The organism is Psychrosphaera sp. 1_MG-2023 (genome assembly GCF_030548245.1).
Lineage (GTDB): Bacteria > Pseudomonadota > Gammaproteobacteria > Enterobacterales > Alteromonadaceae > Psychrosphaera > Psychrosphaera algicola.
Map to the genome: position 1 here is coordinate 115343 of NZ_JAUORW010000007.1, position 115343 is coordinate 230685.

The window sequence follows — 115343 nt, forward strand, 5'->3', positions numbered from 1 at the left end:
TCTGACCATGTTGTCTTTATTATCATGGTCGCTTCGCTGCCAAGAACCACACTTTGCGGAAGTTCATTTAATGTAGTGGTTTCTAAAACAGAGGCTACATCGGCAGCATCGGTTGTTTTTAAATGTTTAATTTCAACAGCTGTAACATTGTTTGACGCTAAACCAAATGTGTTTAGATCAATTTCAACATCGTCAAACTCAAGACTATTTAAGATCACATAACTGGTATTGTCATCAACATAACTATCGACTAGAACGTCTGGGTCGCTTGAGTGAGTGTCTATCCGAGTCCCTTTAACATCTGACCAAAGTTGATAAAACATAACAAGATCGGAATATACCCATTCGTCACCGGCCCCTGCGCCTTCACGTTCAAACTTTTGAACCATTAATCGCGGACCGTATGGAACTGTTGTTCGTCCCCATTCCGCTTTTACCACATTAAATGGGATGGTTTTAAGGATGAGGTTTGGACGTTCCAAAAATGCCATTAACATGGAATTGATAGCGCGTAATTGCAAGGTATTACGGTGAGGACTCCAACCTTGGTTAAACATGCTGTGAATAGCCGCACCATATTCTGAAACGATAAATGGCTTTACTTCGCCTAGTGTCATTTGAGTATATTGTTCCATCAAATCGAATGTCGCTTCTAAGTTGCTGCCTTTGCGATATTTTTCACGATTTTGATGGGCTGGGAAGTCATATAAATGGATGGAATAAAAATCCATATTGTCGCCTGCAATATCGATAAACTGCTTGTCTCTTTGTTCCCAGCGCGAAAAATTGTCTTTATCAAAATCAGGGAACGCGACGGTGTAGCCACCGATAAGAACATCACTGTTGGTTTTTCTAATTTCATTGGCAACCGTATTATGAAATTTAAAAATGTCGGCTGGTGGTACTAGATCTGAGCCTGAACGCACTGTGGTAAGGTCATATAAAGGTTCGTTCATAACCTCGACAAATTTGGGTTTAATTTGGCCGAAACGCGCATCGTTAGGATTTTGATCAAAATACTTAGCTAGAAACTGCCCCATATAATGACCTGTTGCCGTGCCGAGGGGTTCGTCCGCAGAGTCAGTTTGTGAAAATGCCCAACCTTGTCCAGTCAATGTTCCTTCTGGCCAGTATGGATGTTGTTGCGCACCAATTATCATATCTGTTGCACGGTGTTCATGAGCTCGTATGTTTTTGGACTTTTGTGTTGATGAGTTTGAATAACTCCATTTTGCATCGTTACCAAATGTGGTTGCCTGCGCTTCGTCAACAAAACCCGGACGGGATGCATCTTCTTTTAGGCGGCTTAATTGCCACCCAATCGCGCCGGTATTACGACCTAAATAAACGTCATATCCTTCCAAAAAGTTTGTCATTACATCAGCATCAGCGTTCGGTGCATTGCGGCTATGAACATCGCCGCCATTCCAGTCATTTTCAGTAACGTCAGCATGAATAGTAATGAATTTTTTACGATCAAATGTGTCAATGCCACCTACAACATGCTTTGTATCAAAGTTAATGTCGACTTGCACATTACTGGCTGGTGCGGCTTTTGTAGTAACTTGGAAGGTTGCAGAGACACCGCCAATTGTTAATGTTGCGCTTGACGTTGTTGCAAATAACTCTGAGCTTGTTAATTGAATGTTGACGGTTTGACCATTAGAAATTTCACCCGCGGTGGAAGTTAATGCCCCACCACTGATAGCATATTCACCGCCTGTTATAGAAATAGCTGCCGACGCTGTTAATCCGGTGACCGTTACTACACTACTTGATACGGTTGTTGCCGGTTCTGCGGCAACAACCGCTGGGAATACAAATGCATCAGGTGTTGTGTCAACTTGCGCTATCGGGTCAGGGTCTGGTGTCGATTCCGAACTCGAACCGCAACCTGATAATATCGAGCAAGTAAAGATTAATGGCAAAAGACAATGCCATATTTCTTTATTTAAATTATTCATTTTACTGCCTTATTTATACTTCTCTAGGATCTAATTTGCAGACTTAACAACTTGTATAATGTTGATTGTTTACAAAATGCAACCGCGTATAAAAAAACCTTAATGAGATAAGGTTTTTTTAGCTAAAAATTATTTTATATTAGCTTTAATCGCTTTTGTTGCCGCGCTGATATCACCGTCTTTCAACGCATCCAAGATAACGCGGTGCTCATTTACGCACTCTTCACCGGTGGTAATACGTTTATAGTTTAGGCGCATACGCATTACGTATGGATACCAGATGTTAACGAGTTCGTCGCCACCGGCTTTATGTATTAAGTAGTTGTGGAATGAAATATCAATTTTTGTGACTTCAGTATAATCATTGCGCTCAAAGGCTTCTTGCAATTCATCTAATATGGATTCTAGATCAGCAACGTCATTTGCAGTTAACTTATCTTTCAGTTGCTCAATGGCAAAAACTTCGATTTCTCGACGCAATTTAATCATTAGCTTCTGTAGTTTTGGATCAAGTATGCTATTGACCGAAGCGCCGCAGTTATTTTTAGATATGAGCAAGCCTTCTTTTGTAAGCTGCAATATCACGTCACGAATGGGTCCGCGTGATAATCCAAAACGTTCAGCCAATTCTTTTTCGTTCAATTTAGTATTGGGAGCCAAATCACCTGCGATGATGTCTGAACGAATTTGTTCAGCAATCTGATCTTTCACAGATAAAATTTTTGGCGCTCTTACTCCAGCCATATTAACCCCTTAATTCAAATAGTTCCGACATTGTAGAGTTTTCATCCACAAATAACAATTGTCGCTATTTTATTGTTTACAAAATAATGACGTATATTAACTTTTATCGCCTTATATTAAGGCATTAATTATAATTAGATTAAGTATTTTTTATATAATTAATGCCATTTCTGATATTTAGGACGTTATTGTTAACAATAATTACTGGTTGAAGCGCCTTTCGTACATTATTTCGTTAATTTCTGTCGCCGCTTTTACAATCGGTTTGTAAGGTGTATCTGCAACATTGATAAAACCAACATTGTAGTTTTCACCATCATAAGCACGACCTGTAATTGGTGAGTCCATATATTGGAACCAGTGAGCACCAATAAAGTTTGGATGGTCGATAACTGAGTGCATATAGTCTTTATACATTACGCCGCGGTCTTCTTGACTTGATGCGTGAATGAGGCCGGGATGGAACAAGCCCGAGTCAGATGCGCCATTGTGCCACTCTCCAACAATCGCAGGCATATCAAGTTTTTCTAAGAACTTCCATTTACTCTTAGTAAGACCTTCTTTGTAAACGTTAAAGCTTATAACATCGACATGTTTTGCAGACGCCATGACAGCTTCTTTTGGCATACCCCAATCAGGGAAGCGAGCACCCATATAAAGGTGATTTGGCATATGTTTGTCTTTGGCTTTACTCACAACAGAGAAATACTGATTTGCATATGCATGAAGCATAATTGAAAAGTCAGCGACTTGATTCGGTATTGTAATATCGCCTTTAATCCCTTTGTTAAAGCTTTTCCAGCTTGCGACGTCTGTTCCCCAGCTGGTATTTAGTTTTTCAATCGTTCCGTATTTTTGCTTCATTAAACGAGTGAATTCTGCTTTGGTTGGCACGTCATTGCCGTCGCGCTGTAACGTATGTAAAGCAATACCATACTGTGATGCAAGACTATCAGGACGGCCTAAGCTCATTTCGTTATCGATAAACACACCAACACACCAAGGGTTGTTGCGTACTTCTTCCGCCACTTTTGCTAGGGTGATATTGGCGCGTTCTTCAAACAACGGATCGAATACATCCGGCAGTGGCGCCCAAAAGTCGTTGCCGCTAGATACGGTTTTGTAGTTACCTATGATCCAACCGTTCGCAAAATAAGGAACACGATTGTTCTGATAAAACATTGGATCAGTCCAGTTGCCGAATGACGTAAAGCCCCAAGTTTGCATTCTTCGAATAGTCACATCCTGCCAAACTTGCATGAAGTCAGGGTTTATATCTGAATATTTCCGCTCTAAGTTGGCCGAATAGAAACTGAAAGTTTCACCATGTTTAAGGGGACCTGAGTGTGCTGAACGGCGGTAGCCGTAATGTTTGCCGAGAGGTTCGTCGTAACTTGGTAACCAATTAAACATTTGTTTACGTACGTCTGACGCGACTTTGCGTGTTGGAATAGCTTCAGCACCAACGCGGTTTAACTTTTGTGAGTCTTCAGGGGTGAGATCACCTGCTTTTCTTTGGACGATTTTAGATTGGTCGAAGTCATATCCTGTCATTGTCGACGTATTGGAAAGGCGAATAATGTCTAAACCTGTAGCAAAGTATGGGTAACCTTCTGGGTCAACCAGAGACCATTTGTCGCCAATTTTTTGGGTTCTAAAATAACCTGTGGCTGCTTGACGAGGGCCGTTTTTCCAGCCTCCAAATTTCGATCGTGTGGCTGGGTCATAATTATTTCTTAATTCACTCATTTCCTGATCACGAGCGGCTTTTAATTCGTCGATATCATGGATTTTTCCAGCAAATTCAACTTTAGCGTTTTGGCCAAATTGATCGACTATACCCGTCAAGAACTGCTCATCAAATTTAGGGTTTGTTCTTAGGCCGATATTACTGATGGTGATCGTCTTATCAAAAAGGGCACTTTGTACGCTTAGGCTAATTCGTTTGATTTTCGATGTATCTAAGTTCTTTTTACCCCAAAGTGAAATGAATTGAGTTTCATTTGAAGCCCAAGTATCAGGGTTAGAACGTAGACCAGAGGTAAAGTTAAGTTCTACTTTTTCATCACCATCTGGCGTTGCCAGGTCATGACCAGCCATTTTGGCATAATAGGTTTTTGTAGGGCCAATGGGAATGCTGACACTTCGAGTGTAGTTATCTCCGTTGCCATCGGTAATGTCTAAATATATTTGGGTTGAATGCTGACCGCTATTGGCAATGTCGAATGCAAGATTAAAGTCTTTAAAATCGCTCCAGTCCCAACCCTGCTCAGATTCAAATACAATAGATGAATAGCTATGCTTACCAGAATGAAAGTTAACAACGATAGCGCCGTCATCTGATACATAAGCATCAGCGGCATTGAGCTTCACTTCTTTTGGAAGTGTCTTGTCTGACTGAATATCGACAAGCTGGGTTAAATACGACGAGTCGGTATTAGTTGATTGGTTTTGTTTATTGCTGCATCCGCTGAGCAGCATCACTGTTGATAGGGCTGCCAGTGTTATTATTCTCATTTTGTTCCCCTGATGGTTATGTTGGAGCTAGGATGAGTATATAGGATAAAATGTAGATTGAAAATTGTTAACAAAATGTTTTTTTGAATTATTTTTAGTCAGCTCTGTGTCCATTATAGCGTGTGTCAAATTTAATTCCCTTAACTTGCTAATAATTAAAAGGGTTGTTGTAAATTACTCGGCGTTATAGATAGGCTTTAGATAGTTGACGTCACATCCAATATTGTTTTTTTGAGACGTTTTAGTAAGTATTTTTTACTATTTATAAGCTGTGTTTGTGAAAAAATAACATAAAAAAAGCCAACAGATTTGTTGGCTTTTAGTGTACTAGTTATTAATGTATTAGTTATGCTTGATTAAGGCAAAGGACAGTCCATTGCTGTTACTGAGTCGATAGTAATTGCAACGTCAGGCACGTCGGCACGACCGCTTTGAGTTGAGGTATCAACATTAACGATAGTATCAACAACATCCATACCACCAATGACACCACCGAATACAGTATAACCAACGCCATCGCTTGCAGACTCTTGATTTAACGAATCATTATCAACTACGTTAATGAAAAACTGACTGGTTGCTGAATTTGGCGCTGAAGTACGAGCCATAGCAATTCGGCCTCGATAGTTTTTAAGTCCGTTCATTGATTCAGTTGCAATAGCTGCTCGGGTCGTTTTGGTTTCAAGTTCTGGTGTTAATCCACCACCTTGTATCATAAAGTTAGGAATTACTCGGTGGAAAATTAGACCATCATAAAAACCGTCTGTTACATACTGAATAAAGTTTTCACTTGTTGCCGGTGCATATAACGTATCAATAGCCAATTCAATATTACCTTGGCTTGTTACCATGTTAAAACAAGAATAATCGCCGCGAGTTAAGTCAATGGCAGCAGTATCGTCACTGTCATTAACAGGGTAAGGTAAGATAATAACTTTAGGTTCAATTGGTTCTGAAACCGCAGGGCAGGCTGTCGCTACAACATTACTTATCAAAACATTTTCATCAGGTTTATATCCAACATCGTCTGTTGCGGTAACAGGCACATCTGAAATGGCATCAACAACGTCCATTCCAGCGACGACGCCACCGAATACGGTTAGTCCATGACCATCCGAGGTTTGGCCATAGCCAAATGAAGGATTGTTGTAAATGTTAATTAAAAAACTGGAGGTTGCTGAATCAGGTTGGTCAAAACCACGCGTTGCCACTAAACGACCGCGGTAATTTAATAAACCATTTCTTGCTTCAGACACAACTGGATCTAACGTCGTTTTTGCGACTAAATCTTCACCCATGATGCCGGTTTGGACCAATGAGTTGGACAAAACATTATGGAAGATCACGCCATTATAAAACTGACTGTCTACATATTGTTTAAAATTTGCGGCGTGCAATGGGGCATATGTTTCATCCAAAGCTACGGTAAAATCACCTTTAGTCGTCGTTACGTCATAACAAGCATAACCGCCACGAGACAAATCGAGTGTGGCTGAGGTATCGGTGGTCGAAAGAATATCTGGTTCTGAATTGTCATCGTCATCTGACGAACAGGCAAATAAAGATAACGACATACAAAGTAGAAGGGTACTGCGTAGGTTAAACATGACGGGTTCTCAACTAATTCAAAGGAAAATTTTTCAATTTTAATGCGCGACTTTTTGAAGCGATTCAAAATGAATGTAATTTTATTGTTTTACAGACTATGTATTAAATCATAAGTTCAACGTTTAAAACGTAATCTTATGTAACTGTACGTATAAAACAGTCTGTTTTACCAAAATACGGCAGTCATGTAATCGCTAACAGTAACAAAAGTCAACTATTCTAATCAAAAATGAATACGTTTAACCTCTGGGCATATTACCCAAACACTACTTTGTGCATATTTAATTGTTAACAAAAGCGTGTTATTACGTTACTATCAAATTATTGTGTGAAACAGTATTGCAGATAATAAATGTAAAACTGAGGCCTGAAGTGGGCTTAAGCCTTTGTTCCGGTTACGACTATTTAGGTCTATTTAATGGGGTGAACATCTTTGCCTGATCTCTACGTGTTTGCAAACAGGATTATCCGTGGATGCAGACGATTAACTGGAAGCTCGCTAGAAGTAACGGTTTAGTTTGGGTGATAACTTCTGAAATGAAATTTAGATAAACCCTTGTGGTGAAAATGAGAAATATATTATGAGCCGTACATTAATGGCCATCGGCGAATGCATGATGGAGTTAGTTGAGCAAAGTGATGATTTGCTTCAAAGGTCCTATGCTGGCGATACTTATAACGCCTTAGTTTATGCCAAGCGCAGTTTTCCTGAGCATGATGCTCAATTTTTTTCCGCGGTCGGTCAAGACAATGTCAGTTCGGCTATGGTAAGTCGATGGGTTAACGAAGGCATTAATATTGAAACGGTGCAACGCAGTGCAGACCATACCATCGGTATTTATTCGATTGCTGTAGATGCTGAAGGCGAGCGCAGTTTTAGTTATTGGCGAAAAGATTCAGCCGCAACAAAGATGATGCGATTACGCTCAGAGACAGCACTTTATGAATTATGCAAAGACGCTGATTTGATCTTTTTTAGTGGTATCAGCTTGGGTATTTTGAACGAAATTGATAAAGCTAAGTTATTGTCACTGCTATCTAAATTGAAATCTGAAGGCAAAGTGATCGCATTTGATCCCAACTATCGCCCTAGCATGTTTAAACATGTTGATGATGCGGTTAAGTGGTTTACCAAAGCCTATCAGGTCGCCACTATTGCCTTGCCTGGGTTAGATGAACATGAACTTTTATTCCGACATAGGAATAAAGAAGAGGTCGTCAACTTTTGCTTTGCAAATGGAGTCAATGAAGTAATTGTCAAAGCAGGTAAGTTGGGCACCTACGGTTATTATGAAGGTGAAGAGGTATGTGTGCCATTTTCCCCTGCACCAAAGCAAATTGATACAACAGCAGCCGGAGACTCATTTGCGGGCGTTTATTTGGCCTCTAGACTCTCTGGAGTAAATGTTAAAGACGCGATTCATAACGCCGCTGATGTGGCGAAAATTGTTGTGCAGCACAAAGGGGCCATACTATCTGCGGCACTTTTGAAAGATTGCATCAGTAAATTAGTCCGATAAATTAAGACTGGAAAAATTATGACAGACAAAGCTAAAAAACTCAGCTTGGCAAGCAAACGAGCAATAGAACGTGGTTATGACCAAAAGCCGTCAGATTGGATGACTGAATTTGATGTTGAGCCGCTAAAAGGTGACTTTGCATTTGAAGAAGGCGTTATTCGTCGTGACCCAACGTCGGTAATAAAAGTGGGTGATGAATACCATTGCTGGTATACCAAAGGCACCGGTGAAACTGTCGGTTTTGGTAGTGACAACCCAGACGATAAAGTGTTCCCATGGGATTTAACTGAAGTTTGGCATGCAACATCAACTGACACAATTGAATGGCATGAGCAGTCTGTTGCTATTACGCGTGGCGAACCAGGTCGTTATGACGATAGAGCTGTGTTTACGCCAGAAGTATTGCACTTTGAAGACAAGTTTTATTTGGTTTATCAGTCAGTACAATTTCCTTATACCAACCGTCAAATAGAGCAAGTTGCCATGGCATATGCCGACTCTCCTTATGGCCCTTGGACTAAATCAGATGCACCTATTTTATCGCCCTCGCAAGACGGAGAGTGGCTAGGTGACGTTGATAGCCGTTTTGAAGTTAAATCAAAAGGTAGCTTTGACAGTCACAAAGTACATGATCCATGTTTATTGGCGTTTAATGGTAAGTTTTATCTTTATTACAAAGGTGAAACTATGGGCGAAGAAATGAACTTTGGTGGCCGCGAAATTAAGCATGGTGTTGCTATCGCAGACAACATTTTGGGTCCTTATGTTAAGTCAGAATACAACCCAATATCCAACAGCGGTCATGAAGTAGTAGTTTGGCAACAAAACGGCGGTATTGCGAGTTTATTAACTACTGACGGTCCAGAGAAAAACACGATTCAATTTGCCGAAGACGGTATTAATTTTGACATTAAAGCCCATATTAAAGGGGCTCCAGAGGCTTTGGGGTTGTACCGTAGTGGCGAACAGACTGAAACATTACCTGGGCTAACCTGGGGCTTGTGCCATAAATACGATGCGAGTTGGAATTGGAATTTTATTTGTAAATTTAAAACCAGAAAGCAAATTTTGGATGCAGGAACATTTCAAAATACTGCAGGGTAATTAAATGAATAGAGTATTGCTCCACCCAACAGTTTTGTTTGCACTGTTAGGAAAGTGGTACAAGCGGTTGTTATGGCTTGAAACAATAATAAGAAAAAAAGCCTGGCTACCTTAACGGATCTTATTAATACTGCTATGGGAAATACGGTTACCTTTATAGCGGGATTGATATGATAATTGTGTGTTGTTACAAACCTTTGACAGTGATTGGGTAACCTTTCACTGTCTTTTTTTATATTGATGTTGGCGTAAATAGTTCGACTTGTTACACTGCCTCACACTTATTATTTTCGTAATTAAGAGCATGACTCAAAACCAACCACAAAAGCCTCAAGCCAGTAATACATTATTGGAACTTGTATTTAATATTGTTGTTCCCTCGCTCATTTTAATGAAACTATCCTCGGACGAATATCTAGGTACTGTAAACGCGTTAATAATTGCTTTGGCGTTCCCATTGCTTTATGGCATTTGGGATTTTGTAAAAAGTCGCAGCTTAAATTTCTTTTCTCTGCTTGGTTTTTTAAGCACATTATTAACCGGCGGCATTGGATTGTTTGAACTTGATCCGCAGTGGTTAGCCATAAAAGAAGCCGCTATTCCTGCGGTTATTGGTTTTGTTGTTTTAATGTCGAGCTTTGGACATAAGCCATTGATAGCAAAATTGATATTAAATCCTGCCATTTTTGACTTAGAGAAAATTTACGATACGTTGGCAAAAAATAACAAGGTAGACGTTTTTAAAGCTGAGATTAATCGTGCAAATTTGTGGCTAGCTGGCACATTTGTTTTCTCTGCAACTGCCAACTACGTATTGGCTCGTATGATAGTTACTAGCCCAGCTGGTACCGTGGCATTTAACGAAGAGCTTGGTAAAATGACCATGTTAAGTTATCCCGTGATTGCGATACCTTCATTACTCATGTTAATCGGCTTGTTGGTTTATGTTGTTAAAATTATCACTAAACTTACCGAGCTAAAGTTCGAAGATATCGTTCAACAAGAATAATGTCATGCCTATTGAGCAATGAATTCTCTTATACACAGCGCAAGTTTTATAGAATGTGTGCTGTGTAGAAATATCAAATTTATAACCGCGATAATTAAACAGCCTCTGTAATTAAATCGCTATTCCAATGCCAATATGTTTGCCAAATATTAATTCCTACATTTTGAACAAAACTCAAAGCGTGACCTATGTAAAGTCGGAATGGATTATTGTTTAGCAACGAGTAAATCGCGACGCTCTAAATTCTAGATAAAACCATGAATATCTGAATACGTATGTAGCTTAAATACATTTCCCTCCATTCCCGATAGCCTACTAGTTTGCGACTGTTTTCGTTTTACCAATGTCTAAAAATAATTGCGAAATGTTTGTTATATGCCTGTTTATTCTCCGTTTTTCATCGATTTAGGACGAGTCGTTAGACCTGGTTACGAACAGGGTTTAAGGGGGTGAGGAATGCTGTTTAATACCGATTTTACGGTGAAGTCATCACCGGGCACAACTTACAATTTTCATCTACACGGACTAATGTCAATAATAAGCAAACATTAAAAACAGGTCTAAACGTAAATTGGAATGTAGCAAATAGTATTTAAATCAACAAAGTTAATAAAGGTTTTACCTAATGAGATCCAACATATTTTGGTTATTTATCGTTATATTTTCTACCGAGGTGGTCGGAAACGAGTTAGTGTCTTGGCGGTTACATGGTCAATCTTTGGAGCTGAAAACAAAGGTCAGTCAAGTGACGTTGACGGCGCTGACTCAAGATGCAATAGAGGTGTTATATGACGCCGACGAAAAACAAATTCCGTCGTTTGCTATCGATTATGATGCCCTTAAACAAAACCCAAACTTAGCTTCTGATGTTTCTGTTGTAGAAAAACCCGGCCAATTGTTATTCACGACTGCACATATGCGAGCTGTCGTCCAAAAAGTGCCATTTGGGATTAGATTTGAATACAAAAATAACTTTTTATTCGCAGAGGAAACTGGCTTTTTTAATGAGCCTGGTAAACTCGGGTTTCGGTTTCGATTGCAACCTGGGGAGTTACTTATGGGAGGCGGTGAACGTGTACTTGGGATGAATCGCCGGGGACATCGCTTACCTCTGTACAACCGAGCTCATTATGGCTATGGCACTGAATCTAAACAAATGAACTTCTCTATTCCTGCCGTGGTGTCGTCGCGCAAGTACACTTTGTTATTTGACAATACCGCGAATGGTTGGATGGACTTAGGTCATTCCCAATCCAATGTTTTGCAGTTTGAAGCAACAGGCGGACGCAAAGCGTATGTCGTCATTGGGGGCACTACTTATCCAAATCTATTACAGCATTATGTTGGAGTGACGGGCAAGCAACCTTTACCGCCCCGTTGGGCATTTGGTAATCACGCATCGCGATTTGGATATCGAAACCAAAATGAAGTATTGGAAACGATAGCGTTGTTTCGAGAAAAGCGGGTACCAGTTGATTCAATTATTTTAGATCTATATTGGTTTGGTGCGGAGATCAAAGGTCACATGGGGAACTTGGATTGGGATGATAAAACCTTTCCTGCCCCGGAATCGATGATTTCGACATTAAAACAAAATGGTGTCAACACTGTTCTGATCACCGAGCCATTTATTCTAACAAGTTCAAAAAAGTGGACTGAGGCAAACGAAAATAGGGCATTAGCTACAGATTTAGGTGGAAAGCAGACGAAGACGTTTGATTTTTTCTTCGGAAATACTGGACTCATAGATGTCTTTAAAGCCGATGCACAAGTGTGGTTTGGAAACGTATATAAACGTTTAGCGGCCCAAGGTGTTACTGGTGTATGGGGAGATTTAGGCGAACCAGAAGTGCACCCTAAAGACATGTTACATACACTCTCCAACGCTCAGAATATGCAGGTTACTGCCAACGAGATACATAATGTTTATGGTCATCAATGGGCAGATTTAGTGACTACAGCACTTACTGAATATGATGATAATGGTCGCCCATTTATGATTATGCGTTCAGGCTTTGCCGGTTCACAGCGGTTTGGCATGATCCCCTGGACTGGCGACGTAAGCCGGTCATGGGATGGCTTAAAGCCGCAAATTGAGCTGACATTACAAATGAGTTTGTTGGGCATGGCCTACACTCACTCAGATTTAGGTGGTTTTGCCGGTGGCGACACTTTTGATAAAGAGATGTATATTCGGTGGTTACAATACGGTGTATTTCAACCAATATATCGGCCCCATGCTCAGGACAATATTGCACCTGAGCCTATTTTTCATGATGAACAAACCGTTAATATAATTAGAGAATCGATTAATCTTCGATATAAATTATTGCCTTACAATTACACATTGGCCTATGAAAATACGACAACGGGCATGCCACTGATGCGGCCGATGTTTTTTGGTGATGAGCAAAATTTTGATTTATTGAAGATAAAAGACCAATATTTTTGGGGAGACTCTTTTTTAGTTAAACCGATAACGGATCCTGGGGTGACCCGTATCCCTATCATTTTACCACCCGGCATTTGGTTTGATTTTTGGAATGATAAGCCGTTTAAGGGCGCACAAACCATTAACTATCAAACAGCGTTATCAACAATTCCTGTATTGGTTCGAGCAGGTTCAATAATCCCTAGTGTTGAATTAATTCAGACAACAAAAGATTACAGCAGTGATGCGTTACAACTCGATTACTATTTCCATCCTTCCGTTACCACATCACAAGCAAAAATGTATGAAGATGATGGTTTATCAGCCAACGCAATCGCGACAAAGCAATTTGAGTTATTGCAATTTTCAGCCAGAATTGAAAACCTTGATAAAACGCCAATTTCAGCGTCTACGCTTACATTTACTTTAGCAAAATCTAATGACGGTTTAGGCTATAAAGGTGCGCCAATGAGTCGTGAAGTTACGCTGGTGATTCATAATTGGCAAACAACGCCAAAACAGGTGGAAATAAATGGTGTTCTCGCTAATTTCGCTGATTATGACTGGGATCAAGACAAATCAAGGTTAACTGTTAAAATTGCCAAATGGGCTCAAAATAATGTAATGATCTCTGTGAGGTAGCCGTTATAGGGGATGTGTCAGCCAATCGCATTTTAATTTTTGGTTTCAACATCTAAAGTCTATAACACAAATACTTGATCGCATGTTTGGTTGCTTTTTGTCCAGCTCGCGGTTTAAAAGTGATGTAGATCAAGTATTTTTTCGTTATCTTGCTATTTTATTTGAAACGTCTGCTATATAGGATGTATGACACGTTATAATTTGTTGGATTGTAATTTAAGTCAGGAAAAGGAGAAGTGAATGGCTAGGCGGGATCAGGCAATAATTGCAGAAGAAGTTGATTTTGATGTAAATGAAGAACTTGTCTCAACCACGGACACCCGTGGAGTTATAACCTATGCTAACGATAGCTTTTGTCAGGTAGCAGGTTATACCAGGGAAGAAATGATCGGCAAAAATCACAATCTGGTTCGACACCCAGACATGCCAAAAGCGGCTTTTGAAGATTTATGGTCGCATTTAAAAAAAGGCGAAAACTGGCGAGGTGCAGTAAAAAACAGATGTAAAGATGGACGCTATTATTGGGTTGATGCCTACGTAACTCCTATTTATGAACAAGGTGAATTAGTAGGTTTTCAGTCGGTTCGTCGACATTTAAGTGCCCAACGAAAAAAGAAAGCGACCGAGATTTATCAGGCGATAAATCAAAATAAAAATATTGAACCTAAGCTGCAGAATATTCAACTACGGCATATTGGCTTTGGTCTATCGGCTTTGTTAGCTGGCGCGGCAAGTTTTAGCTTGAACTGGATTGCTTTGCTTACCCCTGTTTTACCTTTCATTTTTTATTACCCTGAATTATTTACAACCCCTGCGTTTTTCAAACGATTGAAACAAGAAAATGACAGTGTTTCGCGGTGGGTTTATTCTGGAACAGGGATTCATAGTATTGCTGATTTTCATCTAAAGTTATTTGAAGGTAAAACCCGAACAATATTGGGGCGTGTTATCGACAGTTCACAAATTATGGCCGTTGGTGCGAGTACGTTAAATGGTGCGGCACATAAAGCAAAACTTGGGGTTGAACAAGAAACCCATGAATTGCATCAGGTTGCTACCGCAGTGGAAGAAATGGTTGCAACGATAGACGAAGTGGCACAAAACACGGTGAGTACATCTACTAAAGTAAGTGAAGCTCACGCCGATTGTGAACGTGCTAATGCGGCAATGACTCATACAATGACACAGGTTTCCTCGTTGGCAAAAGAAGTTGAGAAAAGCGCCAACTCGGCAAATGAATTGGCGTCTGAAGCTGAAAAAATTGGTTCAATAATGCAGGAAATTCAGGGTATTGCGGATCAAACTAACTTACTTGCACTAAATGCGGCAATAGAAGCTGCTAGAGCCGGAGAGCATGGCAGAGGGTTCTCCGTTGTAGCGGATGAAGTTCGAGCGCTGTCAAGCCGAACCCATGGTGCGACTGAACAAATTCACAAATCGATTAACGAAATTCAAAATACGTTATTGTCTTGGTCCAAAATTATGGAGCAAGGTAAAGATTCGGCTGACGCCTGTGTCGCCGAAACTCAAGAAACTCAAGATATCGTGAACAGCGTTTATGCTGCGATCACTGATATAGCAGACTTGGCTATGCAAATATCCACAGCAGCCGAAGAGCAAAGTTCTGTTTCTCAAGAGATCAGCCGAAATATCGTCAATATTAGCGATGCATCACGTATCAATTTAGAGCAAGCTGAATTTGTCGAATACGAAGCAAATGAAATTCAAACCCGTTGTAAAAATCTAGCCTCACTGAGTTTAAGCTTTAAGTGATTTGTTAATAGCTAAAACCATTTTAATCCCGTCCTTATTGGGGTTGCGATGGTTTTAGTCTCCTTTCTTGCCTGAATACGTATGTAGATGATTGTTATAAAGAATCGTTACAGGGTAGTCTATGAATAATAAGAAGAGTGGCGTGTTGACCACAATCAATGGGACGTATTTATGAATCAACCTAAGTTGTCATTTTGGCAAATTTGGAATGTGAGTTTTGGTTTTTTAGGTGTACAGATAGGTTTTGCGTTACAAAACGGTAACGTAAGTCGGATCTTAACTGACCTAGGCGCGGACTTGTCATCTTTATCACTATTTTGGTTAGCAGCACCTATTATGGGCCTGCTAGTTCAACCCATTGTTGGCGCGCTATCAGACAAAACATGGAATGGCCTTGGCCGTCGATTACCCTTTATTTTAGGTGGTGCTATTGTCGCAGCCGGTGCCATGGCGTTATTGCCTAATGCATCTATGGTGGTCGCATTTTTACCGCCAATGATTTTTGGTCTATTAATTTTTGCAATTAAAGACGCCGCATTTAATGTCACTTTCCAACCGTTTCGCTCATTAGTGTCGGATATGGTGCCTGCTGAACAACGCAACTTAGGTTATTCAGTTCAAACGCTTCTTATTAATATTGGTGCTGTTGTTGGTTCTATTTTGCCTTTTGTTTTAACAAACGTAGTTGGTTTAGATAATGTCGCAGAAGCAGGGCAAGTTGCGCCTTCCGTTATTTGGGCATTTTATATTGGCGCCACGATTTTGTTAGGTTCGGTCTTGTGGACGGTATTTAGAACGAAAGAATACGCGCCAGAAGATTATTACAAATACAAAGGTATGGACATTGAAAAAGTCCAAGCTGAAAATGAACAAGATGCTAAAAAATCAATGGTTGAAAAAGTTGTTGGCCTTTGGCAGTTAATAAAAGCATCACCTGAAATTATGAAACAACTGGCTTTAGTCCAATTTTTCTCATGGTTTGCTCTTTTCATTATGTGGACATATCTTCCAGCGGCCTTAACTCAACATGTATGGGGTGTAGGTGTTGAATGGTTTGACCCAGCTTATTTAGCCACTCATGCCGTTCCGGACGCAATCTCGCAAGCCAAGGGGGCGGCGGGTGACTGGGTTGGTATTTTATACGCAGCACAAGCGATATTTTCAGTATTGTTTGCCATTGTATTAACTAAGTTGGCAAATAAATTTGGTCGAAAACTTGTGTACTCGTTATCGTTGTTAGCTGGTGGCTTAGGTTATTTGAGCATGTTTTTATTCCAAGATACGACATTAGTTACGGTTGATTTGTTAATTACTCAAGTGACCGTCGCTGAAGGTGCAATTGGCATTGTACTGTCGATGATTGGTGTTGGTATTGCTTGGTCTGCAATATTAGCGATGCCTTATGCGATATTGGCTGGGGCATTACCAGCGGATAAAACCGGTGTTTATATGGGCATATTTAACTTTACTATCGCGGCACCGCAAATTGTCTCTGGTATCGTGTCAGGTTGGGTGCTTGGCAGTATATTTGCGAACCAGGCAATTAATATCATAATGCTAGCCGGTGTTTGTATGATACTTGGCGCTTTCTCCGTGGGTTTAGTAAAAGACCAAACGGAAGCGACGCAAGCTTAACAGGGCTCGCAATTTCATAAGTGTAAACACCCGATAACATTCGGGTGTTTGTCTTTTTGGGGTAATAGATTGTTTCTACGTGATGCTTAGCTACAATCGTAAGGAATCAAATCTACAGGAATAAGCCCTTTGAAAATCTCTATTATCTCTGGCAGTTCGCGCGCCAAATCAGCTTCATTGAATGTATCCACGCACATCAATCAACTCATGTCTAACATCGACTCTACGGTTGACTCTACGATATTTTCACTTGCCGCCAATAAACTACCTATGTGGGATGAAACTACCGATTTAGCATCGCTTAGCGCGTTTCAAGACGAACTGGCACAGGCCGATGCCTTTGTTTTTGTCATCCCAGAATGGCACGGCATGGTACCTCCTGCAGTGAAAAATTTGTTTTTCCTATTCTCCGGTGTATTTCGTCATAAGCCGGCGTTTTTAGTCTGTGTTTCATCGGGAACTGGTGGGCGTTACCCTATTCCTGAAATGCGCAGTTCAACCTACAAAAATAGCTTTATAAACTACATTCCCGTCAGTGCGGTTATCGACCGAGTAAATACGGTCATAGACGAAAATGGCAATTATATAGCCGAAAAGGCATTTGTTCAAAACCGCCTAGATGAAGGGTTACGGATCCTTATTGAATACAGTAAAGCGTTTCAGGCGATCAGGGCAAGCGACATTGTGCAAGAAAAACGATTCCCAAATGGGGTATAAATTTCAATTTCCGCGTTAAGTTTAATTTAGAATGACTTTCTAATTTGGGTGGAGCGTTTTTATTTCTTAATTGTTTTGTTAAATTAATTAAATTGTGGTCGATTACACGACATTTTGACGTCACTTGACACGTTTGGTTTCTTTGTTTTTCTTATCTGTTTGTTTTTAAAGGAAATTAAAGTTGGTTTGCAACTTGCTCTTCTTTAGCGACAAAAGGCGCAGTAACAAAGTAATGAAAATATTGCTGTAATTACTCGCTAAACCAAAGTTAGGCTTTTACAATAAATTAAGTCGACTCAAATTGACCAAAAAAGAATAAAGGGGATAACATCATGAGTGTAAAATTGGAAGACCGCCCAATTGAGCAAGTACGAGAAGAATGTATTGACAAATTGATCATTAACTATAGCCATGGTGTGATCTCATCAGATGCATTTGAACGAAGACTTGACCAACTCATGACCTCTGAGGTTCATAGCGAGATGTTAGCGCTAGTGGTTGATTTAGAAATGGATATTGACCAAAAGTACGAAACATCGAAGGAAAAGCAGTTTACCCCAAATTATGCTGAAACAACTGACGATGAAGTGCTAACGTTAAATAGCATATTAGGTTCAGCCGAGCGAAGTGGCCAGTGGCGCGTGCCTAAGCGCATTAAAATTTTAAACGTCATAGGCTCAGTTACTTTAGATTTCACCGACGCTATTTTCCATCATCAGAATGTCACTGTAGAGATTTTTAGTGTACTGGCTAGCGATGAAATTTATGTGCCTGAAAATGTCAATGTAGTTTGCCAAACCTATGGTGTTATCAGCAGTATTGAAAATAAATCTCCTTCACTAGCAAATCGTCAAGCTCCAACTATAACCATAGTCGGTAAGTCGATTATCGGTTCGTTAGAAATTAAAGTGAAACGTACAATTAAAGAAAAGTTTTTGGCATTTGCCGAGCAAATGAAAGAAACGTTTAGTACTAATCGCGCCAATTAATCACGCGATAAGATTATAAAAAGCGGATTTGATTTAACCCCAGATCCGCTTTTTGGATCATGTAATCACTGATCTTAATACTTTGTGGGTTCCATCCGAGCAAAAACCGATATATGTCAGCCCATGCCAAAGGATAGAGCTGCTGGTATTCTTCAGAGAGTTGTTCAAAGTCCAGCGAATGTTGATAGTAATTTAATGCCGATTTTAGCGACGTCAAATATTCCATTAATATTAAGTCGTCATATTCAAAAAGTTGTTGATTGTTTAAACAGCTAGCCGCTAAACATGTTAAGTCCTTTACACCATGCCCGAGTCCGACATATTGAAAGTCGACAGCGGCAACATCTAGGTTATTTTGATGAAAACACAAGTTTTGAAATTTTGCGTCACCGTGTAACAACGTTTTAAATTGACTCTTATTCAGCACTTCATCTATCTCTTGTGCGTGCTCTTTCAAAGGGCTCGGCGCCATTTTATTGTATTCATCTTGCCGTGTTTGATAATGCCAATAAGTACCAATGGGCCAGAGTGACTCAGCTGTTGAAAACATAAATTTGCCATGAAAATAAGCAAGCCAACGTATCGCGATTTTGAAGGTATGCCACTGTGCGACTTCCAGTCTTTGGTTGTAACCTAACGCATCTAAATCTTCTAAGACCAATAGTATTGATGATTCATTGCGTTGTTGGGCAATTAGCTGAGGAACGTAACAATGTTTGTCAGTGTGGGCTGCATAAGCTTGATAGAAGCTTGTTTCAACTTGGTATGACCGCAATTTACGCTGGTGCCCGATGTTTGAATTCCAGCCTCGTGGATGACTTTTGGCCGGTGACAAATCAATATTTTTCACAATAAATGAGGCGCCTGAATCGAGACTTTTATAGCGTGCGACTTCGCCATAACCACTCCAAAGTGACTGCAGTTGTTCAGCATGGACGATGCTTGAGTCGTCTAATAGCAGCTTCAATTGAGCTAAATGTGGTGCTATCTTTAGTTTTGAATTTGGCACAGGTTTATCCTCAAAAATAAAGTTGTAATGTAAACTATTCAACTGGTTAGTTGAAGCATACACGAGCGGTCAATAAACAGTAGTAGAGTCGCAAAATTGCGTTTACTATCAAGTTAATTGGTTTAAATTAATATCCTACGTGGATTAGCTTTGAGAGATTTATTGTGAAATATGATCTAGTTATTTGGGGCGCGACAAGCTTTGTTGGTCAATTAGTTGCAGAGCGGATGGTTAATAAGTATGGCGAACACTTAAAAGGGCGCATCGCTTTTGCCGGTCGTGACATTAAAAAGCTACGAGCATTAAAAACCAAACTTAAATATAACGCAGACTTACTTGTGGGTGATGCGGGTGACGAGTCCTTTATTTTTGATTTGGTCAAACAAACAAAATTGGTGATATCCACTGTCGGACCTTATGCCCTATATGGTGAAAATATGGTACGAGCGTGCGCAGAGTTAGGCCGCGATTATTGCGATTTAACCGGTGAACCACAGTGGATTAGACACATGTTAGAAAAATATGAAGCGGTCGCTAAAGCTAACAAAGCGCGTATTATTCATTGTTGTGGTTTTGACTCTGTCCCTTCTGATATGGGGGTCTATTATCTTCAAAGTAAATGTTTAAAGTTGTTTAAAGAACCGTGTACAGAAATTCGCTATCAATTCCGTAAATCGAAGGGCGGCATTAGCGGTGGCACTTACGCTAGTCTGCTAAATGCTATAGAGTCGATCAAAGCAAATAAAGCCGATGCTCGCAAATTCAAAACACCTTATGCCTTAATATTGGATCAACCTGAAGGTTTACCGTTTCAAAAAAGTGTATCTGGCATTGCATTAAACCGTCCGGGGAAAGGGTTTTTAGCGCCGTTTGTGATGGCGAGTATTAATACCAAGGTAGTCCATCGAACTCATTATTTGATGCAATTTAAATGGGGCAAATCATTTTTGTATGATGAGTCGATGTTTATGGGCACTGGAATTAAGGGGCTAATAAAATCCACAATGACCACATTTGGCCTTGCAGGATTTATGTTGATGGCCTCATTTGGCCCAACTCGCCAAATATTAAAGTCGTTTATGTTACCTAAACCAGGCGAAGGGCCAAACGACGATGTCATTAAAGCGGGATTTTTTAATGTTAGATTGATTGGTAAAATGAAGTCCGGTAAGCGGGTCGAACTCACGGTATTTGGTAAAGGCGATCCTGGTTATGGCAGCACCTGTAAAATGATCACAGAAATTAGTATGGAATTACTAGAGACAAGTCGTGTCGATTCGGGGACTGGATTTTTAACTCCTGCTTCAGCACTAAAGTCTGAAGGATTAAAAAGGTTAGAAGAAAAAGCCGGAATTCAGTTTCGATTTATTACCTTAGAGTAGTATTGGAAATGACATTTTTTGACCTAGTTATCGTGGGTGTTAAATTGCAAATAAGTTGAATTTGATCATCAAATTAGCTGTCATTGTTGCAACAAATTAACGAGTTTAAGTTAAGTTGTTGCATTTTTCTTAAGAGACTTTAGAATCCCATTGAAGTTATTATCCGCTTAGAAATCTTTCTTTGAATACGTATGTATTGATTATTAAACACTTGAAAAATTAAAGAAAATAAATTTTACAGACGTAGAAACTAAGGTTAGTATGAGTCAAATACCGTAACCAAAGTGAAAACATTTGTGAAAGGTAAAGCCACATCATTTGACATCGCATATCGAGCTGGGGTTTCTCAATCCACAGTTTCAAGAGCACTTCGACATAGTCCGTTAGTGAGCGAAGCAACACGACAAAAAATCCAAGAAATAGCCAAAGAACTAAATTATACGGTTGATAAAAACGCCAGCAGTTTGCGTTCTCAAAGCAGTACAACCTTAGCACTTTTGTTATTTGAAGATCCTACGAGCGACGACTCGTTAATTAACCCATTTTTCCTATCTATGTTAGGCAGTATCACACGTGAGTGTGGAGTATTAGGTTATGATCTATTAGTGTCTTTTCAGGAGCTAAATGCTGATTGGCATTCGGTTTTCAAAGACAGTAATAAAGCTGATGGCCTTATATTACTTGGCTATGGTGATTATCTAGATTACGAGTCGAAATTAACAGAGTTGGTCGAACATGGAACTCCCTTTGTACGTTGGGGGGCCGAAACAGAAAGTATTGAAACGACCTCAATCGGCTGTGATAACCACCATGGCGGAAGACAGATCACGAATCATTTACTGCGTCTTGGCCGTAAACATTTTGGGTTTGTTGGAACGATTAATGAAAGTGCGCCTGAGTTTATGGCCAGATATCGCGGACATGTGGCGGCGTTAGAAAAAGTTGGTATTAAAGCCGATCCTGCGATGCAAGCTGACGCGGTGAATATGGCGGAAGACGGATATGAAGCGACGCTAAAACTACTTGATAAAAACAAAAAGCTTGATGCCTTGGTCGTAGCGAGTGATTTGTTGGCAACTGGCGCAATTAATGCCATCCACGAACGTGGATTAAAAGTACCAGAAGACATAGCAATTGTTGGTTTTGATGACATTCCAATGGCACGTTATACGTCGCCAGCCCTTACTACATGTCGTCAAAATACAACGGAAGCCGGTAAATTGTTGGTTGATAAACTTGTGGAAATGATCCACGGCAAACCAGTTTCAAATACCTTTATGAAAACGCAACTTGTGGTTCGTGAATCCTGTGGGTCAAATTCAGGTTAACAGAAATTATAACTTAAATGAGTTAATGACAATTTTAGTGTTAAAGGATAATAAATGAGCCACTTTTACGATTTTAAAGCGACGTCGTTGCAAGGCAAAGAGATTGAGCTAAGCGAATATAAAGGTAAAGTTGTTTTGATAGTGAATACCGCCAGCAAATGTGGTTTTACTTATCAATACGAAGGCTTGCAAACGTTGTTTGATAAATACCAAGATAAAGGTTTAGTGATCTTAGGATTTCCTTGTAACCAGTTTGGACAACAGGAAAAAGGCGACAGCACTGAGATCAGTGAATTTTGTCAGCTCAATTACGGCGTGTCGTTCCAAATGTTTGATAAAATTAACGTTAATGGCCCAGATTGTCATCCGCTTTATACGCATCTAAAATCGGCTAAACGCGGTATTTTAGGCACTAAAAAGATTAAGTGGAACTTCACTAAGTTTTTGGTTAATAAAGAAGGTGAGGTTGTTTCTCGTTTTGCAACTGCGACTAAGCCTGAAGCTATCGAGTCTGCAATTCAAAAATTGCTTTAAAGTTAAGTACTCTCTTAATGAGAGTACTTGTTAAATTGAATTACAGGCAGAACTATAATTCCTGTGCTATTTCTTGCAGTACCTTTTTGAATGACGCGGCAGGCTGGCCACCAGAAACTGAATATTTATTGTTAATAATAAATGTCGGAACCGAGTGAATGCCACGGTCTAAACTTAATTTCTGTTCAGCTCTAACCCTCTGTGAATACTGATCCGAGTCTAAAATGTTCTCCGCTGTAGCGACATCAAGATCCACCGATTTAACTATTTCTAACAACTTTTCTTTGATATTCAATGGCGTGTTGTTGGTGAAATGTGCACTAAATAACGCCAGCTGTAATTCATGTTGTTTACCCTGATCTTTAGCCCACGTAAGCAGACGATGTAAATCAAAGCTGTTGATCATGCGTAATTGGTCGGAGAAATTAAAATCAAATTCAACGTCTTTTCCACGCTGTGTGAGCATGTCTCTATTTTGATCACTTTGTTGCTTAGTTATGCCATATTTTTCCATGATATGCTGGGTTAAGTCTTGACCCTCAATTGGCATTTGTGGATTGAGTTCAAAGGGAAGCCAACTGATCTCGGCTTCTAAACTTGGCGCAAGCTGCTGAAGAGCGTTTTCTAATCCTTTATAACCAACGATACACCAAGGGCACATAACATCTGACACGATATCGATTTGTAACTTTTTCATGTTAAATCCAATAAAAATAATATTTGGGTTAAAGCCACTACAAAAATGACACTTTTGCTAAAAAAGTGCCATTTATTTTAATGTTTGTCTGTAACAACTTATGTAAAAACGTATGCCACGTTTGTTAGTTACACTTATAGCTTAACTAACAATTTGCCTTTGTTTTCGCCAGTGAAAAATAAGTTTAACCCGTCTATAGCAGACTCTAATCCTTCTAATACATGGGATCTATGTTTGATTTTCCCAGCCATAACATAAGGCGTTAACTTTTCGAGTAGGGTTGGGATTTCATGAAAATGATCAGGCATGGTAAAGCCTTGAATGGTTAGACGACGTTTAATTACATTCATCCAGCTTGGTCCAGGTGTTGGTACTTGTTTACTGTAGTCGGCAATTAGGCCACATACAACAACGCGGCCATGGGCGTTCATACGATCGACAATCATACTTTGAATAGGACCGCCTGTGTTTTCAAACAAGATATCGATACCATCAGGTGCATGTGAGGCAAGTTGATCATCTAAATTGTCGCTTTTGTAATTAATCGCCGCGTCAAAACCAAGTTCATTAACTATCCAGTCCGCTTTCTCATCACTGCCTACTACTCCAATCACGCGTAAACCTTCAGCTTTTGCCAGTTGGCCAACAATCGTTCCTACCGAACCGGCCGCGCCTGTAACCACAATTGTTTCACCTTTTTGCGGTTTACCAACATTAAATAACCCCTGGGTCGCCGTCAAACCAGGTAAAGCAAAAATCGATAATATGGCTTCGTCAGGCAGTGGCGCCGCAACTTTATTAAGTCCTTGGCCATTACTCAGAAAATACTCTTGCCAGCCCATCATGCCCATAACCCGTTCACCCACCTTAAAGTCTGGGTGATTACTTTCGACAATTTCACCAATACCTGAACTGCGCATTACATCACCTAATGCAACCGGTGGGATGTAGCTATTGGTGTCTGGACTCATCCAGCCAAACATAGCGGGATCAAGAGACATATGATTTTGTTTAACTAAAAATTGACCTTCGCCAATTGTCGGCATTTGCTTTTTAACAGAAGCAAAAAGATCAGCGGTAATCGGGCCACCAGATGGGCGTTTTACTAAGTTGATAGCAGTATATGTTGTCATGTGTCTGTTTCCTGTCTTCAAATTTGTTTTAGTCATGTTTCATTGAGGTCATTATTCAATGATTTTGATGTAAGATATATGGTGTAATACGACAATATTTATTGTCTTTATAACAATAATAAAATGAGCAATATAAGACAGCAGTAGAAATAACTCACAAAAATCAGTTGGAACATGTATGGATAAGTTAAGAGCAATAAAATACTTTGTGAAAGTGGTAGAGAAGGGCAGCTTTAGTAAAGCGGCTGATTTGTTTTCGGTCCCGCCTTCGTCCTTATCTCGTCGAATTGCCGATTTGGAGCAAAGCCTAGGTGCAACACTTTTAAAACGGACAACACGAGCCGTAAGCTTAACTGAGATAGGACAAATATATTACAACCAGGTCTGTGAGGTTCTAGAACTACTAGCCCACAGCGACGAAACCGTTCGAAGTTATCAGGCTAATCCGATGGGCGTGCTTAATATCAGTTCAATGGTCGGGTTTGGTGAGCGAATATTATTGCCACTGCTAGACGAGTTTAGTGAGTTGTATCCCGATATAACGTTAAATGTCAGCCTAAGTGATGACGTGTCCACGTTATCGAGGGAAGATGTCGATTTAGCCATTAGAGGCGGATACGCCCCCGATGAGCATGTGGTGGCGGTAAAACTGATGGCCAATGATTTTATTATCGTGGCTTCCCCCGACTACTTACGGCAGTTTGGTACACCAACGAACGCATTGGATTTGAAACAACATAAAGGCCTATTTTTCAAAAGCCCCACAGGTCCAATACCTTGGATTTGTGAAATAGAAAAACAGTGGCAGGACGTCTCAGCAGAACAAGTCCTTATTAGTAACAGTGGCAACTGGTTAGTGGAAAAAGCCATGCAAGGCTGTGGAATTTTGATGTTACCTCGCTGGGTATTAAAGGATTATATTGAATCCGGTCAGTTAACCGAATTGATAATTACCCCAACCGTAAAAGTGACTCAGCAAACTAACTTTGGCGTTTTTTTGCTGTATCAAAAACAACGACATCAAGTGCCTAAGATAAAAGCCGCAGTGGACTTTTTAGTCTCCAGAATTAAAGGTGTTTATTAACAGCCGTATTAAATTTAAGCCTAATGATTAAGGCGTGTTCTCGAAAAGTAGTATTCCCATATTACCCTGACAATTGCCTCATATGATTTACTGGATTTGCAAACACGGCATGAGCTAAACGATTTTCAGCAGGGTTGGCTAATGCCTTTTGATTCTAATAATAAAATGAGGATTTAAAAATGGCTAAAGTACTAATGATCACTGGTGACTTTGTTGAAGATTATGAAAACATGGTTCCTTTTCAAGCGCTATTAGCAATGGGGCATGATGTTGAAGCGGTGTGCCCTGGCAAAAAAGCAGGTGACACGATTGCAACGTCAATTCATGATTTTGAAGGTGATCAAACCTACACTGAAAAACGAGGTCACAATTTTGAGTTAAATGCGACATTTGCTGATGTTAATGTTGACGATTTCGATGCATTATATTTACCTGGGGGGCGTGCTCCTGAGTACCTACGCTTAAATCCAAAAGTTATTGAAATAATTCGTCATTTTGCAACGAGTGACAAACCCATTGCAGCAGTATGTCATGGTCCACAATTACTCAGCGCAGCAGGTGTTATTGAAGGCAAAAAGGTATCAGCTTACCCGGCGTGTCAACCAGAGATGACCATGGCAGGTGCAGAGTACATTGAATTATCAATGGACGGCGCAATTACCGACGGTAAGTTAGTCACAGGTCCAGCTTGGCCAGCTCATCCGGCCATGTTAAAACAGTTTGTGGCATTGTTATAATTTTGTAAGTGTTTAAGGGGACTTATGTGTCGACTTTTTATTAACGCCGATAGCCAGTTATGGACTTATCGGACCAAATCACTTCGCATCGATGGGGTTGTTACTTCAATTCGATTAGAGGAGTTTTTTTGGGATATATTAGAAGAGTTATCATTTCGCGATCAAATGTCAGTAAATCAAATGATAACAAAGTTGTACCTTGAGTCCCTTGATGCCGACCACGACATTAGCAACTTTACCTCTTTTTTAAGAGTATGTTGTACCCGCTATTTGTCGCTTATCGCAGACGGGGATTTGTCTAGAAAGGCTCAGCAGCCTTTAGCTGATATTAATTCTCAGGAAATTATGGAGCAAGAACGGCTTCGAAGTAATCAACGAAAGGTGATGTTTGGCTCACGTGAGCCTAAAACTTCCGTCAATTAAGTTCTTGTTACTTAGCTATAACTCTTTAGGTATAGTGATTTAGCTGCCGTTATTTCTATCATGTCTTTATTATTAACGGTAGCCCATTCTGTTAACATCAAAAAGTAGGTTTATTCAAAAATGCCACAGCAGTCTCTCATTGCCTGTTTCAAAAAAATTGTCGGGCCACGCAATGTACTTACCAGCGAACGTGCCACAGCACCATATAGAAAAGGTTTTCGTGAAGGGCAAGGTCCTGCTTTAGCTGTTGTGAAACCCACCACGCTTTGGCAGCAGTGGCAATTGCTGGAAGCCTGCGTTAACGCCAATGTCATTGTGGTGATGCAAGCGGCAAATACCGGATTGACTGGCGGGTCTACACCCACTCAAGGTTGTGATAGAAACACGGTTATTATTAACACCACACAAATAAACGATATCCACGTATTAGACAAAGAACAGCAGATCGTCGCTTTACCGGGGGCCAGTTTATTTTCGCTAGAAAAAGCCCTTGCGCCATATGGAAGAGTGCCACATTCGGTGATTGGGTCATCGTGTATTGGTGCATCAATTGTCGGTGGTATATGTAACAACTCTGGTGGCGCATTAGTCGAACGTGGCCCAGCTTATACCGAACTAGCGTTATACGCCCAAATAGACGAAGCAGGTTCATTGCGACTCGTTAACGAACTCGATATCGAGCTAGGCGAAACCGTTGAAGAAATACTGACTAATTTGCAAAACAAAACATATTCGCAGGATGACATTAAGACCACTGAAAAGTTAGCGTCCGATCGCGATTATGCCGACTGGGTTCGTAAAACAACCGATGATACTCCCGCTCGTTTTAATGCTGACCCTCGACGATTACATCAAGCAAGTGGTTGTGCCGGTAAACTTGCAGTGTTTGCCGTACGAGTTGATACGTTTTTGAAAAACGAGCAAGAGCACACGTTTTATGTGGGCACTAATTCGACTCAGGCACTGCAAAAAGTCAGAACCAGCCTATTAGAAAAAGCGACAAATCTTCCTGTTTACGCTGAATACCTCCATCGGGATATCTTTGAATTGGCCGATAATTATGGCCGAGATACTGTATTGCTAATTAAACATTTGGGAACCAATTGGCTACCTAAATTTTTTAATGTCAAACGACAGTTAGATGCACTTTGCCGTAGAATACCGTTTTTAAAGCAAGGTTTTATCGACAAAGTTGTCTATCGCATTGCCAAACTGTTCCCAAGCCAAACGCCAAAAACGCTTCATCAATGGAATGACAAATTTGAACATCAGCTGATATTAACGGTCAAAGGGGATGAAAAAGACGTAACTGAATTATTGTTAAATGAGATAAAAACAGAATACGATTTAGATTATTTTCTCTGCACTGAGGCCGATGCGAAGTCCGCTTATTTACTGCGTTTTGCCGCAGCGGGTGCAGCGGTTCAGTATGCAGCGATTAACCATAAAAAAGTTGAAGATATCGTCGCACTCGATATCGCGTTAAAGCGTAATGATACAGATTGGTTTGAGACTTTACCTGAGCACCTTAATAGCAAGTTAGTTAGTAAGTTATATTACGGCCACTTTTTGTGTCATGTATTTCACCAAGATTATTTGGTACGAAGCGGTGAAGACCCGAAGAAGATCAAACAAGCGTTACTCGCACTGCTCGAAATTCGAGGGGCTGAGTATCCTGCTGAACACAATGTCGGCCATCATTATCATGCAAAGCCTGCATTGGCTGACAATTACAGAATGCTCGATCCTACAAATACGTTAAACGCAGGGATTGGCCGCATGTCGAAAAATAGAAACTATCGCGAGTCATAGTCAAATTTGCAGGCCGTGTCAGCCTGTTCGTTTGCAAAGAGCAGTGACAATTGGTGTATAGTTATTACTAAGTATTAGCTAGCGTTATTTTTATTTTTGGAGAACTCGATGTTAGAGCTTGCTGTCGTCTATTTAGCGGCTGCTGTTATAGCGGTGCCTGTAGCGAAACGCTTAGGTTTAGGCTCGGTGTTAGGCTATTTATTAGCTGGAATATTGATAGGTCCGTTTTTATTGGGTCTTGTTGGTGACCAAACCGATGTCATGCACTTTGCTGAATTTGGCGTTGTTATGATGTTGTTTTTAGTTGGTTTGGAGTTACAACCGTCGAGGTTGTGGAAACTGAGACATTCCATTATTGGGTTAGGGGGCCTGCAAGTTACGCTGACAAGTTTAGCTATTTTTGCGACCTGCTATTGGGTATTTTCGTTACAATGGCAAACCGCTCTGGCCATCGGCTTGATGTTAGCTTTGTCTTCTACCGCTATCGTTATACAAAGCTTGAATGAAAAAGGCTGGACCAATCAAGAAGCCGGTCAAAACGCGTTTTCTGTATTGTTATTTCAAGATATTGCGGTCATCCCAATCCTAGCGCTATTTCCATTGTTAGCCTTTAGCGATTCTATTGGCACTGTGTCTGATCACGGCAACTTAATTGCGCACTACCCAGTTTATCTGCAAGTGATGATCTCAGTTGCTGTCATCGCGAGTATTGTTTTTGCGGGGAAGTATGTATCGACGCCCTTATTTCGATATATAGCAGAAACACGACTACGAGAACTGTTTACCGTAATGGCGTTGTTTTTGGTCATTGCCATTGCGTATATAATGCAAAAAATTGGACTATCTCCCGCATTAGGCACATTTTTAGCGGGTGTCGTTTTAGCCGAAAGTGAATTTAGGCACGAACTGGAAGTGGATATCGAACCATTTAAGGGGCTGTTGCTAGGGTTGTTTTTTATCACCGTTGGCGCGTCAATTGACTTTCCATTGTTGTTTGAACAGTTCTCCACTGTAGCAATGCTGGTTCTTTCCCTCATAATTCTCAAAGCTACGGTGTTATTTTTCCTCTCCGTAATTTTTAAAATGCAAGGCAAACAAAAGCTGTTGTTTACCTTGGCCTTAGCTCAAGGTGGTGAATTTGCTTTTGTTCTGTTGTCATTAACCACGTCGTTACAAATATTGGATCCAGAACAAACTAAGTTAGCGACCTTAGTTGTCGCAATATCTATGTTAATGGCCCCATTGTTACTGATGATTTACGATAAGAAGCTGAACAACTCAAAAGCCTCCAAAGCTGAATATGATAAGCCTGAGCACATAGAGGCCACTAAAAGTGTCATTATTGCCGGATATGGTCGTTTTGGCCAAATCATTGGTCGTTTATTAACAGCACAGGGTTACCACTTATCTATCCTTGATCACAGCCCAAGCCAGATAGAGATGGTTCGCCGTTTTGTTAATAAAGTACATTACGGAGACGCAGCCCGAAAAGACCTGCTTGAGGCGTCTGGAGCGCTTGAAGCAAAGTTATTAGTGATAGCAATAGATGACGCAGATAAAATTTTAGAAATTGCCGCTATGGCTAAAAAACATTATCCAAACCTGGCGATTGTCGCACGCGCTATTGACCGTGGACATGCTTATGAGTTAATGAAATTAGGGGTCACTTCGTTTCGACGTGAAACCTTCGACTCCGCATTAAGCCTAGGCGTCGAGGCGTTAACCTTGCTAGGTCACAGTCAGGAAATGTCCGCACGTGCAGGACGAATTTTTGTTGAACATGATAACGAATCAATGAAAATGTTAGTGGACGTGTGGGGGGATGATTATAGTTACGGTGTTGCCGTTAAACAGCGACTGGAAGTGCTAAAACAAGTACTGACAAATGACTTAAAAGAACAAAATAAAATTAATACCTGTCAACAACCAGATTCTAATGAAGATTGCGACGATAAGATAACGAGCAAAACAGTGAGTGACACAGGAAAAAATAGCAAGAGAAGCTAACCCATGCTGTTGTTTTAATTTAGATATTAAATTAGCAATCTAGATATTTACTGGCGTAACTGGAAATTCAACAATAGTAATATGCTATTTTCAGTTAGCTGGTATACCTTAAAGTTTGCCGCTTGGTATGTGATTGATCGTTCATATGAATTAATTTAATCTAAATAGCTAACGTTATGGATTATTATCAACGAGCAGTGTTGATTTTGGATCTAATACAAAAAAGCGGAACTCATAAGTTCCGCTTTTTTATAGTAAAGTTGTAATGATAACTCTAAGACATAACCGTTATTTATAAAAGGCCTCAACAGTTCCTTTCATCTTGATTAGTAGTGGTTGTCCGCGGCGGTCTAGTGCTTTCGCAGAAGCCACTTTTACCCAGCCTTCGCTGATGCAATATTCTTCTACATCGTTACGCTCTTTGCCATTTAGACGAATACCAATGTCGTGCTCGAAAATTTCTGCCACATGAAATGGGCTGCGAGGATTACCTGAAAGGTGATCCGGTAATTCCGGTAGTGATTTAGTATCGTTCATGTATTTGACCTGATTAAATAAAAGCTTCGCCATTTTAGACAATAACACCCCAGCGCTCAAGCATTGCTATTGAGTTTTGCCAGAATCGTAGGTTAATCATCTATAATTGGTTTAATTTGCCAAGTTGTTCAACATAATACCCAGTTTATTGATGGTATTTAGATTCCTACCGGTTGCGGTTTGGCCCAAACAAGACTCTATGTTTGCAATGAGTTTAGAGCGACCAATACCGTTAGGCGCATGTAAATAAAATACATTACCTTTGACTGTATATTTTTCAGAATCCGCAAGGTATTTTGTTAACTTATCCGTGACTAAGTTGATGTCATTTTTACAGAAATAAAAATGAACAAATTTACCTTCAAATTCTGCGTAGGGGTTACCGTCAACAGCGGATGTAAATTCCGCCTCATTTAAGCTAAAAACCTCTGGCGAAAAACCATAATGCTCTGCAATTGTCGCCTGCACTGCATCAGCAGGGGGGATTTTACTTTTTAATACAATATTGCCACTTTGAATATAGGACGATACATTTTCAAATTTGCTCAACATTAGAAGTGCGACAAAATCTTTCATTGGCAATAAGTTTTTTCCACCTACATTAACGCCTTTGAGTAATACGACAAATTGTTGCATCAAACTTCCTTAATTAGTTAGTATTGCATGGCGTAATTAATATAACTTGTTTTGTCTATCAATGACTATACTCCAAGTTAATCCCGCTTTAGATGCATTCAACCGAATTTAATTCTCCAATCGAAATAAGGAACACAGTTTGAGTGATAAAACGACACCAGTAAATAATCGACAAGAGAATGATCATGAACGATTAGAACTTATTATTAATGCTACTGGTGTGGGAATTTGGGATTGGCAAATTCAAACTGACGAATTGACGTTCAATGAGCGGTGGGCAGAAATTATTGGTTATCGTTTTGATGAGTTGGACCCAATTAAATTTGATACATGGGCCAGCAATTTACATCCTGATGATTTAATTAGAGCAAACGAATTAATCACTCAACATTTTAACGGTGACTTAGAGTTTTATGAAGTCGAAGCCCGAATGAAACATAAATCGGGTCATTATGTTTGGGTTCAAGCCTCAGGGAAACTCGTTGAATGGGATATAGATGGTAATCCCAAAAGAATGATAGGTTTCCACCTGGATATTACTGATCGTAAAAAAGCCGAAGAGCGAATGATTTTAGCAAGTCAGTTGCTGAATGAATCCCAACGTATAGGCAAGCTAGGTGGTTGGGAGTTAGATATAAAAACCGGTGATTTATTCTGGACAGAAGAAACCTATCGGATACATGAAACTACCCCAGACGAATTTAACCCAACAGTTGATGCCGGCGTCGACTATTTTTTACCAGAGTCAAAAATAGTAATCGCGAAAGCACTTGATGAAGCAATAAAAAAAGGGGTTGGCTATGACCTCGAATTAGAGACGTATACCACAAAGGGTAGAAAAATAGATGTAAGAACAACATGTACGGTGTCAATGGAAGACGGCGTCCCTGTGCGCCTTGTCGGTATTTTCCAAGACATAACTGAGCAAAAAAATAATCAGAGAAAATTGGAAAAAAGTAATCGTGATTTGTCAGTTGCCAATTCAGCATTAAAACTTTCCGCCCACTATGACCAACTTACCGGCTTGCCTAATCGAAATTTACTGTCTGATAGGCTTGAGCACGCTATGGCAAAATGTATAAGAAATAAAAAATACATTGCCATTGCGTTTATTGACTTAGATGGATTTAAAGTTGTTAACGACACACAGGGTCATGATGCTGGAGACGAATTACTAAAAAAAGTGGCAACTCAGTTAAAGCATACATTGCGTGAAGGGGATACGTTATCGCGTTTTGGCGGTGATGAGTTTGTGGCCGTTATCGATGACCTTACATCGCCTTCTGAGAGTAACTTGGTCATATCGAGAATGCTAGAATCATTATCGTCCTCGATTCCTGTTGGTGATAAATTATTGAAAACTTCTGCGAGCATTGGAGTTACGTTTTACCCATTAGATAATGCGAGTCCTGATCAACTGCTACGTCACGCTGACCAAGCAATGTACATTGCCAAACAAGAAGGTAAAAACCGCAGTTATATTTTTGACGTAGAAAGAGATGTCGCAGTTAAACATTTAAATGAAGAATTAAATAGAATCGCACAGGCATTAAAAAACCAAGAGTTTGTACTTTTCTATCAGCCAAAAATTGATCTTAGGACCTCCGACGTTGTTGGGGTTGAAGCATTAATCAGGTGGCAACACCCAGAAAAAGGATTACTATCCCCAGCGTCATTTTTACCTGCCGTCGAACATGATATTTTGGATATTGAAATTGGTAAATGGGTTATTAATACCGCCTTAAAACAATTACAAACTTGGCAGGCCGCTGGTCACAATATTCCAATTAGTGTCAATATCAGTCCAATGCATTTGCAGCACTCTGTATTTGTTAATGACTTGAAGAAAAAACTTAGCAACTATCCTCAATTTAAAGCAGAAAGTTTAGAGTTTGAAATTTTAGAAAGCAGTGCTTTAAAAGATATTGAGTTAGTTTCAAAGGTGATGAAAGAATGTGAGAAGTTAGGCGTACGTTTTTCAATTGACGACTTTGGGACAGGCTATTCATCATTGACCTATTTGAAACGCTTACCTGCGAAATATTTAAAGATTGACCAATCCTTTGTACGAGACATGTTATTTGATAAAGACGATACTGCAATTATTCAAGGTATCATTGAATTAGCTAAAATATTTGACCTTAAAGTAATTGCTGAAGGGGTAGAAACCCCTTTACATGGTGAACTTTTATTATCATTAGGCAGTTATTTAGCGCAGGGTTATGGCATCGCCAAACCGATGCCTGAAAATGAATTTTTAGCTTGGCTAGTAAAGTGGGAACACGCCCCTTATTTAGTCGATGGAAGTAAATAAAAGTAAACTGATTAAGATTAAACTATCTATTCCAACGTGTTTTTAGCAACTTGTGTCGCATAATCTCGTAAAGCTTTTAATTGCGGGCTTTCTGTTTGCCAGTAATGCCAATAAAGCGGAGTGTCGATGAAATAGCCTGGGGCCAAATCGACTAACTCTCCAGTTTCTATTGACGTTCCAAGTTGTAAGGTTGGCAGTAAACCGTAGCCTAAACCCGCTAACATGGCCTGTTTGAAACCTTCAGAAGAAGGTAAATTATGCGTATATTTTGGTGTCGAGCCATTAAGCTGTTGCAGAAATTGATGTTGTAATTTGTCATTCTCGTCAAACACTAAACAGGGTAAGTTCGCCAATTGACTGGAAGATGTCACATTGTGACGTTGAACAAATGCAGGACTTGCAATAACTTGATAACGTAACGCGCCTAAATAACTGACTAAACCACCGTTTACCGCCTCTGGTGTTGAACAAATGCACACCATCACCTCGCCAGCCTTCATACGTTTCAGTCCGATAGATTGATCTTCTAAGATAATTTCAAAACGAAAATGCCCATGACTATTAGCATCGCTTTTGGGGAGCGCCAATGCATCCGGTAGCCAGGTTGCTAACGAGTCAGCATTAACTGCTAACTTAACGGTTAGTGGTAAATCCGGTGGGGCGCTTTCATCAAATGTACGAATACTTAACGCGACTTCTAATTGCAATACTTGTTGTAAGTGGTTTAACAGTCGCTTGCCAAGGGCTGTTGGTTTAGGCGGTTGGGTACGGATTAAAACTGGCTCACCAAGTGTTGATTCTAATTGGTGAATGCGTCGACTAACAGCTGACTGCGTAATAAACAGAATTTTAGATGCTTTTTCAAAACCACCCTCGGTTACAACAGCGGAAAGTGCGTGAAGTAGTTGATAATCAATCATGAGTTTTATGCATGTACCAGTTTTATTATTCATTGGATTTGTATCTAAGCAGGGATTACGCTTCGTGTCATCAAAAAATGAGTGACTTAATTTAAAATTTATAAAGATTTAAATACGCATAATCATAGAGGTTTAATACGATGTCTTTTTTATCTGGCATGATGCTGGGACTCAGTTTAATCATCGCCATAGGCGCACAAAATATTTGGGTATTGAGTCAGTGTATGGCTGGCGCTAATCGATTGGTGATTGCTTTTGTCTGTATCGCTTGTGATGCAAGCTTGATTATTATAGGTGTTTATTCTGCGAATGAAATTAAGCTCGTATTACCCGGGATTTTACCTTGGTTAATGTGGGGTGGGATCTTAATGTTGCTCTATCTTGCTTATGGTTCGGCACAAAGAGCAATTAAAGGCACTTCAGGTCTTAAGTTAACGAACACAATAAAAGTGAGCTGGTGGCATACGGCGATTACCGCGTTGGCTATTAGCCTTTTAAACCCCCACGTATATTTAGATACCGTGCTTTTACTTGGAAGTATTGGTGCGTTACAACCTAATCCAGCGCAATTTGCAGCTGGGGCCTGCGTAGGCTCAGTTATTTGGTTTAGCAGTTTGGTGCTATTTTCACCTAAGCTTAAAGTATTGCTGAGCTCACCAATGAGATGGCGAGTTTTTGATTCTGGTATTGCGGTTATTTTATGTTTTGTGGCGTTGCAACTCTACATGGTAAAACTATGAATCGGGTCAGGTCATTTTCATACAACACATAAATAGAAGACATAACTAATTTCTTAATCCTGCAATATTTACCTGCATGGAAAACAAACCTTTAGCCGTCGTGATAAGAATTGTTTTGTTATTTTTACCACCAAAAGCGAGGTTAGTGACATTTTGGCCCAAAACAATTTTGTCGATGAATTTACCAGTGGGTGAGTAGATATTAATTACGCCTTTATTGTGGCTACTGACATAAAGGTTTCCTGCACAATCCACTTTAATGCCGTCTGGTGAGGCGACCTTAATAAAATCTCTGCGATTAGAAACATCGCCACTGCTACTAATATCGTACTTACTGACTCGATTACTAAAATCACCGATATAGAGCGTTTTTTGGTCTGGCGAAAGCGCAACACCATTAGGTTTATCTAAACTGCCATCGATTAGGCTAACTTTACCATTGACATCAATCTTATAAACACCAGTGTATGGCTGCTGTTGTGTTCTATCGCCAAGTTGCCAGTTGGGATCAGTAAAATAGATATTACCCCTGCTATCCATCGTCATATCATTTGGTGAGTTGAAATTTAATTGATTAAATTGCCCGGCAATGATGTTGTTTAACTTGTGCTTTATGTTGAGTTTAGAAACCGATTGAGAGTTATGATTCAGGTTATATAAATTGGCGCCTTTGGCATATAAGCCATTGGTGCCACTGTGGGTTAAATAAGTGGAAACCGAATTAGGTAAAACCAGTTTGTAGATTGTTGAGTCTGGGCCCTGTGCCTGGGAACTTGAGAAATTCATTTCAGAAAAATAAAACGCCTGTGACGTAGTTGACCATGTTGGCCCTTCTAGAAACAAAAAATCATCACTGATTAGTTCAACCTTTGAACCATGGGGGATTGGAGATTGACCATCACCATCACAATTTTTAGCTACCATGGTCGGATGGGCCATAGCGGCTTGGCAAAACGTTAGAAATAATGCAACAGTGGCTAAGTTTTTTTGCAGTGCTTTTCTCACAATCGTAATCTCTCTTTGTTTTCCAATTACTATTTTTTGTACTATTGCTGTAAGTAGTCTTACTGACTATAACATTCACACTTTTCATCGTATGATTATTTTTTATTGAAAAATCATTATGATTATACGGAGCTTACCAATGTATAAATGCCTGACTTTTGCGATGTTATTGCTGGTTGAACCAATTACGGTTAGTGCTCATCAGGAAGTCGAATTAAAGACGTCATTTGCCGATGCATTTAAAATGGGCGTTGCGGTAAATCAGGATATTGTTACCGGGAAAGACGCGGCGGCCTATTCCATTATTACTAAGCAATTTAATACTGTTACGCTTGAAAATGCGATGAAAGCGGAAGCGATTTACCCGTCACGCGATAACGTTGATTTTAGTGGTGCAGATGCATTTATCGAATTTGCGCAGAAATACCAGATGTTCACCGTTGGGCATACGTTAGTCTGGCATAACCAAACACCAAGTTGGTTTTTTCATAACCGTAATAACGAACCAAACACGCCAAAGCAACAGCTAGAACAAATGCGCAAACACATAGAATTAGTTGCAGGGCGATATAGAGACAAAGTTGATGCATGGGACGTTGTAAATGAAGTTATCGCTGACGATGGTACCTATCGCCCAACAACCTGGGTTAATAGCGTGGGCGACGGCGATACTATGGTTAAAGCAGCGTTTAAATATGCCCAACAATATTCACCCAATACTGAACTCTATTACAATGACTTTAATGCCTGGCGACCCACTAAACGAGATGGCATTGTGCGGATGGTTAAAATGTTGCAAAAAGAGGGCATTCGAATTGATGGTGTTGGCATACAAGCGCATTGGGGCTTAAATTTTCCTCGAATGGAATATATTGAAGACGCTATCGACGCCTATTCAGCATTAGGCATTAAAGTGATGATCACCGAACTAGATATTGACGTTTTACCTTTGACAAAAGAGGGCCAAATTATTGGTGTCGATATGATGAAACCACAGTTTCAATTGGAAGAATTTGAAACTTTTTTGGATCCATACAAAGCGGGGTTACCTGAGGATATCGAAGCGCAACTTACCGCCCGTTATAAAGCACTGTTTGAGCTGTTCTATAAAAAACGTGACAAGATAGACCGAGTTACCTTTTGGGGATTGCATGATGGCATGTCTTGGAAAAATGGTTATCCCATTCCAAACCGAACAAACTATCCACTGCTTTGGGATCGTAATCTAAATCCTAAACCGGCCGTTAAGGCAATTGCGGAAGTTGTAAAATAAGGGGCTGAATCTTATCGAAAGATCGGTCTTTGACCTCAAGGCGGCTCTTGTAGTCGCTCTGTTTTGAAGTACAGCTAGGTAAAAGGGCTCTATCTAGCCAATACTTATGCCTCACATTACCGTCGACGATAATATAAACTTTAAATAAGGGGGAGGGTGCAACCAAAAAGCGGCTCGCAGGGCAGAACCTGCGAAGCTAGGGCGAAAACGTCTGCAATCTCCAAATGCCAATGTGTAACCGCAGACCGGCTAATATTACGCCATTAAATTCATTTTAAATTTGTTTTGATTATATATACCCAGTCGTCATTTTGTGTGTCAGGTGGGGCGGGCAGTGCGCTTTCAGCTGAGGAGTCCCGACATATTTGAGAACCCGCAATGTATTGATTGCTGCGGGGATTAAACCAATCTAATTGGTAACAACCTTGTGGTAGCGCCGCAGATGCTTGATTAGCTTGTTTAAAATAGAGTAAATAATAGGATTTATTATCAGTTAATCCCCAGCCTGACCGGCTCAATGTAGTCGATGGCGTTAAATCTTCGAACGGTACAAATTCTCTAAAAAATGCCGCAGCATTGGTCATTTGGAGATAGAAGTCTTTAAAAGGTGCAACATCTTGAACAAATATATCGCCGCCACCGCCCAAATAAAACTCGATTCCAGCGCCGCCCGCCATAAAAGTAGCCCACACGTTGTCTTTTCGCCATTGGTCAATGTCGTTAGCGGGATGGTTAATATAGGCTTCGTCCATTGAAATAACCCAAGGGTGATCGCTATTTTGTGTCAATTGGCGATACTTTAAAACGTCGTTGTAAGTTGTATTGGTTTTAAGCTCGCCCTGTAAACTTGGGCCGGTATATGATTTATAACCTAGGATGTTATCGTCTTGTTTATCGTATATATGATAATCCAACGAAGGGCCATTATGAATTACGATATGTTCACGGTAGTAAGTCAGTGATTGTAGATAATCGGCAAATTGTTTGCGTTGTTTTGTCGTGTTTGCTTTTTGTTGTTTGTCATCGCCACTTGGGTCTTGCCAGCCGTTTTCCTCACCAATATTCCATGTTGTCGCTAAGTGGTAGCCAAAGCGTGCAAATAATTCTCGGTAATAGATTTTTCTGGAGATGGCAAAGTCGTTTTCTAATCGACTTTCAAACCATTCAAAAAGTGATTCGTTTTCGGTTTCGGTCAAGACAAAGTGGGTCATTATTCCTTTGCTTTGCATATGTGAAAACAGAATGTCCCACTGTGCTAATTTAGATACGTCATAACGGGTTGGCTCACTTTTATCGACCCAAGGCCAAACTTGTTTGCCGTCACCTAAATGGTTCATGGTTAAAAAATAAAAGGCATTTATGTCAAATGAAGAAAGAAAGTTTATTAATCCAATAATACCTTTCGAAGATTCCGTTTTTGTCCCCTTTGCCGTTGAGTTAGTCGTGTTCCAAATAGGGTCGCCTGATTGCCAATGTTTTACATGCTCCTGATAGTTACGGTCTGTGGGGGTGTTATCAAAACCAGTAAAGCCAAGCAATACTTCAGGGCTATTTGCACCAGCCTTTAAAAAGAATTCGAGATTACCGCTAAATTGCAAAAATGGTTTGTTAACATATTCAAGCTTTCCTTTGGTTCTAAAGTCTTTGTTATCAAGCTTTATTGTTGAATTAACAACCGTAAACTGCCCCTGTTTTTTGTCAAAGTAGCCTGCAGAATCAGAATGCGCCGTTTGTTTTGTAGTAAAAGGTAGGCTTGCGATATTTTCGCCTGTAACAAAGGACATTGAATAGCGCCAGACTCCGACTTCATTGGGAGAGAATAAAACCTGCCATTTATTGCCAGCTTGTGCATGGGTATTTTGAGCGTTTGCGTCGGCGGCATAAAATCCAGGGACAAGGTAACGTTTATTGCTTGGGCTGATAAAAATTGCGTCGGCCCTGAAGTCGCTAAACGGATTTGGTGTGGCAAGTTCATTGGTTTGTGGACCGTCAAACGTTAGGCTAAGTTTGTGCCAAATATTTACCGTTTGGTTTCCTGAATGGCCTTGTGCAAAGCTACTACCAAAACCTAAGGCGAGAAATGCAGTAAGTAAAAACGTTATTTTTATTGTCTTAATTGTCATTGGCGTCCCACTAAATAAAAATACTAATTATTAACAGGCTACTTTAATCAAATTTAGGTCGGACTATATGTTACGTTTTTGTGTTTAGCGCAAAAATTATTGTTGGCTTATTTGATACGTTAAAAGAGGGAGTTTGTCTCAACTAGTTAATTAAGAGTATTGTTATAAGTGAAGGTATATTTAAAATATCTGATAATAATCCTTTTATATTTAGACATAAAAAAACCAACTTCCGTTGGTTTTTTTTATTGAATGGTTAGCCTAGGTTTAAAGTCTGAACTGATCCACTGACAATCTTAGTTCTTCAGCTAATCGCGCAACTTCTTGCGAAGATTGGTCAGTTTGTACCGCACCTGCGGCGGTTTGCTCGGCAATTGCAACAATTGATTCTAGTCGTTCACTAATTTCGCTGCTGACTTGATATTGCTCATTCGCTGCAATCACAATTTGTTCACTCATATCATTTGCTTGATGAACAGAATCTGTGATGCCATCAAGTGCGATAGTTGCTTGTTCAGTTTGAGTGACACACAATTCAGCTTGAGTTTTACTGTTATTCATTACCGTTACTGCAGATTTAGAACCGCTTTGTAATTGTTCGATCATGTTTTGAATTTCTTCGGTCGACTCTTGAGTTTTACTCGCAAGAGAACGAACTTCGTCGGCAACAACCGCAAAGCCACGGCCTTGTTCACCGGCACGAGCCGCTTCAATCGCAGCGTTAAGTGCTAATAAGTTTGTTTGTTCCGCTATGCCACGGATAACATCTAAGATGCCGCCAATAGCTGCACTGTGATGATTAACCTGATTAATAACACTAGAAGCTTGTTCAATTTCACCAGCCAAACTCATAATGGTCTGTTTGTTGGTATCTGAAATTTGTTTTACGCGTTCCGCTTCTTCGTCAGCATGTTTAATGTCAGCTAACGCCTCTTTCGCACGTTCCATTACCGATGATGATGTACTGCTCATTTCTGTTGTTGCCGTTGCAGCTTGTTCTACTTGAGAACGCTGGTCATTTATTGCGATAGTAGATTCTTTAACGACCATAGAGGTCTGTTCAGAGGCAGTTGCAAGCTGATTTGAACGGTTAACTATGCCATTAATAAGCTCACGTAGGCTTTCAATAAGTTTATTACAGTTAGTGGCTAATTCACCAAATTCATCGCGATTTGAGTCGTCTAGTCGTTCAGTTAAGTCACCGGTTGCAACAACGTTAAGTACGCGGTTAACTTCAGCAAGTGGGCGAGTTACGCGGATAACCGTTTGCCATGCAATAAAGACAGATGCGATAACGGAGAAAACAATTACGCCATAGCTGATGTTAACCCCTTCGTTAACGTCGTTTGTAACGTTATTTGTAGTTTCGTTTAGCGTCGTTTTAACTGCTGACTGCAACGCTTCCAATTGATCTAATCCATCAAGGATTTTTTTGTTTGTCGTTTCCAGCAGTGTGTCGGTTAGTGTAATTTGATCTAGCCATCCAAGTTTTAATTTGTGCACGGCTTTAGGTGAATTCAGTAATTCATTAACAGCTTCTAATTGGTCTTCAATATCAGAAAAACCTTCAAAACTATTTTTTTCAACATCTGCTTTAATCAGTTCCAATAAAGTACCAGAACGTTCTTGAATATAGGCTAATTCTTTGATGATAGTTTCGACGTTTTGTTTTTTCGCTTCTTTACTAATATCCGACATCGTCGTGATTAGTGAGACCATCGTCGATTCTAATTGAGAAATATTTTTTGTCGCGTCATCGGTGGGTTTTAAATTATTAATATCTATGAAATCTAGTAAGTATGTTGCTGCGTCGTCTGCCGCGTATTCTGTCTCTTCTAGTGCCGAAGCTACATTGTCACGATATTCTAAAATTTTGTGTTTAGATTCAAATAACTTAAATGCAGTATCTTTAAAACCAGAATAGGACTCTGTGACATTAGGCAATTTGTTGGCGAGTTCAGACGTATTAGAAACTATACCTTTAAGAAGGTTTAAATCAGTTTCAAAATCAGCCGCTTGTGCTTTGAAAGTATTAACCGACTGCTCTGTTTCTGCATAGTTTGATGCGTAATAGTCAAGTAATGTGGTTTTACTTAACAACAAGAAGTGCTGTTGTAACTTGGCACTAGCCTCCATTGCCGGTACTGATACTTTGTTCACGTCCTGTGTCGAATCTGAAATTCCATTTAACGTTGTCACAGAAACTGCGCCTAACCCTAAAATTAAGACAGAGGTAATGGCAAACCCTCCAATTACTCTCATTGCGACTGTTAAATTCATGGGCACTCCTACTAAATACAACGAAACTCTCTGTTAATATATGAGTATCGGCAGACAAGTTATTATTATTAATATAATTTAAAATACTATCACGTTGTTTTTGTTATTACAGTAATAATGCATAAGTAAAATCTAAGTCGTTACCTTATCTTTGTAATAAAAATTATGCATCAACCCTAATAAATGACTGGGTTTGCCAATCTAATAGCGTAAAGTGGTTACCCCATACAAAACCCGTATCCAGTGCGATAATATTTTTATTTCCCGTTTCACCCATTAACGATGCCCAATGGCCAAAAATCCATTTGTTTTTGTCAAAACGTTTTGGGGCCAGTTGAAACCAAGGAATAAATGATTTGGACATTGACTGGTCGAGTAAACTAGGCGAGCCTTTCTGGCTGAAATCAAGTTCGCCTAAAGGAGAGCAGAATCGCATTCGAGTCAGCGCGCTAATGGTATACCTAAGTTTGTCTTGATCAGGCATTTCTTCGGTCCACACACTTGGTTTATTACCGTATAACAGCGGTAAAAAAGACAGGTAATTGCTACTGTTTAGCTCATCGCTAACGTTTTTAGCCCATAATTTGGCCGTTTTGGGTTTCCACAATGGCGGTAAGCCTGCGTGTGTCATATAACCACTTTTATCCGGCAACGCTTGAATTAAAGGCTGTTGGCGCAGCCAATCTAAGTATTTGGGCAGCTTTGAACTGTCGAGGAGGTTTGTTAGATTGTCCTTCGGATTGGCTTTTTTTAAACCATTGGCAACGGCTAAAAAGTGTAGGTCATGATTACCTAATACCGTTTTCACGCTGTCACTGTTTTTGTAAAGATATTTTAGTACGGCGAGGGAGTCCTCGCCGCGGGCAATTAGATCACCTGTTAGCCACAATACATCTTTTGCTGGATTGAACTCAACAACTGCTAAAGCCTTTCTTAATCCGGCATAACAACCTTGAATGTCACCAATAAAATAGTCGGCCACGGTTTTCCTTAATGCACGATATTTGGGATCGCAAGCCTAAAAACAGGAATTGCGACATTGGTTAATTCGTCGCCTGCTTTTGCCATTTGATAATAACCTTCCATTGTCCCCACTTCTGTCTCTAAAACACAACCGCTTGTGTAAGTATAATCTTCATTGGGCTGGATAATAGGTTGCTCACCAACAACACCAGAGCCCTGAACTTCTACTTTTTTACCGTTTGCGTCTGTGATCAACCAGTAACGATTAAATAATTGCACGGCAACATCTTCGTTGTTTTTAATGGTAATTGTGTAAGCAAATACGTATCTAAAACTTTTAGAGTCAGTTTGTTCTTCAATATTTCGAGTGGCTACGGTTATCTCGATATTCATCAATTTGTTACCCCTGCTTTTTGTTGTCTAACCACTGGGCAATCTTGATGTAGTCGTCTAACGACAGATTTTCAGCTCTTTTTGTTGGATCGATACCAAGTGAAACAATCTCTTCAACCGTTGCGATATTTTGCAAACTGTTACGTAACGTTTTACGACGTTGGTTAAATGCCTCAAGACAAACGTGATTTAATGTCGCTGGATTAACCTGGTTACGATCTGCATGCGACTTAGGAATTAACCGAATAACCGCAGAATCAACTTTAGGTGGTGGCACAAACGCAGAAGGTGGCACGTCAGTCACAGGGACACAACGACAGTAATATTGTGTCATAACACTCAATCGACCAAAGGTTTTACTGTTTGGCGCCGCACACATTCTATTTACAACTTCTTTTTGAAGCATAAAGTGCATGTTTTCAATGTTGTCTAAAAACTGAAACAAGTGAAACAACAACGGCGTCGAAATATTGTATGGCAAATTGCCAAATACTTTTAATGGCTTGTCATCACGTTTGATTTCAGAGAAATCAAATTGCATTGCATCAGCTTGATAAATATTTAACTTTTTACCGATAAATGGATGAGTCGACAATCGCTCAGCAAGATCCTTATCCAGTTCAACAACATTAAGTAAGTCTGTTAATTCCGCCACTGGCTCTGTTATTGCGCCAAGACCGGGACCTATTTCAACAATGTTTTCGCCAACTTTAGGGGAAATCGCGCGTACAATTCGTTCGATAACGTCTTCATCTGTTAAGAAGTTTTGACCAAATCGTTTTCTGGCTTTATGCCCCTGATGAATACCTTTAGCAGGGTTAAAGTGTTTTTTACCTGACGTGCGTTTAGTCATAAATTATTTTCGTGCCTTTTGTTCGTTGGCCATTTTTATTGCATAACGAATAGCAACTTCAATGCTACCAACGCTTGCTTCTCCGGTTCCCGCTAAATCTAAGGCAGTACCGTGATCAACCGATGTTCTAATATAAGGTAAGCCTAGTGTGACATTGACTGCATTGCCAAAACCTTTGTACTTTAATACAGGTAATCCCTGATCATGGTACATGGCTAACACCGCGTCTGCTTGATCTAACAATTTAGGCTGAAAAAGTGTATCTGCCGGAAGGGGACCAACTAGGTTTAGCCCTTCACTCCGCAATACATCGAGCGTAGGTTCGATGATTTCAATTTCTTCACGGCCCAAATGGCCGCCTTCACCGGCGTGTGGGTTTAAGCCGCACACTAGAATACGAGGTTCGTCTAATCCAAACTTCGCTCGTAATTCGTTATGTAAAATGGTTGTCACTTTGTGCAACCGTTCTGGAGTAATCGCTTTGGAAACATAAGCTAGTGGGATATGAGTGGTTACTAATGCGACCCGTAAACCTTCAGTTGCAAGTAACATTACAACGTCGGATGTATTTGAATGATTAGCAAAAAATTCAGTGTGACCACTAAATGGAATACCAGCTTGGTTAATTATGCCTTTGTGCACAGGGCCTGTGACAACAGCGTCAAAAACCCCGTCCATATTGCCCTGACTCGCAATGGTCAAGGTATTTACAACATAATGGCCATTTTTGTCATTTAACTCACCTGGAAGCGACTCCACACTAAGAGGTTCGTGACAGACAAATAATTCACCGGGGACATGAAGTTCAGGTTTTGCCGCAGGGTCAAATTGTTTTATGACCAATGGTAAACCTAATGCTTCAGCACGTTCTTTTAATAAGTATTGATCAGCAATGGCAATCAATTGTGATTGCCATTCTTGTTGTGCGACCTGAACAACAAGTTCAGGTCCTATTCCAGCGGGCTCACCTGGTGTTACCGCAACTCGTTTTATCATTAGTTACTCTGCAATAATTTCTATAAATGCCTGATCTCGAATTTCACGTAACCAGTTTTCAACTTCTTCCGCAAACTTACGGTTATACAAAATTTGGTACGCTCTATCTTGTTTGCTCTTTTCAGTCGCATCAGCGGTTCTGTTTTCCATTAGCTGCACCACATGCCAACCAAACTGTGAGCGGAATGGCGCGCTGTACTCACCTACTTCTAACTTACCTAATTGAGCTTTAAAGTTGTCATCATAAATGTCTGGGTTTGCCCAGCCTAGTTCACCGCCTTTAAGCGCTGAGCCTGGGTCTTCAGAATGTTCTTTAGCAAGCTCGCCGAAATCTGCGCCGTTGTTTTTAACGTCTTCAACAAATTTATTTAGCATAGATTGTGCTTTTTCTTCACTCAGAATAATAGACGGTTTAATCAGAATATGACGTGCTTTAACTTCTTTAACTTCGACTGTTTGACGGCCACGGACATCGAGTATTTTAATGATGTGAAAACCTGCGCCAGAACGAAGTGGTCCAATTAAGTCACCTTTCTTTTTACCTTTAATGCTGGCTGAAAATAGAGTAGGCATTTCGTTGATGCTCATAAAGCCCCAATCACCACCTTCAAGTGCTTTAGCACCAGATGAAGAAGCGATAGCAACCTTAGTAAAGTCACTGCCTTCATTCAGCAAGTTGATAACCTTATCTGCAACTGATTTACGAGAGGTAATCTCTGTTTGGGTTGCTTTGCTGTCGACTGCAACTAAGATATGACCTATTTGGTATTCTTCTTTACTTGTTTGTTTGTCAATTAGTGAAATAAGAGTATTCACTTCCTGCAGTGAAATATTTACGCGTCGGTGGACACTGGCACGACGAACTTCACTAATTGAAATTTCTTCACGCAGCTGCTCTCGGTAACGCTCATAACTTTGACCTGAATCAGTTACAATTTTTCGTAGGTTTTCCACAGTAATTTTTTGTTCAGCAGCGATTGACGCTATAGCTGAATCTAAGTGCGCATCGCTGATCTGGATGCCCATTTTTTCTGCTAGTTGTAACTGAATACTTTTTAAAATCAAGCGGTCAATTGACTGTGTTCTTAATGCTCGATCAGAAGGCAATTCTTGATTGCTTTTCAGTGCCGTCGCTTTAACTTCGTTAATTACTGATTCAATTTCACCTTCTAAGATAACGTTGTCGTTAACTATGGCAGTCACATTATCGATTTTTTTAGGAGCTGCATTAAGCGCTACACTTGTCATCGCAAATAGAAGTGTCAGGCTTAAAATCGATTTTCTTATCATTCTAATTCTCGTTTTAATTTGTTATCAAATAGGGGCGACGATAAGCGAAAATGCTGTCAGCAAACAACTTAGTGATTGCTGATTTGGTTTCGCCGCCGAGTCCATTAATTCTAAAATTTAAGCCAATGCTGTTGTCGTAAGTTACGTCAACATCGTCTATAGCTTGTTCGCTGTTTAAGTCTAATCTTACCTGCCTTTGGGCTGCAATTTGCACGCTCCAACAACAAGAACGATATTCAAATCCTACTAAGCTGTCGAGGTTTACCTTGCGCTCAGAGTCATAGTGGTAACTTGCCGCAATCGACCACTGATTATTAAGTTTGTAACTGGTGAAAAGGCCAGTTTGGTTGATCTTTATGCCCGCGACATCATTGGCAAATCGATGGTTGATCTGAATATTTTGATCTTGTGTCAAATAATAATCGAGTGCCACAAATCCTGTATCAACTTGCTGTGCGTCCCGATTAATTAGGAAGCCGCCGTCAAGTTGCCAATGTTCTGAGATCCGACCAAAAAACTCGATAGCAAGCGACGGTTTAGAGGTGGTTAACTCGCCATTAGTTCCCTCTTCATTACTATTTTGGCCAAATTTCTGTACTTGGCCGATGCCAAATCGCAATAACTCTGTGTTCTTTTCGTCAAATATACTTGTACTAAAACCATACGTGGCTTGGTTCATAGCAGATATACGATCGATACTTGAATATCTATTATCGCGGAATAGTGCAAAATAATCTTCTTTTAAAAGCTGTGAATCATAGAGGCCAATGCCAGATTGATCTTCTTCTTCAACATATACATATTGGATTTTTGGCTCCAAAGTCTGTCTCACTGACTTACCAAAGTAGTTACTCTGTTTTTCGAAGTTTAAGCCTGTTAATAGGCGATACTTAAAAATGCCACGGTAAATATCTTCTGAGGTATCCGCAGTTGTATTTTGAATTTCGTAATTTGTTGATAAAAAACTTACACCGGTTTCAAACTGAAAGGCAGGGCTGTAATAACTATAATTTAATTTAGGTTCAAAATGCAGTCGGTCAATTCTATCGTCATCAAACGAACTATGAGTGAAGTGGGTATATTGGCTATGCAGGCTAACGGTCACGCCTTCCATAGCCAAGTTTTCACGCCAGTCAGTTTGCAGTTGGATTGGCACAACATACGACGAGGTATGGGGGCCAAGTTCAGATATTTTTTGAGATAAAAAGCTCGCATCAAATTTTTCGCTGAAATAGTTTACATTGACGAAGTTATTGAGATGCGTATCCGCCTGATGATGATAGTCACTGTTAAATTCGCTGATGTAATTGTCATCACTCAAATTGGTATATTGCATTTGCATATTCCAATTTTCGTCCCAACTGGAGTCGTGTTGGATATGTGCCAAGTAACGTTGCGATAGACTATCGTCACTTTGATCTTTATCTAAATATTCAAGTTGTAAAATATTATAACTGTTTTGAGTCATGTACCGTAAGTTGTTATTTAGCTGTGTGCCTCGCTCTGACATGTATTTAGGTGTGAACGTATAATCTAGGTTTGTGGCAATATTGAAGTAAATAGGCTGTGCATAGTACGCGCCATATCGACTTGAATTACCTAACTCCGGGAACAATAAACCGGTTTTACGTTGGTCTGTTATCGGGAATGTTACGTAGGGTACGTAGATAATAGGCACATCATTTATTCGAAATGTGGTATTCCAAGCCTCGCCCCAGCCTTTCTTTTGATCGATATAAATGCTGTTTGATGAAAACAACCAACTTGGGTCATCGCCCGGACATGTCGTAAATGTTGCATCGGCGAGTTTAAGTTTTTGATTATTCTCAATTGAAAACTCTGCAGCTTTACCGCGACCTGAGTTAAATCCAAACTGGTATTCGGCATCAAGTAACTTAAAGTCTTTGTTGGAATCGTCAATAAAAATAGATTCGCCTTCAACTGTGGCTGAGGTCGAATCCAATTTAATATTACCTTTAGCGGTAAATTGGTTTTTTAGCTCGTCGTAAATTGCACTGTCTGCTTGTACGGTTTGTTGTTGCTGAAAAATAACAACGTTACCTTGAAACTCCGTAAATTCGTTTCTGATTAATTCAGCTTTATCGCTTTCGACCATTATTTCAGAGCGGCTTTGATACGAGTTTGCAATTTTTTTTATGCGAGCTTCTTCCGCGCTCACCGGAATTTCGATGTCACAAAGTGGAACAGCTGCCAAAGCACTGTTCGAAAAACAATAAAGTAACAAGGTCGATAAAGACGTTTTGCTTAGGCGCAGTAATATTGTCTTGACGCGATTAGCAATCATGGTTGGACTCAACGTAACCTCATATGGAAAAATTTAGGGGAAAGCACACAGATAGAATTCTATCCGATTTTTTTACGCTATACTACGCGGCCTATTGAATTAGGATATAATTTCCCCATTAAAGTGGGTGATTAGATTAAGATTTGTACAAAAGTAGGTGAATGTGACTGGAAAAATAGCTGGGGTCATTTTTGGGATCCTTTTAACTCGCAATATTTTAGGTGCGCTTGTGGGCCTATATGTTGGTTATTTGTTCGATAATGCAATTAAAAAGATGGCGAACAAACAAAATGTTGCAAACTGGCTAGAGAGTGGCGATTCAAAACAATCGATCTTTTTTTATAGCACTTTTTCTGTGATGGGGCATGTGGCAAAGGCAACCGGTCGGGTAACACCAGAGCACATCCAGACAGCATCCGATTTTATGGCGAAAATGCGTTTGTCTGAATCGCAAAAAGAAGAAGCGCGTGACGCGTTTAGAGAAGGTAAACTGCCGGGGTTTCCACTTAATGCGAAACTTAAATTATTTAAACAGCATTTTGGTGATCGCAGCGATCTACAGCAGTTTTTTCTCGATATCTTAGTTCAAACCGCTTATAGCGATTCAGTCTTAGAGCAAAAAGAATATGATGTGTTGTTGAAGATAAATAAAGAATTGGGCTACACCAAAAGGTTCTTAGATCAGCTTATTTCAATGTGGGAAGCTGAAGTTCGATTTCAGGCGTATAAGCAAAAACAACAGGAAAAATATAAGCAATACGACCGTCGTTCGGAACAACGAGAAAAATCTCGACAGGCTGAGTCTCCCTCCTTGCAAGATGCTTACGCACTTATCGGGGCGAGTGAGCGTGATTCTACTCGAGAAATTAAGCGGGCATATAAAAGATTGATGTCACAAAACCACCCAGACAAGCTTGTTGCTAAAGGACTTCCTCCTGAGCTTATGGAATTGGCGAAGCAAAAAACGCAAGATATTCAAGCGGCCTATGATCTGATCAAAAAAGCCAGACAGTTTTAATTTTTAATTGCATTTGAGTTTACATCCCTACGGATGATAAAAAGCCGTATATTTCTTTAAGAATACGGCTTTGTTGGCCGTAGTAATTAGTACCAACGTGCAGTTTTCTTTGTCGATAATCGACCTTAAAATACTTCCGGGCTAATTTCTTCCGCATGTCAACATTGGCGAGAACCCAACTGTTATCAGCATATTGATATAAATCTAAGATGGCATAATCACTATTAGCGACACTTTCTGCTAATTTTTTGTTTTCATTTTGTTGTGGCATAAAAGCACTGAGCATAATTAATGCGTCCGGCAAAAACTGGCGATTTTGGGCGATGATTTCCGTTATCCAAGCGCAGCTTTTTCCCTGACAAATAACAAGATAGTAGCCGGGTGAACTCGCGGCAAGTTGCCATGCAGCATCTAATCGACGTTGGATTTCTGTACTGATTTTTTTGCTCCCTTCGGGAGTGAAAATGGGGTCAATATAAAACGATTTTAGCTGTAAGTTAGGATTCGTTTTTTCGGCAACCTCAGTTTTTGGATCTGCCTCACTTTCTGTTTGTTGTTCCGAACTTGAAGGTTCATCAACTGTACCAACTTCCACGGTGTCTGTGGCGTTTTCATCAGTGGCAGGTGTTGTTTCTTCTTCGATGATTTGTGAAAGGTCATCTGGCATTGTCAGTAATAAACTGTTCCAGCCATAGTCTGTAAGCTTGTCGTATAGCCCACTGATCGCAGCTTGTTTATGAATAGGTTGCTCGATATCAGGTACAATGATCGCCGTGCCTTTGGTTAGGCCCGCGGTTTGTTCTTTAAATAATGCAATAAACTCTTGGTCGCCAGCGGTTAAAAATTTAATTTGTTCGTCAGCAATAAAGTGACGAATGTCTTCTGCATGCTGGCGCGCTTTAGAGATCGGCGGGACATATTCAGCTGCGTTTGCAAGTTGCATAAACAACAGGCAACATGCCAGCGCAGTCGTGACTAATGTCACAATCGTTCGTATTGGTGACATTTTGTTGTTTTTAATAAATGTTTTCCTGTCTTTTGCCATTACTTTACGCATAAAATAGTTAACTTGTTGGCTCTATTATTTAATATCGGCTTTAGTTTCAATTCCTATAGCGCTTTGAGCATAATATTAATAAGGGTGATCGATATCGAACTTTTATCGTACATAGATAATTTAAGTGAAGTTGCATGAAGTATATTAATTCAGAAAATTATAAACACGAACATGGGGACAAAATTGGCGTTCTTCTTGTTAATCTAGGTACGCCAGAAGCGCCAACTAAGGCGGCTGTAAAGCCTTATTTAAAGCAATTTTTGTCTGATCCCCGTGTAGTCGAAATTCCACGGGTAATTTGGTACATGATCCTAAACGGGATTATTTTACCTTTTCGTTCAAAGCGTTCCGCTCATGCATATCAACAAATTTGGACCGAACAAGGCTCGCCATTATTAGCGAACACAGCGAGTCTTTGCGGCGGTGTTGTTAAACGTATGGCACAAAAACACCCAAACCTAGTGGTCGATTTTGCTATGCGTTATGGCAAACCCGATATGGAAAGTAAATTGCAATCATTATTGGATAAAGGGGCGACTAAACTCATTGTTTTACCTTTATATCCTCAGTATTCAGCGACAACGACTGGCTCAACGTTTGACGAAATAGCGCGTTTGTTTTCAAAGCGTCGCTGGTTTCCAGAATTACGGTTTGTGAACCAATATCACGATGATCCTAATTATATTGAGGCATTGGCCAATAAAGTGAAAGCGCATTGGCAGCAACATGGCAAGGCAGAAAAGCTCGTATTGTCTTTTCATGGGATCCCAAAACGGTTCTGGTTAAATGGTGATCCCTATGTTTGCCAATGTTTTAAAACAGCGAGATTGTTAGCTGAAAAATTGGAACTTACAAAAGATGAAATGCTAACGTGTTTTCAGTCTCGATTTGGAAAAGCGGAATGGGTGCAACCTTATCTAGAAGGTACGTTAAAAGCGTTGCCAGGCAAAGGCGTAAAGTCAGTGCAAGTATTTAGCCCTGGTTTTTCCGTGGATTGTCTGGAAACACTTGAAGAAATTGCAGTAGAAAACAAAGAGTATTTTGAAGACGCTGGCGGTGAACGTTTTCAATATATTCCCTGTTTAAATGACGATGAGTCTCATGTTGACATGATAATGAATGTTATTGAACGTCATGCAAGCGGTTGGGATCTAGCCGATGGTCAATCGCCAGAAGCGCATGCAGAGGCTAATGCAAACCTGCGTCAAAGCGTTATTGATAAAGAAGAAGAACTTTCTCAAATTTCGTCAGTCACGAGCGTTTAGTAAGTAGGCGCTCTTAATACATAATAATAAGTCTAATCGAGTGAAAATTACATTATGACAAATGACCTTTCAATTCTGTCGTCAAATAACGATAAAGGTTCAGCAATTGCCTTATTACCCTTAGCTTTCTTTGTCGCTATCTTTTTGGGGACAGGCATTGCATTGCATTTACAAGGCGTGGCATATGCGTTTTATCAATTGCCTGCACCTGTCGCCATTATTCCGGCTATTATCCTCGCCTTAATGCTTGACCGAACACGTCAAAGACAGGCAAATAATGGTTTGTTAGTCGCGCCATTGGAAACCAGTTTGAATTCATTTATTGAGGGCATGGGGAATAATAAAGTTATTACTATGTGCTTGATTTACTTGCTTGCCGGGGCGTTTTCATCGGTGGCAAAGATCACGGGTGGTGTCGATGCCGTTGTCGCTTTAGGCCTTGATTTAATTCCGGGTCAACTGGTCGTTGCTGGGTTATTTATAATATCGGCCATCATAGCAACGGCAATGGGGACAAGTATGGGGACAATTGGTGCGGTAGCGCCAATTGCCGTAGGTGTAGTTAGTGCCACAGATATTGACCCTGCATTTTTAGCCGGCGCTGTTGTGGGTGGCGCAATATTTGGAGATAACTTAAGTTTTATTTCTGATACAACTATCGCGGCAACAAAAACGCAGGGCGCTGAGCTGAAGGATAAATTTAAAGAAAACCTAAGATTTGCATTACCCGCCGCAATTATTTGTTTGGTTATTTATAGTTTTGCGTTGGACTCACAGGTGACAGAGTTACCGAGTCAGGTGGATTCAAATTGGATCTTAGCCTTACCTTATTTCCTAATTATTGTATTGGCAATTTTAGGTGTTAACGTATTTGCGGTATTGTTATTAGGTACTGTTTTATCGGCTTTGAGCGGCGCAGTTTTTGCTGATTACGAGCTAGCTAATTTGGGTAAAGATATTTATGCCGGTTTTAGTGCGATGCAGGAGATATTCTTACTCGGGTTGTTAATAGGTGGTTTAAGCCAATTGATGAAAGTGCAGGGTGGTTTAGGGTTCTTAGTCAGAAAAATAGAGAGCTTTACGCAACGGTTTGCCAGTGAAACGAACAAATACGCCAATAAATTTGCAATCGGTGGATTGGCTTTCATTACCAATTTAGCCGTGGCAAACAATACCGTGTCAATTATCGTTACCGGTGATACAGCGAAACAGCTAGCTGAAGACGCTAAGATCTCTCCTAAACAAAGTGCAAGCTTACTTGATATCTTCAGTTGCATAGCTCAGGGCATCGTTCCTTATGGCGCTCAGGCACTTTTGGCTGCCGCGTCATTTGGTATCTCACCGGTCGAAGTTGTCACAAACGTTTGGTACTGTTTTATTCTGGCACTGGTAACTATTGTTCTGTTGTTTTGGAAAAACGGCGAGAGCTAGTCATTAGGCTTACGACTTTGTTGTCAGTTGCATTTAGAGGCTCTTATCCAGAGCCTTTTTTATTCCCGGTAATTACTCAATGCCAATTGATACACCTAAAGGTTATCTCAATTACCGACTATTAAATTATTGAGTGCTAGCTGAGAAAGATGTCTGACGTGAGAATATCTTTATGGTGGCATGTTTTTTTGAAAAAAAAACCGCAACAATTAAATGTTACGGTTTTGATTTACAGTAAATAATGGCGCTTATTTATTAAGTACAGCCGCCAGTGATTCTGCTAAGTAATTTGCATTGGTGTCGTTAACACCGGCAACATTCACTCGGCTTGAACCGACGATATAAATGCTGTAATCAGTTTTTAATGTGTTGATGGCCGCTTTATCTATTCCTAAGAATGAGAACATACCATTTTGGTTTGCAATGAAATCAAAGTTTCCAGGGACACCTTTCTCAGCAAATTTCGTTGCGATAAAGCTACGAAGTCCGTTAATGCGTTCACGTTTCTCGTTTAACTCTTGATGCCACAATGCGGTTAAATCTTGGCTGCCCAAAATAGTGGCAACAATATCAGCACCGTGTGCAGGAGGCATAGAGTAGATTGCGCGAATAACATTTAATGTATTGCTAAATGTAATTTCTGTTTTAATCGCGTCACGCCCCACAATGCTGATTGCACCGATACGTTCACGGTACAAACCAAAGTTCTTAGAACATGAAGAACAAACAATCATTTGCTCAACTTGATCTGCTAATAAGCGAATACCAGCAGCGTCTTCTTCTAAACCAGAACCAAATCCTTGATATGCAGAGTCGATTAAGAAAGTGAATTTTTGCTGTTTTGCGATATCAGCAACAGTTTGCCACTGCTCGATATTAAGATCCATACCACTTGGATTGTGGCAACATGCATGGAATAAAACCACATCACCTTCTGGAACTTTGCTCAGTGTTTCAACCGTTTCGTTAAATTTAAGACCCATAGTGTCAAAATCAAAATATGGGAATTCTTCAACTTTTAAACCAGCTGCTTTGAATATGCTTAAGTGGTTTGCCCATGTTGGGTTGGTTACCCAAATGGTCGCATCTGGATTTGCACGTTTGATTAATTCAGCTGCAACTCTTAGCGAACCTGTTCCGCCAGGGGTTTGTGCGGTCTTTACGCGTGATGACTCAATGATTTGATGCTCACCAAAAATCAACTGAGTAATAAGTGAATTAAAATCCGCGTTACCCGCTAAACCTAAATACGATTTAGATGTTTCGTTTTCAAGACGAAACGCTTCTGCTTTTTTTACTGACTTTAAAACTGGCGTATTGCCAACTTCGTCTTTATAAACACCGACGCTTAAATCAACTTTTTTAGGGTTTGGATCAGCTTTAAATTCGGCCATTAAACCAAGAATAGGATCGGTAGGAACGGGTTGTAATTGATCAAACATGATGTCTCACTTAACTGTTATTCGGTTGATTAATTTAATTTTGAGTTTGAAAAAAGGTGGCCTAGCACCTCGCAAACAACTTCAAATACGGCTTGTTTGTCCGCGTCAAAGCTATCTGTACTAAAACATTCTGCGTCGATGATACCAATAATGTGGTCTGTACAGCCAGACCCATCGTTGACCTTTTTTAAACTATTTGGTGATAAAATAGGCCAACATAGTTCACTTTTCACTTTTGGGTCGCAGGTATAGTATTCACCGCCGTCAGCGACGTACTTTTGGACATCATTAATTGTCCGTTTTTCACCATAAAGCCCAACAAAACTATTGTTGCTGATAGTTGCAAATTCAGGTGTTAATGGGAATTCAGCACGGCTTGGTTCACCAAAATAAGCCAATTTTGTTAATACTTTCTGGTCGTTATTATCAGAGCGTGTTAAGTAAACTCCAAACCAGTCAACGGCCGTTTTGTATTTGACCCAGTCAACAACTGCTTGAACTTGTTTAAGTAATACTAACTGCTGAGTGTTTAATACATTCGTTAAATCAAAAGGTTCGGCTGCGAGTTCGCCAAATAACGAACAGCTTCCCCCTTCACCTAGCATAGGCACTGCATACTGGGTGATCAGATTAACAGGGTGATTTTCAAGCCAAGTAAGTAACTCATTTTTTAATTCAAGCATTAGCAATATTCTTTATTTTGGGTGTTTAGCCGTCTAAACGTAAGGAATGCTAACTTGAGAAAACCGATATGTAAACCATTTTTGGTATGTTGATGTTAATTTATTGATCTAATTGGGGAGTTAAGTTTATAAGCAACGTGTACTTGGTTACCTTTTTCATTGTAATTAACAAACTCAGCAAGCTCATGTAACAACATATTGCCTCTGCCGTGCTCTAATTCACATTCAAAATCGAAGTCATTGTCTTCCGCAATAAATCCGTCGCCACTGTCGGTAACAATAATATGAACTGAGCATTCAGCGGGCTCGTAATTAATGGCAATTTTGATTTGGCCTTCATTGAGTCGTTCTAATCTCTCAATTCTTAAACTGTAATATTCCATAAAGCCATCGTCAGTGTCTTTGATTTTGGAGTCAAGGCCCAACAAACCATGATCCACAGCATTATTATACGCTTCTGACAGTAACAAAAAGAGTGTTGAGCGATGTAACCCCGCGCCTTTTATTTGCGCAATTAAATCGACAACTTCGGCAACAGGGTCTGTCGATTTTATTTGTTCAACATTTAAATCCAAATTAATGACAAGTGGTAATGTGGAGAAATGGTTATCCCACTCATCTTCATTTGAGTTAATTGCTGCACAACGAAGCGATAAAATTGAAATGTCGTCGTCTTGTTCTGCTTCGCCACGAAATTCATTGAGGGAGTCGACGATCTGTGCAATTGAATTGTTGTTAACGTCGTTTATTAAGTGTTCGAGCCTATCATAACCGAACATTTCTTGGTTTTGATTAAACGATTCAACTACGCCGTCTGTCGCCATATAAAGTTTGTCAGAGACGGAAACCGAATAATTTTCGACGGCTAAGTCAAATTCGACATTGTCAAGAATACCAAGGGCCATATGCTGAGATGCGATAGTTTGCTTTATGCCACTTAGGTCATCAACTAAATACATATCTGGCGTGCCACCTGCCCATATCGATAAGCTTTTACCTTGACTGCTTAACTCAATAAGGGCCGCTGCACAAAACATATCGTCGGGCAGTAGTGTGAGTAAAATATCATTGATTTCACACGCTATGTCACCAACCGATAAGCCTTTTTGTGTCATTGAATAAAAGGTTCGTGAGACTGGTAACGTTCCCACTGCAGAAGAGAGTCCGTGACCTGTGAAGTCACCCATCATCACATATAAGTTACCTGTTGGGCCGAGCGCAACCAACATAATATCGCCGTTAAACATAGAAGCTGGCGACAAGTGGTATTCAAGTAAGTGAGGAACTTTGTAATTGCCCTCAAGGGCTCGGTTAAATATATGTTCGACAATTTGGTGTTCGCGCTCAGTTTTTAGTCGATAGAAATCAAGCTGCTTTTTCTGTTCGAATGTTTTAATACTTAGAGCACGGATCCGAGAATGAGCCTGAATTTTTGCCTGTAGTATAACCCGGTCAAATGGTTTGTTAAGGAAGTCATCACCGCCTACTTCAAGGCAATGTTTTAAACTGTCTTGGTCGTCCAATGCGGTAATAAAAATAATTGGCAAGTAAACTTCTTTCGACAGTTCTTTTAACTTTGGCGCCGTTGAATACCCATCTAAAATCGGCATAACAACGTCGAGCAACACTAAATCAGGAGATTCTTGTTTAAAAACACTGATAGCTTCGATGCCATTTTCGGCTAAAACAACAGTGAAGCCTTCATGCTCTAGCATGTGCTTAAGTAAACTGCGATTTAGTTCTTGGTCGTCAACTACCAGTACTTTCAATGTTGTTCAGCCGGTTGATATACGTTTTTAATCAATATCAAACTTTTTATCAAAGCGAGATATCTGCAATATTTTCTTAATTTGTGGTCGACAATTTGAGATTTTGATATTTGGAATACTGCTGCCTAGAGATTTTTGCATATTGAGCAACATGCCAAGAGCAGAACTATCCATATATTCAGTTTCACGTAAATCAACAACAACGCAATTTAGTTTTCTATCTATGTCAGAATAAGCGCTTCGAAACGACTGAACTAAATTAAAATCAAATTTTCCTTTGATCTGGATTGTAAAGGTTTGACCATCTGGCGAAGTAGAGGTGGTTAAACTCATTATTAAAGCTCCTAGTTTTATGTTTTACATTTCTATAATTGCTTGAGATTAGAGGAAAACTTCAAGGAAATGCATGTCCAAGTTAATTTCTTAACCTTAGATTCAAGATTAATCTGTGATCCTACAAAAATCCAGTGAATGTACTGAATTAGTTTTAATTGTTTTTAATAATAGTTGAAAATGGTAAATTTCCGTCAAGTTAATTGAAATGATAGAGGTCATATGGCTGACTGGCAAAATCAGTTAAGTAAACTAGTCTACTCTACAGACAGTGGAAAAATTGAAGATAAAAAACCGACAAATGTACAAGTCGGAGAAGTATATAAAGACGGATTTGTTCGAATTTCTCGTGAAACAAAAGGTCGTAAAGGCAAAGGTGTCATGATCATCACAGGAATACAACTTCCAGCAGATGAATTCAAAAAGCTTGCTCAAACACTGAAGAAAAAATTGGGTACCGGTGGTGCCGTTAAAGATGATCAAATTGAAATCCAAGGTGACGACCGAAACAAGTTGCAGTCGATCCTAGAGGACATGGGTTATAAATGTAAGATTTCGGGCGGTTAACACCTGACGTCGTCGTATTATGAGATCAATTAAATGAATGAATTATCACCGCAAGACTTATCAATACTATTAATCGAACCGTCACCAACACAGCAAAAATTCATCGCCAGACAAATGCAGCAAGAAGACATTGTTAATATTGAATTTGCCAGTGATATAAAAAGTGCCAAAGCGTATTTAGCAAATCATCATCCAGATTTAATAACAAGCGCAATGTACTTTGACGATGGGACGGCATTGGAATTAGTTCGAGAGCTAAAAAGTGACGAGCACACAGAAGACATACCGTTTATGTTGGTTTCTAGTGAGTGTCGAAAGGAGCAACTCGAGGCGTATCGTCAAAGTGGCGTCATCGCTATTTTACCTAAACCCTTTACCCCAGAACATTTGGGAACGGCTATAAACGCGACATTAGATATCCTAAGTGCAGAAGAACTTGAGTTGTCTTTCTTTGATGTTAAGTCACTGAGAGTATTAGTGGTTGATGACAGTCGTTTTGCTCGTAAGTTTGTCTCCCGTGTCTTAAATAGTTTGGGTATTGAAAAAATAACAGAAGTTGCCGATGGCAAAGAGGCGATTGATACGATTAAAGAACATATGTTTGATCTTGTCGTGACAGATTACAATATGCCAGAAGTGAACGGTAAAGAGTTGACGGAATATATACGTAATGAAAGTGAGCAAAGCCACATTCCTGTTTTGATGGTCAGTTCGGAATCAAATGAAGCGCATCTCGCTAATATTGAAAAATCAGGTGTAAATGCGATGTGTGATAAGCCGTTTGAACCTGAAAATGTCAAAAAGATTTTGTACAGTTTATTGGAAGGAGAAGAATAAAGTTCAAGAGGAATGCATTGAATTGGGCTTTCACTGACAAGTATCGTTAACAAGATGGATAATTTCCCCTCTAAGCATGGCGATTTTAGTTCAATATGGTAGTATCCCCGCTTTATTTTTTTAATTGATAGAGAAGCATTATGTCTCAATATTCTACTGTAGAACTACAGGCTAGTTATGGTATCGGTCGTCAAATTGGCGATCAAGTTGCAAGCAACCCTTTTGAAGGTCTTGACGCTAACGCAGTTGCGCAAGGTGTTATGGACGCATTAAACGGCGCTGAGTTTGCTGTTGAAGTTGAAGATTTACGTGAAGCATTTGGCGTAATCAACGAACGTATGCAAGCTGCTCAAGCAGAGCAAGCAAAAGAAGCATCTGCAGAAGGTCAAACTTTCTTAGATGAAAATGCAAAACGTGATGAAGTAACGGTAACTGAATCTGGTCTTCAATACGAAGTTTTAGTTGCAGGCGAAGGCGAAAAACCAACTGCGGCAAGCACAGTTAAAACTCACTACCATGGCACTCTAGTTAACGGTACTGTGTTTGACAGTTCTTATGACCGTGGTCAACCGGCTGAATTTCCAGTTGGTGGCGTAATTAAAGGTTGGACTGAAGCATTACAACTAATGTCTGTTGGTTCAAAATGGCGTTTAGCAGTACCTTATGAGCTAGCTTATGGCGAGCAAGGTGCAGGCGGCGCGATTGGTCCTTTCCAAACACTAATTTTTGATGTTGAATTACTAGAAATCATTGCGTAATTTAGCTTTAAATTGATTGTGAAATGGCAGCCATTGGCTGCCATTTTTTTTGCTTATTTGTCCGCTTTTTACTTTTCAAAGTATGATATTAAGTACGTTGCAAGAACCGACTTAACCAATTGTCCGGTTGTTGTTTTGGCATCGGATCAAAGTCGGCAATGTTTATGATAGAGGACGTGCTTTCCACAATTGGAATATAGTCCGCTGTTAGCGGATCAAATCGATAATCTTGTTGCCATTGTTGGGCATTTTTGACAATTTCATTTACCGCTTGAACAATAAAACGAGCTTCTGCATCGGTTGATGTTGGGTGCAACGACACTCTTATCCAACCAGGTTTCGCAGATAAGTCGCCCTGATCGATTTGACCGGTTATATTACCTGATGTTGATTTGTCGACATTTAATAAAATATGACCGTAGGTGCCAGCACAACTGCAACCCCCACGACTTTGAATGCCAAATCTGTCGTTGAGTAATCTCACCATTAAGTTGTAATGCATATCTTTAACATAAAAAGAAACAATGCAGAGTCTGTCTTTGATGTCGCCTTCAAGTAAACCCACTCCGTCTATATTTGCTAAGCCATTCAACAAAATGTTGGTCAATTGTTGTTCTCGCTGATGGATTTTGTCAGTGCCCATTTGGTCTTTGAGTTTGATTGCTAGAGCAACTTTAATTGTTTGTAAAAATCCTGGAGTGCCGCCGTCTTCTCTCACTTCAACGTCGTCGTAAAACCCTTGTTGGCCCCATGGATTGGTCCAGGTCACTGTCCCGCCGCCCGGTTGGTCGGGGATTTTATTGCCGTACAAGGCTTTATCAAAAACTAAAATGCCACTACTGCCTGGGCCACCTAAAAATTTGTGAGGCGAAAAGAAAATAGCATCTAGCTTTTGTTCAGGGTCAGATGGATGCATATCGATGTCGACATACGGCGCAGAGCAGGCAAAATCGACAAAACAAAGACCGCCGTGTTGATGCATAATTTTGGCCATCAAATGGTAATCGGTTTTAATGCCAGTCACGTTACTACAGGCAGTAAATGAGCCTATCTTAAGTGTGCGTTGTTTGTAGATCTCAAGCTGCTGCTTTAAGTCTTGGATACAAGGTTTGCCATCGGCGCCTTTCGCTAAGATAACCACGTCAACTTCACAGGCATTCCACGTTGTTTGATTAGAATGATGTTCCATATGCGTGATAAATACCACAGGGCGTAAATTGGATTCAGCGGCAAGAGTTTTAAATCGTTCTGGTACTCGCAGACCTAGCATACGTTGTAATTTATTTACGACCGTGGTCATGCCTGAACCAGCACTGATAAGCGCGTCATTCGCGCTGGCATTTACGTGGCGCTTTATTATTTGCTGCGCGTCGTGGTAGGCGCGGGTCATTGTGGAACCCGTTAAGTTTGTTTCTGTATGAGTATTAGCGACATAGGGACCAAGTTGCTCAACAAGGAAAGTTTCTATTGGTTGATATAGGCGACCGCTAGCCGTCCAGTCGGCATAGACCACATCCCGCTTTGTATTATTAAAATCTACGTTAAGGTCGTGGCCAATTATGTGTTGTCTGAATTGGTTGAAATATTGTTCGAGCATAAGAGTATCCGCTTGTTAAAACTGACACCATTATATCGAGCATGTAGGAAATGATTTTTCTATTATTTCTATTTATTGGCTAAATGTTAGTAATTAATCCCACAAAAGTGACAACTTGTGGAATGAAAAACTACATATATGCTACTTGTTAAAACTAACAGTAATTGAGTGGGATCTCTGTGGTGTATTTCATTTGCTCCATCGCAAAACTGGAACTGACATCGCTAAATCCAGCTTGGCTGATAAGTCGCTTATAAAATTCATCATAGGCTTTCATGTCTGGCACTAACACTTTTAATAGGTAGTCCGTATCACCACTCATGCGATAAAACTCAGTGATCTCGGGGGCGGTTTCGGCAAAGTTGTGAACATTTTTAATCCAATCGGCATTATGTTGATTGGTTTTTAAGTTCACAAATACGGTGAGTCCAACATTTAGTTTCTCTGAATCAAGCAGGGCAACTCGTTTACGGATAATACCATTTTGCTCGAGTTGCTGAATACGACGCCAACAAGGGGTCTGGCTTAACCCTATTTTGTCAGATATTTCTGCGAGAGATAAGGCTCCATTAGTTTGTAAAAGTGACAGAATGTGACGGTCAAAGTTGTCCATTTATTTACCCAATGCAAAAAAGATGTGAAGGCCATTATGACCTCCATCGTATTGTAATTTTCCAACGTCCTGATATTTTTGCAAATAACGTTTCGGCATGGAATAGAAATCGTTTTTTATGTGTAACAAATTATATAGTTTGCCATTTTATTGCTTTATTGATCTTATTTGACCAATCGCCTAGGTTTTCATTATCTTTTTTAGTAATGATCACGACATTTGCCGATTGAGCAACTATGGTCTCACCATTAAAATCAAGGCTGCTAAAATGTTTTCTAATGGCTAGTTTCGCGTCACTTGGAACAACAAACACTGTCACATCTCCCTGAGTACCCGCTAAAACTAAATGCAAACTTCTTGTGCCATCAAAATCACAGAAATTGGCAAATTTTATTGGTGCAATCGGCGCATCAATATGCCCACCAAAACTGGCTAACTTGGCGTTTAATTGGCCTAATGTATAGTCAGCAGAAGACGGAATATGCGTCATTTCTTCAGTCATATGGGCTAAAGCATGGTCACTTATCGAGTCAAATCTAGGACTAACACCACCTAATTGCAAAGAGATACCGATTGCAAAAGCGAACCCAGCGGCTATCGCTAAATGAACTCGGTGTTTCTTTTTCTCGGCTCTTTGAATAGCTAAAGATTGGCCAAGGAAAATTCGTTCAGCTAAATTATCTGGCACTGGCACTTCTAGAACATTTTTAATTTGTTCATCTAATTGCTGTATTTCAGATTTAAAACGAGCTTTAGCAGGGTCCGAAGCACAGGCATTTGAAATTTCTTGTGCATTGTCGTTAGGATCGGCATAAAGTCTACGCCTGAAATTTAACTCATCCATTTTCAGCCCCTCTAAATTGTTGCTTGTTTTCTAAAGCGTCCTTAAGTTGATTTCTCGCCCTAAATAATCTTGTCATTACCGTATTTCGGTTTAGCTCTAAAATATCCGCTATTTCATCACCACTAAAACCCCCGATAACCTGCAATATCAGTGGTTCACGATACTCTTCACCCAGTTTATTAATATGTCGTTGTAAAAGGTGGTTTTCCATTTCTTGCTCAGTAGAAGTTGATATATGATCTTCAACTTGATGATCTTCGATATCAACGAGGTCAAATTGTTTACGCTCAAAACGTCGCGCGTTTTCCCGTCGTAGAATGGTAATTAGCCAAGCCTTGGCGGCATTTTGGTCTTTTAGTGACTCAAGTGACTTCCATGCACGAAGAAAAGTCTCCTGGACCAGGTCTTCTGCTATAGAAGGGTCGTGGCAAAGCCAATATCCATAACGATATAGGTCAGTGCTATAAGCCTTAACTAAAGATTCATATGTTCGTTGTTTTGTTTTCATGTCTAATAAGACCTGAGAACCTCGGAAAAAATTTCCCATAAATTTCGTCATATTGTTTGATTCTGCTTAATGATAGACTAGCTTTTCTAGGGCTTATTCACAACGCATTGAATTTAAAACTTAAAACTATGGAAAAAAAAGTGCATTCAACCATTTCATTAAGTGTAATTTTTAAAGAAAAATCGACTGGATTAGTAAATAAGCTGCTAATAAAAATAGGTGATTACCTGTTAGGACTTAATAAGTTACAAAAATTTTATAGCAACAGTAACTTACCTGGTTTAGCAGCCGAACCATTTTGTGACGAATTAGTACGGATGCAAAATCGCCCCCTAACAAATACTCAGTTATTGACGGAGGTCGTGCCAAATACTGGTTCCCTAATTGTTGTTTGTAACCACCCCCATGGTTGCATTGAGGGCGTTGCACTTGCCGGTGCATTAAGAAAACGCCGCTCAGACGTCAAAGTGTTGGCCAACAAAGGGTTGGCGATGTTTCAAGAGCTGCACGAGTTATTTATTTTTATCGACCCGCTAAATCCATCGGATCCAAGTAATTTAAAAGGCATTCGAGAATGTAAAAAACACCTCAATAATGGCGGCGTTTTACTGATTTTTCCAGCCGGTAAAGTCAGTTATTATCGCCCTGAAAAACAACGTATTTGCGATGGGGAGTGGAACCGGTTGCCCGGGGCGTTAGCTCGCGCCACAGATAGTCCTGTATTGCCAATCCATATTAGCGGACACAATAGTGACTTTTTTATCACTATGGGGCGTATTTATTATCGGTTCAAATTGTTGATGTTGTTTCGAGAAATGATGCATCTAAAAAACAAGCCTCTTGAACTCAGTGTCGGTCGCATACTGCCAACAAAGTTGTTGGCTAAGTGTGGAGATGAAGCTCAAATCACGGCATTTCTTCGTGCACAATGTTATTGCTTAGATCCTCAATTTAACGCCACGTGGTCAGCTGATTCAGCCCAACAATTTGCCGATTTAAATGCACCTGTGCCCGGACAAGTATTAGCGAGTGAAATAAATTCATTACCTAACTCACAGCATCTCGCTGATTATAAAAAGTTTCGCGTTTCATACGCATCGCTACACCAAGCGCCAAATGTCGTGAAGGACATTACTCGTTTGCGAGAGAAAGTATTTCGACTTTATGATGAAGGCTCCGGTGAAAGTGCCGATGGCGATGAATTTGATAAAACATACCTGCATTTATTTATTTTCGATACAGAAGAACAAGAAATAATAGGTGCTTATCGTATGGGACAAAGCGATAAACTTATCCCAGAGTTTGGGCTTAAGGGCATGTATTTATCTCGTATGTTTAAATTTTCCCCAGAGTTTATTAACCAACAGCAACCTTGCTTAGAGATGGGAAGGTCATTTATTGTTCCAGAACATCAGCGAAGTTTTTATGGCCTATTTTTATTATGGCGTGGTATTGGAGAGTTTGTTGTTCGTCATCCTCAATATAGGATCTTGTATGGCACGGTTTCGTTAAGTAAATTATATCGACCATTAAGTGTGGAATGCATTAGTAAGTTAGCGTTGAACCCTTGCTCAAATGTATCAGCGAAGGTACCCTTTGCGCCGGTAAATAACCCTGAGCTCGATGACTATATTGCAGAAACTCCGGATACCGGTAATTTATTGTCAATATTAGTTCAAGGTATAGAACAAGACGGTAAAGATGTTCCGATATTAATGAAACAATACAATAAGTTAGCAGCACGGTTTTATTGTATTGGCATCGACAAAAATTTTAATGACACTCCAGGCTTATTGTTAAGTGTGGATATGAGCAAAGCGCCCCATAAGGCATTAAAGCAATATCTGGCCGAAGGGTTAGAGCAATATTTGAATTATAAAAAAGGTAGTTAACATGCGAGCAAATCGATTTGCACAGATCTTTAGTTTTTCTGTGATGTCGACATTAAAAATAGTGACTTGGCCCTTTTATCGCTTTGAAAACAAGTGGATTAGTGAGCAAAGCTATGAAGCATTTGATGACGTAAAATTGGTGGTCTTGCTAAATCATACAAGCCTCTATGAGACATTATTTGTGAGATTAGCCCCGTTTCGTTTTTTGTGGCGAATTGCTAGACATATGTTAGTGCCGGTTGCCGACATCACCACAAACCGACCTATCGTTGGTGCGTTTTTCCACGCACTTGTGCCTGGAGTTGTGCCGATTAGTCGTCGTAGAGATGAGTCTTGGAACAATTTTTTAGAGTCGATTAATGAGGAAGCTATTGTCGCTATTTTACCTGAAGGTCGGATGCGACGCCAAGACGGGAAGGATAAGCATGGGAAACCTATGTCTGTTCGTTCAGGCATAGCTGATATCATTGAAAAAATTGACCGTGGCAATATTCTATTTGTTTACAGCGGTGGCTTGCACCATATTCAAGTTCCTGGACAGCGTTTTCCTAAGTTGTTTAAAAAAATAAAAACCCACATGGAAGTTGTCTCGATAGAAGAATATAAAAAAGCGTTATATCAGCCTGCAGCCAATAGCCGTAAAATTGCTTTTGTACGAGATATTCAATCGCGCCTTGAAAAACTAACCCCTTATTGTGAGCAGCAACCGTATAATAAGCAAAAGCCAGAATCGTAAAATTACGTTAGTCACTAAAGAAACCTGTGTGCTGGTGTTTTAAATGTAACGTTTATTTAAACGAAAATATAATTGAACTTGCCTAGCGAGATGTTGTCATACGATGGAAACTGAAGCTCTAATAAAAATAATAATTATCAATAGCATATAGATAAAACTGACTCGGGAAACAGAAATATGAGCGACCTTAAAGGTAGCATTGACAGGATAAAGGCAGCATCTAAAACCTTGGAAAATAGCATCAAAAAGCCTGAAACAAGCGAACACTATATGCAGTCTTTGCATGATGTATTAACTGAAATAAATTCTGGTGTTGAGCAACTAAAAAATGGCGTTATGTCCGATGTGAATTCGCCAATTAAGCTAAAATCAAACAGTTAATTTTTGGCTTAATAATTAGTGGTTTCTCTGATTTGCAATCGGCATTGTTAATATAAAACGCGCACCCTTTTTAGTATTTTCCGCCACAATAATCTCGCCACCGTGCCAGGAGATTATTTTATCAGCAATAGACAAACCTAAGCCAAATCCGCCACCTAGTTTATTCCGACTGTTTTCTAAACGCGTAAATGGACTAAATATTTGTTGCCGTTGATCTGGCGAGATCCCAGGACCATCGTCATCTATTATTATGGTCAATAGCTCGTCTAACGTCACTGTGATATCTAAAGCTGTTCGGGCATAACGCAAGCCGTTGACAATAATATTTTGTATTGCACGTTCTAGTAAATGACCGTCACATAAACAGGATACTGGTCCCGATATTTGAACACCAATAGGCACGTCACTGGTGCGCTGGAGTTTTTCAACGAGGTTTTCTATCAGTTGGTTGATATTAACTTCTTCAATTGTTAATGGTGAAGATACGGTATCTAAGCGACCATACGTAAGCATTTCGTCGATAAGGCGTTCAATTTCTTCTATATCACTTAACATTTCACCCGTTAATTCAACTTGGTCATCAGGTGATTGGTTGGCGCCTTTCATTATCGCTATTGAAAACTTGAGACGAGCGAGGGGGGTTCGAATATCGTGGCTAATGGCGTGGGTCATTTGTTTTTGCAAAGAGATTAGTTCCACTATGGTATGAGACATACGACTCAGGGTTTTACCAAGAGGATAAACCACAGAGCGCGAACTCAATGGGTTACTGAGTGCGGTTGTATCAGAGCTAAATTGTTCGGTAAGCCGGGTTAATTTATTGATGTCGGTCCATAGCGGTCGTGTCCAAATGAGTATGAGTCCGGCCAGTAAGGTGTAAGAAATAAAAGTGAGCAGAAAAGACGTTGAAAGAGGGTTTTGATTGTCTAGTGCGTAGTCACCGGTAATGTCTATTTTGTAAATTGTTGGTAGGGTTGCCACGACATAAACAACTAATAAGCCTTGTTGGTCAAACAAATGAACCGCTTGCCCTGCCTTTAATTGTGCCATTTGACTTGGTGCAAACGCGAAGTCGTCAATGGAATGTTGACTATAAGCTGCAAATTCACTTTGATTTAATCGAGCCAGTTGTTCTGATAGTGAGTATTCACTCACCAACTTAATATTTCCTGCTGCTAATTGCGCTAGCGCATTAAGTTCTTTGTTTTTAAGGGACTGTTGAGTGCTTTGTAGTTCCTGCCAAACATATTCACTGGCCCAGTTTATAATGAGTAAACCTAAGGTAATAACTATGTATAGGCTAAAGAACAATCTCCGCATGACGACCCTTAATCATTCCAAGCATCGGGGCATAACATGTAACCTTTGCCCCAAACGGTAATAATACGGAAAGGGGTTTTGCAATTGTCGTGCAGTTTTTTCCTAAGTCGAGAGACCCTGACGTCAACTGTACGGTCTAAACCATCGTATTCGCGACCGATCATACGCTTATGTATGTCGTCGCGTTTCATGGGCTCACCCGCGTTTTCAGCTAATAACCATAAAAGTTCAAATTCATGACTGGTGAGTTCCACCAGTTCGTTATTTAAATATGATTTTCGAGTACTTTTGTTGATGGCCAGTTTACCAAATTCTAATATTTTATTTGGCTGGCTAACTTCGCTTTTATTACGCCTTAATGCGACGTTGATACGGGCAAGAAGAACATGGGGATCGATAGGTTTGATAATGTAATCATCGGCGCCTATTTCAAGGCCCATAACATGATCAATTGGACTGTCTTTGGCGGTTAGAAATAATATTGGGTTGTGATAATTGGCTCTTACTTCGCGACAGATAGAGAAACCATCTAGTCCAGGTAACATTATATCGAGAATGACGAGATCTGGTTGTTGCGCGAGAATGGTTTTGACCGCCTGCTCGCCGTCATGCAATACGGTCACAGTAAAGCTATTTTGCTGTAAGAAATTGGTGACTAGCTTTGCCAAGCGCAGATCATCTTCGACTAATATAATGTGTCGCATTAAAAAATACTCCATTGCGGTTTAAGCCGACGTCGGTATTTGTTGATAAAGTTGATTGTCACTCGTTTGGACACAAGTATTTTTTTGTCTTCATTTCGAATCAAGGAAAAGTCAGTGGATTGTTGCAAATTAATTACCAAACGTTCGTTTACTGAATCCTGCTGTTGCCAGCACTTTAACTTAGTATCCGATTGCATTAAGCACAAATCATCAGGTGAACTTGTTTGCCATTTCACTGATATTACCATTTCGCATTCTTGACCAATATACTCTGCAATACACGCAACTGGCTTGAGTTCAAAATTGAGTAGAGCAAGTTCGTCGTTGCTTTTTGCCATCGTTGAGAACTGACATGTAACCAACAAAAGCATAATACCAAATTTAAGAAATGAACTTATATTGAGACTAAAATGCATACAGCAGTCCCATAAAATAGGTATTCGACTCGGCGCTGGTTACTCTAGGGGAATGAGCTATTGTGTCATCCAAAAATTCTTTTTTCCAATACAGGATCATGTTTAATTTATTGGTAATGGGTTTTCTCAAACTCATTCGTACGGTTTTGTTAATCGCAGAATCGGTCCGGTATTGATAGCTTTGTAAATGAATGTGGCGTTCGTCAATACCATAAAAGTACTGCGTAGTTTGACGACTTAACATACTTAAACCAAATTGAAAATTAAATTGCCAATTTGCCAAAAAAGTATTATCCCCGCGCAATTGATAGCGATACGAGAAATTAATATCCGCACGCTTACCGTTATGGACGTTTGAAACGTCGGTAAAAATCTTACTGATAATAGAATAGCGATTTGAAATAAACCAATTGTGTTGCAAGCCAAGATCAATGCTCCACTGAGGTTTCGTCAGCTCTAGGTTAGTTTCTATTTTTTGTTGTTCATCATCTCTGCTGTCGAGTGGTTGAGATGGTAATGCGACACCGGCATCGACGTCGTTGACGATATCAGAATAATCTTGGCTTGCTTCGGCATCAGAAAAGTCATTACTAACTGAAGAGTCGAATAAAAATACGTTAAGTGGATGATAGTCGTAATATTGAGCTGAGAAAGGGTTGATCTCTGTGACGACACTTAATGCGTACTTGGGTTTCTCAATAAAGGAATAACCTAGAGTCCCGTTATCAAAGAACCACTTTTGACCATAGTAAGAAACTGTTGGAACTAAGTATATGTTTAGGTCTGACTGGCCTAATATAATATTCTGTTGTTTACCAAAACCGAGGGCGAGTCCAAAGTTCCATTGGCTAACAGATGCAAGTTGAGGTTGTTTACTTGACTCAAGCGTGGCTGCACGAGGGCTTCCAACAAATAGAGTTAGAAAAATAGCGCAACAGAGGATAAAAAATCGTCGGAAAAGTGTCATTACATAAATAGACTATTAATGAATTAGGATATAACGTCAATTTAGCATGCTTTGTTGTCAGTTTTAACTTCGATTACAATTGATTACATTGAGTAGCAGATTGAAACAGCTATTTATTATCAAGCCGTTATTCTTAAACTCACAACAAACTTTAAGGAGTAGTAACAATGACTTTACATTCGTTACGGATTGCACTTATTTTCGCCATTGGAGCGTCTGTTACTGCATGCGGCAGCGATGGCCTTTTTGGTTCGTCTTCAAAAAACAACGTGGACGTGGAAGAATTAGAAATCATCGCGAGTTCAGGAAATCGGTTAGTTAAAGCGTCGAGTTTATTAACTGAACAAGTCGTTAAAAACGGCATGTTATTGCAAGGGAATGTGAATCGATGCAATGAATGTGATTTTACTGCTGAAGCAAGTACTGACGTATCGGCACCAACAACCGGTGACTATTCACAAACCACCACACAGGAGTCAGGTATCGACGAGTCTGACCGAGTCAAATACGACGGCGACCGAGTGTATTTAGCCAGCAATAACTATTACTGGTATGAAACTTTAGACAATGGTACTGACAACGACGAAAGTCGTCCGCATGTTCGTATTTTGCAGAAAAACCAAGATGATAGTTTAACGTCTGTGTCAAAATTAATGTTGACCGATAAAGCATCTAACGTAAATGACCTTTATGTAAACGACAATAAGCTAATGGCCATTTATAACGTTTTTGGCGAGCAGTTGTATAGCCATGGTTTTGTTTCCGACTTGGCAATGACGACAGATATTTGGTATCCCTATAAACAGCAGTTTGGTTTAACGGTGGCCGATGTGACCAACGCCGCGGATATTCAAGTAGACGTGAGTTATACCATAGATGGTTACCCAATTTCGTCGCGACGCATCGGTAATAAAATTTATTTATTAAGTAGTTACAGCAACCAAACTGACTTTGTTTTAGACACTGAGTCTAAGTTTACTGCTCAGGCTCAATATAACGATTTTATCGAAAACAATGAAATCCAGTTTTTACCAAAACTTTATACAGATGGCGCCGAGCAAGATCTAGTTTCGGCTGAAGATTGTTACCTACCAAGTGACAGCACAGAATCGTCTGGTTATTCGTCAGTTGTTACATTAACGACAATCGATTTAACTCAGCCAGACAAACTAGAGTCAATTTGTGTTGTAACACCTATCAATGGATTTTATGCCTCACATGATGGTTTGTATCTTTATTACAGTGGTTATGAGTTTATCGAAAATGAAAATAAGTGGGTATCGAATACAGCGGTTCACAAATTTGATTTTGAAGGCTCGACGGTTAACTACAGTGCCTCAGCTGAAGTTGATGGGGATTTAGGTTGGAGTAACCCACATTTGCGATTAAGCGAATATAACGGCGATTTACGAATTGTGACTTCAAGCAACAATTGGAACGGAACCGATGTCGAACACAAGCTGTTTGTATTGCGTCCTGATGAGGCTAATGCACAATTCAATGTGATATCCACTTTACCAAATGCCCAACAGCCAGCCAAAATTGGTAAGCCAGGGGAAAGTATTTATGCTGTGCGATATTATGGTGATAAGGCATATATCGTGACGTTTGAGCGTCGAGATCCACTTTATGTCGTCGACTTGTCAAACCCAGAATCACCAAAACTGGCAGGGGAGTTAGACATCCCTGGATATTCAGCCTATCTACATCCGATTAATGAAAACTTTATCGTTGGTATTGGCATGCAGGTTGACCCTAATGTAAATACCCAAAGTGCTGATCCTAATTTTGTTAGTGGCGCTAAAATAGAATTATACGATGTCTCAAACCCAAATGAGCCAGTAGTTGTCGACACCTTAGTTTATGAAGATGGGTACTCAGTCGTTGAATGGGACTACCACGCGCTATCGGTATTAAAAGACTCTGATTCACATTATCGTTTTTCGTTTCCTGTAAACTCATGGCAAACGATAGAACAGCAAGATGGCTCGCAAATTTGGAATAATAATAACAGTTTAAAAATGGTCGACATCGATTTACTGCAAGGTGGGTCAATGACTCAACAAGGCTCAATTAACGTAGATTCAGGTTATTACGGTTCATTTGGTGATCGGTCGATATTGCACGGAGACATCGTTTATTATATTCGTAACAATTCTATTTGGCAGAGTTATTGGTCGATGCCTGACGTGTTAAATGGTCCTTATTAGGATCTGCTGTTGGAACGACAAATTAATTTAAGCTTACAAAAAAGCCAGCTACTAAGCTGGCTTTTCTATGTGTAATCCCTTTTGATTTAGTTGCCTAAATCAACCTGAGCGGGTTGAATGTCTTCACTCGGATAACATCCCAATACTTTAAAGTAGCGCGTAATCGGTTTTAATTCATTAATTGCATTAATCAAGTTCTGATCACGTAAGTTCGCTTCAACATCTACGTAAAACATCTCTTCCCACGGATTGCCGTTAATTGGACGGGACTCTAAACGGCACATGTTCACGCCGTGTTCTTTAAGAATAATAAGGGCATCAACTAACGCACCAGGTTTTTGCTCGGTTGACATGATCCAAGTGGTTTTTGATGGAATTTGAGTCGATACCGATACTGAATTATTGGCTAATACGATAAACCGACTGAAATTTTCTTTTTGATTCGCTAAGGCTTCTGCAATAACTTGCAAGCCATATAGGCGCGAACCTTCGCCACTGCCTAGCGCTGCAATTTCACCGGTTGTATCGTGTTGCACTGCTTCAAATGCCGCTGATGAAGCGTCACAGATTTCAATTTCGACATCTTGAAATTGTGCCAAAAAGTTACTGCACTGGGCATAAACTTGAGGGTGGGCATAAAGTTTTTTAATTTTATCTGGCGTTGTTTCAACGGCAGTGACCATACAATGATTTACCGGATGAGTTAGCTCACCAACTATTGATAAGCTGGTATGTTGCAGCAAGTCGTAAACTTCATTGATGCTTCCTGAGGAAGTGTTTTCAATTGGCAATACACCGTGGTCAGCTTGGCCTTGTTCGACCTTGTCGATGATCTCTTTAAAACTCGTGCAGCCAATTTGTTTTAATTCTGATGCATGACGAGAGAAATATTTTTGTGTCGCTAAATCGCTATAAGATCCCTGTGATCCTAAATAGGTCACGCGATTTACCGGTAACTCTCCAGTCGCTCGATTTGTATGTTTTTGCAATAACGCCTGTTGATGTAAAACGGAGTCTTCAATAACCGTTTGAAACACTTGTTTTACAAAATAAGCATCCAAATTGAGTGATTTACCCCCCTTAATTAACTCGACCAACATTTGCTCTTCGCGTTTAATGTCACGGACAGGTTTATTTTGAATGATTTTAGCCTCAGCGACTAAATTCGAAACGCGGCGACGTTTCGCCAATAAGATCATTAATTCGTTGTCAATTTCGTTAATGTCTTTTCTAAGTTGAGATAGCTCGGTCAAGGTCGTGTCCTCGTGCAAAAAAAAAGCCTTCCGCTGGTGGAAGGCTTTTAAGATCAGTTTGCTTTATCTACTGGTCACCGCTGCCTTCTACACTGAGTGTGGAAACAGAAAGAAACAAAAGTAAGCAAATCGAAAATTCATATTCATGCTGCCAATCTATTTTTGTTTGGCTCATAAGTCAATCAAGAATTAAAGTTTTTACTTTAAATTTTCGCAATCTTAAATTGCTGTATTTGGGATCATCTCCAATTTGTATTTTGTTGCTCCTGGAAGTAGTGGGGTTGCCTGGCCTTCAATCCATTCTTTATGGCCTTGTTGGAAGTATGGTGATAGTGGGTGACCTGCTTGACCAGAAGGCATCTGCATGATGCCCTCAGCCTCGTTACCAGGCGATACAACCATACGTTGTGACGAACCAAAGGACTTGCCTTGAACTCTTGGCATATAAGAATCGCCTGCAGCTTTAAGCCTTGGCATATCCAGTAAAAAGCTTAATGCTGGAACCGCTTTAGCTAATGGGTGCTGAATATGGGTATTGTTATAGTTTCCCCATGTGGCTTGGCTCAAATCGCCAAATTGGGTCAGTAGTTGACTGTGAGTCCGGATAATCATTTGCTCTAAAAACATGTTCCAACTCGGATAACCACTTGGAATCAAGTGGGCCGGTTGTTGCGTTATCATTTGCCACATAGGGACTTCCAACTGATGGCGAATGAGGCTCAATTTGGCACGTTTGTTTAAGCTTGCATTATCTAAGTTTTCCTCTAGCGAACTAAATAATTGGTCACGAACTGTTAGCCTAAATTGGCGCACAAACAAATAACCGACAGAGTCTATGTCTGCACTTGCGCCCCAGTTGTTTAAATAATCAGGCAATTGCGTTAGCTGGTGGTTTTCAACGAAATTCGGTGTTAAAAGTTCGGTTGTCAATAATTGATGCCAACGGCTCAGAAAATCCGCTTTAGTGTCGTTTTGAATGGCAAATAGATCGGCTTCAGAAAATGACTCTTTTTCGAATAAACGGTGTTTAATTTGTTGGCTTCTAGCACCGAGTGCATACCCACCATCACCTATGATGTCAAAAAACTCACCACCGACGACACGACTATTTGCCGTCCAAATTCGGTGATCTTTGGGGTTTTTAACAACTGGGTATTTGTTCGATGCGATATAACCTTGCCAGCCTAGGTCACCATTACTCCAATCTTGGGGGGTTAACCAACTGCGTTCTAATTTAGGATTATGGTCAAACTTCTCTGGCATCACACCGGCAATGGTCCATGCAATATTACCAAGCTTGTCACCTATCACTATGTTCTGGGCCGGAATGCCGGCGCCATTTGCGACTGCAATAGCATCGTCAATGGTGGTTGTTTTCTCAAAGTCGAGTAAATCAAAGTTTATCCCTTGAGGATCATGTGCGACCCAACGAAGGGCGATTAACGAACCATCATGATCGCGACCTATTACCGGACCCCAAATGGTTCTGCGGATTTCAATGCGTTCTGGTTTATTGCCACTGACTAAGATTGTTTCAGTTTCGATATCAAAATTGCGATAACCTTCTTTTGTTTTATATTGAGTTCCTGAGTCGTCGAGTTGTAATTTTACAACGTCATTCCAGTCACCGTAGCTATTGGTAAATCCCCAGGCGATGTGACGATTTGAACCAATTACAATAGAAGGCGTGCCGGGCAAAGTAACGCCGTCGATAGCAACCGAATAATCACGTTGAGTAGATTGAGTAGCAGTCGTATTTGCTGGGTTGTAGCGAAGGCTTGCACGATACCAAATATTTGGCACGGCTAAACCTAAGTGCATATCGTCGGCGACAATAGCCGCACCATTATAAGATAATTGACCACCCACAACCCAGTTGTTACTGCCTTTTAGGGCTTCATGGTCATTATCAAATAACTCAAAACTGGTGGCGTTATCTGTTAACAAATTAAGAATAGGCGCAAGTTCTATAGTGTTACTTGGTACCGGTGATGATGTGAATGTTGTGCCATCAATACTGGCATCCCAACGTGAACCTTTTGGCGTCAGAAATTGATAAACATCAGGCAGTAAATTACGTTGAAGATGGCCTAGCAACCTTTCTCGTTCACCGTTTGCGTATTGGAGGTCCAAATACATACTATAGATAACGAGCAGGCTGTCGGCAGGACGCCATTTCTGAGGGGTTTTATTAAGCATCCAATATTCAAGTGGTCGCGATGTTAAATCGTCAATTCCTTGATTCACCCCGGCGGTATATTGCGTCAATATAGCGAGGTGTTCTGGCTTTAATAATTTAACATATTGCTCTGCTCGATTTCTAAATTGATGGTTACGAACATTGGTATCGTGTGATAATGCAAGCGGGCCAAATAGCTCAGAAAGTTCACCCGCGGAATTACGGCGTAATAAATCCATCTGAAATAATCGTTCTTGGCCGTGTAAATATCCGAGTGCATAACTAAGATCTTTTCGATTTTGTGCCATAATAGTTGGAATACCAGCGCGGTCACGTTCTATTGTGACTGTATCTGAAACCGGTGAGTGAACAGTGCCGTCCAACGTTGCAAGACTATTACTCAAAGTAAAGTAAACAGTTATTGCAGTAATAATAAGTAACGTTATGATTAACTTTGAAATATAAATCAAAAATTTTGTCACTGTTTTGGCCTATGTATTTTTATTTATGGCTCATCATGACAGATAAATTTGGGAAATTTAATACTATTTCGTTTAGCTAGTCTGATATATTGGCTAATTTAGCGCATAATCAATCGAATTCAATTTTTGGAAGGGTATTAGTGGGTTTATTTAAGTTTCGCAGTCTGACCTTCAAGATAAGCTTAATCGTGCTGATAGTCGCAGCTATGCTTGGCAGTTATTTTTTAGTGAATTTGAATAAACAAATTCACCAAACAGCATTGAACGATGGCAAACAAGCCCTAAATGAGGCGGCAATTCGTCAACAAATCGATCTTCAATACGCCTTTTCCTTTCTAAGAAAAAATATCGACAGTTTAGCAAGTGTGTTTCAACGTCAGTTGGAAAAAGCTTCCTATGATCAGAGTTGGGAGAATATCGAAGCCGCTTTAACCTCCAATGTTGAACTCACTTATTATGTAGGCGAGGATCACACTGTATTTTCCAGCAATAAAACCTGGCAACAGGAAATTCTTACGGATCTTGATTTAGATAACAATATTTTTTACAGAATTGCCCGTGATCCCATAATAAGAAGAGGACAGTGGTCACAAGTTTATAGAGACGACATTTTGGATATGTGGGTCGTCTATTACACGGTACCGATCTATAAAAAGGGGGAGTTTGTTGGGGTATTTGGCGGGGCAATAGATATCGACCCAATAATTGAAAAATTAGAACTAATGTATGACAACTCTATAGGGCAATTTTTCATTTACGACAGCCGCCTGAAAATGATATATCACCCAGATTATGGTTCTCGTTTGATTAGGCAGGAAAACAATAACTTAAGTGCAGGATACATTCGCGACTCACTCAAGTCGTATATTGAATCAAAACGGCCTTTTGGTAGTTTAACTGAATTCATTGATTGGAATAAAAAAGTTTATGCCATTAGCAATAGAATTGACTCTATTAACTGGACAATTGTCACTTATCAAAATGAGACAGGCATTTTAAAAGGTGAGGATGAACGCTTTTATAAATACTTAATTTGGATTACTTTTAATATTTCACTTTTGTGCAGTGTGGTTTATTTTTCCTGCAAATTGTTTATAGCCAGAAAACTGACCCAGACGGCACAGGCTGTAGCAAATGTAGACCTGAATAATCCGCAACTTAACTTCAAAGGTCATATTGAAAGTGAAATAGAGGATTTGCATTCACAATTAACGTTATTGGTAAAAAAATTCGAATACAAATTAAACGACAAAAATAAGAACCTTGCGTTACTTAAAGAGGAAGTTGAGTCGAATAAAGCCTTGGCTCAAGCCGTAAGTTATTCAGACAACGCAGTGATCATTCTTGAGTTGGATTTTGCTATTAGTTATGTCGACTCCAAAGCAATCGCGATGCTTAAATGTGACCGTGAAACCTTATTAGGTAGTCGTTTTTTCAGTTTTATCCATGAACATATGGCATTTATTTCAGAACAAATAGTAAATGAAATTCGTCGTAAGAAAAGCTGGCATGGTGAGCTTGTTTTGAAGGAACAGTCAAACGGACAACAGGTCTGGGTGAACAGTACGATTACGCCGATGCGGGACGAAAATAGTAATGTCACTAAATACGTATTGTCGATGCAAGACATATCGTTTATCAAAGACTCGCAAAACAAAATAGAAAAACTCGCGTATACCGATGAATTGACTGGATTAGCGAATCGCACGTTTTTTATTGCTCAATTAGAGAAACTTGTGGAAATCAGTAAACGTGGTCGTTATGAGTTTGCCTTGTTCTACTTTGACGTTGATGACTTCAAACGCGTAAATGATATTTATGGTCATGAAAATGGTGACTTGCTGTTAGTAGAAATTGCGAATCGATTAAATAAAAATTTACGAAATGAAGATGTATTGGCGCGAATGGGCGGCGATGAATTTGCACTTATTATGGGCGGTGCCCGAAACGAACAAGATGCACTAAATATTGCCCACGATATTTTAACCGCAGCCAACCGTCCGTTTGAACTGCGCGGCGAAGAGGTTGTATCGGGCACAAGTATTGGTATTACACTCTCAACTAAAGACACTAAAGAGGCCGAAACTTTATTGCAACATGCTGACTTGGCAATGTATGAAGCTAAGGCTACGGGTAAAAATACCTATCATTTCTATACCAAAGAGCTAAACGAAGCCGCAAAAGAGCGTCAGGAAATAGAATCGGCTCTGAAACTCGCAATTCTTAATGATGAACTAGAGTTGTATTATCAGCCTAAAGTACATAGCTTAACGAAAGATTTAGTGGGTTTTGAAGCTCTATTAAGATGGAGCAACGATAAATTGGGGTTTGTCTCACCAGCTAAATTTATTCCTATTGCCGAGCAAAGTTCTCTTATTCTGCAAATTGGCAGCTGGGTTATGCGTCAAGCGTGTACGTTTGCAGCAAGTGATGATATTCACGTCCCTGTTTCGATTAATTTAAGTGCCTGTCAGTTTGAGTCTGGTGATTGTATTAGCGAACTCAAAACTATTTTACAAGAAACTGGTGTATCGCCGTCACGTATTGAATTGGAGATCACAGAGTCACACCTCATGTCGGATGTTGAAGATGCAATTAGGCAACTTAATGCGATTAAAGAATTGGGTGTTGCCATTTCAATCGATGATTTTGGTACAGGTTATTCTTCGCTGAGCTACTTAAAACGTTTCCCTGTTGATACGCTAAAAATAGACAGGTCTTTCATCAAAGACATACCAGAGGATGTAAATGATCTCGAAATTACCGGAGCGATAATCGCTATGGCTCACAAGCTAGGGTTAGAAGTCATCGCTGAAGGGGCAGAGACGCAAGCGCAAGTCGACTTTTTGGAAAAAAATGGATGTTATTTAGTTCAAGGGTATTTCTTTAGTAAGCCAATCCCAGCGACTCAAGCACGGGTTTGGAAATACACAACACCAAGCCAAGTTGAATCTAGTTAGTGTCTTAATTTCAATTTAGAGCTCTACGGTGGCGGTAAAATTAGTCACATATTTTCCTAAGATAAGCCGTTCGGCTTTGTCTCCTGAGTCGCTTAATCTGCTGCCAATAAATAGTAATTTATAGAGGAAATTAGGTTCGCCTTTTTCCTTTATGAAATACCTGCCACGCTCCTGAATGAGTGTGGTTATATCTGATTAGTTGTAATCTCCTGTGATAGAGAAACCATTATTATTGTATTAAAGCGCCTGGTGTGGACACGTCGTTTGAAAGCTATTCGTTCTCGTTTAATAACCAATACATTGTGGAGATAGGTCTAATACAAGCAAATCCCCGTTAGTGTGAAAAAATGCAATAATTTGAATCAAATAATTGTTTAAAGAAGATAAATTCGACGTAAAAAAACGCTTAGTGGCGTTCGTCACTAAGCGTTTTATGATGCGCTAAATAAGCCGAGTTAGTTTAGAGGAGGCAGGTCTTCTTTATCGGTATTTTGTTGTGTTACCGTGCCGTCAAATTGCACTATCGCCTTCCACATCCCATCTCCTTGCCAAGTTGTTCGTTCAGTCGAATACTGACTCAGATTGAGTCGACGGATCTCTCTTTGCAGATTAGCGGGGACTTTGTCATGCAACTGGTCGAGCGTTCTAACATCGCTAAACTTATACTGAGCCCACGCCAATAAATTAATTCGGGCGAGTTTAGGATCGTTGTTTTTACAAGCCTGTTTCAGTTGGTATATATCAAAACGTTTCTCTGTTTTTTCCGCGGATACAACCGGTGCTGAGCGAGTACGATTTATCAACCAAAGCGCTACTGTTATTAACCATAATAACCAGCCCACAACGGTAAAGGATGTATTTTGATACCATTTAGGCTCTGTTAGTTCCGCGGCGGGGCCAGTTTCAGCTTTGCATTCAGCGGCGTTAATCGTTTCCATTTGGTTAGGTAAGAGGTTAGTAACACCAGATTGCTCGGACTGCCCAGAGGCCGCAACAACGGTAATTTGCTTTTCCGGTAATATCGCAAACTCCTGACGTTTCATTTTGGTATTAAACCAACTGATCTTAATCTCAGGTAGGGTATACGTACCGGCTTTATTTGCGACAATTGCTTCTGAACTCACGCGTTGTGCAACTAAGGCATTTTGACGTAAAACTTCGTGGGCTTCAGATTGGTCAGGATAAACTTTAAACGCATCTGGGTATATGCCATTAACGGTGGGTAGCTGTTCTTCATTGACATTTAAAGCGGTCAACGTGAACGTACGAGTTATGGCTTCACCTACTTCAATTGTTGAGTTGTTTGGTTGCCATTCTTCGTTTAATTGCACTAACTCACTGGCCAGCCAAGTTCCTGTATAGGACTCAGGAATAGGATTAACTGTGATTGAAATGTCTTCGCCAAAAGCAGTTACGGGCTTGGTTTGACTAAAGCCCGAGAAGAATCGACGACGGTTACCAGTGGCTATTTCACCATTAAATGCTGGCGATTTAATGACAAATTGGCCGCTGGCCTGCGGGGTGACCGTATATATTCGTTCAATAACGCGATACCGAACACCCATTATTATTTCACTAGTCTCGTTGTCTTTTCCCTGTTGCTTGATAAATGCGCCTTCAAGCACAGGTTCGGTCAAACTGCCGCTTTGCAGCTCGACGTTCGGAGAAAAATACAATCGACTCACAAGCTTTACAGTTTGTTGTAAATAAAGATCGGTGGATTCAATATTATTCTTAAGAAAAATAGGTTCGTTGTTCTGGCCTGTTTGTTTACTGGCTTTTATAACACTAATTGCAATAGGTTTGGTGCTTAGATTATTAGCAGATAGGGCGGGAATAACATATTCACCGGCCTGTTTGGCTGTTAATACCACAGTCCAAGTTGTCGTTTTGGAAATGCTGCCATTAACAATTTGTGTTTGACTGCTCGTTGCTGTGCGTCCAACGATAAAGTCGGTTTTATCGAGCGGATTCAGGTTTAAGTCAGAGCTGTCGAGGGAGTCATTTGCCACAATTTCTAACACAAAGGCTTCCCGTTCCATTACTGGATTACGGTCGACGCTGGCTGATAACTGTGTGGCCGCCTCGCTATACATTGTCCACATGAATAAAATTGAGGTTATCAATATGAGTTTTAGTGATTTACTTACCACGACTTTTTCGCTCCCTTAGGTGCACGGTTAGACTGCTGTCGTTTACGATTTTCCAAGATCATCTTATTACGTAATAAGGTAGCTGGATCGTCAGATACTTTTCGTAATAATTGTTCGATTTTTTGCTGCTGTTCTTGTTCTGCGATTTGCTCCGCGGTTAACGGTGTCATAGCCGCTTCTTGTTCAGATTCTTCGCCCTGTTGTTTTTCCTGCGCTTCTGCCGCTTGAGCTTCTTGTTGCTCTTGTTCAGATTCACTTTGTTCAGCTTGTTGCTGTTCACTTTGCGAATCCTCCTGTGGTTCGGCGGACGGCTCCGATTGTTGACTATTTTTTTGCTGACCTTGCTCACTCTCAGAATCGGACTCTGATTGGCTATCACCTTCAGATTGCTGTTGGTCGTCAGACTGTTGTTGCTGATCAGATTGCTGTTGCTCGCCATCTTGTTGTTGATCAGATTGTTGTTCCTGTTGTTCTTGCTGTTGCTTCATTTGCTCTAACAGGGCTTTGTTTTCTTTTGCCTGTTGATGATTTGGCTGTATTTTTAATGTGTTGTCATACGCCTCAATCGCTTCGTCAATTTTTTGTAATTGCGCTAATGTATTACCGCGGTTGTACCATCCGCTAGCCGATTCATCTTGAGAGAAATAACTCAAAGCGGTTTCATAATCTCCTGCTTTATAGGCCGCACTGCCTTTCCATTGCGGATCTTTAAAATCGGTGGTTGCCTGTAAGTAATTTTCTTCGTTATAGGCTTCTTGACCATGTTTATCTGCGGTTTTAAAAAGCGTGTCATACCAAGGGCGTGGTGGCGGGAGCGTAATAGTAGCGTCACTATCAATTTTATTAGATTGCCCAAGCCCTCCAGAAACGTCGCTTTCGGTGGGGTTTAAAGTGTCTGCTGTTACTTGATTTGGGTTAGCCAATAAACCAAAGACCAACAAAGCAGAAAACACGGAACCTCGACGGAACTTAGAAGCGAAAAACGGTAGGATTAGTAATACTAGATAGGGCCCAAATTCATGCCAGTCATCGCCGGTTAACTTTTTATCAGGATCGTCTGAGTCGCCGTTTTGGTCCTCTTTTGGGGTTACAGTTAATGACGCCAACGTTTTGATGTCGCGGTCATTTGCCGTTGTGGTAACAAACAATCCGTTGGTCATATCTGCGATTGTGATTAGCGGTGCCGTTGCCAATTTAGGGATGACAATGCTGCCTGTTCCATCTTTTAGTAAACTGCCATCAGCGAGTTTAATCGGAGCTCCTGTGCTGGTTCCTAAGGCGATAATGTTAATTCGATATGCCGTATTAGCCGCAAAGGTTCGTATTTGCTGAAGATCAAAGTCGTCGATTCCATCGGTAAACCAGAATATATCACCGGTAAGGTAACCTGCCTGGACCAGTAATTCAGCACTACGTTCTAAACCTAACAAGGGGTAACTGCCAGGTTCAGGCATAATTTCCGGGGTTAAGCTTGGAATTAATGCTGTTAAATTGCGAGCGTCAGGGGTTAATGGAGAAATTGTAAATGCGTCACCAGCGTAGGCTACGAGAGCCACTTCGCCATCACCTATCGCTTCAGCGAGATCAATTGCTTTAAATCGAGCACGGCTCAGTCTATTAGGTTTGATATCGGTGGATCGCATAGAAAGTGACATGTCGAGTAAGATGACACTCGCACGTTTAACCTGAAATACCGGCTTTTCAATTTTTTGCCACGTAGGCCCGGCCATCGCGATAGCGGCGATTAACCAAAAGCCGATTAATACTTTACCTCGTCGGGCACTGTTTTTTGGGGATTCCGAGCTGTTTAGTAACACCTGGGCCAAATGAGGCGGTAGTACGTTACGCCAATGGGATTGTTTATTCATTTGATTGCGTAACAACCATACTGCAACGAGCAACAGAATTGACCACAACCATTGCGGACGGATAAAGTGAAATTGATGTAATTGACTAAAACTCAATTGTAAAAAATCGTCCATTTATTGGTCCTCCCCGCGAATTTTGTTGATCCCCAATTTAGCTAAATAATGCTGTAATAAAGGGAACAATGTGGTTAAAAATGAAAGTAACAAAGCCAATCCCAACGGAAAATGGAACAAGGCTTGCTGCGGCCTAAGTTGGATCGGATCGTCTTCTACAGGTTCAAGTTCATCCAATAGCTCGTAGATTTTTTGTAACTCTTCGGTGTCACGAGCCCGGAAATATTTACCACCCGTTTGTTCGGCAATTTGAGTCAACAAGTTTTCGTCAAGGTCGGCAGAAGGATTTACTTTGCGGGTGCCAAAAATGCTACGCACCATCATTTCGTCGGCGCCAATACCTATGGTATAAACGCGCACTCCAGCTTCTTTTGCAATCTCAAGGGCTTCTAAAGGCTCTATATTGCCAGCGGTATTTTGACCGTCTGTTAATAAAATAAGAATACGGTTGGATTCGCCTTTTTCATTAAATCGTTTTGCTGCTAATCCAAGTGCGTCACCGATGGCGGTTTTTTCGCCGACCAAACCTAAAACGGCTTCATTTAATAGCTGTTTTACAGTCGCACGGTCGTAAGTCAAAGGGGTTTGAACATAGGCTGTGTCGGCAAATAATATCAAACCGAGTCGGTCACCAACTCGTCGCTCAATAAAGTCGTTTAACACATATTTTAGCATGGTGAGTCGGTTAACTTGTTGTCGACCAATAACCATGTCTTTTTCATCCATAGAACCAGATAAATCGACCGCCAACATCATTTCACGGCCTTCCTGTGGGATGGTAATAGGGTCACCCAACCACTGAGGTTTTGCCGCGGCGGAGACTAACAATATCCAAATTAGATATGTGAACCATGGAAATCCGCCACGAGAAATTGGCTTTACAGAATCGGCGACCAAACCAAATGTTGGTAAATAAAGAGGCATGTCGGGACTGGCGTTTTTGGCTTTAAATAAGCGAGCGATAAACGGCAACACTAATAGGGCAAAAACCCAAGGCCAGGCAAAACTAAACATGGTTTACCTCACGTGTTTGATTATTATCAGTCACTTTTGACAGAGGTAAACTGTACTCAATCCAGGCACGAGCCTGTTGTTGATAACGTTCAGAATGTGCTTCGTCACAGGTCGCTTTGTAGGCTAGGGTCAATAAATCTGAATCTATAGTATGTCCTTTGGTGCCCTGACTATTTAACCATTCAGCCCATTGAGAACCGGTTAAGTTGGCAACATCTTGTCTTGGCGCATAGGCCAATACTACGCGCTTTAATATATTGTTGATCACGGTAACCTGTTGCAATGGAGTTAACGTTTTATCCATTGCGGTTAATTCACGAAGTGCTTGTTTTTTAGCTTTAGATTGCTCAAATTTTGTTTTTATCAATTTAAAAAGTATAAACGAAGCGGTCAGTAGCAATATTAAAACCAGATACCAACCCCAGGCTAATGGCCACCATCCGATAGGATCCGGTGTTTGTATGTCGTTTAATTGAGATAATAAATCGGGTTGCATTGTTGTTCTCTATAACTGTTCGTGCAGTGGTGTGCCAGCACAAATGGGTAACCAACGAATTTTGAATTGAGTTAAATTCTGTTTTTGTTGGTTAAACCTACTTTTTGCAAGATCCTGATACTGTTCAAGTTGCGAGTCAGAGTCGATTTGCTTAACCAATTGGCCATCGGTAACGGATATGGAGCCAGCAGCAAGTTTAGGTAAGCTATGTTCAATAGGGTCATTAACCCAACAGGCAACAACTTCACAGTGTTTTTGCAACTGAAATAAATGTTGCAGGGCAGTATCGTTGACATGCTGAAAGTCACTGATTAGATAAACTAAGCTACCAGGGTGGGCTACCCGGCGTAAGTGAGCACATGCTTCGGTAAACTTGGTTTCAAGTTCTGTCTGATCAAAAGCGTGTTTGTGATCAAGTGGCAGTAAGTTATGGGTTTTCTGCAAACCGTCCAACCATTTTAAAACCGCTTGCTGTCGACTTTTTGGTTTACTTTCCAGTAGGCCGTTTTCAGACAGCACTAAGCCACCGATTTTGTCGCCATTTTGCATTGCTTTCCAAGCTACCAGTGCACTTAGATGGCAGGCCTGAACAGACTTAAATAATAGCTGACTGCCAAAGCGCATACTGGGTAATAGGTCGCAAAAAACAAAAATAGGTCGGTCTTTTTCTTCCCTAAATATTTTTGTATGGGTTTTACCTGTGCGGGCGGTGACTCGCCAGTCGATTGTACGGACATCGTCGCCGGGTTGATAATGCCTAGCTTCGTCAAACTCCATACCTCGGCCTTTAGTTTTAGCCATGTATTGCCCAGACATGTGGTGTTTCACCTTGCTGCAGGGTTTATTGTTTAACAAATGTGTGTATTTTTGATACATCACAAGTTCAGCAAAAGATAGCTGCCAACCGCTTAGTTCGTTTTGTTTTAGCCAGTCTAAATAGTGGCTATTTACATCTACGGATGCCATGTTGCTTTCCTAAGGTACCGCGACTAATTCGAGTATCCGGGCCAATATTTGATCAGCAGAAATGCCAGCCGCTTCGGCTTCATAACTTAATAGTATGCGGTGTCTTAAGCTATTAAAAAATACACCTTGAATGTCGTCTGGTGTGACAAAGTCGCGACCATCTAGCCATGCTGTAGCACGTGCGCATTTGTCTACCGATATTGTTGCTCTAGGTGACGCACCAAAACTGATCCATTTTGCTAATTGCTCGTCGTACTTTTCAGGTTGGCGCGTGGCAATGATTAAATCAACTAGATACTGCTCAAGTTCAGGAGCTAAGTGAATTGATAAAATTTCTTTCCGCGCAGCAAAGATATCCGCCTGACTTAACGGGGTTGGTTTAGGCACTTGTTTATCTAACGCCTCACCACGGGTTAAGCGTAAAATTTCAATTTCTGTTTCGGCGCCAGGGTAGTCAATATTCAGATGCATTAAAAAGCGGTCTAGCTGAGCTTCAGGAAGCGGGTATGTACCTTCTTGTTCCAGCGGGTTTTGGGTGGCCATTACCAAAAATAATTCTGGTAGTTCGTATGTGGTTTTACCGACCGTAACTTGGCGTTCCGCCATAGCTTCTAATAAAGCTGACTGAACTTTTGCCGGCGCTCGGTTAATTTCATCGGCTAACACCAGGTTGTAAAAAAGAGGTCCTTTTTCAAAAACAAACTCACCAGTTTCAGGGCGATAGATATCTGTACCTGTTAAATCGGCTGGGAGCAGGTCTGGGGTAAATTGGATACGGTGAAATTCACCTTCTAATCCGTTTGCCAATGCGTTTATTGCGCGGGTTTTTGCAAGACCTGGAGGGCCTTCTACCAATAAATGTCCATCTGCCAACAGGGCAATCAATATTGCCTTAGTAAAATCGGGTTGGCCAATGACTTGTGAATCCAAATATTTTTTTAATTGTTCGAATCGCGATACCGACATTTGTCCTACACTTCCTATTAAGATTTACTGGAGTTTGGGATTAACACTTTTTTAATATAAAAGTGTTATTACGCCCTATACGACTAATCTGTAGTTATATGGTTCCATATAAAAAAAACAAGTGATGTTTTTTCGACCGAACGGAAATTAAGCAATAAATAACGGTATTCGTTAAAAAATATGAGTTTTCTCTTTTACTTTTGAAAAGATATGGTTAGAATCTGCCTTAACTAGAGGTCTGACCAGATAAAATTGGATATAACATGACAGCAAAAAGATTAGAAACAAGAAACGGTGACCGCATAGCGGTTGTTGCAGGTTTACGTACGCCATTTGCAAAACAAGCAACGGCTTATCACGGAGTACCCGCATTGGATCTTGGCAAAATGGTTGTATCAGAAATGTTGCAGCGCTCAGAACTCGATCCTAAAGCAATAGAGCAATTAGTATTTGGACAAGTTGTGCAAATGCCAGCTGCACCCAATATTGCCCGAGAAATAGTGTTGGGCACAGGTATGGATGTTCATACAGATGCTTATTCAGTGTCTCGAGCATGTGCGACGAGCTTCCAGTCAACTGTTAATATCTGTGAGTCAATTATGGCTGGCCATGTTTCTATTGGTATTGCCGGTGGCGCCGACTCCTCGTCAGTATTGCCAATTGGTGTGAGTAAAAAGCTAGCCCGAGCATTAGTTGATTTAAATAAGGCGCGAACACTCGGTCAACGCTGGAACATCATTAAAAAAATTAGATTAAAAGATTTGGCTCCTGTGCCGCCAGCGGTAGCTGAATATTCAACGGGCTTGTCAATGGGACAAACAGCTGAACAAATGGCAAAAACTCATAACATCAGCCGTGCTGACCAAGACGCTATGGCTCATCGTTCCCATTCTTTAGCGACTAAAGCGTGGGAAAGTGGCGTTATGCAAGATGAAGTTATGACAGCACACCCAGAACCGTTTAAACAATTTATCGACATGGATAACACCATTCGAACCAATTCAACGGCAGATGGTTATAGCAAGTTGCGCCCAGTTTTCGACCGTAAACACGGTACTGTGACAGCAGCTAACTCTACTGCGTTAACTGATGGCGCTTCCGCTATTATGTTAATGTCAGAAAGCAAAGCAAAAGCCCTTGGTTATGTGCCACTTGGTTACATTCGTAGCTTTGGTTTTGCCGCTATTGATGTATGGGAAGACATGTTAATGGGTCCTTCATACGCAACACCAATTGCATTAGAGCGTGCGGGCATGAACTTGGGTGATTTAGACTTAATCGAAATGCATGAAGCATTTGCAGCGCAAGCATTAGCAAACATGAAAATGTTTGGAAGCAAAAAGTTTGCGGAAGAGAAGTTAGGTCGTAAATCGGCAATTGGCGAAATTGATATGGCGAAGTTTAATGTTAATGGCGGTTCATTGGCTTATGGTCATCCGTTTGCTGCGACAGGGACTCGTTTAATTACGCAAACTATTAATGAATTGCGCCGCAGAGGCGGTGGTGTTGGTCTAACGACAGCATGTGCAGCTGGTGGTCTAGGCGCTGCAATGATTGTAGAAGTTGACGGCTAACCGATTTAATTAGAACAAATTCGAGATTCACCAAATTCGAGAACGAATAGGAACTCACATGACAGAACAAAATTCAAAATCCGCGTTTAACTTAGAAGTGTTAGACAACGGAGTTGGCATCATTCGTATCGATGTGCCAAACGAGTCAATGAACGTTTTAAAAGCAGAATTTGCCGAGCAAGTTGAAGCAATATTTGCTGAAGTAAAATCAAACAGTGCGGTTAAATCGCTAGTACTAACGTCTGGCAAAGACAATTCGTTTGTTGCAGGGGCCGATGTAAAAGTCCTTGATTCTTGTTCAACACAAGACGAAGTCAAAGCGATTGCGCAAACAGGGCAACAACTATTTGATCAAATCGAAGGCATGAAAATGCCAATCATTGCGGCTATTCATGGTCCTGCATTAGGCGGTGGCTTGGAATTGGCAATGGCGTGTCACGGACGTGTTGTTTCTGATTCGTCTAAAACGGTTTTGGGGTTACCTGAAGTGCAACTTGGCTTGCTTCCAGGTTCGGGGGGAACACAGCGTTTACCTAAACTTGTTGGATTGCAAAAAGCCCTTGATATGATGTTAACTGGCAAGCAATTACGTGCTAAACAAGCCCTTAAAGCCGGTCTTGTTGATGATATGGTGCCTGTCAGTATCTTGCTCGAAACCGCAATTGAAATGGCACTTAAAGGTAAACCTAAACGTAAACCAGTAAAACGCGGTTTAATGTCGACTTTGTTAGAAAATAACCCGTTTGGCCGAAAGGTCGTATTTGACCAAGCAGCTAAGCAAGTTATGCGTCAAACCAATGGTAATTATCCTGCGCCGATTAAAATTATTGAATGTATTCGTACGGGTATAGAAGTCGGTTATCAACAAGGTTTAGATATTGAAGCGCAACGTTTTTCTGAACTTTGCATGACGGCTGAATCAAAAGCATTGCGCAGTTTGTTTTTTGCGACCACAGAAATGAAAAAAGAAACCGGTGTTGCTGGTGTCGACCCATTAGTGATTAAAAAAGCAGGTGTGCTAGGTGGTGGGTTAATGGGCGGCGGTATTGCGTTTGTTACCACGACGAAAGCTGGCGTACCGGCTCGAATAAAAGATATTGCCCACGAGGGGATACGCAACGCATTTAAGTACAGTTACGACATTTTAAATAAAAAGGTTAAACGTCGTTTTATGTCATCTTCGGAAATGCAAAAACAACTGTCGTTATTATCTGCAAGCACCGACTTTGTAGGTTTTAAAGACAGCGACATTGTTGTAGAGGCTGTGTTTGAAGATTTAACTCTAAAACAGAAAATGGTTGCAGATATCGAAGAGAACTGCAAAGAGTCAACTATATTTGCATCTAATACATCTTCTTTGCCAATTCGAGAAATTGCGGCCAAAGCCGCGCGTCCTGAAAACGTAATTGGTCTACATTACTTTTCGCCGGTAGATAAAATGCCACTGGTTGAAGTCATTGCAACAGATAAAACTTCTGACTTAACCATTTCTACTACCGTTGAATTTGCGCGTCGTCAGGGTAAAACACCAATTGTTGTAAAAGATGAGGCTGGATTTTTTGTAAACCGTATACTTGGTTTATACATGAACGAAGCAGCAAACATTGTGATGGAAGGTGAGCCGGTTGAGAAAATCGACAAGGCGTTAACTAAGTTTGGATTCCCTGTGGGCCCTATGACTTTGCTTGACGAAGTTGGTATTGATGTTGGCGTGAAAGTATCAAGCATTCTATTTGATGCCTTTGGTGAGCGCTTTACGCCGCCAGCGGCGATGGAAAAGCTTATGGCCGACGACCGTAAAGGCAAAAAGAACCAAAATGGGTTTTATCTTTACGGTAAAGCAGCCGCACCTAGTTTAGTGGATAAGTTAACGTTTAAACGTAAATCGAAACAAGTCGATGAATCGGTATACCGTGTCTTGGGAATTACGCCGTCGAGTAAAATGTCATCTGAAGACATTGCAGAGCGCTGTGTCATCCAACTGTTAAATGAAGCTGCACGTTGTTTAGATGAAGGCATTGTCCGTTCAGCACGGGATGGCGATATTGGCATGATCTTCGGAACCGGTTATCCGCCATTCCAAGGTGGTCCATTTAAGTATATGGATAGCTATGGCATTGACAACTTAGTCGCGACGTTGAAAAAACACCAAGAACAGTTTGGTGACCGTTTTGCGCCATGCGATAGCTTGGTTAAAATGGCCGAAGAAGGCAAAACCTTCTACTAAAATAAAAGCGTATTAGTGAGCTGTTGGTATTTTAGTTACCAGACTTAAACATTAAATTTGGTTAAAGCTTACGACATAAAAAAGGTCAGATACCAATGTATCTGACCTTTTTTGCATTTGCCATTTGACCTTTTGTAGTTCAGCTTTAGGTCATACTTCGCACGTTTATTGGCACTTTTTACACAAGCCTTTTAATTCAATTTGTTGGGTTGTTAATACAAAACCAGACCGTTCGACACTGCTTTTAAGTTGTTCCATTACAGAGTTTTCAATACCAACCTCCATAACGGATTGGCAGTTTTCACAAATTAAAAATTGTGGGCTGCGGTGGCTGTGGGAACAGGAGATATGAGAGCATGCGATATACTTATTGGCGGACGTAAGTTTATGGACTAACGTTAACTCCACTAGAAAATCCAGGATACGATAGACCGACATCGCCGGCATGGATTGGCCAAAATTTTCCTTGTAGATCTCAGCTAATTCGTAGGGAGAGACGGCTTCGTCTGAACTGATAATACATGCTAAAACATTTTCACGCTTACTCGTTAGCTTAACACCTTGTTCTGCACAGGTTGTTTTGGCTTTTTCTAATATTGGGTTTGGATTTACAGTCAAAATTCACCTACAGAATGGGTTGAGTTAGATACATTGTATTGATTTCTATTTTAGATACAAATTTCGTGTTTTACACGATTGTTAAAGTCAATTGTATCCTTGAATTGAAGTTGCGTGTACTAATTAGTTCAAACAGATTAATTGTTATTAAATTTAGTTAACCACCAAGCTTTTGTATCTGCCTCACTAGCGCCTGATTTACAGGGACATCAATTTTATATTGATTTGCAAGCTTGCACACATAGCCATTAATAAAATCAATTTCGGTTTTTCTATTATTTGTTAAATCTTGATACATCGAAGAGTAATTTTTAGCCGTTGACTTAATGACGCTGTTCACAAGATCGATCATAGCGTTTAAGTCAAAATCTACACCATCAAAGCGAGCAACGTTTATGACCTCTTCAACGATCGTATTAAGTTGTTGCTGAAACGTTTGAGCTGCAAGTTCACCATTGGTAACACGGTTGATGGCCGTCAGCGGGTTAATGGCGCAATTTATAATTAGTTTTTGCCACAATATCGTTGGCAACTCCTCGGCTTGTTCAGCAACTAAAAATAGTGATTTAAAGTCGTTGATATTGAGAGCGCTGTGAGGAGAATGAGTAACAATTGACTGCCACTGACTTTGGCCGATAGCGGCTAAAATAATGTTGTTTCCTTGATGATTGACGCCACTGCTTGTTGTGCAAAAGTATACATTGCGGTTTGGTTTAACTTGCAATAGTTCAAGTACGTCCGGAATTGTTCCCATGCCATTGTGACATAGGACGACATTGGCATCGTCAGCTAAGCTGCCTAAAACGTCGGCAATGGCGTTTACTATGTCATAGGCTTTGACTGCTACCACTAAATTGTTAATCGTTTCATCGTTTCGTAGGCGCCTTGGTAAGGGCAATCGTATTTGTTGTCCCTGCAAGTCGATAAAGGTTTTTTCACTAACAGATGAGCGACGAGTGAGTACAGTAACGGCGTGATTGGGTAAAACATTGACGGCACAAAAAGAACTGATCGCACCTTGACCAACAAAGTGCCAATCTCGATTATTTGGCATTAGCTGGTTTCCAAAATTTACTTACGAGTTTTTCAGCATATGGTTTAAAGACAAAATAATAGACTAGGCAACCTGACATGTCGGCAACAACATCAGCTAGGGATGCTTGTCTATTAGGCAGTGTACTTTGAATAAGCTCAACTAGAATGCCATACACTAAGGCGGCTCCAATTCCCCAGATTTTGGCGAGAGTAAAAGCAAAATCAAATAAAAATGACAAGCCCGAAAAAGCGATGAAATGACCCACTTTATCAATGTGAGGGATCTTGATGCCGGTATCCAAATGGGGATTAAAAAATAAGTACATTGAATAAATGAACGCGATAACAAAGGCGGTTTTAAAAAAGTAACTTTTAGACATGAAGCTCTTTAAATGAGGTAACACAATTTGACTGTATGTTACCCCACATTAAATTTAAATTTAACTGAGTATCTTTACTTAGCAGGTTTTATTTTAAGAAGTCGCTAAACTTTTGTTTAAACTTGTTTAGTTTTGGGTTTACGACCAAAGCACAGTAAGGTTGTTGCGGATTATTCTCGGCATATCCTTGGTGATACTCTTCTGCCGGATAAAAGATGGATATAGGTTCAACTTCAGTTACGATGTCACCATCCCAAATGTCGTGGTCATGAACGTCGCTAATTTTGTTGATGGCAGTTTGGCGCTGAACTTCGTCGTGATACAAGATTATCGACCTGTATTGTGTTCCAACATCATTGCCTTGACGGTTAAGTTGCGTTGGATCATGAAGTTGAAAAAAGAAATCGAGCAATAAATCGTATGAAATAATATCAGCGTCAAATGTCACTTGGATAACTTCAGCATGCCCAGTTTGACCACTGCAAATTTGCTGATAAGTTGGGTTGTCTACTTGACCGCCTGAGTAACCAGACACTGCTTGTTGCACACCGCGGATTGCATTGAGGGCGGATTCGATACACCAAAAACAACCGCCACCAAAAGTTGCCAATTGAATGTTTGACATATACATTGCTCCATAAATGATTTTTGTTAAAAAACTGCAAGTAGATTAATACAATATGAAGTTACAAACCAATTGTCCAATCTGTCGAATGATGCGCGCTGCTCTTTTGTGGTGTTTAATTTGTTTGGGCTTCTATTTTATTTTTAAACCTTTTTAAGACTGCAATGACCCAACCTATTTTTATTGAATCAACAGACAGCGATAATTCAGAAACCTTCATTAAATTTGGTTTTGGGTTAGCTGGAATTAACTTTGTTGTGCATTTTGGCTTTTTGTCTCAATTGTATATTGCCAATATGTTTTTGTATGGGTTTGCAATAGCAATGCTGTTATTAGGCTATCTAAAACGCAGTGAACCACGACATAGATTAAAACTCGCGGATGATGGCTTAACTTTTTATCACCGAGCCAACACGGTTTTTGTTCCGTGGGAAAACATCCAGCGGGTCGGTATTCCTGCCCAAGATCGCATCGATGGTGGCAAGGAATATGACTTTATAGGCATTAAGGTTAAGGATCCTGAGTTATTTTACGATACGTTTCCATTGCGCTTAGCGTCAAAATTACTGATTGAACAAAGGCCGCTGTGGCTGGCTTTAGCCGGTAAGGGATGCGCAACAGGGCAGTGTGTGCCTGAGGATTTTATTGATTCTGTAGAATGTAAATTAGGGGCTAACCGTATTTATCGTGGACTCATTGCTATGTTTGTTCATCGTTCTGAGAAACTAAACGAATTACTTGGATTTCATTTTTATATCAACAGTAATGGAATTTCTGGTACACCAGCTAACGCATTGAAATTAATACAAGACACTAAAAATGAAAATATGAATCGATAAATTACTGTGTGTCCTTGATCAATTTAGTTCAAAACGCTAGAGTTATATTATAAGTAACATTTTTTGTTTGTTTTTGAAGGCAAACTAGAGGCTGAAGGTAGTTATGTCCGATATCCCATATATTCGAAGTGGTCGGAATACCATTATTCATAAGATCAGAAAAGTCGATCTTATCATTCAGAATGATATAGAGCACCCTAACGTAAAAGTAACGCAAAATGGCGTTCAAGCTTATGATGGCCCTGTACCAAGAAATAGACGTGAAGCGAAAGACGCTTATGTTGAAGTCGTAAACGTATCGAGCCCTGATGTTTTTGGTGAACCAAAAACATTAATGTTTGTGCAATGTCTAAATGGCAAAGAGTACAAAGTTGATTACTCTAAAGCGGGTACACCGCTGTTTATTCGAGTGCATCAGCAAAGCTACATATAATGAAAAACATGTAAGAAAAGCCGCAGATGCGGCTTTTTTTATGCCTAAAATTGGCCAAATTGATCATTTGGTTTCAGTAGCTACAAATTTTATATTTTGGTAATAGAAGTAAATACTCTAAAAACGAGGGGTTTCCCTATCGAATTGAAATTACTTCAGCGATATAATTGATCACTTCATAAATATTGACTGGGTTTTAAAGATGTTTGTTTTGCTTATGATGGTTGCCGTTGTTTGTTTTTCTGTGTATTTGTCAATTGAAGCGATGAAAAATGGCATGTGCGAGAAGCGTTGGTTTGTCGCCGGCATGTGTTTTGGTCCAGTTGTTTGGCCTATGTTTAATGTTAAAAAGCAAATGTTGTTACGCAAGCAACAAGGCATTGACGGCGTAAGTTTACGACTTTAAATCTGATACCTTCATATTTACCGCATGATCAAGGCGTGAATACGCTAACGCGTAAATAGGAGGGGGGACTCATCTGTTTGATAAATGCAAATGGGTCCATTGAATACCCTCAATAAAACTTTGTAGATGAAGCGAGTTTATATCTTGTGAACCATTATTGGGCCTTTTTCAACACAGGTTGTTGATTTGCCGCAAAGTGAGCCAATTCTTTTGAAGATAGTGGTTTAGAGTACAAGTACCCCTGCAGGACATCACATCCCATCTCAGCCATTAGCTTTTCTTGAGTACTCGTTTCAACTCCCTCAGCAACGGTCGACAAGCTTAGATTTCGTGCAATAGTGATAATCGTATCGATCATTGCTCGGCCGACGCTAGTACCTGCATCATCAACAAAGGCTTTGTCAATTTTTAAGGTATTAAGTGGGAACTTGCGCAGGTAAGACAACGAAGAGTAGCCGGTACCAAAGTCGTCCATAGCCAACTGAATTCCTAAAGCTCTAAGTTCATGCATAACTTGAATGGCATGTTGCGGATCGTCCATTACCGTACCTTCGGTGATCTCCAACTCTAGATTGTTCGGGCTTAATCCAGTTTCTAACAATATTGATTCAATTCGATGAATTAGATTGGGTAGGTTAAATTGCCTAGCTGATAAGTTGACCGCGACACGCCCTGACATCAAGCCTGAATCGATCCAACGTTTCATGTCGGCACAAGCTTTTCTTAGGACGACTTCACCAATCTCGACAACTTGCCCTGTCTCTTCGGAGATCGGAATAAATGTGCCTGGACTAACCAAAGTACCACTTGGAGAGATAAAGCGCACCAGAGCTTCCATACCAACTAATTTGCCGGTGCTGAAACTCATCTTAGGTTGGTAATACACATGGAAGTAATCTTCTTTTAATCCCTGACGAATTAAATTTTCTACCTGCAAACGTTTAACAGCTTGTTTATTCATCTCTTTATTAAAGAATAAGTAGCGATTACCTTTTTCTTTGGCGTGATACATAGCGGTGTCAGCATTACGATGCAAGGTTTCAGGTTGTTGACCATCATCTGGATATAAGACAATACCGATACTGGCAGCGACAACAAATTCATGTTGTTCGATTCGGAATGGATTTGACAGCAGTCGAAGCAACTCTTTGGCAAGAAGTGTCACTTTATGAATGTCGTTGGTACCTTCCATTGTAATAGCAAATTCATCGCCGCCAAGACGATATAAAATACATTGACTGTTGGTGAGGGGCTTTAACCGTTCGGAGATCTTCACCAATAATATATCACCAAGTACATGACCTAAAGAGTCGTTAATTTTTTTGAAATCGTCGACATCAAATACCAATATTGCGGTTTCTAATTGTTTGTCTACGCATTTTTGCAAACGCGAGAAGAATACATTTCGATTAGGCAGACCTGTTAACGTATCAGTGCGCGCCATTTTTATGAGTTTGGCTTCCGCTTTTTTACGCATAGTCGTGTCGGATACAACCGCGACATAGTTTGTAATCGCGTTTTCATCATTTCGGATACAGTTGACCGTGACAAAAGCGATAAACATATTGCCATCTTTTCCCTGGCCGGTGACGTCTCCCTGCCAGTTCCCAGTTTTATCGACAGCCGACTTAATATCGGTAATAAGCGAAGGGCTGATGGAGTTAAAGTTAAGCTTTTTACCAATAAGGTCACTAGAACTGAAACTGGTGATTTGGGTATAACCAGGGTTAATATGGATAACATTAAAGTCAGAGTTGAGGATAACCACGCCATCGGTCAAGCTTTGAATGCTTCGGGCAAATATCTCTAGATTGCTTTCGGTTTTTTTTATTTGGTGAATATCTTTAAATGCACCAGTCATACGAATCGGGTAACCCGCGGCATTAGACGAAACAACTTTACCTTTGTCTAAGATCCAGCGCCACTTGTCATTGCTGCCTTTGATCCGATACACACATTCAAACTCATTAACTTCGCCATTGAGGTGGAGTTTTAGCTTTTCGACAACTTTTTCGACATCTTGTGGATGAATATGCGGTCTGTTTGGCGGAAAATCAGAAGGGTCGATATTTGGCAGGGGGTAAGTACCTGCGCCATTTGTTCTATGAAGGCTGCCCCTGTGGATATTCCAATCCCACATTTCATCGCCACTTGCCCATAAAGACAAACGCAATCGCTCTTCGCTTTCAGTAATTTGACCTTGATATTGTCTGAATCGGTATAAACCGTAGACCAAGTAACCCGTAAGGCATAATGCAAACAGGATAAAAATCGACAAGACTGCTCCATCAGAAAACAGTTTTTCGATTACATTTGAGATTGATTCGGTTTCTAACGCGTAAGTGTTAAAACTTACAAGGCTTGAAACAGCCACAATTTTATTGTTATTTTTTTTCAGTGGACTTAGCACAACGACGACTACAGCTAGTTAAACGCTGATTCAAATTACCTTATGGATGCGCTACTGTCAAAGTTTGGATGCGAGTTGGCAAGCTTTTATCGTTAAATATATGATTAATTGATCGAATTTTATTCGGTTGATATTTGGTAGCCAGTGGCGAACTGCTCCAATAGATTGGTTTTTGCCCATTGTTGCAATTCATCTAAAGTTGCCAGTTGCAGTTCTTCTACTATTCGAGACTTGTGATTAAACTCATAATCTTTGTTGCCAACACTAACCCATAATTGTTGACACTTTTGATTTAAATTGGCGGGTTGTTCTTGATATTGGTGAATTACGGCCTGTTTATGAGCGTTAAATTCGTCTAACTCTAAATGATCTAACTCTTTGATAAAGCCTTCGATACAAAGGCCGATATGCCGTTCAAGTTCGCTGTTTTCAACTTCATGTGATTGCACATAGACAACAAGTCCTGGGACATTGCATAAAGGCATATAACCACTACCTGCGAGATAACCTAATTGTTGCTCGGTGCGTAAATAGTTAAATGCATATGGCGCTAAAATTTGTGAACATAGAATAAACCATGCTTTTTCAACGACGTCGGTTTTATCGTCTACGGTTTTGTTGCCCTGTAGGTAGATAATTGCGGCGTTGTCACTGTGTTCAACCGGAACGCGTTGTTTTTCTACACCAATCCTATCAAGTTTTACATTTGCTCGAACATTTTCCTCGACCTTAGTGGCATGGCTAAAACGTTGTTCCACTAAGGCGTTAATATTTAAAGCTTGTTGAGTATTCCAGTTACCATAAATGAGCATCTCTGCATTAACCGCATTAAATAGTGTGCTATGGAACGCTAAGAATTCAGCAAAACTGACATCAGCTAAAATCTCTGCGAGTTCTAAACTATTGGCCACTTTAGGGATTAAAGTTGAATTTAAATGACTAAATAAAAGGCTAATGGGGCGATTCGACTCACTATTGTTCCAGTGTTTTATCAACTGACGTTTAATCTCTTTAAACCGACTCTCGACAAAATTTGGTTTCAACATGGTATCAATTAGCGTTAAAAGTAGCTCATGTTGTCGGTTACTCAAGCCTGACGTATAGATTGTGATGCCACCGTTATGTGCATAGATATTATAATAAAGCCCAGCCATTTCAGCTTGGTAATGTTGTTCAGATACCGAGTCTAAAAATAAGTCACAAAACATCCGCATCATTGTTTGATTACGTTTGCTAGCGATGCCATTTGGTAAGTCTAGGCCGAGGTAAATATTGCCCTTTGGTACGCGATAACTAACATCTTGTTTAAACCACGTTTTCCAACCCAATTTGTCTTCTATGTTAATAGGGGTAAGACTATTAAAGTCGAGCTGTTCTAACTTTATCTCTCCTCCCAAATAAGGGTTTTCTGGGGGCAGTTGGAAATTAAAATCACTCCAACTTGTGTCATTCAATAGTTTCCTAACGTCCAAATCAATATCGGTAACGGCATAGGGGGTATGGTACCAAGGTGCTTTATGTTGCGTATGGATTGACTGACTTACTAACGTCACACGAAAGTTGTCAGCATTTAAGTAGCCTAAAATTTCCTGCCATTGTTGGATGTTAAAGCCGTCCATCCGATAATCTCCAGACAGATAGTCTACTTCTGGATAATGTTGCATATTGAGGGCAATTTGATTGGCAAGTTTGGTCGCTTTAATTTCTTCTTGGTAGTTAAAACTGACTTGAGTCAAAACTTGTTGTTCGTCATATAAATAGGCTGCGGGCACTGTTTGTTTCAAAAAATTTAGGTAGGCAAAAGTAATCTCTAAAATATCGTCAATATTTTCTTCGCCTAACTCGGTTAATTCCAGAGACAAATTAAAGTCTTTAAAATTATTGCCACTTATGCCGTTCCCAGCAGTTAAGGCGTTTATATATTCTTTGTTGTCTAACGCTTCGTATAACGACCCTTTCCCTTCATAACCAATGATATGCGCCACAAAACTCAGCATCTTTGTGTTGTACATATAATTCATGTCAGGCATCGAGAACGTCACATTAAGTTTGTGGATCTCTTTAACTGGATGGATTCCAATAAATTGATTTAATTCTTGGTCGCGATAAAGTGGTGGTTCAATACCTGGCTTGGCGAACTTCGGATCGTTGGATTTAATTGCAGAAAACGTTGTCGCAATTAAATCACGCATCATTTCTATAGGTTCTGCAGTGACTATCGACACTGTCATATATTGAGCTTGATAATTTTGGTGCCAAAATGAAAATAATTCGTCGGCGACAGGTCGGTCAGGTAAATCTGAAAGAGTATGTTTATTGCCAACTGAAAATTTATGGAACGGATGGTCAGGATTACTCGTTTGTTTATGCACCTGTTGGATACGACGACTGTCATCTTGCAGTTTTAGTTTATATTCTTCATGGATAGCTTCTTGCTCACGCGATAGGGCGTCATGACTGAACAAAGGCTCGATAAACATATTAGCAAACTGGTCGAGAGCAGTGGCAAAAAATTCTGGATGAACATCAAAATAAAAACAGCTGTGCTCTGTGCCAGTCCAAGCGTTACACATCCCACCGTGTTGCCCAACAAAATGACTTAGTCCATTCACTTCTGGGTATTTTTTGCTGCCATTAAACAATAAGTGCTCAACAAAATGTGCAAAACCCGGGCGGTCAACGGGATCATCAAAATGTCCCGTATTCACGACCAGTGAACAGGCGTTTTTATGGCAGTCATCTTGTTCAACTAAAACAATTCGAAGGCCATTATCTAACGTCATAGCCAAATAATTTTTGTTGTCGTTGGGACTAATATTCAATGTTTATATCTCGTTTGGTTCTCGAAATACCGCAGCATTATGTATCTCTTTATCCTAGCTGTTTTTTTCAAGAAATCGAGATATATAAATAAGATACGTGCTGAAACAATTAATTTCATAAATTAATGGTCAATAATTGGTGAATTAATTATAGTAGTCACTAGTGTAGGCAAGACAACTAGTGACAATGGCAATTTATCTTTATATCGTTCGACACGGAGAAGCTGAGTCAATCGCAGCCGAAGATCAACTTCGTGTGCTCTCAGAACATGGCCGCTGGGAAGCAAAACGTACAGCACTGTGGTTGAAAACGCAGCTTGGACAGTTTCAACAAGTCTATGCCTCGCCGTATATTCGCGCCCAACAAACGAAAGATATTATTATTGAACGTGGTCCAGATGCGTTAGATATAGACGTAATTGTGGATTTGATCCCAGAGGGGGATCCAAAAGTCGCAATGGATTTTGTTTTGGCTAGTATTGATAAAAACACCGTTGATGACATAAATATTCTATGTGTTTCGCATATGCCTTTGGTGAGTTATTTAATCGGCGAAATAACAGGTTACACACCCATAATGGCGACGGCGGGCGTTGCAAAGATTAAAATTAACCTAGATAAATGGAATGGTGTGTTAGAAACGCTGATCGCCCCTGAACAAATGTTGTAATTGCAACTTACCAGTCTACTGATTTACCGCTTTAACAAAAACTGCAAATCCTCGCCTAAATCAATAATTATGACAATTGCGCCTTGGCCGCCCCATTCGAGTGGTGCTTGATGTAATGCGGCAACATCCGGGTGTTGCAGTAAATAATGTGGGATTTTTCGTTTTAGAACGCCGCCCCCAACACCATGAACGATACAAGCACTTAATAATTGTTCTGTTTTGCATGTTGTGATCAAGTCAGCTAAATCTCGTTTAGCGCTTTCTTTGGTGTGACCATGAAGGTCTAACACGATATCGGGTTGAATTTCACCGCGCCTAATGAGTTTTGCTAGGTAACTGGGTTGTCCCGGTTTAACAAAACTTAACGTCTGCTCGAAATCGATCAAAGGTTCGTATTCTTCAGAAAAGTGAAAGCGGGTCGCTGCTAGCTTATCGTCCTTATCGATATTCTTTCTATCTTCTTCCTTAAAGTTTGAAGCTAAAGCTCTATTTTGCTTGCTGAGCGCTTTCCCAAAGTGTATTTTGTCTTGCTTGAATGGTTTGACGCCCTGCATCTCATCAGCAAATGTACTTGGCAAAGATGGACTATCATCTTTTTTGTTGAGTAAATCTTTAAAATTCAAATTTTTTTCAGACATTTTGCGAGAAAGTTTAAGCAATATAGTGCGGGGTATTGTAAATTAAGCTGGTGAGTACGACCAGATTAATTAGGGTTTTTGATGCAAAAAGAGTTATCTGAGCTAACAATATTGCTCGAAGAAGCAGTAACTGAACTTCAAACGGTTAACGATCTAATTCGTTGGTCGGTAAGTCGATTCAATGAAAGCGACATTTATTTAGGTCACGGAACCGATAATCCGTGGGATGAAGCCGCCCAATTAATTACCTATGCGCTGAGTTTACCACCTACAATGAATGAACATTTATTGCAGGCGCGCACGACATTAAGTGAACGTAAAAATGCATTAGGTCTTATTGAGCAGCGTATATTAACCAAAAAACCGGCAGCTTATTTAACCCAAGTATCCTATTTTTGTGGTCTGCCATTTTTTGTCAATGAAGATGTATTAGTGCCGCGTTCACCAATTGGTGAATTGATCACAAATAATTTCGAAGGGCTCATTTCAAACACGCCTTTGAGAATAATGGATTTGTGTACGGGGTCAGGATGTATTGCAATTGCGACAGCATTTGCTTTTCCAGATGCAACAATAGATGCGTTGGACATTAGTCCTGAGGCACTTGCTGTTGCAGATGAGAACATCCATAGGTTACAGGTTGAAGATCGAGTATTCCCTATTATGTCTGACGTTTTTGCGTCAGTAGAGGGACTTAAATATGATCTTATTGTATCTAATCCACCTTATGTGGACTTAGAAGATCTAGGTGACATGCCGGAAGAATTTCACCACGAACCGGAAATTGGTTTAGGCAGTGGTAATGACGGTTTGGACATCACACGTATTATTTTAAAACAAGCTGCTGCACATTTAGAAGATAATGGATTGCTTATTGTTGAAGTTGGTAACTCCATGATCCATTTGCAAGCCGAATTCCCAGAAGTCCCATTTAATTGGTTGGAATTTGAAAATGGCGGTATTGGTGTATTTGCCATAACCAAGCAGCAATTAATTGATCATAAAGATTTATTTTAGCCGTTTTTTGATAGCGGTTTAATTAAAAGAATAATTTAGAAAAGAAAGAGGGCGTAATGGCTGGAAATACCATCGGTGAAGTGTTTAAAGTAACAACATTTGGCGAAAGTCATGGTAATGGCTTGGGCTGTATTATAGATGGTTGCCCTCCAGGGTTGGCGATATCTGCAGAAGATATTCAGCGCGACTTAGATCGACGTAAACCTGGTACCTCACGTTTCACAACACAACGCCGAGAAGCGGACGAAGTGAAAATTTTAAGTGGTGTTTTTGAAGGGGTTACAACTGGCACTTCAATTGGTTTGCTAATCGAAAATACAGACCAACGTTCAAATGACTATTCGAATATTAAAGACAAGTTTAGACCTGGTCATGCGGACTATACCTATCACCATAAATACGGTGTCCGAGATTACCGAGGCGGTGGTCGTTCGTCAGCCCGAGAAACAGCGATGCGTGTTGCCGCTGGTGGTTTTGCCAAAGCATGGTTAAAACAACATGCTGGAATCGAAATATTCGGTTATATGGCACAACTTGGTCCAATTGCGATTGAGTCAGTAGATCCAACTATTATAGAAACAAACCCGTTTTTCTGCCCTGATGAAAAAGCCGTAGAAAAATGGGATGAGTATATGCGAGACCTTAAAAAGCAAGGTAACTCGGTGGGTGCAAAAATTACCGTTGTCGCTAAACAGGTGCCGGTAGGACTTGGTGAACCCGTATTCGACCGCCTAGATGCCGATATCGCTAAATCCTTAATGAGCATTAATGCTGTTAAGGGAGTAGAAATTGGTGATGGCTTTGGTGTCGTTGAGCAGAAAGGTTCAGAACACCGCGACGAGATGACCCCAGAGGGGTTTAAATCTAATCACGCAGGCGGTATTTTGGGCGGTATTTCAAGTGGTCAGGATATTATTGCGCACATCGCATTAAAACCAACGTCAAGTATTAGCGTTGAAGGCGAAACGATAGACGTGAATGGCCAAACCCAGCCAGTAGTTACTAAAGGTCGTCACGATCCCTGTGTTGGCATTCGCGCCGTACCAATTGCTGAGGCTATGTTAGCCATTACTTTAATGGATCACTTTTTAAGAAACAGAGCTCAAAATGCGGACGTAGTTGTGACAACGCCGGTTATCCCTGCGTCTGTAAAGTAATTACATGGATAATATAAAACTGAGTTCATTGGTGCCAGCGGCAGCAGTGAACTTTTTTTATTATGGCTTTCTTGGCGGCGTGATCTCGTATCTCGCTGTCTTTTTGAGTTCACGTGGATTTACGTCGACCGAAGTTGGAACCTTAATAGCGTCATATACGTTTATCAGAATATTTTCGGGTCAACTATGGGCCTACTTGGCCGATCTCCAACAGAACCCCAAACGATACTTTCAACTCGCGGTCATAATTTCATTTGTCGCTTTGTTACCTGCGGTTTTTATCGATATTAAGTGGGTGACCAACATTTCAATGATTTGTGCCTTTGTCTTTTTTATGGCGGCGGTGTCCCAGATTGAAGTGTTATCGCTGGTGGCAACAAAAAGCAATCCAACTATTTATAACAGAGTCCGATTATTTGGCAGTATTGGTTTTATTGTTGCGGCAATAGCGGTGGGCACAATTGTCGATATTTATGGACCAGGTGTGATCTTGTATGTGGGTTTAGGGCTTATTTTTCTGACGTATCTAACAAGCTTATACCTCGATAATGGAGATCCGTTAGCCCATGACGAACTTGGCGATAGCGAAGGGTTTTTTAAACGTTGTTGTACGGTTGGTTTTGGCTCGTTCTTGATTGCGTCAATATTACTGCAAATGAGTTTTGCGCCATATGTTGGTTTTTTCACTCAGTATTTGTCACAACATGAATATCCAGGCACTGCGACTGGCATTCTATTTGCGCTAGGAACGTTTGCTGAAATTTTTATGTTTCTCATTGCCGGTCATCTATTAGCAAGATATAGCCTTAAGTTGCTTATGGTTGTTTGTTTGATGTTAACGGCGCTTCGTTGGCTATTAATGGCTTATTATATCGATTTTGTCATTGTCGTTATTCTTACCCAGATTATTCACGCAGTGAGCTTTGGGTTAATGCACAGTTCAAGTATCCATTTTGTTCGACGTTATTTTCCTAAGCGGATGCAAAATCAAGGGCAATTTATGTACCTTGGGATCACCTTTGGTATTGGTGGCGCACTTGGTGCTTGGGTTACGGGCATGACTTGGAACGAAGGACTTGGAGGCAGTGACACCTTTGTCTGGGCTAGCATGGTTGTCTTGGTTGCAGGATTAGTGATTTTAATGACACCCCGCAAAAAATTTCAATTTGAACCTGACAAAGTCCAAGTATAATAGCCATTTTGAGCTGTAGTTAAATTTCGTGAGTGAAGACGAGCCTGTGAAAGAATATGCTGACCTAATCGCCATTTTTGAGCAAACTTTTTTTGCTAAATACAATACTAAACTGGTCTTAGGCGGCAGTGAACCCATTTACTTGCCTGCTAATACGAGTGACCTTGGGCTTGACGCACAGCCCTATGCACAAGTGGTTTTTGCCCATGGCTATTTTACCAGCGCATTGCACGAAATTGCCCATTGGTGTTTAGCCGGAATGCCGAGGCTGAATAAAATTGATTATGGTTATTGGTATTGTCCCGATGGCCGCACTGCAGAGCAGCAAGCCAAATTCCAACAAGCGGAAGTCAAACCCCAGGCCATTGAAATGGCGTTTAGTCTAGCCTGTGGCATTAAATTTAATGTCAGTTGTGACAACTTATCAGGCGATGAATTTGGTCGTCAACCTGATCACATTGCTTTTGAACAAGATGTTGCTCGCCAATTTAAAGCTTATCTAGCTGATGGCTTTCCACCTCGGGCAGAGTTATTTATCGCGGCACTGAGTCAATTCTATCAACAGGATATTTACGGTCATCAGGAAGCTCTAGATATAGCAAACCGACAAACAGAGGTTGCTTAAAATGACGCAGCTAACAAAAAATTCAGCAAATGATAAAACAAACGCACAAACCAACCCACTGAGAAAAAAATTTCGATTAGGGTTAATTATCAATCCTTTAGCGGGTATGGGCGGAACCGTCGGGCTAAAAGGAAGTGATGAATTAACTTCAATTCAACAGGCAGAATCGTTAGGGGCAATTGCCCAGGCAAATCAACGAGCGAAAGTGGCATTGGAGCAATTTTTACCATTTGCTGCAGATGTAGATATTTTTACAGTGAGCGACCAAATGGGCGAAAATTTATGCCAGTCACTCGGGTTCTCGTACCAGGTTGTCTATCAAACAAGCTCAAATACCACTAACGCCCAAGACACGATTGACGCAGCAACACTTATGTCTGACATGGCATTAGACCTTATTTTATTTGCCGGGGGAGATGGTACTGCGCGTAATATATGTGAAGCAGTAACCGACAATACGACTGTACTCGGCATTCCAGCGGGTTGTAAAATTCATTCTGGGGTTTATGCAATAACACCAAAAGCGGCGGGACGAATTGTCCATATGTTGATCGCTGGCGAACTTGTTTCAGTGCAAGAAGCAGACGTCATGGATATAGATGAGGCACAATTTAGGCAAGGTGTCGTGCGAGCCAAGCGTTTTGGTGAATTGCAGATCCCTTCAGAGTTACGCTATGTGCAAGCGGTAAAAATGGGCGGCAAAGAAAGTGATGAGTTAGTATTGCAAGATATTGCAGCCAGCGTCATCGACGAAATGGAAAGTGAAGAAACCTACATTATGGGCTCCGGTTCAACAGTTGCATTTATTATGGAAGAGCTCGATATCAAAAATACCTTATTAGGTGTTGATGTGATCAAAGATCACCAACTAATTGCGACGGATGTTACGACCAATCAATTACTACCTTTGTTAGAGCATAAACCCGTGAAATTAGTGATAACGCTTATAGGTGGACAGGGGCATATTTTTGGTCGGGGGAATCAACAACTTTCACCGGAAGTCATCAGAACTATAGGTAAAGAGAATATTGTTGTCGTTGCAACAAAACGAAAGTTACAGGCTTTGGCGGGACGTCCCCTCATTGCAGACACTGGTGATATTGAATTAGACAAAATGTTGGCAGGTCATATTAAAGTGACAACTGGATATAAAGACCAAGTGTTTTATCCCGTTGGATATGAAGAAATATAAAAGGATACACATGTTAGATTTAGAACAACTAAGTGATGACGCGCAAGTTTACTTCGACGGTTATGTAGCAACCGGAACAGATGATGAGTTATTTGCGAGTGGCTATTTAAGAGGACACGTAGATTTGGTTTTAGGTGGTGCTTTAATGCAAAACAAAGCGCTAACAATGGACGAGTTTATTGACTTAGTTGAACAAAGCGTCAACAAAGCCATTAAAAATGGTGAATTGGAACAATCTGACGTAATTACGGTTAATAACGTCCTCAATGGCCTCCTAAAAACACTATAACAGCATATTAGCTCAAATAGTCTAGATGGTGGCTGTAGTAATAAATTACTTGCTACGTTGTTTCTAGTTCGTTGTTTTAAACAGGATTACAACGCATCACGTTAATCTAAAGGCTGTATTTAACAGCCTTTTAATATATAGATGGTAATGAATTGAGCCGTCTGAATTATTCGCTAGCTAACTGCCAACTGCGTTTTTCTTCGTAATATGTCTTACTGGCAAATTCAAAAAACTCTTCGTAAACCAGTGGGCGGCTGAAGAAGTAGCCTTGAATAAACTGGCAACGATAGTTATGCAATATTTGCAGTTGCTCAACGTTCTCAATCCCTTCTGCAACAACTTTTAGTTCCATTGTTTCAGCAAGTAGCATTATTGCTTTGACTATGGCTGCATCGTTATCACTATTTGCAATCTCGATGATAAACGAACGGTCAATTTTTAGTGTATCGATAGGGAATTTTTTCAAGTAGCTTAGCGACGAATACCCCGTACCAAAGTCATCAATCGCAATGGTTATGCCCATGTCTTTAAATTGTTGTAAACGGTCAATATTGTCGTCTACATCTGACATAACCGCGCTTTCCGTAAGCTCTAACTCAAGCAGTTCTGGGGGCAGTCCGCTGCGTGTTAAAGCATTTCTGACGTTGTCGATAAGCGCAGTTTGCTTAAACTGAACACTTGATACATTGACTGAGACTTTACAATTTTCTAAACCTTCATCAAGCCATTGCTTTGCTTGTTTACAGGCGGTGTCCAAAATCCAGTTGCCTAGCTCGATAATCAGCCCGGACTCTTCTGCAATAGGTATAAACTCAGCAGGGGAGATAAAACCGAGCTCTGGACTGTTCCAACGGATAAGCGCTTCAGCCTTGGTAATTTCATTGCTAACGATGTCGACTTGCGGCTGATAATGTAAAACAAACTCGTTGTTTTTAACCGCATTGCGCATTTTTTCTTCAAGCTGCAAACGTTCAAGAGCTCGATCATTGAGTTCATTTGAATAGAACTTAAAGGTTCTTCTGCCGTCTTCTTTAGCTTGATACATAGCGATATCAGCATGTTTCATTAATTCATGAACTGTGGTGCCATGTTCAGGATATAGCGCAATCCCTACACTCGGTGTGACGGTTAATTCATAACTGTCGATCTTAATTGGACGTGATAAGCTCTCAATAATACGTTGCGTTATTAGTGTTGTTTCGGCAGCTGATTCAACATGACTTAAAAACAGCGTGAATTCGTCGCCGCCTAATCTAGCGATTTCATTATTAACAGAATTTACTTCGTAATTTCTTGCAACAAAATCACTGTCTCTAACGCATTCTTTCAACCGCTGTGCAATTTCTTGCAGAACTAAATCACCGTAATCATGCCCCAAGGTGTCATTGATTCGTTTAAATCGATCTAAATCAATGAACATAACCCCTGCTTTATAATTGCCGCGTCGTGCAAGGGAGATAAATTTATCTAAACTCTCGTAAAAGCTCTGACGGTTTGGTAGACCTGTAAGTCCGTCAAAATATGCAAGTTGGTGTAATCTGCGTTCATGAGATAACTGGCGTTGATGTCTAATCCGCTGGTTTCTTAACAGTTGAAGAAAGATCAAGATCGGGCCAAAAATATAGAATAGTTTGGCGTGTGTTGTCTTCCAAATGGGTGGCATAACTTCAATTGGGATCTGCAGTATTTCACTCCAAACCTCTTCGTTGTTACTGCCCCTAACTTTTAGTGTGTAGCTTCCATCGGCTAAGTACGAAAATGATATATGGTTACTCGTGCCGATGTTACTCCAAGAAGAACTGAGTCCTTCCATCATATATTGATAACGATTATTTGACGGTTTTGTATAATCCAAGGCCGCAAACTCAAAGTCGATTATCGTATCTTCATAGTTCAGTTCTAATACACCATCAGCACGCAGCATGGTTTGTATCGGCTTTTCTTCGTTTGCGTGTACAAATTTAGTTAATTTAAGTTTTGGTTTATAAGAATTCAGAGGAACTTTATTTGCCTGAAAAGTGTTAAAGCCATTTGTGCCACCAAAAAATAGTCTGCCGTCTTTTGCTTTATAATAAGCGCTGTTATTAAAGTCTGAGCTTTGTAATCCGTGGGTCGTATTGAAGTTATTAATTTCAAAGTTGTTGGGATTAAGGCGCGATAGTCCTTTGGCGTGGCTTATCCAAATATATCCTAAGTCATCTTCTAGCAAGCTGTAGGTGAAGTTACTTGCCAGTCCTCTAGATTGATTAATAATATGTTGGGTTTTGTTATCATTGTCTTCAATCAATAACAAACCCGCGTCACTTGTTGCGAGCCAAACACCTTTTGCGGTTTTTATGACGGAAAATATTTCGTCACTACCAATAAAGTATTTGCCTTTCTGTTTTGTTGAATAGGTCGAGCTTTTATTATTTCTGGTGTCATAGTGAACAAGGCCCCCACCATGAGTTGCAAGCCATAGATCTTTATTATTGTCTTCGAATATATCCAGTATTAAATCAACCGCCTCTGTCATACTAGATCCGATCTGAGATTTGTTATGAATGATACTTTTAGAAACAGAATCAATTATATTGACACCACCGCCATAGGTTGAAACTGCAATATTACCATTGCTCAGTTGGATAATTTTGCTAATAGCATTGTGTGACAGACGATGAGAAAACTCACTGTCTGCGCTGAATAAGTCTTGTTCATAGTTCGTTAAGTCAATATGAAACAGGCCCTTATCATAGGTGCCAACCCATAACCCAGTATCGCCATCCACCAATAGGCTTGTTATTAAGCTGCTATCTAAGTTTTTAAGTTTGTCGGAAAAAGATGAATTAAATGGCGACATTGTCTTAGTGTCAAAGTTCAATATGTTGACGCCACCATCTACAGTACCGACAAATAAATTGTTATTATTCATCGCAAAACTGGTGACAGAGGCCGAGGTCATAGTGCCAAAAGGACTAAATTGAGCAATATGTGTGAAATCCGCCAATTTTGCATTCCACTTGCTCACGCCTGAAACCGTACCAGCCCAAATTACGCCGCCTTCATCTTGCATCAAAACTCGGACGTCATCGTTTATTAAACTTGAAATCCGGCCAGATTCTTTTTTATGTGCGATGAAACGTTCAGTTGTCGGATTAAACTCACAAATACCATCAGGAGTCGCTAGCCACACAGTATCGCTATGATCGACTAGCACATCGTTAATAACCCTGCTGCACGACGGTGATGTATATTGTTGTATAAACTCACCAGACTCTGAAATAAGTAATAAACCATCGCCCTCTGTGCCAGCCCAAACTCTTTGCTCGGAATCTATATCTAGGCTTATTAATTTGTTAGTAGGTAAGGTATTCGCTTTTGAATTGAGAATTGAAAAAGACTGGCCATAATCTTCACTTCTATATAACCCATTGTTTACTGTTGCTAACCAAATTATGTTTTTATTAGACTGCGCAATCGCTCTAACTTTACTATGCTGCAATAAAGACAGAATTTCGGGCGAACCAGAAATACTACCAAATTTTGAGGTTTTCGAATTGAAGACCACGATATCGGTTTCACCCGCAAACCATAGGTCGCCATTTCCTATTTCAACAAGCGAATAGAAATTTCTAGATTTAATTTGAGGAATTGATTCAGAGTTGAAATTAATGAACTTGTCTTTTTCAGGTATATATAGGTGAATGCCACTGTTGCTGGTTGCCCAGACACGTCCTTCTGAGTCGACTAAAAGCTGCCATATCCAATTACTGTTTAGTCCATTTTCATTCGCGGATACAGCGGAATATAAAGTCGAATTTGTGCCATTAAATTTGGCTATACCGCCTTGAGTTGCAAACCAGATAAATCCTTCTTTATCTTGCACAACATCGAATACGGTTGGATGGGGTAGGGATGATTCAATATCGAGGTGCTGAAAATGAATAGTATTTCGAATTGGGTCGAATAAGGGATTAGCAGAACTAGAAATTGCGAAGAGCAATAAAGAAATTGATAGAGTAAATAATCTAAAATATTTCAGAGATAAGATTCTGCCTCTACCGTTGTGCATTTAGAAACCATTATTATTTTTATTATTATTATGGGGACAATTTATACCACATCTATTCGCAGAGTCACAGGCTCAGTAAAATAAAAAAGGCCCAATTTATTATTAAATTTGGGCCTTTAGGAAAATACTGTTTATTTAGTAAACTAAGCTACTTGAGAGCGGCTACCTTTACGACCCCAGATAACCCCGGCAGTTTCAACACGGCTACCTTTACGACCCCAGATAACGCCAGCAGTTTCAACACGGCTACCTTTACGACCCCAGATAACTCCGGCAGTTTCTACACGGCTACCTTTACGACCCCAGATAACGCCCGCAGTTTCAACACGGCTACCTTTGCGACCCCAGATAACGCCAGCAGTTTCAGCACGGCTACCTTTGCGGCCCCAGATAACGCCAGCAGTTTCAACACGGCTACCTTTACGGCCCCAGATAACGCCCGCAGTTTCAACGCGGCTACCTTTGCGACCCCAGATAACGCCAGCAGTTTCAACACGGCTACCTTTGCGACCCCAGATAACGCCAGCAGTTTCAACACGGCTACCTTTACGGCCCCAGATAACGCCAGCAGTTTCAACACGGCTACCTTTACGGCCCCAGATAACGCCCGCAGTTTCGTCTTTTGACTCAGCTTTAACGTCTTTATTTGTAAAACGAACTAGAGGGTTCATTTCGGAAATTTGTTTAACTTGATCTTCGTTTAGTTCTGCAGAGATTGCTTGGATCACAGAGAAGTTGTGGATAACTTCACCACCAACGTTTTGAACTAGTGATGTCATTGTTGCATTACTAGCGCCTTGAACTAAATACGCAGCTTCGTGCTGTGATTTATTGTTTTGTAGCGCATTTGCTGTTGCTGCTAAAGTGAATAGACTTGCCGTTACAACTGTTATTGTTTTTATTTTTGTTAGTAAGCTTTTCATCAGAAAGACCCTATTTCCATTAGTTTGATTTAAGGACTCTTTTCAAAGCAGTATATGTGCCAATCTATATCTTGTTGTTTTATAAGGGTTATAAGTGCGTTCTGCGGCAATGGGTTGCCGGTGGCGGAAAAATGACGCCGCTTATGTTTTTGTAATATTGGCTTTATGGAAAGAAAGTTAGACAAGGTATAGTTATAAAAAAAGCCGCTTAAGCGGCTTTAATTGAAAGTGTTAAATCTTTTTCTCGGTTATTAGCCGATTTATTAAAAATATCAGGAAGGTGAGTGAGTAGAAACTAAATATTACTGTCATCCACTGGGGCATCGACATTGCCATAAATGACCAATCAATGTCACCACACATGCCACGTGCTTCAAAAAATGCTGGGATCCATTCATGCAGCGCTAGCCAACTTGGAAAGTTTGGAAATGCGTCGCAACTTAATAGCAACATAAAGTTGTCAGGATCTTGCATAGCAACATGTTGCTTCGCGATGATCAAACCCCAAATACTGGCAATTCCCCAACCACTAAAGCTTATTAATCTAGCGATCAAGCTTGTAGGAGCGTAGGCAGCAGGTAAAGCCGCAACCATTATGGCAAATACCGCGGTACGCTGGTATATGCACATTACGCAAGGTTCTAAACCCATTCCATACTGAAAGTACAAGGCGATAATTTCGAATGTAAAAGCACTGAGGGCTAATAAAAGCCATGGCCAGCGAAGTGCTGGCCATGAAGATAAAGATTGGTTATTGCCCATTGATTAATGACCGGATTCAGTTGCACTACCAGCAGCAGAGTGGTGTTCAATCAAATTCATGTCGTATAAAGTTTGAGTCCAGTCCATCAACCCGTAATACGTCGCTATTAAACCGACAATTGACAATACGATAGTATAAGGAAGGGCCATATAAACCATCTTGCCATAAGATAATCGAATTAATGGTGCTAACGCTGAAGTTAATAAGAACAAGAACGCAGCTTGACCATTAGGCGTTGCAACACTCGGTAAATTTGTTCCTGTATTAATTGCTACAGCCAATAAATCAAATTCATCACGAGTGATGATGCCTTGTTTTAATGCGGCTGCCACTTCATTTATGTATACCGTACCGACAAACACATTGTCACTGACCATAGAAAGTAAACCGTTGGCGATAAAGAACATAACCAACTGCATTTTGCCTTCAAAAGTGAGAACCCATTGAATAACTGGAGCAAATAGCTGCTGATCAATAATTACAGCGACGACTGCAAAAAACACACATAACAAAGCGGTAAAGGGAAGGGCTTCTTCAAATGCTTTACCAAGTTGATGTTCGTCAGTAATACCGGCAATTGCTGTTGCCAAAATGATGATCGATAAACCAATCAAGCCGACCGTCGCAAGGTGCAATGCTAGACCAACGATTAACCAAATCGCGATGAATACTTGTGAAAATAGTTTAACTTTGTCGCGTTTCGTCATTTTTGAGTCGCTTTCTTTATCATACTCGACAAGAATGTGACGGACTGTGTCTGGCAGTTCCGCGCCATAAGAAAACCACTTTAGTTTTTCAAGTAATACCGTTGTTATTAAACCAGCAATTAAAACCGGAATGGTCACAGGTGCCATACGTAAAGCAAATTCAATGAAATTCCATCCAGCACGTTCTGCGATAACCAAGTTTTGCGGTTCGCCAACCATAGTACAAACACCACCAAGGGCAGTACCAACACCAGCATGCATCATAATGTTACGCATAAAGGCGCGGAATTCGTCCAATTCACTGCGCGTTGGCGTGTCAAAATGTTCATCCTCAGTGTGGTCGTGATCTGTATGATTACCGGGCTTACCTGATGCTACTTTGTGGTAAATCATATAAAAACCAGTGGAAACGGTAATAATAACCGCAACAACCGTTAAGGCGTCTAGAAATGCAGATAGAAAAGCGGATGCAAAGGTAAACGCTAATGACAGCGCAATTTTTGATTTAACTTTTATCAGTAGTTTTGTAAATGAAAACATCAACAGGTCTTTCATAAAGAAAATACCCGCGACCATAAAGATCAATAACAAAACAACACTCAAGTTTTGAGATATTTCTGCTTCGATATGACCGGGTGAAGTCATTCCTATTGCAACAGCCTCAATAACAAGCAGACCGCCGGGCTGAAGTGGATAACACTTAAGTGCCATCGCTAATGTAAATATGAATTCTAATACTAATGCCCAGCCAGCGACATAGGGATCAAGTGCAAAAAGCATTGGGTTGATAATAAGACAAGCGATGATCGCCAATTTGTACCATTCAGGAGAGTTTCCTAAAAAGTTCTGATAAAAAGCATTTACAGTAGATTGCTGCATACTTTTATTACCTTCCTTTACGTTGAGAGTGAGCTAATTCACTTTAATAATATTGAAGCTACTTTAATTATATGAGCGACTTAAAATTTTCTGGAACTAATGTGTTAAAACACCTTAATCTTATATGAATCGTCTAAAACTTCCAACAATTTCAGTATCATTTAAAAATCGATGCCGTTATTGGTTTGTTGGAATAACAAATTAAGCGACAGCAATGCCTTAGGTGAAAAATGAGGTTGTCCAATTTTAATACATTTTGCGGTTTTGTTCTTTAATCTTGAGATATTGCAGCGGTGGCAACTGAGGCATTTTTTACTAAATGCGGAGTGAAACAATTATTTTTGATTGTTTCAACGTTTGTTAGATTGTGAGCTAAGTCTATTGCGAGCTGAGTGGCATATTTTGCCATCTTTTTAATTGGCGTATGTATAGTATGAAAACTAGGGACCGTCATTTTACTGTAGATAGAATCGTTAAACCCAATTATAGAAATTTGACTTGGGATACGCTTCCCCTGTGCAATTAAAAAATTTGTAGCGCCATACGCAGTTGCATCATTGAAACATGCAACACAAGTGAATTTGCGGCCAGAGGCTAATAGGTTGTATATAGCATCTTCTCCTCCCTGAATTGTGCCATCAGTTT

Annotated in this window: 94 protein-coding genes (2 of these 94 running past the window's edge); 42 read left to right on the forward strand and 52 right to left on the reverse strand. The window is 40.3% G+C overall.

The window, feature by feature from the left end:
• The 4 genes from Q4575_RS08490 to Q4575_RS08505 form a co-directional block, all read right to left on the reverse strand.
• Positions 1-1964: the 5' portion of a hypothetical protein gene (locus tag Q4575_RS08490; RefSeq protein WP_303522343.1), read on the reverse strand. It extends 421 nt beyond the left edge of the window; the window shows 1964 of its 2385 coding nt (coding positions 1-1964); it begins with the start codon at positions 1962-1964; the stop codon falls past the left edge of the window.
• 129 nt (positions 1965-2093) lie between these two features.
• Positions 2094-2708 (reverse strand): GntR family transcriptional regulator, encoded by a 615-nt coding sequence (locus Q4575_RS08495; RefSeq protein WP_215965474.1) that lies wholly within the window; start codon positions 2706-2708, stop codon positions 2094-2096.
• Between the two features lie 201 nt (positions 2709-2909).
• Positions 2910-5225: a beta-galactosidase gene (locus tag Q4575_RS08500; RefSeq protein WP_303522345.1), complete on the reverse strand. Its 2316-nt coding sequence runs from the start codon at positions 5223-5225 to the stop codon at positions 2910-2912.
• A gap of 356 nt (positions 5226-5581) precedes the next feature.
• A complete protein-coding gene (locus tag Q4575_RS08505; RefSeq protein WP_215965476.1) occupies positions 5582-6832 on the reverse strand; it encodes a peptidylprolyl isomerase in 1251 nt (416 codons plus the stop codon).
• A gap of 582 nt (positions 6833-7414) precedes the next feature.
• Here Q4575_RS08505 and Q4575_RS08510 point away from each other — a divergent pair.
• From Q4575_RS08510 to Q4575_RS08545, 8 genes are all read left to right on the forward strand, one after another.
• Positions 7415-8353, forward strand: a complete 939-nt coding sequence (locus Q4575_RS08510) for a sugar kinase (protein ID WP_303522347.1) — start codon at positions 7415-7417, stop codon at positions 8351-8353.
• A gap of 18 nt (positions 8354-8371) precedes the next feature.
• Positions 8372-9457: a glycosyl hydrolase gene (locus Q4575_RS08515; RefSeq protein WP_215965478.1), complete on the forward strand. Its 1086-nt coding sequence runs from the start codon at positions 8372-8374 to the stop codon at positions 9455-9457.
• A gap of 304 nt (positions 9458-9761) precedes the next feature.
• Positions 9762-10466: a VC0807 family protein gene (locus Q4575_RS08520; protein ID WP_215965479.1), complete on the forward strand. Its 705-nt coding sequence runs from the start codon at positions 9762-9764 to the stop codon at positions 10464-10466.
• A 625-nt stretch (positions 10467-11091) separates the two neighbouring features.
• Positions 11092-13539 (forward strand): TIM-barrel domain-containing protein, encoded by a 2448-nt coding sequence (locus Q4575_RS08525; protein ID WP_303522351.1) that lies wholly within the window; start codon positions 11092-11094, stop codon positions 13537-13539.
• A gap of 240 nt (positions 13540-13779) precedes the next feature.
• Positions 13780-15312: a PAS domain-containing methyl-accepting chemotaxis protein gene (locus tag Q4575_RS08530; RefSeq protein WP_215965481.1), complete on the forward strand. Its 1533-nt coding sequence runs from the start codon at positions 13780-13782 to the stop codon at positions 15310-15312.
• Positions 15313-15483: 171 nt separating this feature from the next.
• Positions 15484-16947, forward strand: coding sequence for an MFS transporter (locus Q4575_RS08535; RefSeq protein ID WP_215965482.1), 1464 nt, complete (start codon positions 15484-15486; stop codon positions 16945-16947).
• A 129-nt stretch (positions 16948-17076) separates the two neighbouring features.
• Positions 17077-17664, forward strand: coding sequence for an NADPH-dependent FMN reductase (locus Q4575_RS08540; RefSeq protein ID WP_215965483.1), 588 nt, complete (start codon positions 17077-17079; stop codon positions 17662-17664).
• Between the two features lie 332 nt (positions 17665-17996).
• On the forward strand, positions 17997-18653 hold the full coding sequence (locus Q4575_RS08545) for a LiaF domain-containing protein (RefSeq protein ID WP_215965484.1): 657 nt from the start codon (positions 17997-17999) through the stop codon (positions 18651-18653).
• A gap of 13 nt (positions 18654-18666) precedes the next feature.
• On the opposite strand, the gene Q4575_RS08550 is transcribed toward Q4575_RS08545, so the two are convergent.
• Positions 18667-19662, reverse strand: a complete 996-nt coding sequence (locus tag Q4575_RS08550) for an oxidoreductase family protein (protein WP_303522354.1) — start codon at positions 19660-19662, stop codon at positions 18667-18669.
• 164 nt (positions 19663-19826) lie between these two features.
• On the opposite strand from Q4575_RS08550, the gene Q4575_RS08555 reads away from it, so the two are divergent.
• The 3 genes from Q4575_RS08555 (at position 19827) to Q4575_RS08565 (ending at position 22906) form a co-directional block, all read left to right on the forward strand.
• Positions 19827-21044, forward strand: coding sequence for a trans-acting enoyl reductase family protein (locus Q4575_RS08555; RefSeq protein WP_215965486.1), 1218 nt, complete (start codon positions 19827-19829; stop codon positions 21042-21044).
• A 296-nt stretch (positions 21045-21340) separates the two neighbouring features.
• Positions 21341-22372 carry a LacI family DNA-binding transcriptional regulator gene (locus tag Q4575_RS08560; RefSeq protein ID WP_215965487.1) on the forward strand — a complete coding sequence of 344 codons (1032 nt, stop codon included), beginning with the start codon at positions 21341-21343 and terminating at the stop codon, positions 22370-22372.
• Positions 22373-22426: 54 nt separating this feature from the next.
• Positions 22427-22906 (forward strand): glutathione peroxidase, encoded by a 480-nt coding sequence (locus Q4575_RS08565; RefSeq protein ID WP_215965488.1) that lies wholly within the window; start codon positions 22427-22429, stop codon positions 22904-22906.
• Positions 22907-22958: 52 nt separating this feature from the next.
• Here the strand turns inward: Q4575_RS08565 and Q4575_RS08570 are convergent, their stop codons facing one another.
• Entirely contained in the window at positions 22959-23603 is a 645-nt protein-coding gene (locus tag Q4575_RS08570; RefSeq protein WP_303522358.1) for a DsbA family oxidoreductase, read from the reverse strand.
• A 134-nt stretch (positions 23604-23737) separates the two neighbouring features.
• Positions 23738-24736, reverse strand: coding sequence for an NADP-dependent oxidoreductase (locus tag Q4575_RS08575; RefSeq protein ID WP_303522360.1), 999 nt, complete (start codon positions 24734-24736; stop codon positions 23738-23740).
• A 178-nt stretch (positions 24737-24914) separates the two neighbouring features.
• Between Q4575_RS08575 and Q4575_RS08580 the strand changes: the two genes are divergently transcribed.
• From Q4575_RS08580 to Q4575_RS08600, 5 genes are all read left to right on the forward strand, one after another.
• Positions 24915-25820: a LysR family transcriptional regulator gene (locus Q4575_RS08580; protein ID WP_303522362.1), complete on the forward strand. Its 906-nt coding sequence runs from the start codon at positions 24915-24917 to the stop codon at positions 25818-25820.
• Between the two features lie 179 nt (positions 25821-25999).
• Complete coding sequence (locus Q4575_RS08585) at positions 26000-26557, forward strand: DJ-1/PfpI family protein (RefSeq protein ID WP_215965492.1); 558 nt, start codon at positions 26000-26002, stop codon at positions 26555-26557.
• Between the two features lie 24 nt (positions 26558-26581).
• A complete protein-coding gene (locus Q4575_RS08590) occupies positions 26582-26980 on the forward strand; it encodes a ribbon-helix-helix domain-containing protein (protein ID WP_215965493.1) in 399 nt (132 codons plus the stop codon).
• 120 nt (positions 26981-27100) lie between these two features.
• Positions 27101-28792, forward strand: a complete 1692-nt coding sequence (dld, locus tag Q4575_RS08595) for a D-lactate dehydrogenase (protein WP_303522365.1) — start codon at positions 27101-27103, stop codon at positions 28790-28792.
• 108 nt (positions 28793-28900) lie between these two features.
• Complete coding sequence (locus Q4575_RS08600) at positions 28901-30799, forward strand: monovalent cation:proton antiporter-2 (CPA2) family protein (RefSeq protein WP_303522367.1); 1899 nt, start codon at positions 28901-28903, stop codon at positions 30797-30799.
• A gap of 288 nt (positions 30800-31087) precedes the next feature.
• Here Q4575_RS08600 and Q4575_RS08605 read toward each other — a convergent pair whose 3' ends face one another.
• Both Q4575_RS08605 and Q4575_RS08610 read right to left on the reverse strand, forming a co-directional pair.
• Positions 31088-31336, reverse strand: a complete 249-nt coding sequence (locus Q4575_RS08605) for a DUF3297 family protein (RefSeq protein WP_215965150.1) — start codon at positions 31334-31336, stop codon at positions 31088-31090.
• Between the two features lie 111 nt (positions 31337-31447).
• Entirely contained in the window at positions 31448-31972 is a 525-nt protein-coding gene (locus Q4575_RS08610; protein WP_303522369.1) for a DUF1697 domain-containing protein, read from the reverse strand.
• A 139-nt stretch (positions 31973-32111) separates the two neighbouring features.
• Here Q4575_RS08610 and Q4575_RS08615 point away from each other — a divergent pair, with 139 nt between their 5' ends.
• A complete protein-coding gene (locus Q4575_RS08615) occupies positions 32112-34286 on the forward strand; it encodes a bifunctional diguanylate cyclase/phosphodiesterase (RefSeq protein WP_303522371.1) in 2175 nt (724 codons plus the stop codon).
• Positions 34287-34312: 26 nt separating this feature from the next.
• Here Q4575_RS08615 and Q4575_RS08620 read toward each other — a convergent pair whose 3' ends face one another.
• The gene (locus Q4575_RS08620; protein ID WP_303522373.1) at positions 34313-35239 is read right to left on the reverse strand and encodes a LysR family transcriptional regulator ArgP; all 927 of its coding nucleotides are present in this window, start codon (positions 35237-35239) and stop codon (positions 34313-34315) included.
• Between the two features lie 107 nt (positions 35240-35346).
• Between Q4575_RS08620 and Q4575_RS08625 the strand changes: the two genes are divergently transcribed.
• The gene (locus Q4575_RS08625) at positions 35347-35946 is read left to right on the forward strand and encodes a LysE/ArgO family amino acid transporter (protein WP_303522375.1); all 600 of its coding nucleotides are present in this window, start codon (positions 35347-35349) and stop codon (positions 35944-35946) included.
• 45 nt (positions 35947-35991) lie between these two features.
• Here the strand turns inward: Q4575_RS08625 and Q4575_RS08630 are convergent, their stop codons facing one another.
• A complete protein-coding gene (locus Q4575_RS08630) occupies positions 35992-36951 on the reverse strand; it encodes an SMP-30/gluconolactonase/LRE family protein (protein ID WP_303522377.1) in 960 nt (319 codons plus the stop codon).
• Positions 36952-37090: 139 nt separating this feature from the next.
• Between Q4575_RS08630 and Q4575_RS08635 the strand changes: the two genes are divergently transcribed.
• Complete coding sequence (locus Q4575_RS08635; protein WP_303522379.1) at positions 37091-38224, forward strand: endo-1,4-beta-xylanase; 1134 nt, start codon at positions 37091-37093, stop codon at positions 38222-38224.
• Positions 38225-38493: 269 nt separating this feature from the next.
• Here Q4575_RS08635 and Q4575_RS08640 read toward each other — a convergent pair whose 3' ends face one another.
• The 8 genes from Q4575_RS08640 to lptD all read right to left on the reverse strand — a co-directional run bounded on the left by Q4575_RS08640 (position 38494) and on the right by lptD (position 49427).
• On the reverse strand, positions 38494-40347 hold the full coding sequence (locus Q4575_RS08640) for a DUF5060 domain-containing protein (RefSeq protein WP_215965144.1): 1854 nt from the start codon (positions 40345-40347) through the stop codon (positions 38494-38496).
• Positions 40348-40614: 267 nt separating this feature from the next.
• Positions 40615-42627, reverse strand: coding sequence for a methyl-accepting chemotaxis protein (locus tag Q4575_RS08645; protein WP_215965143.1), 2013 nt, complete (start codon positions 42625-42627; stop codon positions 40615-40617).
• A gap of 163 nt (positions 42628-42790) precedes the next feature.
• Positions 42791-43609, reverse strand: a complete 819-nt coding sequence (locus Q4575_RS08650) for a symmetrical bis(5'-nucleosyl)-tetraphosphatase (RefSeq protein ID WP_303522382.1) — start codon at positions 43607-43609, stop codon at positions 42791-42793.
• An 8-nt stretch (positions 43610-43617) separates the two neighbouring features.
• Positions 43618-43983 carry a Co2+/Mg2+ efflux protein ApaG gene (gene apaG, locus Q4575_RS08655; protein ID WP_215965141.1) on the reverse strand — a complete coding sequence of 122 codons (366 nt, stop codon included), beginning with the start codon at positions 43981-43983 and terminating at the stop codon, positions 43618-43620.
• Positions 43984-43990: 7 nt separating this feature from the next.
• The gene (rsmA, locus tag Q4575_RS08660) at positions 43991-44836 is read right to left on the reverse strand and encodes a 16S rRNA (adenine(1518)-N(6)/adenine(1519)-N(6))-dimethyltransferase RsmA (RefSeq protein WP_215965140.1); all 846 of its coding nucleotides are present in this window, start codon (positions 44834-44836) and stop codon (positions 43991-43993) included.
• Between the two features lie 3 nt (positions 44837-44839).
• The gene (pdxA, locus tag Q4575_RS08665; protein ID WP_303522386.1) at positions 44840-45832 is read right to left on the reverse strand and encodes a 4-hydroxythreonine-4-phosphate dehydrogenase PdxA; all 993 of its coding nucleotides are present in this window, start codon (positions 45830-45832) and stop codon (positions 44840-44842) included.
• Positions 45833-45835: 3 nt separating this feature from the next.
• Positions 45836-47122 (reverse strand): peptidylprolyl isomerase SurA, encoded by a 1287-nt coding sequence (surA, locus tag Q4575_RS08670; RefSeq protein WP_252736638.1) that lies wholly within the window; start codon positions 47120-47122, stop codon positions 45836-45838.
• Positions 47123-47135: 13 nt separating this feature from the next.
• Entirely contained in the window at positions 47136-49427 is a 2292-nt protein-coding gene (gene lptD / locus Q4575_RS08675) for an LPS-assembly protein LptD (RefSeq protein ID WP_303522389.1), read from the reverse strand.
• A 163-nt stretch (positions 49428-49590) separates the two neighbouring features.
• Between lptD and djlA the strand changes: the two genes are divergently transcribed.
• Entirely contained in the window at positions 49591-50445 is an 855-nt protein-coding gene (gene djlA / locus Q4575_RS08680; RefSeq protein ID WP_303522391.1) for a co-chaperone DjlA, read from the forward strand.
• 19 nt (positions 50446-50464) lie between these two features.
• Here the strand turns inward: djlA and Q4575_RS08685 are convergent, their stop codons facing one another.
• Entirely contained in the window at positions 50465-51502 is a 1038-nt protein-coding gene (locus Q4575_RS08685) for a DUF3530 family protein (protein ID WP_303522393.1), read from the reverse strand.
• 134 nt (positions 51503-51636) lie between these two features.
• Here Q4575_RS08685 and hemH point away from each other — a divergent pair, with 134 nt between their 5' ends.
• Together hemH and Q4575_RS08695 are read left to right on the forward strand one after the other, a co-directional pair.
• Positions 51637-52767, forward strand: a complete 1131-nt coding sequence (hemH, locus tag Q4575_RS08690) for a ferrochelatase (RefSeq protein WP_303522395.1) — start codon at positions 51637-51639, stop codon at positions 52765-52767.
• 54 nt (positions 52768-52821) lie between these two features.
• Positions 52822-54198, forward strand: a complete 1377-nt coding sequence (locus tag Q4575_RS08695; RefSeq protein WP_303522397.1) for a Na+/H+ antiporter NhaC family protein — start codon at positions 52822-52824, stop codon at positions 54196-54198.
• A gap of 248 nt (positions 54199-54446) precedes the next feature.
• On the opposite strand, the gene Q4575_RS08700 is transcribed toward Q4575_RS08695, so the two are convergent.
• The 4 genes from Q4575_RS08700 to Q4575_RS08715 form a co-directional block, all read right to left on the reverse strand.
• A complete protein-coding gene (locus Q4575_RS08700) occupies positions 54447-55640 on the reverse strand; it encodes an amino acid aminotransferase (protein WP_215965133.1) in 1194 nt (397 codons plus the stop codon).
• A 29-nt stretch (positions 55641-55669) separates the two neighbouring features.
• Complete coding sequence (locus tag Q4575_RS08705) at positions 55670-56323, reverse strand: histidine kinase (protein WP_303522399.1); 654 nt, start codon at positions 56321-56323, stop codon at positions 55670-55672.
• A 95-nt stretch (positions 56324-56418) separates the two neighbouring features.
• Complete coding sequence (locus Q4575_RS08710) at positions 56419-58092, reverse strand: fused response regulator/phosphatase (protein ID WP_215965131.1); 1674 nt, start codon at positions 58090-58092, stop codon at positions 56419-56421.
• 27 nt (positions 58093-58119) lie between these two features.
• The gene (locus tag Q4575_RS08715) at positions 58120-58425 is read right to left on the reverse strand and encodes an STAS domain-containing protein (RefSeq protein WP_215965130.1); all 306 of its coding nucleotides are present in this window, start codon (positions 58423-58425) and stop codon (positions 58120-58122) included.
• Positions 58426-58647: 222 nt separating this feature from the next.
• Between Q4575_RS08715 and Q4575_RS08720 the strand changes: the two genes are divergently transcribed.
• From Q4575_RS08720 to Q4575_RS08730, 3 genes are all read left to right on the forward strand, one after another.
• Entirely contained in the window at positions 58648-58992 is a 345-nt protein-coding gene (locus Q4575_RS08720; protein ID WP_303522402.1) for a translation initiation factor, read from the forward strand.
• A 33-nt stretch (positions 58993-59025) separates the two neighbouring features.
• The gene (locus tag Q4575_RS08725; protein WP_303522404.1) at positions 59026-59829 is read left to right on the forward strand and encodes a response regulator; all 804 of its coding nucleotides are present in this window, start codon (positions 59026-59028) and stop codon (positions 59827-59829) included.
• A gap of 137 nt (positions 59830-59966) precedes the next feature.
• A complete protein-coding gene (locus tag Q4575_RS08730) occupies positions 59967-60587 on the forward strand; it encodes an FKBP-type peptidyl-prolyl cis-trans isomerase (RefSeq protein WP_272182681.1) in 621 nt (206 codons plus the stop codon).
• 88 nt (positions 60588-60675) lie between these two features.
• Here the strand turns inward: Q4575_RS08730 and Q4575_RS08735 are convergent, their stop codons facing one another.
• From Q4575_RS08735 to Q4575_RS08750, 4 genes are all read right to left on the reverse strand, one after another.
• Entirely contained in the window at positions 60676-62184 is a 1509-nt protein-coding gene (locus Q4575_RS08735; RefSeq protein ID WP_215965126.1) for an aminotransferase class V-fold PLP-dependent enzyme, read from the reverse strand.
• A 154-nt stretch (positions 62185-62338) separates the two neighbouring features.
• Positions 62339-62797: an Lrp/AsnC family transcriptional regulator gene (locus Q4575_RS08740; protein ID WP_215965125.1), complete on the reverse strand. Its 459-nt coding sequence runs from the start codon at positions 62795-62797 to the stop codon at positions 62339-62341.
• Positions 62798-62927: 130 nt separating this feature from the next.
• Positions 62928-63641, reverse strand: a complete 714-nt coding sequence (locus Q4575_RS08745; protein WP_215965124.1) for a DUF3379 family protein — start codon at positions 63639-63641, stop codon at positions 62928-62930.
• A complete protein-coding gene (locus tag Q4575_RS08750) occupies positions 63634-64200 on the reverse strand; it encodes a sigma-70 family RNA polymerase sigma factor (protein ID WP_215965123.1) in 567 nt (188 codons plus the stop codon). Before Q4575_RS08750 ends, Q4575_RS08745 begins: the two co-directional genes overlap by 8 nt.
• 89 nt (positions 64201-64289) lie before the next feature.
• Here Q4575_RS08750 and Q4575_RS08755 point away from each other — a divergent pair, with 89 nt between their 5' ends.
• The 3 genes from Q4575_RS08755 to Q4575_RS08765 all read left to right on the forward strand — a co-directional run bounded on the left by Q4575_RS08755 (position 64290) and on the right by Q4575_RS08765 (position 67158).
• Positions 64290-66041 (forward strand): lysophospholipid acyltransferase family protein, encoded by a 1752-nt coding sequence (locus Q4575_RS08755; RefSeq protein WP_303522408.1) that lies wholly within the window; start codon positions 64290-64292, stop codon positions 66039-66041.
• A gap of 1 nt (position 66042) precedes the next feature.
• Positions 66043-66777 (forward strand): 1-acyl-sn-glycerol-3-phosphate acyltransferase, encoded by a 735-nt coding sequence (locus Q4575_RS08760; RefSeq protein WP_215965121.1) that lies wholly within the window; start codon positions 66043-66045, stop codon positions 66775-66777.
• Between the two features lie 177 nt (positions 66778-66954).
• The gene (locus Q4575_RS08765; RefSeq protein ID WP_272181933.1) at positions 66955-67158 is read left to right on the forward strand and encodes a hypothetical protein; all 204 of its coding nucleotides are present in this window, start codon (positions 66955-66957) and stop codon (positions 67156-67158) included.
• A gap of 15 nt (positions 67159-67173) precedes the next feature.
• Here Q4575_RS08765 and Q4575_RS08770 read toward each other — a convergent pair whose 3' ends face one another.
• From Q4575_RS08770 to Q4575_RS08785, 4 genes are read right to left on the reverse strand one after another with little or no spacing between them, the layout of a single operon-like run.
• Positions 67174-68478 carry an ATP-binding protein gene (locus Q4575_RS08770; RefSeq protein ID WP_303522412.1) on the reverse strand — a complete coding sequence of 435 codons (1305 nt, stop codon included), beginning with the start codon at positions 68476-68478 and terminating at the stop codon, positions 67174-67176.
• Positions 68479-68486: 8 nt separating this feature from the next.
• Positions 68487-69182: a response regulator gene (locus tag Q4575_RS08775; protein ID WP_215965118.1), complete on the reverse strand. Its 696-nt coding sequence runs from the start codon at positions 69180-69182 to the stop codon at positions 68487-68489.
• Positions 69182-69598 (reverse strand): DUF3019 domain-containing protein, encoded by a 417-nt coding sequence (locus Q4575_RS08780; protein WP_215965117.1) that lies wholly within the window; start codon positions 69596-69598, stop codon positions 69182-69184. The genes Q4575_RS08775 and Q4575_RS08780 overlap by 1 nt, the downstream gene beginning before the upstream one ends.
• Positions 69588-70565 carry a MipA/OmpV family protein gene (locus Q4575_RS08785; protein ID WP_303522414.1) on the reverse strand — a complete coding sequence of 326 codons (978 nt, stop codon included), beginning with the start codon at positions 70563-70565 and terminating at the stop codon, positions 69588-69590. Before Q4575_RS08785 ends, Q4575_RS08780 begins: the two co-directional genes overlap by 11 nt.
• Positions 70566-70732: 167 nt before the next feature.
• On the opposite strand from Q4575_RS08785, the gene Q4575_RS08790 reads away from it, so the two are divergent.
• Positions 70733-72775, forward strand: coding sequence for a beta-propeller domain-containing protein (locus Q4575_RS08790; protein WP_303522416.1), 2043 nt, complete (start codon positions 70733-70735; stop codon positions 72773-72775).
• An 86-nt stretch (positions 72776-72861) separates the two neighbouring features.
• On the opposite strand, the gene Q4575_RS08795 is transcribed toward Q4575_RS08790, so the two are convergent.
• On the reverse strand, positions 72862-74028 hold the full coding sequence (locus Q4575_RS08795) for a chorismate mutase (protein WP_256448334.1): 1167 nt from the start codon (positions 74026-74028) through the stop codon (positions 72862-72864).
• Positions 74029-74247: 219 nt separating this feature from the next.
• Positions 74248-76689 (reverse strand): penicillin acylase family protein, encoded by a 2442-nt coding sequence (locus Q4575_RS08800; RefSeq protein WP_303522419.1) that lies wholly within the window; start codon positions 76687-76689, stop codon positions 74248-74250.
• Positions 76690-76916: 227 nt separating this feature from the next.
• Here Q4575_RS08800 and Q4575_RS08805 point away from each other — a divergent pair, with 227 nt between their 5' ends.
• Entirely contained in the window at positions 76917-79649 is a 2733-nt protein-coding gene (locus Q4575_RS08805; RefSeq protein WP_303522421.1) for an EAL domain-containing protein, read from the forward strand.
• 455 nt (positions 79650-80104) lie between these two features.
• Here the strand turns inward: Q4575_RS08805 and Q4575_RS08810 are convergent, their stop codons facing one another.
• Genes Q4575_RS08810 through Q4575_RS08835 form a run of 6 tightly spaced genes read right to left on the reverse strand, consistent with a single transcriptional unit; the run spans position 80105 to position 87226 of the window.
• Entirely contained in the window at positions 80105-81802 is a 1698-nt protein-coding gene (locus Q4575_RS08810) for a BatD family protein (protein ID WP_303522424.1), read from the reverse strand.
• Positions 81796-83784 carry a VWA domain-containing protein gene (locus Q4575_RS08815; protein ID WP_303522426.1) on the reverse strand — a complete coding sequence of 663 codons (1989 nt, stop codon included), beginning with the start codon at positions 83782-83784 and terminating at the stop codon, positions 81796-81798. The genes Q4575_RS08810 and Q4575_RS08815 overlap by 7 nt, the downstream gene beginning before the upstream one ends.
• A complete protein-coding gene (locus Q4575_RS08820; RefSeq protein ID WP_303522428.1) occupies positions 83785-84798 on the reverse strand; it encodes a VWA domain-containing protein in 1014 nt (337 codons plus the stop codon).
• Complete coding sequence (locus Q4575_RS08825; protein WP_303522430.1) at positions 84791-85294, reverse strand: DUF4381 domain-containing protein; 504 nt, start codon at positions 85292-85294, stop codon at positions 84791-84793. Before Q4575_RS08825 ends, Q4575_RS08820 begins: the two co-directional genes overlap by 8 nt.
• 9 nt (positions 85295-85303) lie before the next feature.
• Positions 85304-86260, reverse strand: a complete 957-nt coding sequence (locus tag Q4575_RS08830; protein ID WP_303522432.1) for a DUF58 domain-containing protein — start codon at positions 86258-86260, stop codon at positions 85304-85306.
• Between the two features lie 9 nt (positions 86261-86269).
• A complete protein-coding gene (locus tag Q4575_RS08835; protein ID WP_215965108.1) occupies positions 86270-87226 on the reverse strand; it encodes a MoxR family ATPase in 957 nt (318 codons plus the stop codon).
• 263 nt (positions 87227-87489) lie between these two features.
• On the opposite strand from Q4575_RS08835, the gene fadI reads away from it, so the two are divergent.
• Together fadI and fadJ are read left to right on the forward strand one after the other, a co-directional pair.
• Positions 87490-88800 carry an acetyl-CoA C-acyltransferase FadI gene (gene fadI / locus Q4575_RS08840; protein WP_303522434.1) on the forward strand — a complete coding sequence of 437 codons (1311 nt, stop codon included), beginning with the start codon at positions 87490-87492 and terminating at the stop codon, positions 88798-88800.
• 58 nt (positions 88801-88858) lie between these two features.
• Positions 88859-91027: a fatty acid oxidation complex subunit alpha FadJ gene (gene fadJ, locus Q4575_RS08845; RefSeq protein ID WP_303522436.1), complete on the forward strand. Its 2169-nt coding sequence runs from the start codon at positions 88859-88861 to the stop codon at positions 91025-91027.
• Between the two features lie 165 nt (positions 91028-91192).
• Here the strand turns inward: fadJ and Q4575_RS08850 are convergent, their stop codons facing one another.
• The 4 genes from Q4575_RS08850 to msrA all read right to left on the reverse strand — a co-directional run bounded on the left by Q4575_RS08850 (position 91193) and on the right by msrA (position 93685).
• Positions 91193-91645: a transcriptional repressor gene (locus Q4575_RS08850; RefSeq protein ID WP_215965105.1), complete on the reverse strand. Its 453-nt coding sequence runs from the start codon at positions 91643-91645 to the stop codon at positions 91193-91195.
• 157 nt (positions 91646-91802) lie between these two features.
• A complete protein-coding gene (locus tag Q4575_RS08855; protein ID WP_303522439.1) occupies positions 91803-92699 on the reverse strand; it encodes a ketopantoate reductase family protein in 897 nt (298 codons plus the stop codon).
• On the reverse strand, positions 92689-93060 hold the full coding sequence (locus Q4575_RS08860) for a VanZ family protein (protein ID WP_215965103.1): 372 nt from the start codon (positions 93058-93060) through the stop codon (positions 92689-92691). Before Q4575_RS08860 ends, Q4575_RS08855 begins: the two co-directional genes overlap by 11 nt.
• Before the next feature lie 88 nt (positions 93061-93148).
• On the reverse strand, positions 93149-93685 hold the full coding sequence (gene msrA / locus Q4575_RS08865) for a peptide-methionine (S)-S-oxide reductase MsrA (RefSeq protein ID WP_215965102.1): 537 nt from the start codon (positions 93683-93685) through the stop codon (positions 93149-93151).
• A gap of 164 nt (positions 93686-93849) precedes the next feature.
• Here msrA and Q4575_RS08870 point away from each other — a divergent pair, with 164 nt between their 5' ends.
• The 3 genes from Q4575_RS08870 (at position 93850) to Q4575_RS08880 (ending at position 95363) form a co-directional block, all read left to right on the forward strand.
• On the forward strand, positions 93850-94524 hold the full coding sequence (locus Q4575_RS08870; protein ID WP_303522442.1) for a DUF2982 domain-containing protein: 675 nt from the start codon (positions 93850-93852) through the stop codon (positions 94522-94524).
• A gap of 103 nt (positions 94525-94627) precedes the next feature.
• Complete coding sequence (locus Q4575_RS08875; protein ID WP_215965100.1) at positions 94628-94957, forward strand: hypothetical protein; 330 nt, start codon at positions 94628-94630, stop codon at positions 94955-94957.
• A gap of 202 nt (positions 94958-95159) precedes the next feature.
• Positions 95160-95363: a hypothetical protein gene (locus Q4575_RS08880; protein WP_215965099.1), complete on the forward strand. Its 204-nt coding sequence runs from the start codon at positions 95160-95162 to the stop codon at positions 95361-95363.
• A 154-nt stretch (positions 95364-95517) separates the two neighbouring features.
• Here the strand turns inward: Q4575_RS08880 and Q4575_RS08885 are convergent, their stop codons facing one another.
• Both Q4575_RS08885 and Q4575_RS08890 read right to left on the reverse strand, forming a co-directional pair.
• Positions 95518-97641, reverse strand: coding sequence for an EAL domain-containing protein (locus tag Q4575_RS08885; RefSeq protein ID WP_303522444.1), 2124 nt, complete (start codon positions 97639-97641; stop codon positions 95518-95520).
• 251 nt (positions 97642-97892) lie between these two features.
• Complete coding sequence (locus tag Q4575_RS08890; RefSeq protein ID WP_303522446.1) at positions 97893-100595, reverse strand: insulinase family protein; 2703 nt, start codon at positions 100593-100595, stop codon at positions 97893-97895.
• A 187-nt stretch (positions 100596-100782) separates the two neighbouring features.
• Between Q4575_RS08890 and sixA the strand changes: the two genes are divergently transcribed.
• Complete coding sequence (gene sixA, locus Q4575_RS08895) at positions 100783-101265, forward strand: phosphohistidine phosphatase SixA (protein ID WP_272181960.1); 483 nt, start codon at positions 100783-100785, stop codon at positions 101263-101265.
• A 23-nt stretch (positions 101266-101288) separates the two neighbouring features.
• Here the strand turns inward: sixA and smrB are convergent, their stop codons facing one another.
• Positions 101289-101888: an endonuclease SmrB gene (gene smrB, locus Q4575_RS08900; protein ID WP_252736642.1), complete on the reverse strand. Its 600-nt coding sequence runs from the start codon at positions 101886-101888 to the stop codon at positions 101289-101291.
• Positions 101889-101984: 96 nt separating this feature from the next.
• On the opposite strand from smrB, the gene prmB reads away from it, so the two are divergent.
• From prmB to Q4575_RS08930, 6 genes are read left to right on the forward strand one after another with little or no spacing between them, the layout of a single operon-like run.
• On the forward strand, positions 101985-102920 hold the full coding sequence (gene prmB / locus Q4575_RS08905) for a 50S ribosomal protein L3 N(5)-glutamine methyltransferase (RefSeq protein WP_215965095.1): 936 nt from the start codon (positions 101985-101987) through the stop codon (positions 102918-102920).
• Positions 102921-102976: 56 nt separating this feature from the next.
• The gene (gene aroC, locus Q4575_RS08910; protein ID WP_303522450.1) at positions 102977-104077 is read left to right on the forward strand and encodes a chorismate synthase; all 1101 of its coding nucleotides are present in this window, start codon (positions 102977-102979) and stop codon (positions 104075-104077) included.
• Positions 104078-104081: 4 nt separating this feature from the next.
• Positions 104082-105269 (forward strand): MFS transporter, encoded by a 1188-nt coding sequence (locus tag Q4575_RS08915; RefSeq protein ID WP_215965093.1) that lies wholly within the window; start codon positions 104082-104084, stop codon positions 105267-105269.
• Between the two features lie 28 nt (positions 105270-105297).
• Positions 105298-105894, forward strand: a complete 597-nt coding sequence (locus tag Q4575_RS08920; protein ID WP_303522453.1) for an elongation factor P hydroxylase — start codon at positions 105298-105300, stop codon at positions 105892-105894.
• Position 105895: 1 nt separating this feature from the next.
• Complete coding sequence (locus tag Q4575_RS08925; protein WP_303522455.1) at positions 105896-107086, forward strand: ATP-NAD kinase family protein; 1191 nt, start codon at positions 105896-105898, stop codon at positions 107084-107086.
• 10 nt (positions 107087-107096) lie between these two features.
• Positions 107097-107375 (forward strand): YfcL family protein, encoded by a 279-nt coding sequence (locus tag Q4575_RS08930; RefSeq protein WP_303522458.1) that lies wholly within the window; start codon positions 107097-107099, stop codon positions 107373-107375.
• A gap of 166 nt (positions 107376-107541) precedes the next feature.
• On the opposite strand, the gene Q4575_RS08935 is transcribed toward Q4575_RS08930, so the two are convergent.
• The 5 genes from Q4575_RS08935 to Q4575_RS08955 form a co-directional block, all read right to left on the reverse strand.
• Complete coding sequence (locus tag Q4575_RS08935) at positions 107542-111426, reverse strand: EAL domain-containing protein (protein ID WP_303522460.1); 3885 nt, start codon at positions 111424-111426, stop codon at positions 107542-107544.
• A 143-nt stretch (positions 111427-111569) separates the two neighbouring features.
• Positions 111570-112349, reverse strand: coding sequence for a hypothetical protein (locus Q4575_RS08940; RefSeq protein ID WP_303522462.1), 780 nt, complete (start codon positions 112347-112349; stop codon positions 111570-111572).
• 231 nt (positions 112350-112580) lie between these two features.
• Positions 112581-113111, reverse strand: coding sequence for a disulfide bond formation protein DsbB (gene dsbB / locus Q4575_RS08945; protein WP_215965088.1), 531 nt, complete (start codon positions 113109-113111; stop codon positions 112581-112583).
• A 3-nt stretch (positions 113112-113114) separates the two neighbouring features.
• Positions 113115-114698 carry a sodium/proton antiporter NhaB gene (gene nhaB / locus Q4575_RS08950; RefSeq protein WP_303522464.1) on the reverse strand — a complete coding sequence of 528 codons (1584 nt, stop codon included), beginning with the start codon at positions 114696-114698 and terminating at the stop codon, positions 113115-113117.
• Between the two features lie 271 nt (positions 114699-114969).
• Positions 114970-115343: the 3' end of a LacI family DNA-binding transcriptional regulator gene (locus Q4575_RS08955; protein ID WP_303522466.1), read on the reverse strand. It continues 646 nt past the right edge of the window; only the last 374 of its 1020 coding nucleotides appear in the window; its start codon lies off the right edge, out of view — the gene reads right to left on this strand; it ends in the stop codon at positions 114970-114972.

Excerpts from the sequence above, each read along its gene's own strand:
- Q4575_RS08880 (WP_215965099.1), top strand. The coding sequence starts at position 95,160 with ATGTTTGTTTTGCTTATGATGGTTGCCGTTGTTTGTTTTTCTGTGTAT.
- Q4575_RS08625 (WP_303522375.1), top strand. The coding sequence starts at position 35,347 with ATGTCTTTTTTATCTGGCATGATGCTGGGACTCAGTTTAATCATCGCC.
- Q4575_RS08495 (WP_215965474.1), bottom strand. The coding sequence starts at position 2,708 with ATGGCTGGAGTAAGAGCGCCAAAAATTTTATCTGTGAAAGATCAGATT.
- Q4575_RS08580 (WP_303522362.1), top strand. The coding sequence starts at position 24,915 with ATGGATAAGTTAAGAGCAATAAAATACTTTGTGAAAGTGGTAGAGAAG.
- Q4575_RS08545 (WP_215965484.1), top strand. The coding sequence starts at position 17,997 with ATGAGTGTAAAATTGGAAGACCGCCCAATTGAGCAAGTACGAGAAGAA.
- Q4575_RS08815 (WP_303522426.1), bottom strand. The coding sequence starts at position 83,784 with ATGGACGATTTTTTACAATTGAGTTTTAGTCAATTACATCAATTTCAC.
- Q4575_RS08640 (WP_215965144.1), bottom strand. The coding sequence starts at position 40,347 with ATGACAATTAAGACAATAAAAATAACGTTTTTACTTACTGCATTTCTC.
- pdxA (WP_303522386.1), bottom strand. The coding sequence starts at position 45,832 with ATGATAAAACGAGTTGCGGTAACACCAGGTGAGCCCGCTGGAATAGGA.
- Q4575_RS08725 (WP_303522404.1), top strand. The coding sequence starts at position 59,026 with ATGAATGAATTATCACCGCAAGACTTATCAATACTATTAATCGAACCG.
- Q4575_RS08645 (WP_215965143.1), bottom strand. The coding sequence starts at position 42,627 with ATGAATTTAACAGTCGCAATGAGAGTAATTGGAGGGTTTGCCATTACC.
- Q4575_RS08855 (WP_303522439.1), bottom strand. The coding sequence starts at position 92,699 with ATGCCAAATAATCGAGATTGGCACTTTGTTGGTCAAGGTGCGATCAGT.
- Q4575_RS08505 (WP_215965476.1), bottom strand. The coding sequence starts at position 6,832 with ATGTTTAACCTACGCAGTACCCTTCTACTTTGTATGTCGTTATCTTTA.
- Q4575_RS08510 (WP_303522347.1), top strand. The coding sequence starts at position 7,415 with ATGAGCCGTACATTAATGGCCATCGGCGAATGCATGATGGAGTTAGTT.
- Q4575_RS08790 (WP_303522416.1), top strand. The coding sequence starts at position 70,733 with ATGACTTTACATTCGTTACGGATTGCACTTATTTTCGCCATTGGAGCG.
- apaG (WP_215965141.1), bottom strand. The coding sequence starts at position 43,983 with ATGAATATCGAGATAACCGTAGCCACTCGAAATATTGAAGAACAAACT.
- Q4575_RS08860 (WP_215965103.1), bottom strand. The coding sequence starts at position 93,060 with ATGTCTAAAAGTTACTTTTTTAAAACCGCCTTTGTTATCGCGTTCATT.
- Q4575_RS08570 (WP_303522358.1), bottom strand. The coding sequence starts at position 23,603 with ATGAAAAAGTTACAAATCGATATCGTGTCAGATGTTATGTGCCCTTGG.
- Q4575_RS08610 (WP_303522369.1), bottom strand. The coding sequence starts at position 31,972 with ATGCAACAATTTGTCGTATTACTCAAAGGCGTTAATGTAGGTGGAAAA.
- Q4575_RS08740 (WP_215965125.1), bottom strand. The coding sequence starts at position 62,797 with ATGGACAACTTTGACCGTCACATTCTGTCACTTTTACAAACTAATGGA.
- prmB (WP_215965095.1), top strand. The coding sequence starts at position 101,985 with ATGCAAAAAGAGTTATCTGAGCTAACAATATTGCTCGAAGAAGCAGTA.
- Q4575_RS08575 (WP_303522360.1), bottom strand. The coding sequence starts at position 24,736 with ATGACAACATATACTGCTATCAACTTAGTAAAACGCCCATCTGGTGGC.
- Q4575_RS08820 (WP_303522428.1), bottom strand. The coding sequence starts at position 84,798 with ATGTTTAGTTTTGCCTGGCCTTGGGTTTTTGCCCTATTAGTGTTGCCG.
- Q4575_RS08760 (WP_215965121.1), top strand. The coding sequence starts at position 66,043 with ATGCGAGCAAATCGATTTGCACAGATCTTTAGTTTTTCTGTGATGTCG.
- Q4575_RS08775 (WP_215965118.1), bottom strand. The coding sequence starts at position 69,182 with ATGCGACACATTATATTAGTCGAAGATGATCTGCGCTTGGCAAAGCTA.
- Q4575_RS08715 (WP_215965130.1), bottom strand. The coding sequence starts at position 58,425 with ATGAGTTTAACCACCTCTACTTCGCCAGATGGTCAAACCTTTACAATC.
- Q4575_RS08600 (WP_303522367.1), top strand. The coding sequence starts at position 28,901 with ATGTTAGAGCTTGCTGTCGTCTATTTAGCGGCTGCTGTTATAGCGGTG.
- Q4575_RS08915 (WP_215965093.1), top strand. The coding sequence starts at position 104,082 with ATGGATAATATAAAACTGAGTTCATTGGTGCCAGCGGCAGCAGTGAAC.
- dsbB (WP_215965088.1), bottom strand. The coding sequence starts at position 113,111 with ATGGGCAATAACCAATCTTTATCTTCATGGCCAGCACTTCGCTGGCCA.
- Q4575_RS08735 (WP_215965126.1), bottom strand. The coding sequence starts at position 62,184 with ATGCTCGAACAATATTTCAACCAATTCAGACAACACATAATTGGCCAC.
- Q4575_RS08695 (WP_303522397.1), top strand. The coding sequence starts at position 52,822 with ATGACAAATGACCTTTCAATTCTGTCGTCAAATAACGATAAAGGTTCA.
- Q4575_RS08780 (WP_215965117.1), bottom strand. The coding sequence starts at position 69,598 with ATGCATTTTAGTCTCAATATAAGTTCATTTCTTAAATTTGGTATTATG.
- Q4575_RS08825 (WP_303522430.1), bottom strand. The coding sequence starts at position 85,294 with ATGCAACCCGATTTATTATCTCAATTAAACGACATACAAACACCGGAT.
- Q4575_RS08930 (WP_303522458.1), top strand. The coding sequence starts at position 107,097 with ATGTTAGATTTAGAACAACTAAGTGATGACGCGCAAGTTTACTTCGAC.
- Q4575_RS08565 (WP_215965488.1), top strand. The coding sequence starts at position 22,427 with ATGAGCCACTTTTACGATTTTAAAGCGACGTCGTTGCAAGGCAAAGAG.
- Q4575_RS08765 (WP_272181933.1), top strand. The coding sequence starts at position 66,955 with ATGAGCGACCTTAAAGGTAGCATTGACAGGATAAAGGCAGCATCTAAA.
- Q4575_RS08520 (WP_215965479.1), top strand. The coding sequence starts at position 9,762 with ATGACTCAAAACCAACCACAAAAGCCTCAAGCCAGTAATACATTATTG.
- Q4575_RS08535 (WP_215965482.1), top strand. The coding sequence starts at position 15,484 with ATGAATCAACCTAAGTTGTCATTTTGGCAAATTTGGAATGTGAGTTTT.
- surA (WP_252736638.1), bottom strand. The coding sequence starts at position 47,122 with ATGATAAGAAAATCGATTTTAAGCCTGACACTTCTATTTGCGATGACA.
- Q4575_RS08870 (WP_303522442.1), top strand. The coding sequence starts at position 93,850 with ATGACCCAACCTATTTTTATTGAATCAACAGACAGCGATAATTCAGAA.
- Q4575_RS08935 (WP_303522460.1), bottom strand. The coding sequence starts at position 111,426 with ATGCACAACGGTAGAGGCAGAATCTTATCTCTGAAATATTTTAGATTA.
- Q4575_RS08585 (WP_215965492.1), top strand. The coding sequence starts at position 26,000 with ATGGCTAAAGTACTAATGATCACTGGTGACTTTGTTGAAGATTATGAA.
- Q4575_RS08530 (WP_215965481.1), top strand. The coding sequence starts at position 13,780 with ATGGCTAGGCGGGATCAGGCAATAATTGCAGAAGAAGTTGATTTTGAT.
- rsmA (WP_215965140.1), bottom strand. The coding sequence starts at position 44,836 with ATGACTAAACGCACGTCAGGTAAAAAACACTTTAACCCTGCTAAAGGT.
- Q4575_RS08620 (WP_303522373.1), bottom strand. The coding sequence starts at position 35,239 with ATGAATAATAAAACTGGTACATGCATAAAACTCATGATTGATTATCAA.
- Q4575_RS08750 (WP_215965123.1), bottom strand. The coding sequence starts at position 64,200 with ATGACGAAATTTATGGGAAATTTTTTCCGAGGTTCTCAGGTCTTATTA.
- dld (WP_303522365.1), top strand. The coding sequence starts at position 27,101 with ATGCCACAGCAGTCTCTCATTGCCTGTTTCAAAAAAATTGTCGGGCCA.
- nhaB (WP_303522464.1), bottom strand. The coding sequence starts at position 114,698 with ATGCAGCAATCTACTGTAAATGCTTTTTATCAGAACTTTTTAGGAAAC.
- Q4575_RS08745 (WP_215965124.1), bottom strand. The coding sequence starts at position 63,641 with ATGGATGAGTTAAATTTCAGGCGTAGACTTTATGCCGATCCTAACGAC.
- hemH (WP_303522395.1), top strand. The coding sequence starts at position 51,637 with ATGAAGTATATTAATTCAGAAAATTATAAACACGAACATGGGGACAAA.
- sixA (WP_272181960.1), top strand. The coding sequence starts at position 100,783 with ATGGCAATTTATCTTTATATCGTTCGACACGGAGAAGCTGAGTCAATC.
- Q4575_RS08605 (WP_215965150.1), bottom strand. The coding sequence starts at position 31,336 with ATGAACGATACTAAATCACTACCGGAATTACCGGATCACCTTTCAGGT.
- Q4575_RS08720 (WP_303522402.1), top strand. The coding sequence starts at position 58,648 with ATGGCTGACTGGCAAAATCAGTTAAGTAAACTAGTCTACTCTACAGAC.
- lptD (WP_303522389.1), bottom strand. The coding sequence starts at position 49,427 with ATGATTGCTAATCGCGTCAAGACAATATTACTGCGCCTAAGCAAAACG.
- Q4575_RS08925 (WP_303522455.1), top strand. The coding sequence starts at position 105,896 with ATGACGCAGCTAACAAAAAATTCAGCAAATGATAAAACAAACGCACAA.
- Q4575_RS08590 (WP_215965493.1), top strand. The coding sequence starts at position 26,582 with ATGTGTCGACTTTTTATTAACGCCGATAGCCAGTTATGGACTTATCGG.
- Q4575_RS08635 (WP_303522379.1), top strand. The coding sequence starts at position 37,091 with ATGTATAAATGCCTGACTTTTGCGATGTTATTGCTGGTTGAACCAATT.
- Q4575_RS08515 (WP_215965478.1), top strand. The coding sequence starts at position 8,372 with ATGACAGACAAAGCTAAAAAACTCAGCTTGGCAAGCAAACGAGCAATA.
- Q4575_RS08685 (WP_303522393.1), bottom strand. The coding sequence starts at position 51,502 with ATGCGTAAAGTAATGGCAAAAGACAGGAAAACATTTATTAAAAACAAC.
- fadI (WP_303522434.1), top strand. The coding sequence starts at position 87,490 with ATGACAGCAAAAAGATTAGAAACAAGAAACGGTGACCGCATAGCGGTT.
- Q4575_RS08525 (WP_303522351.1), top strand. The coding sequence starts at position 11,092 with ATGAGATCCAACATATTTTGGTTATTTATCGTTATATTTTCTACCGAG.
- Q4575_RS08500 (WP_303522345.1), bottom strand. The coding sequence starts at position 5,225 with ATGAGAATAATAACACTGGCAGCCCTATCAACAGTGATGCTGCTCAGC.
- Q4575_RS08770 (WP_303522412.1), bottom strand. The coding sequence starts at position 68,478 with ATGCGGAGATTGTTCTTTAGCCTATACATAGTTATTACCTTAGGTTTA.
- fadJ (WP_303522436.1), top strand. The coding sequence starts at position 88,859 with ATGACAGAACAAAATTCAAAATCCGCGTTTAACTTAGAAGTGTTAGAC.
- Q4575_RS08705 (WP_303522399.1), bottom strand. The coding sequence starts at position 56,323 with ATGCTTGAATTAAAAAATGAGTTACTTACTTGGCTTGAAAATCACCCT.
- Q4575_RS08785 (WP_303522414.1), bottom strand. The coding sequence starts at position 70,565 with ATGACACTTTTCCGACGATTTTTTATCCTCTGTTGCGCTATTTTTCTA.
- Q4575_RS08940 (WP_303522462.1), bottom strand. The coding sequence starts at position 112,349 with ATGAAAAGCTTACTAACAAAAATAAAAACAATAACAGTTGTAACGGCA.
- msrA (WP_215965102.1), bottom strand. The coding sequence starts at position 93,685 with ATGTCAAACATTCAATTGGCAACTTTTGGTGGCGGTTGTTTTTGGTGT.
- Q4575_RS08830 (WP_303522432.1), bottom strand. The coding sequence starts at position 86,260 with ATGGCATCCGTAGATGTAAATAGCCACTATTTAGACTGGCTAAAACAA.
- aroC (WP_303522450.1), top strand. The coding sequence starts at position 102,977 with ATGGCTGGAAATACCATCGGTGAAGTGTTTAAAGTAACAACATTTGGC.
- Q4575_RS08700 (WP_215965133.1), bottom strand. The coding sequence starts at position 55,640 with ATGTTTGATCAATTACAACCCGTTCCTACCGATCCTATTCTTGGTTTA.
- Q4575_RS08875 (WP_215965100.1), top strand. The coding sequence starts at position 94,628 with ATGTCCGATATCCCATATATTCGAAGTGGTCGGAATACCATTATTCAT.
- Q4575_RS08835 (WP_215965108.1), bottom strand. The coding sequence starts at position 87,226 with ATGTCGGTATCGCGATTCGAACAATTAAAAAAATATTTGGATTCACAA.